This is a genomic window from Stenotrophomonas sp. K-6, assembly GCF_056861555.1.
Genome location: NZ_JBSPUC010000003.1, coordinates 4,591 through 117,754, shown reverse-complemented (window position 1 = coordinate 117,754; position 113,164 = coordinate 4,591). Strand labels below are relative to the sequence as shown.

Annotated in this window: 106 protein-coding genes, 6 tRNA genes and 1 pseudogene (1 of these 113 cut by a window edge); 35 read left to right on the top strand and 78 right to left on the bottom strand. The window is 66.0% G+C overall.

Annotated elements, in window-relative coordinates:
• Together AC13F7_RS10960 and AC13F7_RS10955 are read right to left on the bottom strand one after the other, a co-directional pair.
• On the bottom strand, positions 1–86 hold the 5' portion of the coding sequence (locus tag AC13F7_RS10960) for a phosphate/phosphite/phosphonate ABC transporter substrate-binding protein (RefSeq protein ID WP_483000296.1). The gene continues 838 nt to the left of window position 1, outside the view; 86 of the gene's 924 nt are visible here — the first part of the coding sequence; the start codon lies at positions 84–86; its stop codon lies beyond the left edge, outside the window.
• A gap of 61 nt (positions 87–147) precedes the next feature.
• Entirely contained in the window at positions 148–921 is a 774-nt protein-coding gene (locus AC13F7_RS10955; RefSeq protein ID WP_483000294.1) for an RNA methyltransferase, read from the bottom strand.
• 119 nt (positions 922–1,040) lie between these two features.
• Here AC13F7_RS10955 and AC13F7_RS10950 point away from each other — a divergent pair, with 119 nt between their 5' ends.
• Positions 1,041–1,868 (top strand): inositol monophosphatase family protein, encoded by an 828-nt coding sequence (locus AC13F7_RS10950; RefSeq protein ID WP_481469164.1) that lies wholly within the window; start codon positions 1,041–1,043, stop codon positions 1,866–1,868.
• A gap of 118 nt (positions 1,869–1,986) precedes the next feature.
• On the opposite strand, the gene htpX is transcribed toward AC13F7_RS10950, so the two are convergent.
• Entirely contained in the window at positions 1,987–2,859 is an 873-nt protein-coding gene (gene htpX / locus AC13F7_RS10945; protein WP_483000292.1) for a protease HtpX, read from the bottom strand.
• Positions 2,860–2,952: 93 nt separating this feature from the next.
• Between htpX and gluQRS the strand changes: the two genes are divergently transcribed.
• From gluQRS to phaR, 3 genes are all read left to right on the top strand, one after another.
• Entirely contained in the window at positions 2,953–3,858 is a 906-nt protein-coding gene (gluQRS, locus tag AC13F7_RS10940; protein ID WP_481469167.1) for a tRNA glutamyl-Q(34) synthetase GluQRS, read from the top strand.
• A gap of 53 nt (positions 3,859–3,911) precedes the next feature.
• Positions 3,912–4,652, top strand: a complete 741-nt coding sequence (phbB, locus tag AC13F7_RS10935; RefSeq protein ID WP_123730702.1) for an acetoacetyl-CoA reductase — start codon at positions 3,912–3,914, stop codon at positions 4,650–4,652.
• Positions 4,653–4,773: 121 nt separating this feature from the next.
• Positions 4,774–5,307 carry a polyhydroxyalkanoate synthesis repressor PhaR gene (gene phaR, locus AC13F7_RS10930; protein ID WP_483000289.1) on the top strand — a complete coding sequence of 178 codons (534 nt, stop codon included), beginning with the start codon at positions 4,774–4,776 and terminating at the stop codon, positions 5,305–5,307.
• A gap of 122 nt (positions 5,308–5,429) precedes the next feature.
• Here the strand turns inward: phaR and AC13F7_RS10925 are convergent, their stop codons facing one another.
• From AC13F7_RS10925 to AC13F7_RS10900, 6 genes are all read right to left on the bottom strand, one after another.
• Complete coding sequence (locus tag AC13F7_RS10925) at positions 5,430–6,395, bottom strand: TraB/GumN family protein (RefSeq protein ID WP_483000287.1); 966 nt, start codon at positions 6,393–6,395, stop codon at positions 5,430–5,432.
• Entirely contained in the window at positions 6,395–7,336 is a 942-nt protein-coding gene (locus tag AC13F7_RS10920; RefSeq protein WP_483000285.1) for a DUF1684 domain-containing protein, read from the bottom strand. Before AC13F7_RS10920 ends, AC13F7_RS10925 begins: the two co-directional genes overlap by 1 nt.
• A gap of 10 nt (positions 7,337–7,346) precedes the next feature.
• Entirely contained in the window at positions 7,347–9,218 is a 1,872-nt protein-coding gene (gene mutL / locus AC13F7_RS10915) for a DNA mismatch repair endonuclease MutL (protein WP_483000283.1), read from the bottom strand.
• 107 nt (positions 9,219–9,325) lie between these two features.
• On the bottom strand, positions 9,326–10,918 hold the full coding sequence (locus tag AC13F7_RS10910; RefSeq protein ID WP_483000281.1) for an N-acetylmuramoyl-L-alanine amidase: 1,593 nt from the start codon (positions 10,916–10,918) through the stop codon (positions 9,326–9,328).
• Positions 10,919–11,006: 88 nt separating this feature from the next.
• The gene (gene tsaE, locus AC13F7_RS10905) at positions 11,007–11,489 is read right to left on the bottom strand and encodes a tRNA (adenosine(37)-N6)-threonylcarbamoyltransferase complex ATPase subunit type 1 TsaE (protein ID WP_483000279.1); all 483 of its coding nucleotides are present in this window, start codon (positions 11,487–11,489) and stop codon (positions 11,007–11,009) included.
• A gap of 2 nt (positions 11,490–11,491) precedes the next feature.
• Entirely contained in the window at positions 11,492–12,970 is a 1,479-nt protein-coding gene (locus AC13F7_RS10900) for an NAD(P)H-hydrate dehydratase (protein WP_483000277.1), read from the bottom strand.
• A 72-nt stretch (positions 12,971–13,042) separates the two neighbouring features.
• On the opposite strand from AC13F7_RS10900, the gene queG reads away from it, so the two are divergent.
• Complete coding sequence (queG, locus tag AC13F7_RS10895) at positions 13,043–14,131, top strand: tRNA epoxyqueuosine(34) reductase QueG (protein WP_483000275.1); 1,089 nt, start codon at positions 13,043–13,045, stop codon at positions 14,129–14,131.
• A 60-nt stretch (positions 14,132–14,191) separates the two neighbouring features.
• Positions 14,192–15,532 carry an exodeoxyribonuclease VII large subunit gene (gene xseA, locus AC13F7_RS10890; protein ID WP_483000273.1) on the top strand — a complete coding sequence of 447 codons (1,341 nt, stop codon included), beginning with the start codon at positions 14,192–14,194 and terminating at the stop codon, positions 15,530–15,532.
• 31 nt (positions 15,533–15,563) lie between these two features.
• Here xseA and AC13F7_RS10885 read toward each other — a convergent pair whose 3' ends face one another.
• Both AC13F7_RS10885 and AC13F7_RS10880 read right to left on the bottom strand, forming a co-directional pair.
• Entirely contained in the window at positions 15,564–16,466 is a 903-nt protein-coding gene (locus tag AC13F7_RS10885) for a M48 family metallopeptidase (protein ID WP_483000271.1), read from the bottom strand.
• 109 nt (positions 16,467–16,575) lie between these two features.
• Entirely contained in the window at positions 16,576–18,405 is a 1,830-nt protein-coding gene (locus tag AC13F7_RS10880; protein WP_483001014.1) for a formylglycine-generating enzyme family protein, read from the bottom strand.
• A 244-nt stretch (positions 18,406–18,649) separates the two neighbouring features.
• On the opposite strand from AC13F7_RS10880, the gene rnd reads away from it, so the two are divergent.
• Both rnd and AC13F7_RS10870 read left to right on the top strand, forming a co-directional pair.
• Positions 18,650–19,732, top strand: coding sequence for a ribonuclease D (rnd, locus tag AC13F7_RS10875; RefSeq protein ID WP_483000269.1), 1,083 nt, complete (start codon positions 18,650–18,652; stop codon positions 19,730–19,732).
• A gap of 284 nt (positions 19,733–20,016) precedes the next feature.
• Entirely contained in the window at positions 20,017–21,189 is a 1,173-nt protein-coding gene (locus tag AC13F7_RS10870) for a serine hydrolase domain-containing protein (RefSeq protein WP_483000267.1), read from the top strand.
• 87 nt (positions 21,190–21,276) lie between these two features.
• Here the strand turns inward: AC13F7_RS10870 and AC13F7_RS10865 are convergent, their stop codons facing one another.
• Both AC13F7_RS10865 and AC13F7_RS10860 read right to left on the bottom strand, forming a co-directional pair.
• A complete protein-coding gene (locus AC13F7_RS10865) occupies positions 21,277–23,619 on the bottom strand; it encodes a TonB-dependent receptor (RefSeq protein WP_481469191.1) in 2,343 nt (780 codons plus the stop codon).
• 302 nt (positions 23,620–23,921) lie between these two features.
• A complete protein-coding gene (locus AC13F7_RS10860) occupies positions 23,922–26,471 on the bottom strand; it encodes a Cache 3/Cache 2 fusion domain-containing protein (protein ID WP_483000265.1) in 2,550 nt (849 codons plus the stop codon).
• Positions 26,472–26,785: 314 nt separating this feature from the next.
• Here AC13F7_RS10860 and AC13F7_RS10855 point away from each other — a divergent pair.
• Positions 26,786–26,861 (top strand) — tRNA-Ala (locus AC13F7_RS10855).
• Positions 26,862–26,931: 70 nt separating this feature from the next.
• On the opposite strand, the gene AC13F7_RS10850 is transcribed toward AC13F7_RS10855, so the two are convergent.
• Both AC13F7_RS10850 and AC13F7_RS10845 read right to left on the bottom strand, forming a co-directional pair.
• The gene (locus AC13F7_RS10850; protein ID WP_183073677.1) at positions 26,932–27,102 is read right to left on the bottom strand and encodes a hypothetical protein; all 171 of its coding nucleotides are present in this window, start codon (positions 27,100–27,102) and stop codon (positions 26,932–26,934) included.
• 124 nt (positions 27,103–27,226) lie between these two features.
• On the bottom strand, positions 27,227–28,249 hold the full coding sequence (locus tag AC13F7_RS10845) for an NADP-dependent oxidoreductase (protein ID WP_483000263.1): 1,023 nt from the start codon (positions 28,247–28,249) through the stop codon (positions 27,227–27,229).
• Positions 28,250–28,472: 223 nt separating this feature from the next.
• Between AC13F7_RS10845 and AC13F7_RS10840 the strand changes: the two genes are divergently transcribed.
• The 9 genes from AC13F7_RS10840 (at position 28,473) to dxs (ending at position 37,371) form a co-directional block, all read left to right on the top strand.
• Positions 28,473–28,862, top strand: a complete 390-nt coding sequence (locus AC13F7_RS10840) for a hypothetical protein (protein WP_483000261.1) — start codon at positions 28,473–28,475, stop codon at positions 28,860–28,862.
• A 17-nt stretch (positions 28,863–28,879) separates the two neighbouring features.
• Positions 28,880–30,064 (top strand): YbfB/YjiJ family MFS transporter, encoded by a 1,185-nt coding sequence (locus AC13F7_RS10835; RefSeq protein WP_483000259.1) that lies wholly within the window; start codon positions 28,880–28,882, stop codon positions 30,062–30,064.
• A 202-nt stretch (positions 30,065–30,266) separates the two neighbouring features.
• Positions 30,267–30,342, top strand: a tRNA-Phe gene (locus AC13F7_RS10830).
• 324 nt (positions 30,343–30,666) lie between these two features.
• Complete coding sequence (locus tag AC13F7_RS10825; protein WP_483000257.1) at positions 30,667–31,383, top strand: hypothetical protein; 717 nt, start codon at positions 30,667–30,669, stop codon at positions 31,381–31,383.
• Between the two features lie 80 nt (positions 31,384–31,463).
• A complete protein-coding gene (locus AC13F7_RS10820; RefSeq protein ID WP_483000255.1) occupies positions 31,464–32,003 on the top strand; it encodes a lipocalin family protein in 540 nt (179 codons plus the stop codon).
• Positions 32,004–32,175: 172 nt separating this feature from the next.
• The gene (locus AC13F7_RS10815) at positions 32,176–32,661 is read left to right on the top strand and encodes an LEA/WHy family protein (RefSeq protein ID WP_481469204.1); all 486 of its coding nucleotides are present in this window, start codon (positions 32,176–32,178) and stop codon (positions 32,659–32,661) included.
• A 46-nt stretch (positions 32,662–32,707) separates the two neighbouring features.
• On the top strand, positions 32,708–34,501 hold the full coding sequence (locus AC13F7_RS10810; RefSeq protein WP_483000253.1) for an acyl-CoA dehydrogenase C-terminal domain-containing protein: 1,794 nt from the start codon (positions 32,708–32,710) through the stop codon (positions 34,499–34,501).
• A 183-nt stretch (positions 34,502–34,684) separates the two neighbouring features.
• The gene (locus tag AC13F7_RS10805; RefSeq protein WP_179458428.1) at positions 34,685–35,344 is read left to right on the top strand and encodes an HNH endonuclease; all 660 of its coding nucleotides are present in this window, start codon (positions 34,685–34,687) and stop codon (positions 35,342–35,344) included.
• Positions 35,345–35,460: 116 nt separating this feature from the next.
• Entirely contained in the window at positions 35,461–37,371 is a 1,911-nt protein-coding gene (dxs, locus tag AC13F7_RS10800; protein ID WP_481469207.1) for a 1-deoxy-D-xylulose-5-phosphate synthase, read from the top strand.
• A gap of 114 nt (positions 37,372–37,485) precedes the next feature.
• On the opposite strand, the gene AC13F7_RS10795 is transcribed toward dxs, so the two are convergent.
• The 3 genes from AC13F7_RS10795 to AC13F7_RS10785 form a co-directional block, all read right to left on the bottom strand.
• Positions 37,486–38,049, bottom strand: coding sequence for a DUF3011 domain-containing protein (locus tag AC13F7_RS10795; RefSeq protein ID WP_483000251.1), 564 nt, complete (start codon positions 38,047–38,049; stop codon positions 37,486–37,488).
• A gap of 168 nt (positions 38,050–38,217) precedes the next feature.
• A complete protein-coding gene (locus AC13F7_RS10790; protein ID WP_481469211.1) occupies positions 38,218–38,421 on the bottom strand; it encodes a hypothetical protein in 204 nt (67 codons plus the stop codon).
• A 166-nt stretch (positions 38,422–38,587) separates the two neighbouring features.
• Entirely contained in the window at positions 38,588–39,646 is a 1,059-nt protein-coding gene (locus AC13F7_RS10785; protein WP_481469212.1) for a linear amide C-N hydrolase, read from the bottom strand.
• Positions 39,647–39,841: 195 nt separating this feature from the next.
• On the opposite strand from AC13F7_RS10785, the pseudogene AC13F7_RS10780 reads away from it, so the two are divergent.
• Positions 39,842–40,006, top strand: a pseudogene (locus AC13F7_RS10780) (peptidase); the annotation flags it as partial.
• 23 nt (positions 40,007–40,029) lie between these two features.
• Here AC13F7_RS10780 and AC13F7_RS10775 read toward each other — a convergent pair.
• Both AC13F7_RS10775 and AC13F7_RS10770 read right to left on the bottom strand, forming a co-directional pair.
• Positions 40,030–41,394, bottom strand: a complete 1,365-nt coding sequence (locus tag AC13F7_RS10775; protein ID WP_483000248.1) for a sensor histidine kinase — start codon at positions 41,392–41,394, stop codon at positions 40,030–40,032.
• The gene (locus AC13F7_RS10770; RefSeq protein ID WP_346471964.1) at positions 41,391–42,065 is read right to left on the bottom strand and encodes a response regulator transcription factor; all 675 of its coding nucleotides are present in this window, start codon (positions 42,063–42,065) and stop codon (positions 41,391–41,393) included. Before AC13F7_RS10770 ends, AC13F7_RS10775 begins: the two co-directional genes overlap by 4 nt.
• Positions 42,066–42,179: 114 nt before the next feature.
• Between AC13F7_RS10770 and AC13F7_RS10765 the strand changes: the two genes are divergently transcribed.
• The 4 genes from AC13F7_RS10765 (at position 42,180) to AC13F7_RS10750 (ending at position 44,514) form a co-directional block, all read left to right on the top strand.
• The gene (locus AC13F7_RS10765) at positions 42,180–42,968 is read left to right on the top strand and encodes a MipA/OmpV family protein (RefSeq protein WP_483000246.1); all 789 of its coding nucleotides are present in this window, start codon (positions 42,180–42,182) and stop codon (positions 42,966–42,968) included.
• Between the two features lie 2 nt (positions 42,969–42,970).
• The gene (locus AC13F7_RS10760; RefSeq protein WP_483000244.1) at positions 42,971–43,183 is read left to right on the top strand and encodes a hypothetical protein; all 213 of its coding nucleotides are present in this window, start codon (positions 42,971–42,973) and stop codon (positions 43,181–43,183) included.
• Positions 43,184–43,222: 39 nt separating this feature from the next.
• Complete coding sequence (locus AC13F7_RS10755; protein ID WP_483000242.1) at positions 43,223–43,639, top strand: hypothetical protein; 417 nt, start codon at positions 43,223–43,225, stop codon at positions 43,637–43,639.
• A gap of 107 nt (positions 43,640–43,746) precedes the next feature.
• On the top strand, positions 43,747–44,514 hold the full coding sequence (locus AC13F7_RS10750; RefSeq protein ID WP_483000240.1) for a transporter: 768 nt from the start codon (positions 43,747–43,749) through the stop codon (positions 44,512–44,514).
• Positions 44,515–44,607: 93 nt separating this feature from the next.
• On the opposite strand, the gene AC13F7_RS10745 is transcribed toward AC13F7_RS10750, so the two are convergent.
• From AC13F7_RS10745 to AC13F7_RS10695, 11 genes are all read right to left on the bottom strand, one after another.
• Entirely contained in the window at positions 44,608–44,781 is a 174-nt protein-coding gene (locus AC13F7_RS10745) for a DUF1328 family protein (protein WP_070425574.1), read from the bottom strand.
• A 181-nt stretch (positions 44,782–44,962) separates the two neighbouring features.
• On the bottom strand, positions 44,963–46,345 hold the full coding sequence (locus tag AC13F7_RS10740) for a CehA/McbA family metallohydrolase domain-containing protein (RefSeq protein ID WP_483000238.1): 1,383 nt from the start codon (positions 46,343–46,345) through the stop codon (positions 44,963–44,965).
• A gap of 72 nt (positions 46,346–46,417) precedes the next feature.
• On the bottom strand, positions 46,418–49,468 hold the full coding sequence (locus tag AC13F7_RS10735) for a TonB-dependent receptor (protein ID WP_483000236.1): 3,051 nt from the start codon (positions 49,466–49,468) through the stop codon (positions 46,418–46,420).
• Positions 49,469–49,628: 160 nt separating this feature from the next.
• Positions 49,629–50,675, bottom strand: coding sequence for a FecR family protein (locus AC13F7_RS10730; RefSeq protein WP_483001010.1), 1,047 nt, complete (start codon positions 50,673–50,675; stop codon positions 49,629–49,631).
• A 5-nt stretch (positions 50,676–50,680) separates the two neighbouring features.
• Complete coding sequence (locus tag AC13F7_RS10725; RefSeq protein WP_483000234.1) at positions 50,681–51,205, bottom strand: RNA polymerase sigma factor; 525 nt, start codon at positions 51,203–51,205, stop codon at positions 50,681–50,683.
• Between the two features lie 125 nt (positions 51,206–51,330).
• Positions 51,331–52,176, bottom strand: a complete 846-nt coding sequence (gene panB, locus AC13F7_RS10720; protein ID WP_483000232.1) for a 3-methyl-2-oxobutanoate hydroxymethyltransferase — start codon at positions 52,174–52,176, stop codon at positions 51,331–51,333.
• A 414-nt stretch (positions 52,177–52,590) separates the two neighbouring features.
• Positions 52,591–52,872, bottom strand: coding sequence for a hypothetical protein (locus tag AC13F7_RS10715; RefSeq protein WP_483000229.1), 282 nt, complete (start codon positions 52,870–52,872; stop codon positions 52,591–52,593).
• Positions 52,872–53,345, bottom strand: coding sequence for a lysis system i-spanin subunit Rz (locus AC13F7_RS10710; RefSeq protein ID WP_483000227.1), 474 nt, complete (start codon positions 53,343–53,345; stop codon positions 52,872–52,874). The genes AC13F7_RS10715 and AC13F7_RS10710 overlap by 1 nt, the downstream gene beginning before the upstream one ends.
• A 1-nt stretch (position 53,346) precedes the next feature.
• A complete protein-coding gene (locus AC13F7_RS10705) occupies positions 53,347–53,565 on the bottom strand; it encodes a hypothetical protein (protein WP_421116847.1) in 219 nt (72 codons plus the stop codon).
• On the bottom strand, positions 53,562–53,888 hold the full coding sequence (locus tag AC13F7_RS10700; protein ID WP_483000225.1) for a hypothetical protein: 327 nt from the start codon (positions 53,886–53,888) through the stop codon (positions 53,562–53,564). The genes AC13F7_RS10705 and AC13F7_RS10700 overlap by 4 nt, the downstream gene beginning before the upstream one ends.
• The gene (locus AC13F7_RS10695) at positions 53,888–54,370 is read right to left on the bottom strand and encodes a glycoside hydrolase family 108 protein (protein ID WP_483000223.1); all 483 of its coding nucleotides are present in this window, start codon (positions 54,368–54,370) and stop codon (positions 53,888–53,890) included. The genes AC13F7_RS10700 and AC13F7_RS10695 overlap by 1 nt, the downstream gene beginning before the upstream one ends.
• A 119-nt stretch (positions 54,371–54,489) precedes the next feature.
• Here AC13F7_RS10695 and AC13F7_RS10690 point away from each other — a divergent pair, with 119 nt between their 5' ends.
• From AC13F7_RS10690 to AC13F7_RS10680, 3 genes are all read left to right on the top strand, one after another.
• Positions 54,490–54,768 (top strand): hypothetical protein, encoded by a 279-nt coding sequence (locus tag AC13F7_RS10690; RefSeq protein WP_483000221.1) that lies wholly within the window; start codon positions 54,490–54,492, stop codon positions 54,766–54,768.
• 1,220 nt (positions 54,769–55,988) lie between these two features.
• The gene (locus AC13F7_RS10685) at positions 55,989–56,525 is read left to right on the top strand and encodes an SHOCT domain-containing protein (protein ID WP_483000219.1); all 537 of its coding nucleotides are present in this window, start codon (positions 55,989–55,991) and stop codon (positions 56,523–56,525) included.
• Between the two features lie 13 nt (positions 56,526–56,538).
• A complete protein-coding gene (locus AC13F7_RS10680; RefSeq protein WP_483000217.1) occupies positions 56,539–56,730 on the top strand; it encodes a hypothetical protein in 192 nt (63 codons plus the stop codon).
• Here the strand turns inward: AC13F7_RS10680 and AC13F7_RS10675 are convergent.
• The gene (locus tag AC13F7_RS10675) at positions 56,716–57,765 is read right to left on the bottom strand and encodes a hypothetical protein (RefSeq protein WP_483000215.1); all 1,050 of its coding nucleotides are present in this window, start codon (positions 57,763–57,765) and stop codon (positions 56,716–56,718) included. The two genes, AC13F7_RS10680 and AC13F7_RS10675, sit on opposite strands and share 15 nt — an antisense overlap.
• Before the next feature lie 11 nt (positions 57,766–57,776).
• Between AC13F7_RS10675 and AC13F7_RS10670 the strand changes: the two genes are divergently transcribed.
• On the top strand, positions 57,777–58,142 hold the full coding sequence (locus AC13F7_RS10670) for a tyrosine-type recombinase/integrase (protein WP_483000213.1): 366 nt from the start codon (positions 57,777–57,779) through the stop codon (positions 58,140–58,142).
• A gap of 81 nt (positions 58,143–58,223) precedes the next feature.
• Here AC13F7_RS10670 and AC13F7_RS10665 read toward each other — a convergent pair.
• The 9 genes from AC13F7_RS10665 to thrS form a co-directional block, all read right to left on the bottom strand.
• Positions 58,224–58,300: transfer RNA gene (locus tag AC13F7_RS10665), tRNA-Pro, on the bottom strand.
• Between the two features lie 67 nt (positions 58,301–58,367).
• Positions 58,368–58,724, bottom strand: coding sequence for a MerR family transcriptional regulator (locus AC13F7_RS10660; protein WP_019182707.1), 357 nt, complete (start codon positions 58,722–58,724; stop codon positions 58,368–58,370).
• The gene (locus tag AC13F7_RS10655; protein WP_005410432.1) at positions 58,705–59,004 is read right to left on the bottom strand and encodes an integration host factor subunit alpha; all 300 of its coding nucleotides are present in this window, start codon (positions 59,002–59,004) and stop codon (positions 58,705–58,707) included. The genes AC13F7_RS10660 and AC13F7_RS10655 overlap by 20 nt, the downstream gene beginning before the upstream one ends.
• A 26-nt stretch (positions 59,005–59,030) precedes the next feature.
• Positions 59,031–61,412, bottom strand: coding sequence for a phenylalanine--tRNA ligase subunit beta (gene pheT / locus AC13F7_RS10650; RefSeq protein WP_483000210.1), 2,382 nt, complete (start codon positions 61,410–61,412; stop codon positions 59,031–59,033).
• Positions 61,413–61,502: 90 nt separating this feature from the next.
• Positions 61,503–62,498, bottom strand: a complete 996-nt coding sequence (locus AC13F7_RS10645) for a phenylalanine--tRNA ligase subunit alpha (RefSeq protein WP_483000208.1) — start codon at positions 62,496–62,498, stop codon at positions 61,503–61,505.
• Between the two features lie 195 nt (positions 62,499–62,693).
• Positions 62,694–63,053 carry a 50S ribosomal protein L20 gene (gene rplT / locus AC13F7_RS10640; protein WP_017355264.1) on the bottom strand — a complete coding sequence of 120 codons (360 nt, stop codon included), beginning with the start codon at positions 63,051–63,053 and terminating at the stop codon, positions 62,694–62,696.
• A 10-nt stretch (positions 63,054–63,063) separates the two neighbouring features.
• Positions 63,064–63,261 carry a 50S ribosomal protein L35 gene (gene rpmI / locus AC13F7_RS10635; protein ID WP_017355265.1) on the bottom strand — a complete coding sequence of 66 codons (198 nt, stop codon included), beginning with the start codon at positions 63,259–63,261 and terminating at the stop codon, positions 63,064–63,066.
• Between the two features lie 437 nt (positions 63,262–63,698).
• Positions 63,699–64,238, bottom strand: a complete 540-nt coding sequence (infC, locus tag AC13F7_RS10630; RefSeq protein WP_172407481.1) for a translation initiation factor IF-3 — start codon at positions 64,236–64,238, stop codon at positions 63,699–63,701.
• 48 nt (positions 64,239–64,286) lie between these two features.
• Positions 64,287–66,191, bottom strand: coding sequence for a threonine--tRNA ligase (thrS, locus tag AC13F7_RS10625; protein ID WP_346471900.1), 1,905 nt, complete (start codon positions 66,189–66,191; stop codon positions 64,287–64,289).
• 346 nt (positions 66,192–66,537) lie between these two features.
• Here thrS and AC13F7_RS10620 point away from each other — a divergent pair, with 346 nt between their 5' ends.
• The 4 genes from AC13F7_RS10620 (at position 66,538) to AC13F7_RS10605 (ending at position 69,858) form a co-directional block, all read left to right on the top strand.
• Entirely contained in the window at positions 66,538–66,834 is a 297-nt protein-coding gene (locus AC13F7_RS10620) for a hypothetical protein (protein WP_481469230.1), read from the top strand.
• The gene (locus AC13F7_RS10615) at positions 66,834–67,097 is read left to right on the top strand and encodes a hypothetical protein (RefSeq protein ID WP_483000205.1); all 264 of its coding nucleotides are present in this window, start codon (positions 66,834–66,836) and stop codon (positions 67,095–67,097) included. Before AC13F7_RS10620 ends, AC13F7_RS10615 begins: the two co-directional genes overlap by 1 nt.
• Before the next feature lie 10 nt (positions 67,098–67,107).
• Positions 67,108–68,673: a PepSY-associated TM helix domain-containing protein gene (locus AC13F7_RS10610; RefSeq protein ID WP_483000203.1), complete on the top strand. Its 1,566-nt coding sequence runs from the start codon at positions 67,108–67,110 to the stop codon at positions 68,671–68,673.
• A 108-nt stretch (positions 68,674–68,781) separates the two neighbouring features.
• Positions 68,782–69,858 carry a serine hydrolase domain-containing protein gene (locus tag AC13F7_RS10605; protein WP_483000201.1) on the top strand — a complete coding sequence of 359 codons (1,077 nt, stop codon included), beginning with the start codon at positions 68,782–68,784 and terminating at the stop codon, positions 69,856–69,858.
• Here AC13F7_RS10605 and AC13F7_RS10600 read toward each other — a convergent pair.
• Positions 69,827–71,425, bottom strand: a complete 1,599-nt coding sequence (locus tag AC13F7_RS10600) for a winged helix-turn-helix domain-containing protein (protein WP_483000199.1) — start codon at positions 71,423–71,425, stop codon at positions 69,827–69,829. The genes AC13F7_RS10605 and AC13F7_RS10600 overlap by 32 nt on opposite strands.
• A 147-nt stretch (positions 71,426–71,572) precedes the next feature.
• Between AC13F7_RS10600 and AC13F7_RS10595 the strand changes: the two genes are divergently transcribed.
• The gene (locus tag AC13F7_RS10595) at positions 71,573–71,956 is read left to right on the top strand and encodes a VOC family protein (protein WP_483001005.1); all 384 of its coding nucleotides are present in this window, start codon (positions 71,573–71,575) and stop codon (positions 71,954–71,956) included.
• Between the two features lie 170 nt (positions 71,957–72,126).
• Here the strand turns inward: AC13F7_RS10595 and pnp are convergent, their stop codons facing one another.
• The 27 genes from pnp to AC13F7_RS10460 all read right to left on the bottom strand — a co-directional run bounded on the left by pnp (position 72,127) and on the right by AC13F7_RS10460 (position 100,512).
• Positions 72,127–74,238: a polyribonucleotide nucleotidyltransferase gene (gene pnp, locus AC13F7_RS10590; protein WP_319624158.1), complete on the bottom strand. Its 2,112-nt coding sequence runs from the start codon at positions 74,236–74,238 to the stop codon at positions 72,127–72,129.
• 147 nt (positions 74,239–74,385) lie between these two features.
• Positions 74,386–74,646 (bottom strand): 30S ribosomal protein S15, encoded by a 261-nt coding sequence (gene rpsO, locus AC13F7_RS10585; RefSeq protein WP_038687260.1) that lies wholly within the window; start codon positions 74,644–74,646, stop codon positions 74,386–74,388.
• A gap of 174 nt (positions 74,647–74,820) precedes the next feature.
• On the bottom strand, positions 74,821–75,732 hold the full coding sequence (gene truB / locus AC13F7_RS10580; RefSeq protein WP_483000196.1) for a tRNA pseudouridine(55) synthase TruB: 912 nt from the start codon (positions 75,730–75,732) through the stop codon (positions 74,821–74,823).
• A gap of 118 nt (positions 75,733–75,850) precedes the next feature.
• Positions 75,851–76,336: a 30S ribosome-binding factor RbfA gene (gene rbfA / locus AC13F7_RS10575; protein WP_481469240.1), complete on the bottom strand. Its 486-nt coding sequence runs from the start codon at positions 76,334–76,336 to the stop codon at positions 75,851–75,853.
• Between the two features lie 21 nt (positions 76,337–76,357).
• Positions 76,358–78,997 carry a translation initiation factor IF-2 gene (gene infB / locus AC13F7_RS10570; protein WP_481469242.1) on the bottom strand — a complete coding sequence of 880 codons (2,640 nt, stop codon included), beginning with the start codon at positions 78,995–78,997 and terminating at the stop codon, positions 76,358–76,360.
• Positions 78,998–79,092: 95 nt separating this feature from the next.
• Positions 79,093–80,604, bottom strand: coding sequence for a transcription termination factor NusA (nusA, locus tag AC13F7_RS10565; RefSeq protein WP_019182690.1), 1,512 nt, complete (start codon positions 80,602–80,604; stop codon positions 79,093–79,095).
• A gap of 4 nt (positions 80,605–80,608) precedes the next feature.
• Positions 80,609–81,199, bottom strand: a complete 591-nt coding sequence (rimP, locus tag AC13F7_RS10560) for a ribosome maturation factor RimP (RefSeq protein ID WP_346471891.1) — start codon at positions 81,197–81,199, stop codon at positions 80,609–80,611.
• A gap of 736 nt (positions 81,200–81,935) precedes the next feature.
• A tRNA-Met gene (locus tag AC13F7_RS10555) sits at positions 81,936–82,012 on the bottom strand.
• 182 nt (positions 82,013–82,194) lie between these two features.
• Positions 82,195–82,271: transfer RNA gene (locus AC13F7_RS10550), tRNA-Met, on the bottom strand.
• 121 nt (positions 82,272–82,392) lie between these two features.
• Positions 82,393–83,853: an NADH-quinone oxidoreductase subunit NuoN gene (gene nuoN / locus AC13F7_RS10545; protein WP_481433899.1), complete on the bottom strand. Its 1,461-nt coding sequence runs from the start codon at positions 83,851–83,853 to the stop codon at positions 82,393–82,395.
• Between the two features lie 36 nt (positions 83,854–83,889).
• A complete protein-coding gene (locus tag AC13F7_RS10540; protein WP_179458355.1) occupies positions 83,890–85,398 on the bottom strand; it encodes an NADH-quinone oxidoreductase subunit M in 1,509 nt (502 codons plus the stop codon).
• Positions 85,399–85,421: 23 nt separating this feature from the next.
• Entirely contained in the window at positions 85,422–87,614 is a 2,193-nt protein-coding gene (gene nuoL / locus AC13F7_RS10535; protein WP_481469244.1) for an NADH-quinone oxidoreductase subunit L, read from the bottom strand.
• A 7-nt stretch (positions 87,615–87,621) separates the two neighbouring features.
• Positions 87,622–87,927 carry an NADH-quinone oxidoreductase subunit NuoK gene (nuoK, locus tag AC13F7_RS10530; RefSeq protein ID WP_019182685.1) on the bottom strand — a complete coding sequence of 102 codons (306 nt, stop codon included), beginning with the start codon at positions 87,925–87,927 and terminating at the stop codon, positions 87,622–87,624.
• Positions 87,924–88,580: an NADH-quinone oxidoreductase subunit J gene (locus tag AC13F7_RS10525; RefSeq protein WP_483000192.1), complete on the bottom strand. Its 657-nt coding sequence runs from the start codon at positions 88,578–88,580 to the stop codon at positions 87,924–87,926. Before AC13F7_RS10525 ends, nuoK begins: the two co-directional genes overlap by 4 nt.
• Before the next feature lie 9 nt (positions 88,581–88,589).
• Positions 88,590–89,078 (bottom strand): NADH-quinone oxidoreductase subunit NuoI, encoded by a 489-nt coding sequence (gene nuoI, locus AC13F7_RS10520; RefSeq protein WP_017355930.1) that lies wholly within the window; start codon positions 89,076–89,078, stop codon positions 88,590–88,592.
• A 3-nt stretch (positions 89,079–89,081) separates the two neighbouring features.
• A complete protein-coding gene (nuoH, locus tag AC13F7_RS10515) occupies positions 89,082–90,173 on the bottom strand; it encodes an NADH-quinone oxidoreductase subunit NuoH (protein WP_319214332.1) in 1,092 nt (363 codons plus the stop codon).
• Positions 90,170–92,404: an NADH-quinone oxidoreductase subunit NuoG gene (gene nuoG / locus AC13F7_RS10510; protein ID WP_483000189.1), complete on the bottom strand. Its 2,235-nt coding sequence runs from the start codon at positions 92,402–92,404 to the stop codon at positions 90,170–90,172. Before nuoG ends, nuoH begins: the two co-directional genes overlap by 4 nt.
• Positions 92,401–93,741, bottom strand: coding sequence for an NADH-quinone oxidoreductase subunit NuoF (gene nuoF, locus AC13F7_RS10505; RefSeq protein ID WP_346471885.1), 1,341 nt, complete (start codon positions 93,739–93,741; stop codon positions 92,401–92,403). Before nuoF ends, nuoG begins: the two co-directional genes overlap by 4 nt.
• Before the next feature lie 3 nt (positions 93,742–93,744).
• The gene (gene nuoE, locus AC13F7_RS10500) at positions 93,745–94,272 is read right to left on the bottom strand and encodes an NADH-quinone oxidoreductase subunit NuoE (RefSeq protein ID WP_121038421.1); all 528 of its coding nucleotides are present in this window, start codon (positions 94,270–94,272) and stop codon (positions 93,745–93,747) included.
• Between the two features lie 94 nt (positions 94,273–94,366).
• Entirely contained in the window at positions 94,367–95,674 is a 1,308-nt protein-coding gene (locus tag AC13F7_RS10495) for an NADH-quinone oxidoreductase subunit D (protein WP_481469248.1), read from the bottom strand.
• Complete coding sequence (locus tag AC13F7_RS10490) at positions 95,671–96,423, bottom strand: NADH-quinone oxidoreductase subunit C (protein ID WP_346471883.1); 753 nt, start codon at positions 96,421–96,423, stop codon at positions 95,671–95,673. Before AC13F7_RS10490 ends, AC13F7_RS10495 begins: the two co-directional genes overlap by 4 nt.
• A 32-nt stretch (positions 96,424–96,455) precedes the next feature.
• Entirely contained in the window at positions 96,456–97,010 is a 555-nt protein-coding gene (locus AC13F7_RS10485; protein ID WP_019182677.1) for a NuoB/complex I 20 kDa subunit family protein, read from the bottom strand.
• Positions 97,001–97,357 carry an NADH-quinone oxidoreductase subunit A gene (locus AC13F7_RS10480; RefSeq protein WP_026069699.1) on the bottom strand — a complete coding sequence of 119 codons (357 nt, stop codon included), beginning with the start codon at positions 97,355–97,357 and terminating at the stop codon, positions 97,001–97,003. Before AC13F7_RS10480 ends, AC13F7_RS10485 begins: the two co-directional genes overlap by 10 nt.
• 112 nt (positions 97,358–97,469) lie before the next feature.
• A tRNA-Leu gene (locus tag AC13F7_RS10475) sits at positions 97,470–97,554 on the bottom strand.
• A 49-nt stretch (positions 97,555–97,603) separates the two neighbouring features.
• Entirely contained in the window at positions 97,604–98,044 is a 441-nt protein-coding gene (secG, locus tag AC13F7_RS10470) for a preprotein translocase subunit SecG (RefSeq protein ID WP_123730889.1), read from the bottom strand.
• Between the two features lie 55 nt (positions 98,045–98,099).
• Positions 98,100–98,855, bottom strand: coding sequence for a triose-phosphate isomerase (gene tpiA / locus AC13F7_RS10465; RefSeq protein WP_481469250.1), 756 nt, complete (start codon positions 98,853–98,855; stop codon positions 98,100–98,102).
• Between the two features lie 721 nt (positions 98,856–99,576).
• On the bottom strand, positions 99,577–100,512 hold the full coding sequence (locus tag AC13F7_RS10460; protein ID WP_019182673.1) for an isopenicillin N synthase family dioxygenase: 936 nt from the start codon (positions 100,510–100,512) through the stop codon (positions 99,577–99,579).
• A 394-nt stretch (positions 100,513–100,906) separates the two neighbouring features.
• Between AC13F7_RS10460 and AC13F7_RS10455 the strand changes: the two genes are divergently transcribed.
• Both AC13F7_RS10455 and AC13F7_RS10450 read left to right on the top strand, forming a co-directional pair.
• Positions 100,907–102,058: a glycosyltransferase family 4 protein gene (locus tag AC13F7_RS10455; protein ID WP_483001002.1), complete on the top strand. Its 1,152-nt coding sequence runs from the start codon at positions 100,907–100,909 to the stop codon at positions 102,056–102,058.
• The gene (locus AC13F7_RS10450; RefSeq protein ID WP_483000184.1) at positions 102,045–102,899 is read left to right on the top strand and encodes a polysaccharide deacetylase family protein; all 855 of its coding nucleotides are present in this window, start codon (positions 102,045–102,047) and stop codon (positions 102,897–102,899) included. The genes AC13F7_RS10455 and AC13F7_RS10450 overlap by 14 nt, the downstream gene beginning before the upstream one ends.
• 72 nt (positions 102,900–102,971) lie before the next feature.
• Here the strand turns inward: AC13F7_RS10450 and glmM are convergent, their stop codons facing one another.
• The 5 genes from glmM to trpB all read right to left on the bottom strand — a co-directional run bounded on the left by glmM (position 102,972) and on the right by trpB (position 108,082).
• Positions 102,972–104,324, bottom strand: a complete 1,353-nt coding sequence (gene glmM, locus AC13F7_RS10445; RefSeq protein ID WP_483000182.1) for a phosphoglucosamine mutase — start codon at positions 104,322–104,324, stop codon at positions 102,972–102,974.
• Positions 104,324–105,208 (bottom strand): acetyl-CoA carboxylase, carboxyltransferase subunit beta, encoded by an 885-nt coding sequence (gene accD / locus AC13F7_RS10440; protein WP_481451759.1) that lies wholly within the window; start codon positions 105,206–105,208, stop codon positions 104,324–104,326. The genes glmM and accD overlap by 1 nt, the downstream gene beginning before the upstream one ends.
• 138 nt (positions 105,209–105,346) lie before the next feature.
• The gene (gene trpA, locus AC13F7_RS10435; RefSeq protein ID WP_481470862.1) at positions 105,347–106,159 is read right to left on the bottom strand and encodes a tryptophan synthase subunit alpha; all 813 of its coding nucleotides are present in this window, start codon (positions 106,157–106,159) and stop codon (positions 105,347–105,349) included.
• Position 106,160: 1 nt separating this feature from the next.
• On the bottom strand, positions 106,161–106,859 hold the full coding sequence (locus AC13F7_RS10430; protein WP_483000179.1) for a hypothetical protein: 699 nt from the start codon (positions 106,857–106,859) through the stop codon (positions 106,161–106,163).
• Positions 106,856–108,082 (bottom strand): tryptophan synthase subunit beta, encoded by a 1,227-nt coding sequence (gene trpB, locus AC13F7_RS10425; protein WP_483000177.1) that lies wholly within the window; start codon positions 108,080–108,082, stop codon positions 106,856–106,858. Before trpB ends, AC13F7_RS10430 begins: the two co-directional genes overlap by 4 nt.
• 95 nt (positions 108,083–108,177) lie before the next feature.
• Here trpB and AC13F7_RS10420 point away from each other — a divergent pair, with 95 nt between their 5' ends.
• Positions 108,178–109,068, top strand: a complete 891-nt coding sequence (locus tag AC13F7_RS10420) for a LysR family transcriptional regulator (RefSeq protein ID WP_483000175.1) — start codon at positions 108,178–108,180, stop codon at positions 109,066–109,068.
• A 50-nt stretch (positions 109,069–109,118) separates the two neighbouring features.
• Here AC13F7_RS10420 and AC13F7_RS10415 read toward each other — a convergent pair whose 3' ends face one another.
• Genes AC13F7_RS10415 through AC13F7_RS10400 form a run of 4 tightly spaced genes read right to left on the bottom strand, consistent with a single transcriptional unit; the run spans position 109,119 to position 113,024 of the window.
• Positions 109,119–109,775, bottom strand: a complete 657-nt coding sequence (locus AC13F7_RS10415; RefSeq protein ID WP_088433287.1) for a phosphoribosylanthranilate isomerase — start codon at positions 109,773–109,775, stop codon at positions 109,119–109,121.
• Entirely contained in the window at positions 109,772–110,545 is a 774-nt protein-coding gene (gene truA, locus AC13F7_RS10410; protein ID WP_481470859.1) for a tRNA pseudouridine(38-40) synthase TruA, read from the bottom strand. The genes AC13F7_RS10415 and truA overlap by 4 nt, the downstream gene beginning before the upstream one ends.
• Before the next feature lie 50 nt (positions 110,546–110,595).
• Positions 110,596–110,979: a VOC family protein gene (locus AC13F7_RS10405; RefSeq protein ID WP_481470858.1), complete on the bottom strand. Its 384-nt coding sequence runs from the start codon at positions 110,977–110,979 to the stop codon at positions 110,596–110,598.
• Positions 110,976–113,024, bottom strand: a complete 2,049-nt coding sequence (locus AC13F7_RS10400; RefSeq protein ID WP_483000172.1) for a motility hub landmark protein FimV — start codon at positions 113,022–113,024, stop codon at positions 110,976–110,978. Before AC13F7_RS10400 ends, AC13F7_RS10405 begins: the two co-directional genes overlap by 4 nt.
• Positions 113,025–113,164 lie beyond the last annotated feature (140 nt).

The following is a 113,164-nucleotide window of genomic DNA, read 5'->3' as shown; positions in this document are numbered from 1 at the left end:
GCGGGACCGGCCCAGGCCGACCCCGTCGTCGCGGCGAGGGCCAGACACAGCAATACGCTCTGCAGCAGCCTTCGCAGTCCCGACAAGCCCATCACTCCCCCCAAGGAATCGAGACAGACTACCCGAAAAAGTGAGAACTGCGTCGGCTTACAGGGGCTTATTTGTCGCCAATCTCGCCATGCGCTGTGCATCGGACAGAATGCCGCGCAGCAGCCGCACCTCCTGCTCGCTCAGCTCGGTGCGCAGGAACAGGCGGCGCAACTTGCGCATGGCCGATTCGGGTGCGCGACCCTTGTGGAAATCGATCTCATCCAGAGTATCGCCAAGCTGACCGAACAGGCCTTCGACCTGCGCGTGGCTGGCCGGCGCTTCGCCGAAGCCGGGCTCGGCCGGGGCTGCGACCGGGGCGTCGGCCGCGCCGAGGATGGCCATGCGCACTTCATAAGCCAGCACCTGGACCGCGGCGGCCAGGTTCAAGGAGCTGAACTCCGGGTTGGAGGGGATGTGTACGGCGGCGTGGCAGAGCTGCAGCTCTTCATTGGTCAGGCCGGTGCGCTCGCGGCCGAACACGAAGGCGACTTCGGCCGGTTCGGCGGCCTTGGCCAGGACGCGCTGGGCCGCCACGGCCGGCAGCAGCTCTTCGAGCTGGACCCGGCGCGAGCGGGCGGTACAGCCCAGTACGAAGCGGCAATCGGCCACGGCCTCGGCCAGGGTCGCCACGACCGGGGCGTCGCCGAGGACGTCTTCGGCGCCGGCCGAGCGGCGGAAGGCCTCTTCGTCCAGCGGTTTTTCCGGGGCGACCAGGACCAGGCGGCCCAGGCCCATGGTTTTCATGGCACGTGCGGCCGCCCCCATGTTTCCGGGGTGCTGGGTGCCGACCAGGACGAAGCGGATGCGGGCGGGAGCGGTTTGAACGGACATGAACAGGCCAAATGCGAGCAGGACAGCGACAAATGGTAAACTGTGCGACCGGCCTCTGCGCCGGGACCGCTCTTTTCCCCCGCCAAACCCCTACTCTGCCTTTACGGGAGCTTTTCGCCATGCAGAAACCCGCCGTCACCGTCATGGTCAAGGCCGCCCGCCTCGCCGGCAACGTCCTGTTGCGCAACATCAACAAGCTCGAGGCGTTGAACGTCGTGCAGAAGGGCCGCATGGACTATGCCAGTGAAGTCGATGCAGATGCGGAAAAGGTCATCGTCAAGGAACTCAAGCGCGCCTATCCCGAGTACGGGATCATGGGTGAGGAAGGTGGCGTGCAGTCGGTCAACCGTTACATGTGGGTCATCGATCCGCTGGACGGCACCAGCAACTACCTGCGCGGCTTCCCGCATTACTGCGTGTCCATCGCCCTGGTCGAGAACGGTGAGCCGATCGACGCGGTGATCTTCGATCCGCTCCGCAATGAGCTGTTCACTGCCAGCCGTGGTGCAGGCGCGGTGTTCAATGACCGCCGTATCCGTATTGCCGAGCGCAAGGATCTGGGCGGCGCGATGATCCACACCGGTTTTGCCCCGCGTGAGCGCCAGCGCGCGAGTGCGCAGCTGAAGGCGGTGGATGCGCTGCTGGTACAGGCTGAAGACGTGCGTCGCACGGGTTCGGCGGCGCTGGATCTGGCCTATGTGGCCTGTGGCCGTGCCGATGCGTACTTCGAGGCCGGTGTGAAGGCCTGGGACATCGCCGCCGGTGTGCTGCTGGTCCGCGAGGCCGGTGGCCGGGTGTGCGATTTCAAGGGTGCGACGCCGGCCCGTATGGACAGCCGCGGTCCGGAGACGCAGCAGATCGTGGCGGGCAATGTGAAGATCAGCGATGCGCTGCAGAAGGTGCTGGTCAATACGGGCTACGCGGCGGAGTTCGACGCGAAGTTCTGATCGGGTTGCACCTGATCTGATCTGCAGGATGACGGCGCCTTCGGGCGCCGTTGTCGTTTGTGGGAACAAAAACGCCCGGCGGGAGCCGGGCGTTCTGTTCTGCGCACTGCGGTGTGGGTTACACCACGGTGTTGTTGGCGGCGCGAAGCGCGGCGATGCGCTCGTCCAGCGGCGGGTGGCTCATGAACAGCTTCTTGGCGGCGCCGCCGGCGATACCGAAGGCCGCGATCTGGGTCGGCAGGGTGCTCTGGCCGTGGTTGACCTTCAGGCGCTCGAGGGCGGCGATCATCTTCTGGCGGCCGGCCAGGTGGGCGCCACCAGCGTCGGCGCGGAATTCGCGGTGACGGGAGAACCACATGGAGATCATGGTGGCGAACAGGCCGAACACCATTTCCAGGACGAAGACGATGATGTAGTACGCGAAGCCTCGGCCGCCGCCTTCGCGGTTGCCGGACAGGGCGCTGTCGATGAAGCCGCCGACAATGCGGGCCAGGACGATCACGAAGGTGTTGAGCACGCCCTGCAGCAGGGCCATGGTGATCATGTCGCCATTAGCCACGTGGGCGATTTCGTGGCCGAGCACGGCTTCGGCTTCGTCCTCGCTCATGTTGTGCAGCAGGCCGGTGGAGACGGCGACCAGGGCCTTGTTGCGGTTGGCGCCGGTGGCGAAGGCATTGATTTCAGGGCCTTCATACACCGCCACTTCGGGCATGCCGATGCCGGCTTCGCGGGCCTGGCGCTCCACGGTGGCCAGCAGCCAGCGCTCGGTCTGGTTGCGCGGCTCGGTGATCACGACGGCGCCCGTGGAGCGCTTGGCCATGAACTTGGACAGCAGCAGCGAGATGAACGAGCCGCCGAAGCCGAAGATGGCCGCGAAGATCAGCAGGCCGCTCATCTGGTTCGGATTGACGCCCAGTACCGACATCACGATGCCGGCCAGGATCAGCACCGCAAAGTTGGTCAGCAGGAAGAGAGCAATGCGACTGAACATGGGGAAAGGACGCTCATGGGAGGTTGATGAATGCAAATCTGCGGTGACTTCAGCTTGAATTCAAGTCGCAAACTGACCGACGATTCATAGTTCATGTCCATGCCCCCCTACTGCGGCCGATTCGCGCCCTCGCCTACCGGGCCCCTGCACCCCGGCTCGCTGCTGGCTGCGCTGGGCAGCTGGCTGCTCGCGCGGCATGCGGGCGGCCGCTGGCTGGTGCGGGTGGAAGACGTCGATCCTCCTCGAACGGTGCCCGGCGCGGTCAGCGGCCAACTGGCCACCTTGGCGGCGTTCGGACTGAACAGTGATGGGCCGATCGTGCATCAGAGCCAGCGCGATGCGCTGTATCAGGCGGCGCTGGACCGGCTGCTGCGCGAGGGCAAGGCGTTTGCGTGCCACTGCAGCCGCAGTGAACTGGCCGCGCAGGGCGGCATCCACCACCAGTGTGTCGCCCGTGCCGAGCGTGCGCAGCCTGCCGTGCGGCTGCGGGTGCCGCCCGGCAGCGTCGTGGCTTTCGATGACGGATTGCAGGGCCGTATCGTGCAGGACGTGCACGCCGAGGTTGGCGACTTCGTGCTGCGCCGCGCTGATGGCTATTGGGCTTACCAGCTGGCGGTGGTGGTCGATGATGGCGCGCAGCAGGTGACCGATGTGGTGCGTGGGGCGGATCTGCTCGATTCCACACCGCGCCAGATCCTGCTGCAGCAGGCGCTCGGGCTGCCGACCCCGCGCTATCTGCATCTGCCGCTGCTGCTCGGCCCGCAGGGGCGCAAGCTCTCCAAGTCCGAGGCCGCGCTGCCGGTGGACCCTGCCCAGCCGCTGCCGGCCCTGCGCAGGGCATGGGTGCAGCTGGGTCAGGATCCGGCGATCGGTGCGCGGGCCGATGCGGTGGACGGGTGGCTGCAGCAAGCGGCTGCCGGCTTTGATCCGGCCGGGTTGCCACCGGGCGACATTTCAACCCTGCACGCGGCTGGCGAGGCTGCCCCTTTTGCCCCCTGATGTTGCAGAATCGCGTTCCCCCTTGTTGGCTCTGCCTTTCGGAGTAGCTGCTCATGACATCTCGCGTCGCACTGGTCACCGGTGGTACCGGCGGTATCGGTACTGCCATCTGCCAACGCCTGGCCGACCAGGGCCATCGGGTCGCCACCAACTACCGTGACGAAGCCAAAGCCAGGGCCTGGCGCGAGAAAATGCTGGCGCGCGGCTGCGACGTGGCGATCTTCCCGGGCGATGTGTCCGACCCCGGCACCGCCGAAAGCATGGTGCAGGCGGTCGAAGCGGCGCTGGGCCCGGTCGAGATCCTGGTCAACAACGCCGGCATCACCCGCGATACCACCTTCCACCGCATGCGTGCGGACCAGTGGCACGACGTCATCAACACCAACCTCAACTCGGTGTTCAACGTCACCCGCCCGGTCATCGAGGGCATGCGCCGCCGTGGCTGGGGCCGGGTCATCCAGATCAGCTCGATCAACGGCCTGAAGGGTCAGTACGGGCAGGCCAATTACGCCGCCGCGAAGGCCGGCATGCACGGCTTCACCATTTCGCTGGCGCGCGAAAATGCCGGGTTCGGCATTACCGTCAATACGATCTCGCCGGGCTATGTCGCCACGGACATGGTGATGGCCGTGCCGGACGAAGTGCGCGCCAAGATCATCGCCGACATCCCCACCGGCCGCCTCGGCAAGCCGGAGGAAATCGCCTACGCAGTGGCCTTCCTGGTCAACGAGGAAGCGTCCTGGATCACCGGCTCCAACCTGGACATCAACGGCGGCCACCACATGGGGTGGTAAGCGCCAAAAATGCTGCACTCCATGTTGCGCAACATAAATGCGGGCCCTTGCTACCTATGGCGGTTGCATAGGCTGCTGCACTGCGCCATGCTGCGCGCCTACTGTGATGAGTGACTGCTTCATGGCTGCGACCCGCATTATCAAGAAGTACCCGAACCGCCGGCTCTACGACACGGAAATCTCCAGCTACATCACCATAGAGGATGTGCGCCAGCTGATCCTGGACGGTGAGGACTTCGAGGTGCGTGACGCCAAGAGCGGCGATGACCTGACCCGCTCGGTGCTGCTGCAGATCATCGCCGACCAGGAACAGGACGGCGAACCGATGCTGTCCACCCAGCTGCTCAGCCAGCTGATCCGCTTCTATGGCGACTCGCTGCAGGGCTTCATGGGCAATTACCTGGAGCGCAGCATGCAGGTCTTCCTGGATCAGCAGCAGCAGTTCCGCCAGCAGATGGGCAATCTCCTCGGCCAGACCCCCTGGGCGATGATGAACCAGCTGACCGAGCGCAACATGGAGATGTGGCAGGACTTCCAGCGCAACATGGGTGGCGGCTTCGGTGGCCGCCCGGGTGGTACTGGAACGGGTACCGGCACGGGTACCGGCAAGAAGCCGGAAACCCCGGCACCGGGCGCGGGCAAGACCCGCCGCTGAGCCCGCGGTTCCAGGCGATAAAGAAAAAGGCGCAGCCCTCGGGCCGCGCCTTTTCTCGTTTCAGGGTCCGGCGACGTCATCGACGCCCTCCGGTTGGCCCTATCGCCGTCCAGTCGCGCGCATCAGCGCTTGGGCTTGGCGCAGCCGGTGCAGATGCGCTCCACCTTGTAGCCCTTGGCGCGCAGTTTCTCGACCACGCCGTCGTTGCCGAGCAGGTGCAGCGTGCCGACCACCACCATCGTGCCACCCTGCCCGGCCTGCAGATGCTGCTGCAGCTTGGGCACCCACGCATCGTTGCGGTCGGTATTGATGCGCTTGTACAGCTGCGGATACTGGCCGCGCATTTCGGTGGCCATCGAGGTCCACAGCAGCTTGTCGTCGCCACGACGCCAGGCGTCATGCAGCTTGCGGCCCATGTCGTCGCCCTTGTCGACCTGCTCCAGCGCCTCAGCCACCATCTGTTGCTGCTCCTTGGCCGACATCCCCGACAGCACGGCGATCTGGGTGTCGATGTCTTCCAGCCCAGCGGTCGCCTTGCCGGCGCTGGCGGCGCGGGTCATGAAATGGCGATCCAGTCCCAGCGCCGGGTCCAGGCCCATCTTGGTGAACTGGCTCAGGGTGATGGTCAGGCCGACGAACCACGGCTTCATCCCCTGCAACTGGGCCAGCGGCAGCTTGTTTTCCTGCGCATAGGCCTGCAGCCGGGTCCAGGTGGCGGCATCCAGGTCGCGCTTCAACTCCGAACCATCGGTGCGCATCGCCGCCTGCACCATCTTCTGCGCAAGCTGCGGGGATTCCATGTCCTGCGGCGACAGTTCGAACACCACCCGCTGCGAGGCGGCGAAGGCCTGGTCCACGTCCGGCGAGAGCGGGTAATCCGTCGGCTGCAGCAGATGGAACGAACCCAGCAGATACAGGCGGCTGTCGCCGGGGCCGGTCACCTTCCACAGCAGCGGGACCGGTGGAGTGGCTTTCGCCGCTGCCGATGCGTTCGGCGCCACCGGGCGCGCTTCGGCGCTGCCCGTACCGACCCACAGGCCCGCAGCAATCAGCAGCGGGGACAACACACGCGACAACATCGAGATCATCAAGCCTCTCCTTCAGGGGCGTGGTACGCCTGCTCACCTGCGTCCACGCGCAGATCCAGTCGGTTTTCAGGGGGTGTCAGCGGACAGGTCGCAAACGGGGTGAACGCGCACGGTGGGTTGTAGGCGTGATTGAAATCGATCACCACCCGGCCCTGTTCATCGGGCGCGGGCAGGTCCAGATAGCGACCGGCCGGATAACTGCCGTGGCCGCTGGTGCGGTCGCCGAAGATCACGAACAGGTCGCGGCCCGGCTCACCGATCGCTTCCAGCCGCCAGGTGTGGCCATCGCGTTCGAATTCCAGCGCGCCGGCATTGGGCATGTTCGTGGTCAGGCCGGTGATGTCCACGATCGGCAGCGTCTTACCGGCCGGATGGGGCACGAAGCGCGCGGTGATGCGCCAGGACGGGCCGCCCGGCCAGTACGTCAGGCCGGTGAAGTTCGTCCGCGACGGCGCATCGGCGTGCTTGACCCGCAGCGCGAAGCGCTCACCGCGATGGATCAGGCTGAGCCGGCCCTTGTCGTCATCGAAGGCGATGATGGTCGGCGTGGGATCGCGATCACTGAAAAAGCGGATGCGGCCGGTGACCGGCTTGCCCTCCACGCGCATCAGCACACCACGCTCCGGTATGAACCAGACGGTGCCGCCCTCGCGCGCAACCATGCCGAGCTTGTCCGGCCCGACCGCCAGGCGGATGCCACTGCCGGGCCCGCGGCCGATGTAATGCGCCTTCTGCTCGAGCCAGTGCAGGCCGACCAGGCTGGTCCAGCCATCGGCGGCGTGCAGTGCTTCGTAACGCTGTTGGCGCCACTGCTGCTGTTCGGCCTCGAAGGCCGGATCGATCGCCACCTTGGCAGGTGCCGCCTCGTTCTTTTCGCCGCATCCCGAGATGCTCGCTGCCAGCAGCAACGCGGTCGCCCACACTCCCCAGTGCTTCCCCATGACCTTCCTCTCAACGTCCGCGCAGGAACCAGCGGTCGATTTCCGCCAGCGAAAAACGGGCCCAGGTCGGTCGGCCGTGATTGCACTGACCCGAGCGTTCGGTGATTTCCATGTCGCGCAGCAGGCCGTTCATTTCCGGCACCGTCAAGCGCCGGTTGGCGCGCACCGCGCCGTGACAGGCCATGGTGGACAGCAGTTCATCGCGTGCGCTGGCGATGCGCCGGCTCTGCCCATGCTCACGCAGGTCGGTCAGCACGTCGCGCAGCAGCGCCTCGGGTTCGGCATTGGCCAACAACGCCGGAATGCTGCGGACGTGCAGCGAACCGGGCCCGGCGCGGGTGATCTCAAAGCCCAGCGAGGTCAAGGTCTCCGCCTCGCGCTCGGCAGTGTCGGCATCGCGTTCGCCCACCGCCAGGGTGATCGGCACCAGCAGCGGCTGCGCATGCAGGCCCATGCCATCATGTGCGGTCTTCAGCCGCTCATAACCGATGCGCTCGTGTGCGGCGTGCATGTCCACCACGATCAGGCCTTCGGCGTTTTCGGCCAGGATGTAGATGCCATGCAATTGCGCGATCGCATAGCCCAGCGGTGGTACGCCACTGTCGGCTGCGGTCGCCGGCAGGCCGTTTTCGGTCGGCATCGGCGGCAGGCTGCTGGTCCCTGCGGTACCGCCCGGCGCGCCATACAGCGCTGCGTAGGCGGACGGCGCATCGGCCACACGCAACCCCAACGGTGACTGCTGCGGGCGCCAGTCGCCGCCCATGCCACCGCCACCGCCGTTGCCTGCGAGTGCATAGCCGGTACTGCCCGACGACGGCAGCCCGTAAGCGGGGGCCGCCGTGGCGGCACTCTCGGTGGCATGCACCTGAGGGCCGGCCGCGGTCATGCCGGCACGCGTTTCGGCCAGCGCTTCCTTGAGCGTGCGGTAGACGAAATCGTGGATCAGGCGCGAGTCGCGAAAGCGCACTTCATGCTTGGCCGGGTGCACGTTGACATCGACGCGGGTCGGGTCGAGTTCCAGGAACAGCACGTATGCGGGCTGACGACCGTGGAACAGCACATCGCCGTAGGCCATCTTCACCGCATGGGCAACGCTGCGGTCGCGCACCGAACGGCCGTTGACGTACAGGTATTGCTGATCAGTGCTGGCCCGTGAATAGTGCGGCTGCGCGATCCAGCCGTGCAGACGCAGGCCGGCACCGCTGTGATCCACGCGCAGTGCCTGGTTGGCGAAGTCTTCGCCCAGCGTTTCGCCCAGGCGCGCATCGGAATACAGATCCCCGGGCTTGTAGCGGCGCGAGGGCTTGCCGTTGTGCGACACGCGCAGTTCGACATCCGGGCGCGCCAGCGCGAGCGAGCGCAGCCACTCTTCGATATGGCCCAGCTCGGTGCGCTCGGCGCGCAGGAACTTGCGGCGCGCCGGCACGTTGTAGAACAGCTCGCGCACTTCCACCGTGGTGCCGGGCGCATGCGCGCGCGGGGTGACTTCGCCGAGGCGGCCGCCCTCGATCTGCAGGGCCGAACCGTGCTCATCGATGGCGCGGCGCGAGCTGAGGGTGAAGCGGCTGACCGAGGCGATCGACGGCAAGGCTTCGCCCCGGAAGCCGAGCGTGGCCACCGATTCCAGATCATCCAGGCTGGCGATCTTGCTGGTGGCGTGGCGCGACACCGCCAGCGGCAGCTCTTCCGGTGCGATGCCACCGCCGTCGTCGCGGATGCGGATCAGCCGCACGCCGCCCTCTTCCAGGTCGATGTCGACGCGGGTGGCGCCGGCATCCAGTGCGTTTTCGACCAGTTCCTTGACCACGGACGCAGGGCGTTCGACCACTTCGCCGGCGGCGATCTGGTTGATCAGGATCTCAGGAAGCTGACGGATGCTCATGCGCAGCTCCCGTCAACGGAAGTGGCAGGCGTGGCAACGTAGGGAATTCGGGAAACGGACGTCATCCCGTGATGATAGCGTGCGCCGGGCCGTGCAGCCCGGAGGGCTTACTTGCTGCCGCCCGCCACAGTGCCGGCAGCATCGATCTCGGCCTGCGCGCGCGCGGCATACAGGGTGCCCGGCGGCGGCTGGCGGCTGAAGAAGGTGTGCACACCATCCAGCACCGCACCGGCGATCTGGCGCTGGTAGGCCGGATCGATCAGGCGACGCTCTTCATCCGGATTGGAAATGAAGGCGGTCTCCACCAGCATTGCCGGCATGTCCGAGGTGCGCAGCACCGCGAAGTTCGCACGCTCGATGTTGGGCTTGTGGTTCTTGCCGATGCGCTTCAGGCCGCCCAGCACATGCCCAGCCGCGTCTTCAGAGGCCTTCATGTAGCCGCTCTGGGCCAGATCGAGCAGCACGTTGGCCAGGGTGCCTTCGGTCTGCTGCAGACGGACACCACCGACCAGATCGGCGGCGTTTTCCTTGTCGGCCAGCCAGCGCGCGCGCTGCGAGGAGGCGCCCTTGGTGGAGAGCACGTACACCGACGAGCCAGTCGCCGCGCGGTTCTCGGCGGCGTCGGCGTGGATCGAGATGAACATGTCGGCCTTGGCCGCACGCGCCTTCTGCGCACGCATCGGCAGCGGAATGAACACATCGCTGTCGCGGGTCAGGTAGGCCTTCAGGCCAGGCGTCGCGTTGATCTGGCGGGCCAGTTCACGCGCCACGGCCAGGGTGATGTCTTTTTCGCGCTTGCCGGTCGGGCCGACGGCACCCGGATCCTGGCCGCCATGGCCGGGATCGATCGCGATCACCAGCGGACGCATGCCGGCGCGCATCTTCACGCGCGAGGCGTCGCTGGGCATGGCCGGACGCGGGTTGTCCTGTACTGCCGGCGTCGGCGCTGGCGCAGATACCGGCGCGCTGGCGACGACCGCCGCGGTCGACTGACCGGCCAGGATCGCGGCCGGCGACGCACTGTTGCTGGCGGCGTTGGCGGTCCCGGCGGCAGCGACGTTGACGGTGGTGGCCGTGGTGGCCGCCGGGCCCGGAGCCGGCGCCGAGGTGGCGACCGTGGCACTGGCCTGTTGGCGCACCGAGGCGGTCAGCAACGCGGTAGCACGCGCGGCATCGCTGCGTGCCTGTGCCGTCTGGGCGGCGGTCGGTGCAGGACCTGGTGTGGGCGTGGCGGCCGGGGTGGGTGCCGGCGGCGTTGGCGAAGGCGCAGCAGCCGGCACCGGTGCGCTGGCGACATTGGCCGACGCCGGCGCGTCGCCCGGCCACTCGATCACCAGCCGGGACTCGTCACCCTGCTTGATCATCTGCGGGCGGAACGGCGCGACCGATTCGGCCAGGTCGAACACCACGCGGAAGGTGCCCGGCACGGGCTGCCCCGTACGGACCGCCGTGACCACGCCCTTGGGCGCAGGCAGTTTGAGGTTGCGGATCGCGCTGGAGTCCGGGAAATCGACCACCAGGCGGTTCGGGCCGGCCAGGGACAGGGTCTTGTAGCCCCCGCTGCCGGCCAGTGAAATCTCCGCACGGGTACCGGCCGCACCGGTCTCCACGGCCACCTGGCGGACTTCGCCCGCCCACGACAGCGCGCTCGCCAGACAGAGTCCGACGGCAGTGCAGATGGCGGTGAGAGATTTCCCCATTGGCATGGGTCTGGATTCAATCACCGCGCTGAATGAAATGCAACTCCTTTTCCCTTAATAATCCGTAACCTGCCGGTGTTTCCTAGTGTCAGCCGACAGAAAGGGCCTGCAAGTCACCCCCTTGGGGGAGCCGTTCAAGCCATTCACGACCGGCCGCACTGGTCGCCGTGAGTCGGGCACGGCGTCCCTCTCCCTGGATCTCCAATGCCACCTCCAGGTCGGTCGGCGGCAGCGCGCCGGCGCCGCGCTCGGGCCACTCGACCAGCCAGAGCGAGGCGCTGCCCTCATCCAACCCGAGGAAATCCAGCTCCTGCGCGTTGCCGATCCGGTACAGATCCAAGTGCCAGGCCTCATGGCCGTCGGCCAGCGGGTAGCGCTCCACCAGGGTGTAGGTCGGGCTGCGGATCGCCCCCTGCACACCCAGCGCGCGCAGCAGTGCGCGGGCCAGCGTGGATTTACCGGCGCCCAGGTCGCCCTGCAGCTGCATCACCGCCTGCGGCGGCCGGGTCGCGGCCAGCCATTGCCCGAGCAGGTCAGTGTCTTCGGTCTGCGCGAGGAAAAACTCGATCATGTTCAAACGTCCGGATTGACCAACCGGCGCAGCGGCGCCAGCAGATCGGTGGGAAGCAGGCCCCGCTGGCCGTCACTGGCGGCGGCATCGCCGGCCAGGCTGTGCAGCAATGCGCCGGTGCTGGCGGCATCGAACGCGCCCAGGCCCTGCGCACGCAGGGCGGCAATAATGCCGGTGAGCAGATCGCCCATGCCCCCCACGGCCATGCCGGGATTACCGGCAGCGATCACCCGCGGCACCGCGTCGGGCGCAGCGACCACGGTGCCGGCGCCCTTGAGCACCACCACCGCGTGGAAACGCTCGGCCAGCGCTTTGGCCGCCGTGAAACGGTCGGCCTGCACCTGCGCGGTGCTCAGCCCGAGCAGGCGCGCGGCCTCACCCGGGTGTGGGGTCAGGATCGCGTCGCTGAGTGTCCGTGGCGCCTTGGCCAGCAGATTGAGGGCGTCGGCATCGATCACCAGCGGTTTGCCGCTGGCCAGCACCTGCCGCCAGAGCTCGTGCGCCCAGTCGTCCTGACCCAGGCCAGGCCCGATGGCGATCACGCCCGCGCGCGGCAGCAGGGCCTGCAGCTCCTGCGCGTCCTGCACGGCATGCACCATCGCCTCGGGCAGGCGCGCCAGCAGCGGTGCGACATGCGGTGACTGGGTCGCCACGCTGACCAGCCCTGCGCCGGCGCGCAAGGCCGATTCACTGGCCAGCATCACTGCCCCGCCGCTGCCGAGGTTGCCGCCCACGCACAGCACGTGGCCGGATTCGCCCTTGTGGGTGTTGGCGCGTCGCGCCGGCAGCTGCGCGCGCAGGCGCGGCTGCTGCCAGCACTCGGCGCTGTGCTGCACGCCTTCGCCAGCGTCTGCAGGCAGATCCAGCGCGGCCAGGCGGCGACCGCCGACATGCTCCAGCGCTGCGCCGGTATACAGCCCCTGGTGGCGCACGATGAACTGCAGGGTGACCGTGGCACGGATGGCAACGCCGGGCACGTGACCGGTGCGTGCATCCACGCCGCTGGGCACGTCCAGCGCCAGCACCGGCACCCCAGCGCCGTTGATGGCCGTGATCAGATCCACCGCGGCACCGGCCGGCGCGCGGTTCAGGCCGATGCCGAACAGCGCGTCCACCAACAGGTCCACCGGCGGCAGAGCGCCATCGAAGCGCTCCACCCCACCGCCGGCCGCGATGAACGCCCGCTCGGCCTGCTGCGCCAACGGCGTGGCCGGCGCATCGGTGTCCAGCCGCAGCACCGTCACCCGGCGGCCGGCTTCACGGGCCAGACGGGCCAGCACGTAGCCATCGCCGCCGTTGTTGCCGGCCCCCACCACCACGCCGATGTGCTGCGCCTGCGGCCATCGCTCCAGCAGGCAATGCCAGGCGGCCTGGCCGGCCTGGTCCATCAGCGAGGCACCGCCATCGCCCAGCAGGGTGCTGGCCTGCGCATCCAGGCGGCGCGCAGCGGTGATATCGAACAGTTCAGCAAGCTCGGGCATGCCGGGATTCTATACTTGTCGCCCAGGCGCAGCCTTGCCGCGCCCTTCCCAGGCTCCGTTTCCGCCCAAGCCATGTCCGCCGTCCCCCTGCCCGCCCCCCTCCATCTGGCCCGTGCCGCCGAACGCATCCGTGCGATCGCGGGCGTGCACGGCTTCCAGCGCTGCGGGGTCTCCGGCATCGATCTGCGCGAAGACGAGGCGCACCTGGCCGATTGGCTGGGCAAGGGCCTGTACGGCACGATGGAGTGGATGGCGCGCCACGGCACGCTGCGCGCACGGCCGGATGAACTGCTGCCGGGCACGGTGCGGGTGATCTCGGTCGGCATGGATTACGGCCACAAGGACGACGCCGAAGCCTGGGCCACCCTGCACGATGGCGACCGCGCCTACGTGGCGCGCTACGCGCTGGGCCGCGATTACCACAAGCTGATGCGCAACCGGCTGCAGAAGTTCGCCGACAGCATCGCCGCCGAGATCGGGCCGTTCGGCTACCGCGTGTTCGTTGATTCGGCCCCGGTGCTGGAGCGCGCGCTCGCCCGTAATGCCGGGCTGGGCTGGATCGGCAAGCACACCTGCCTGATCGACAAACAGGGCGGCTCGTGGTTCTTCATCGGCGAGATCTACGTCGACCTGCCGCTGCCGGTGGATACACCGGCCAGCGCACACTGCGGCACCTGCACCCGCTGCATCGATGTCTGCCCGACCCAGGCGATCATCGCCCCGCACCGCCTGGATGCACGCCGCTGCATTTCCTATCTCACCATCGAACACGACGGCGCGATTCCGGAGGACATGCGCACGGCGATGGGCAACCGCATCTACGGCTGCGACGACTGCCAGCTGGTCTGCCCCTGGAACAAGTTCGCCAAGCGCACCGACGAGCCCGATTTCCGCGCGCGCAACGATCTGGACACCGCCTCGCTTGCCCAGCTGTTCGCCTGGGAGGAAGACGAGTTCCTGCGCCGCACCGAAGGCAGCCCGATCCGCCGCAGCGGGCATGAACGCTGGCTGCGCAACATCGCCGTGGCGCTGGGCAATGCTCCCACCCACGCCGGAACACTGGCCGCGCTGCAGGCACGACGCGAGCATCCTTCGGCCATCGTGCGCGAGCATGTCGCCTGGGCCCTGCAGCAGCACGCCGACCGCACCACCGCGGGATGAAGCAACGCCGCCGACGTGCGACCATGGCCCCCCGTTCGTACCGTTTGGCCTGATCCCCCCATGGACCGCAGCGCGCAGATTCTCACGCCCAGCCAGCTCAACATCCTGGCCCGCGACCTGCTGGAAGGCGCGTTTCCGCTGATCTGGGTGGAGGCCGAACTGGGCAGCGTGACGCGCCCGGCCTCGGGCCATCTATATTTCACACTGAAGGATGCGCGCTCGCAGATCCGCGCGGCGTTGTTCAAGCCCAAGAGCCAGTGGCTGAAGTTCGTGCCGCGCGAAGGCATGCGCGTGCTCGCCCGTGGCCGGCTGACGCTGTACGAAGCGCGCGGCGAGTACCAGATGGTGCTCGATCACATGGAGGAAGCCGGCGAAGGCGCCCTGCGCCGCGCGTTCGAGCAGCTCAAGGCGCGCCTGGAGGCCGAGGGCCTGTTCGCGCCCGAACGCAAGCGCCCGATGCCCGCGCATGTGCGTCGACTGGCGGTGATCACCTCGCCCACCGGCGCGGCGGTGCGCGACGTGCTCAGCGTGCTGGAGCGGCGTTTCCCGATGCTTGAGGTCGATCTGCTGCCCAGCCTGGTGCAGGGCGACAGCGCTGCCGCGCAGATCACCTCGCTGCTGCGTGGCGCCGATGCCAGCGGCCGGTATGACGTGATCCTGCTGACCCGCGGTGGCGGCTCGATGGAAGATCTCTGGGCCTTCAACGATGAGCAGCTGACCCGCGCGATCGCGGCCAGCCAGACGCCGGTGGTGTCCGCCGTGGGTCACGAAACCGACTTCAGCCTGGCCGATTTCGCCGCCGATCTGCGCGCGCCGACGCCATCGGTCGCAGCCGAACTGCTGGTGCCTGATCAGCGTGACCTGCTGCTGCGTGTGCGTCGCCTGGATGCGCGTCTGGCGCAGCTGCAGCGGCACAGTCTGGGGCAGGCGATGCAGCGCGCGGACCGTGCCCTGCTCCGCCTCAACGCACAGAGCCCGCAGTCACGCCTGCAGCTGTTGCAGCGGCGCCAGCAGGATGTCGCGCGCCGTCTGCACGCCGCGTGGACGACACAGCATCAGGGCCGCCTGGCCTATCTTCGTCACGCGGCCGCAGTACTGCGCAGCGGTCATCCGCAGCGCCGGTTGGACGCCCTGCGTGAGCGCCTGCAACGCCTGCAGCCGCGCGCGGACAGTGCAATGGGCCGCCAGCTGCAGCGCGACGGCCTGCGCCTGCGTGCGCTCGCCCGTTCGATGGAAGCGGTCAGCCCGCTGGCCACCGTCGCGCGTGGCTACGCAATCCTGACCCGTGAGGACGATGGCAGTCTGGTCCGCTCGCCATTGCAGGTGCGCCCGGGCGACACGCTCAAGGCGCGCGTGCAGGATGGCGTGATCGACGTGACGGTCAACGAACCGGCGCGCTGATCGGGTGCGCCCAGGCCGCTGAGGTTCGCCTTCAACGCCCCGCGCTTTCGCAGAATTTCTGCCGGTACTCCATCGCCTTGGGCATCAATGCCTGCAGGTTCTGGATGCGCGTGCCGGGGTTGGGATGGGTAGACGCGAATTCCGAGGTCGACTGACCACCGCTGGCCTGTCCCATCCGTTCCCACAGCGGGATCGCTTCCTGCGGATCGAAACATGCCGCCGCGGCCAGTATCAGGCCCACTTCATCGGCTTGGGTCTCATGGCTGCGCGCGTACGGCAGCAGGTAGCCATAGCCCATTGCCGACATCATCATCTGCTGCTGTTGCGGGTCCATGCCGCTGGCGGCACCGGCCATCTGGCCGATCTGGGTCATCTTCTGCTGGGCCATGCGCTGGGCACCGTGCCGCAGCAAGGCGTGCGCGATTTCATGGCCCATCACCACGGCCATCGCATCCACCGTACGCGCCACCGGGATCAACCCGGTGTAGACCGCCATCTTGCCGCCCGGCAGGCAGAACGCATTGGCCTGGTCGGACGGGATCACGTTGACCTCCCATTCGAAATCCCGCGCAAAATGCGCAGGCTTCAGTCCATGCTCTTCGGCGAGCGCGGTTTCCACGACGTCCACCTTGGCGATCAGGCGCTGGGCGATCGCCTGGATTTCGCGTGACTGTGGCGCACTGGGATCCAGCGGTCGCTCCTGCGCCAGGATCTCCTGATAGGCCTGCAGGCCCAGCGCCTTTTCCTGGGTCGCGTCGAGCGAACTGTCGATCAGCACGCTTTCGCCGGTGTAGGGATCCACGGCGCGGTTGGAGAACCAGTAGAACGCGGCATAGCCGGCGAAGGCCAGCAGCACCCACCAGCGGATGTTGCCGAACAGGCCTGGCCGCCGGGCGCGGCCCTGCTGCTGACCGCCGAATGGATCGTTGCGCATGCGCGTGGTTCCTGAGATGGCCGCGGCACCCTGCCCGACACTGTGCCAATCCTAGAACGCGCCGCGTGGTGGCGGGTGAAATCCCGTCACCTCACCGCAGTTGCACCCATCAGATCCCGCGGACCAAGCGGAACCCGATCCGGGCGCTGGTGGTATCCGAGTCCTGCGATTGCCGCCAGGCCGCGCGGGTCTGTGCCGGCGCATTGGCCCAGTTGCCACCGCGGATCACGCGCTGCCGGCAGCCCGGGTTGAACCACGCCACGCCATCCGACGGCGCGCGCCGGTAGCTGGCATGCCAGCAGTCGGCGACCCATTCGCTGAGGTTGCCAGCGATGTCGTGCAGGCCCCACGGGTTGGGATCGAAGCTGGCCACCGGGGCCGGCCCCCAGTATCCATCGCCGTAGCCGACGAAGGCGTTGTACCAGTGCCGACCGGACGGCGAAACATCCTCGGCGCCGGTGAAGTTGCCCGCGCGCGGCGGCGGCGTGCCCGCATCGCCCCACGGATAGCGCCCGCTGCTGCCGGCACGCAGGGCGTACTCGAACTCGGCTTCGCTGGGCAGGCGGTACGAGCGCCCGGTCTGCTCGGACAGCCAGGTGGCGTAATTCTCGGCGTCGCGCACGCTGACGTGCATCACCGGCAGGTTGGCAATCGCCTCGGCGCCGTTGTAATCGGACTGCCAGTCCACGCCGCTGCGCCGCACGAAGTTGCCGCTGCGCTCGTCGTACACGATTGAATGGCCGCGCCGTGTCGCGCGCGGGCGGGCCTTGGTGGCCTGCACGTAGCGACGGAAATCGGCGACCGTCACTTCGGTGATCGACATCGCAAAGCCACGTTCGAAGCGCACGTAATGCGAGGGCTTTTCCGCATCGGTCGCACCGAGTTCGTTCTCGGCCGCGCCCATCTGGAAGCCGCCATGCGGCACGACGATCATCTGCGGCCCGCGACCGCCATCGCGCAACGCATCGCTGAACACCTGCCGCGGCCGGAAGCTGCCGTAATGGGTCACCAGCTCGATGCGCTCGCGCAGTTGGCCCACGACAGGGTCGCCCGGCAAGGCGATGCGCAGGGCATCTTCCAGTTTCTGGCGGGCCGGCTTGAGCCCCTGCGGCGTGGCCAGGTCACGCAGGCCTTCGTTGCGCAGCCGCAGCAGGATATCCGACCGGATTTTCTCGATGCGCTCGAAGGCATCGGCGATGGTGATCGATGAGTCGCGGACCTTGGCAGCCTCGGCCAGCCAGGTACCGGCCGCGGCGAAATCGGTCGCCCGCGCGGCCGTCTCTGCACGGCGGATCAGCGCGCTCTCGGCGGCGGCCAGGCCCTGACGGGCGCGCGGATTGTCCGCATCCAGCGCCAGCGCCTCATGGAAGTTGGGGATCGCACCATCGCCGTCCTCACCGATGCGGTCAGCGCGCAGATCGTCTTCACCGGCGCGGTTGTACGCCACCACCCGCTGGGCGATCTCCACCCGCGACTGCAGCTCACGCACCTTGGCATCGTCCGGGGCCAGCGTCAGCAGCACCAAGGCCATCTCACTGGCCTCGGCCAGTGCTTCACGCTGCTTGAGCGGGCGGTCCAACAATGCCGCCGCGTCCGCCAGCAGCCGCTGCCGGGCACGTTTCAGCCCGGCCTCGGCCACACGGTCCTTGGGGTCCTGCTGCAGCAGCGCGAGCCAGATCGGGATGGCATCGTCCGCCGTGCGGTACAGGCGGCCCTCCTCGAAGGCACGTGCCGCGTCACGGCGGGCCTGGGCGAGTTCGCCATCGGCAAGGATGACGGCCGGCGGCTGCCAGCGCTCGACGGTCTCGGCGGCGTCTTCGCCGCCAATGGTGACCTGGGCGATCGGTGCGCTGGCCTTGGCTGGTGCTTTGGCGGGCTTGGCGGCAGGCGCTGCCGACGGTGCCGGCGCCGGCGCGGGAGAACACGCGGCCAGCAGCATGCCCAGAAGAGCAGTGAACAGCAGCGGCAATGGGCCTGACGGTCGCAAATGGGGGTCCTTGGGGCGTGTCATCGTCTTGCTGGTGCCCACGCCATGTCGCAGGCGCGGACAGGGCCTCATCATAATCGCCACCGTCGCAGGCGGCGACCGACCGCTGCCCAAGTGTTCATTCCGACCGGGCGTGGCGCGGGGTTAGGCTATCCTCCCCGACCTGAGCACCCCTTTGCAGTACATGGAATCCCACGTGGCTTACTGGATCAAAACCCCGGCGGAACTGGACGAGCGCTTCCGCCAGCGCCCCACCCGCATCGGCCTGGACACCGAGTTCATCCGCGAACGCACCTACTGGCCGCAACTGGCGCTGGTGCAGATGGCGGTCGGCGATGAAATCCTGCTGATCGACCCGCTGATTCCCGGCATGAACGAGGCGCTGGCGCCGTGGCTGGCCGACACCTCGATCCTCAAGATCATGCACAGCGCCAGCGAAGACCTGGTCACCTTCAAGGTCGCCTGCGGCGTGCTGCCGCGCCCGCTGTTCGACACCCAGATCGGTGCATCGCTGGCGGGCATCGGCGGTGGCATGGGCTACCAGAAACTGGTCACCGCGGTCACCGGCGTCACCCTCACCAAGGGCGAGACCCGCTCGGACTGGATGCGACGCCCGCTGTCGGAGGCGCAGCTGGAGTACGCCGCCGACGACGTGGAATACCTGTTCCAGATCCACGACACCCTCGATGCGCGCCTGGCAGAACTCGGCCGCCGCCAATGGCTGCAGGACGACGCCGAGCGCCTGCTCGCCAGTGTCGAACACGATGAAGAGCGCTGGCCGCACGTGGCGATGCGCTCGGCACAGTTCATGGATACCGCTGCGCAGCTGCGATTGCTGCGGCTGCTGCGCTGGCGCGACGTGCAGGCGCGCGCCAGCGACAAGCCGCGCAGCTGGGTGCTCGACAATGAACTGGCCGCGGTGCTTGCACGCACCCCGCCGGCTGATGTGGACGCCTTGTCCAAGCTGATGGAAGGCTTCCCCAAAGCCCCCCGCAAGCTGGCCGCACAGGTATGGCAGGCGCTGATCACACCGCTTGCCGACGAAGCCGAGGCACCGCTGGCGCTGCCGGCCACCGATGCCAACAAGCAGGCGCTCAAGCGGTTGCAGGATGCCGTCAGCGCGCGCAGCGCCGAACTCGGCCTGCCCGATGGCGTGCTGGCCTCGCGCAAGCATCTGGAAAGTTATCTGGACAGCCGCCAGTGGCCAACGGCCCTGGCGGGCTGGCGCCAGGCGCAGCTGGAGCCGATCCTGTCGGCACTGTTGCCGCCGACTGCCTGAGCCTCATGCATCGGTGCGGAGCTGACCGCACCGATGCGCCGCTCGCGTCACCGTGCAAGTGCACTGACCACGGCTCACTGCCGTCGAATCCTGAACGAATCGCACACCGTCCCTGACATGTCGTCATCGGCATGACCGCAGACACATACGCACGTTCAAACCACATGCAAGAGTGAATCGCACGCAACGCTCCGCGCCTGCTTCAGGCGCGGTCCGGACACGGCATCCCGCAGGACCGTGCCGTCGGCGCAGGTTCTGCCCACGCGGCTGCGCAAAGGACTCCCATGCATCTGATCGCGACTCTGAGGAACGCCCCCTCCCCCCGCCGCACCCCGCGCCGCCTGCAGCGCTGGCTCGGCGTGTCCCTGCTGCTGGCCGCCACCACCGCCAGCGCCGCCGATGATCTGACTGCACGGCTCGCCCAGGCCCTGCAGGGCACCGCGACGCCGGCCATGGGCGTGCTGGTCATCCGCGACGGCAAGATCGCCGAACATGCCGTGCACGGCGTCCGTCGCAATGATGCGGCGACGCCGGTCACCACGGATGATCAATGGATGATCGGTTCCACCGGCAAGCCGATCACGGTGGCGATGATCGCGCGGCTCGTTGAACAGGGTGTGCTGCGCTGGGATGCACCGCTGTCGACGTTGTTGCCCGACCTTGCTGCACAGATGCAGCCGGCCTACCGCAACGTCACCCTGGTGCAACTGCTCTCGCACCGGGCCGGGCTGCCGGAGAACCTCACCGACGCCGCCGCACTGGATGCGTTCTTCGTTGATACGCGGGCCCTGCCCGTACAGCGCGAGGCTTACGTCAAGGCAGCCCTGGCCGAAGCGCCGGTGCATCCGCCCGGCACCGAATTCGCCTACAGCAACAGCGGCTTCCTGATCGCGGCGGTGATCGCCGAACGTGCCACCGGCAAGGACGTGGAAACGCTTATGCGGCGCGAAGTGTTCCAGCCGCTGGGCATGACCGGTGCCGGGTTCGGCCCGACCCCGGCGGGGCAACCGCTGGGCCATCGCGGCGGCAAGCCGGTGACCACCGCGCCGCAGAAGGCCGATGACGGGGTGCCGCCGATCTACACCGCCGTCGGCAACCTGCATATGCGGCTGCAGGACCTGGCGCTGTTCGCCATCGATCAGCTCGCGGGCAGCCAGGGCAAAGGCAGGTTGCTGACACCGGCGTCCTACGCGCTGATGCAGACCGCGCAGCCGGGCAGTGGCTCCGGGCTGGACTGGGGCGTGCAGCCATCGATCGCCGGTCGTCAGGGGCCGGTGCTGGTCCACGGCGGCTCGGACGGTAACTGGCTGGCCTGGGTGGTGCTGTTCCCAGGGCAGAACAACGGCGTGATCGCCATCGCCAACGCCGCCGAAGACATGGGCGCCGACCAGGCCACCATGGGCGTGCTGGGCGGACTGTTCGCCGAGCTGGCGCCTGCTGCGCCGCCCGCCAAGTAACAGAACGACAACGCCCCGCAGGTGCAGGGCGTTGTCGGAACACGCATCACGCCAACCGGTGCCCTGCGGCACCGGTGATCGCACGGCTTACCAGTTCATGTTGAGCGAAACGCCCACGGTGCGCGGTTCGTTGTAGACCGCGGCCATGTAGTTCTCGATCACACCCTTGAGGTTCTTCTCATTGGTGATGTTGCGCGCGAACAGGGCAACTTCCCAGGCACCGTAGTTGGCGGAGTAGCCCAGCTTCAGGCCGCCTTCGAAGCTGCCCTTGGAATTGAACTCGGCCGAGTCGTACAGCACGAAGCTGGTGTAACCCTGCTTGTTCCAGTCGGTGGAGACGAAGAACACATCGCTGTCATTGACCGGCATGTCGTAACGCGCGGCCAGGTTGATGTTGTACTTCGGTGCGTTTGGCAGCGGGTTGCCATTGATCTGCGCGAAGGTGTTGGCACCGACCTTGATGGTCGGGTCGTTCACGGTGCACACCACGGCGCCGTTGAGGGCGCAGACCTGCGCGTACACGCGGTCGTCCTGGATTTCGCTGTGCAGCAGGCTGACACCGGCGCTCAGGGCCAGATTCGGGATCGGGCGCAGCTCCATGTCCGCTTCCAGACCATAGGCCTTGGCCTTGTCGGCGTTGAACAGCACGCCGTTGCCGTCCGAATCGTTGCCGTTGAGCTGGATGTCGTTGACCACGTAGGTGAACGCGGCGGCGTTCACACGCAGGCGGTTGTCCCACAGGCTGCTCTTGATGCCGGCTTCCCAGGACAGGATCGTTTCCGAGTTCGCCGTGGTGAAATCCGCATTGAACACAGCCGAACGGCCCTGGATGGTCGGGCCGCGGAAACCGCGTGCCACGCGCGCATACACGCTCAGCTGCGGATTGAACGCATACATCGCGCTCAGGTCCCAGCTCGGCGTGGTGTCGGACATCTCCACGTAGGTGCGGCCCTTGTAGGTCACGGCACCGGCGGCGGTATCGGCGGTCTTCAGCAGACGCGTCTTCTTCTCGTCCCTGGTCTGGCGCAGGCCGGCGGTCAGGGTGAACTTGTCGGTCACGTCGTAGCTGACCTGACCGAAGCCGGCCCAGGAGGTATTGACGTTGCGCAGGCGCACCCAGTTGTTCGGGTTGCGGGCCGCGGTGTTCAGGAACCAGGCGCGCTGGTAGAAATCGGTGGTGTCGCGGCCGTCGAAGTAGAACGCGCCGACCTGCCACTTCAGGCGGTTGTCATCAGCGTTGGCCAGGCGGAATTCCTGGGTCCACTGGTCCAGATCACGGATCTGGCCCATCGACTGGCCGTAGCCGTTCGGCACGCCGTTGACCGGGTAGTTCACAGCGGCGCCACCATCGGTGTCACCGCGGCTGTAGCCGGAGGTGGTTTCGTAGGCGGTGATCGAGGTCAGCGAGACATTGCCGAAATCGTAGATGGCCTTCACCGAACCACCGTACGTCTTGTAGGCCTGCGGATTGTTGTCGGCTTCGTCGTAGGCGACCTTGTCGCGCGGCACGTCGGTCTTGTTGGAGCCCTTGGTCACGGCGTTGCGCAGGAACAGCGTGGACGTGCCGTCGTAGTCGCGTGCATGGGCCGAAGCCAGCAGCGAGAAGTTGTCGCTCGGCTGCAGCAGCAGCTGGGCGCGCACGTTGCGGTCGTCGAAGCCGCCCATGGCGTTCTTCTTCGGCGAGACCGTGCCATCGGCGCTCGGGCCGCTGTAGGTGTTGTCGACGTAATCATCGCGGTGCTGGTACAGCGCCGACACACGGAACGAAGCGATGTCGTTGATCGGGCCACCGAAGCCGCCATCGACCGCCACGCTGCCGTAGGAACCGTAGCTGGCCTGCACGCGGCCACTGTAATCCTGGCTCGGCTTGATCGTGTCGAACTTGACGATGCCGGCGGTGGTGTTGCGACCGAACAGCGTGCCCTGCGGGCCGCGCAGCACTTCGATCTGGTCCACGTCGTAGACCGGGTTGGACTTCAGCACCACGTGCTCGAGCACCACGTCGTCCTGGATGATCGACACCGGCTGGGAGGCACCCAGGTAGAAGTCGATGTTGCCCAGACCACGGATGTAGAAGCGCGGGAAGATGCGGCCGGTGGTGGTTTCAGCGTAGAAACTCGGCACCTTGCCCGACAGGGCCAGCAGGGTGTCATCGCCGCCTGCGGTGTAATCGCGGATCTTCTCGCCCTGCACCACGCCGACCGAGACCGGCACTTCCTGGAGGTTGCGCTCGCGGTGGTCGGCGGTGACGGTGATGGTGTCCAGCGAGGTGGCGCTGGCCGGCTGGGCGTCCTGCGCCGAGGCAGCAGCAGACAGCATCAGCGTGGCCGAGGCGCAGGCCAGCGCCAGCGCGCGGCGGCGCGGCACGGCGGCGGAGAGGGAACGGGAGAGAAGACGCGTCGACACAGGGGCGTGGCGTAAAGCGGGCATGCAGAGGTCTCGGGTAGTACAGATCGGGGCAGCCGGCGAGATGGCCGGGCACCATAGGAAATCGACATCGCAGTGGAGACAGCGATGCGGCACGGTATTGGCTGGATGTTGCAGATTGGTGTCAGGGCGTTGTGGGCGACGGCTGTCCGGCCCCCCTGGTCCACTGGCTATGCGGCCGCGTTTTCTGGCGCGGATTATGCCCGCACGGCGCGCCGCCCGGAAGGGCGCACGGCGCGATCAGCCCCGCAGGTGGGCCGATCGGCGACGGTGTACAGGGGCGGCGACCGCTGCCCCTGCGGCGCTCAGGCCGTCACGGCCTGACGGCGCGCCGACGTGTGCCCGGCCAGACGGAAACGCCCCACCGACTGCTGCAGCTCGCTCGACTGCGCATTCAGTGCGCGCGCCGCGGCCGAGGCTTCTTCCACCAGGGCGGCGTTCTGCTGGGTCACGCCATCCATCTGCATGATGCTCTGGCTGACCTGGTCGATGCCCGCCGCCTGTTCCTGGCTGGCGCTGGCGATCTCTTCGATCAGGCCGCCCAGCTCGCCTACCGCCTGCACCATGCGCTGCAGCGTCTGCCCGGCCTCGTCGGCCAGCGCGCTGCCATCGGTGACCTTGGTGACCGAATCGCCGATCAGGCCCTTGATCTCCCGGGCCGCCTGCGCCGAGCGCTGTGCCAGGGCGCGCACTTCGGAGGCGACCACGGCGAAGCCACGGCCTTCTTCACCCGCACGTGCCGCTTCGACCGCCGCATTGAGCGCCAGGATGTTGGTCTGGAAGGCAATGCCGTCGATCACCGTGGTGATGTCGGCGATACGGTGCGACGACGCCTGGATATCGCCCATGGTCTGAACCACCTGCGCGACCGCCGCCCCACCCTGCGCGGCCACGGCCGCCGTCTGCGTGGCGAGATGATCGGCGCGCCGCGCATGGTCGGCATTCTGCTTCACGGCCGCGGTCAGTTCTTCCAGAGAGGCGGCGGACTCTTCCAGACTGGCCGCCTGCTGTTCGGTACGCCGCGAGAGATCCTCGTTGCCCGCCGCGATTTCCGACGATGCAGTGGCCACCGAGACGGCTGCCTGCTGGATGCCGGCGACGATCGCGGTCAGCTGGCTGACGGTGGCATTGGCATCGTCGCGCATGGTGGCAAAGACGCCCTGGAATTCCCCTTCGATGCGCCCACGCAGGTCGCCGGCGGCCAGCGCGCGCAGCAATCCGGACAGCGAGGACAGGTTGTGGTCGGCGGTGACCATCAGGGTATTGAGCCCCTCCACCATCACCCGGAAATCGTGATTGAACGCGCCCGCATCGCCGCGCACGCTGAAATCACCCGCTGCCGCCGCAGCGACAAGATGTTTGATCTCGCCATTGATGGCCTGCAGGCGATCGCGGACACCGTTGACGGCCTCGGTGATCCTGGCCTTCTCCCCCGGCAACGCCTCCATCGAAGGCGACAGGTCGCCATCGGCGTAGCACTGCACCAGCTCCACCATGCGCAGCTTGGTGGACACGTGCGCGTCCACCAGCGCGTTGGTGCCGCTCACCATGGTGCGGAACTCACCTTCAAATGCATCGGCGTCGATGCGGTAGCTGATCGCACCGTCGGCGTGCCGCTGGCTCATGTCGTTCTGTGCGGCAATGATCGCGCGCAGTTTGACCTGCATCTGCTGCAGGGCGCTCATCAGGCGACCGACTTCATCGTGTCCGCGCACCTGGATCTGCCGCTCAAGGCGACCAGCCGCCACATCACGCGCCACCTGCCCCGCCTCGGCCAGTGGCCGACTGAGCACGCGGCGGACAACCAGCACCATCGCCACGATCACTGCAAGCAGCGCCAGCGCCGAGACCAGTGCGATGTGCAGCATCAGCTTGCCAAGTACAGCCTGCACCACCGAGACCGGCTCCATGCCCAGCACGGCCCAATGCCACGGGCCATAAGCCTGGGTCGACACGAAGTAGGTCTGGGCCGCGCCCTGATCACCGCTGCGCAGCTGCACCTGGCCCTGCGTGGACGTACCGTCCAACAGCGCTTGCAATGCGGCATGGTCGGCGTCGGGCACCCGGGCCTGGATCTTGCTGCCTTCGCCATCCGGCCCTGCGATGATCGTTCCGAAACTCTCGCCCGGGCGGGTATCCACGGCGATGAAGTAGCCATCCTTGCCCAACTGCGCAGCGCGCAGGCGCGTCTTCAGTGCTGCCAGGCCGTCGGAGTAGTTCTGGCCTACGAAGGCGATGCCCACGACCTCCCCCGCCGCGTCGGTGATCGGCATGTAGTGGGTCATGTAGTCCACGCCGAACAGGCGCGCCGGTCCGGTATAGCGCTGGCCGGCCAGCACCTTGGCATAGGCCGGATTGGCGTGGTCCAGGACGGTGCCCATGGCGCGGGCGCCTTCGGCGTTGCGTACCGAGGTCGATACCCGGATGAACTCCTGCCCGTCACGGGCGAAGACGGTGGCCACGCCGCCGGTCGCCTCGGCGAAGCGATCGACGGCAGCCTCCTGCAGATTGACGATGTCGCTGCCCAGCCGAAGCGTCGGCGTGGAACGCTCCCCGATCAGGATCGTCCGCGCGGGATCCAGCGTGGCATCCCCGGCCGGCAGCATCGCGCGGAAGGTGCCGGCCATGCGCTCGGTGCTGTCGCTGAGGCTGCGGTCATAGAGTTGGACCGAGTCGCGCATCAGCACGGTGGCCGACTGCAGTCCGGCCTCGACCCGCTGCTGGTAACTTGCGGCCGATTGCTGGTAAACCAGCAGGGCCAGGCCGATGAAGGCCACGGCGGTGATCAGGCCCATCAGCAGCGCCAGACGCGCGCCGATGGAGGAGGAGAAAACGGTGGCGGCACGGGTCGTCATCGTTGGAACTCGAAGGGATTGGATATGAGGGATTGGCTCCCTTTCATATCGGCACCGTTTTGGTCCTCTTTACGCGATGGCGTCTAGTTACATTTCGCTACTCAAGAAATGCAACCCATTGCGCTGCAAGGCTTTGCGGCACGCCGATCCTCACAAAACCTACTCTTCCGTTCAGTTCGAGGCGCTCCGCGGGCGATGCGGAAGACGCGCCGCGCCCGCCTCTCCCCTCTTGGCAGCCGCTACTGGCCGGGGCTACACTAGATGCATCGCACGGCGCTCCAAGACGCGACACGCGAGGCAAGTGCGGTATCCGTGGGGCCATAGCTCAGCTGGGAGAGCGCGTCGTTCGCATCGACGAGGTCAGGAGTTCGATCCTCCTTGGCTCCACCACTATTCAACACAAAGCCCCGGGAATTCTGTTCCCGGGGCTTTTGTTTTTCAGCAACCTGCGCGCGCGGACTTACGCCCCCTCAGGATTATCCTTGCGCTCCGGCCGACGTGTTCCCGCATCATGGATCGCCTGATCGGTCTGGCCCGGCCGCTGCTTGGCGGTTTCATCCTGCTTGCGGTCCTGCTGACTCTCTTCGATGCCTTCCTGCTTGCCGTGTTCGCTGGGCTTGGTGTCTGCCATGGGTCTACTCACTTGTGCGGTTCCCGGTACGGGGCCTTCATCCGCAGGCTAACCGGCCGATCGTGATGCACGAATCACGATCAGGACGGCTTTGCACACGGCGCACTCACACGCGACCGAACGCTCAGTCGAGCTTGACCACCAGCTTGCCGAAGTTGCGGCCCTTGAGCAGCCCGAAGAAGGCCTCCGGCGCCTGCTCGAGCCCGTCGACGATGTCCTCGCGATACTGCACTTTGCCGTCCTTCAGCCACTGGCCCATGTCGCGCAGGAACGCCGGGAAGAAGGCATGCAGATCGGACTGGATGAAGCCGCGGACGGTCAGGCGCTGACGCAGCACCTGGCTCATGAAGCCGGGCAGACGATCCGGGCCGGGCAGCACCGCGCCACGTGCGTTGTAGGTCGCGATCGTGCCGCACACCGGGATACGCGCGAAATCGTTGAGCAACGGTGCCACGGCGTCGAACACATGCCCGCCCACGTTTTCGAAGTAGACATCGATCCCGTTGGGAACCGCCGCGCGCAACTGTTCGGCGAAATCGTCGGCGCGATGATCCAGCGCCACATCGAACCCCAGGGTTTCCAGGTAGCGGCGCTTCTGCTCGCCACCGGCGATCCCCACCGTGCGCGCGCCCTGCAGCCTGGCGATCTGGCCCACCGTCGCGCCGACCGGGCCGCTGGCAGCAGCCACCACCAGCGTCTCGCCCGGCTGCGGCTTGCCGATCTCCTGAAGACCCGCATAGGCGGTGAATCCGGGCATGCCGTACACGCCCAGTGCGGTACTGAGCGGCAGCCCGTTGTCCTCCAGCGTGCGGGTCAGCGCATCGCCGGGCACCACTGCGTGTGTCTGCCAGTTGCCGGAGGCCACCACCTGCGTGCCCACCGCGATGGCCGGATGGTTGGAGGCCACCACCTCGGACACCGTGCGGCCTTCCATCACTGCATCCAGCGCGACCGGCGCGGCATAGGACGGCCCCTCCTCCATGCGACCGCGCATGTAGGGATCCAACGACAGATAGCGATTACGCAGCAGCACCTCGCCGGGACCCGGCGTGGGAACCGGCACCTGCTCAAGGCGGAAATTGGCGGCTACCGGCTCACCGTGTGGACGCGATGCAAGCACGATGCGGGTGTTGGTCAGGGCATTCATCGTGGAATGACTCCAGGCGAAGCAAAAAGGGAATTTGACAGTACGGGTTCCGAGCGTGCAGGAGTCGTGGGTAAAACAGTGTTCCATCCGTGCAGCACGCCGCGCCTGCGCACTCGCCTTGCGCGACAGCGGCCGGTGCTTCCGATGGGGTCACAGCATTCCATCCGCACGCTGGGCCGATCACGCGTTGCCCGCGCCGCGGGTCAAGGCGCATGATCCCGTCATGACCCCTTCCCCATTCCGTCCACGTCGCTACCTGCTGCCGTTGCTGATGTCAGCCACGACCGTGTTCGGCCTGGCGTGCTGGGCGATTCTGGCCACCGAACCAGGCTGCCTCGCCGCGCAAGGGCACTGGTCCTCCGGCAGCGGCCAGTGCCGTACGCGGCTGTGCCTGCTGCAGGGCGACTGCGGTGAGCGCGCCGCGCCGATCGCAGGCTGCGCCGCGCTGCAACCCGGCGATTCCCGCGGCAAGGTGTACTTCCACCTCGGCAATCCGCTGCCGGGCGCTGCGGAGCAGGCGCGCTGGCCGGCGCACAAGGCAAGCGATGGCAGCATCGTGGCCGACTTCGATGGCGAGCGCCTGACCCGCCTGCAATGTCCCGACGCGCGCTGACGCAGGCACGAGGCGCCATGATGTCATCGACTGCGCCGCCTTCCCGCGCCCCCTGGCAGGTCATCACTGCCGGCATCTGCGCCCTGGTGCTGACCGTGGGCCTGGCCCGCTTTGCCTATACCCCGTTGCTGCCGCTCATGCGGGAGGACGCCGGGCTGTCAGCGGCCAACGGCGGCTGGCTGGCGACCTTCAATTACCTCGGCTACCTGACCGGCACGCTGCTGGTTGCCCGGGTCGGTGAGATGCAGTTGAAATTCCGCTTCTACCGCGTCGGGCTGGTGCTGGCGGTGATCTCCACCGCCCTCATGGGTGCCACCGCAGACATGACGGCGTGGAGCGTGCTGCGCTTCGTGGCCGGCCTGTCCAGCACGGCCGGCCTGTTGCTCGCCTCGGGGCTGGTGCTCAACTGGTTGCTCGCGCATCAGCGCCGCCCCCGGCTCGGCCTGCACTTTGCCGGGCTCGGGATGGGCATCGCCGTCTCCGGCCTGGCTGCGGCGGCGATGGCCGATCATCTGCTGTCCTCGCAGCAGTGGCTCGCCCTCGGTGCGCTTGCGCTCGTTTTTTTGATGCCGGCGTGGGCCTGGATGCCCGCACCGGTGCCGATCTCCAGCGCCAGTAGTACCTCGGCGCCCTCGCCCCCTGGGCAGCGTTGGCGCTGGCTGCTGATTGCGTCCTACTTCTGTGCGGGGTTCGGCTTCGTGGTCAGCGCGACGTTCATTGTCGCCATTCTCGTGCAGACCCCTGCCTTCGCCGGTCGCGGCAGTTGGGTGTGGGTGCTGGTCGGGATCACCGCCATCCCCTCCACGTTCGCCTGGGACCGTATCGCGGCGCGGCTGGGCCTGATCCGCGCGTTGATGTTCGCCTATGCATTGCAGACCGTGTCATTCGTGCTGCCGCTGCTGAGCGACGACTTGTGGGCAGGCGCCACCAGCGCCGTGCTGTTCGGCATCACTTTCTCGGGCATCGTCAGCCTGACCCTGACCGTGGTCGGGCGTCACTACCCGCACAACCCGGCCAAAGCGATGGCGACGCTGACGCTGAGTTATGGCGTCGCCCAGATCATTGCGCCCGCGATTGCAGGCACCCTGGCACGCGACAGCGGCTCCTACCAAGGCGCGCTGGTACTGGCGGCGATCATGATGGCGATCGGCATCGCGCTGCTGTGGTGCATGCCGGATGAGGCCCACGCCCGCAATGCGTGAGCGGTGGCCGCTGCGCCGGGCCGCGTCTGAACCGGGGTTCATGCGTCGCCCTGCTGCCGGCGAACCCGCTGTATCAAGCACTTGCGTGGCTTCAGACAGGGACTCGGAAACAAATGTGAAATTTTTTTCGCGAAACGCTTGCCGAACCTCTCATACCTCCGTATTATTCGCGTCCTCGCCAGCGGCAACGCAGCGATGAAGTGGCCGGGTAGCTCAGTTGGTAGAGCAGGGGATTGAAAATCCCCGTGTCGGCGGTTCGATTCCGTCCCCGGCCACCACACTTTCAGATGACCTGCAGAAATGCAGGTCATTTTTTTTGCCTGTTGTTCGGTCGCCCCACATCGCACCGTGTTCAACGAAGGCATTTCCGCAGCTGGTTCGTGCTCCATGACGTACTTCATCGGCAGTGCATTCGCGCCGACCGCGACGCACGCACGCACGCACGCACGCACGCGATGATGAAGCGAACATCGAAACGGCGATCCGTCACGCAGCGCCGTTCCTTGCCCTCCATCGCCACGCGCTGGCATGCTCACCCGGCGGACAGGATCGTCTGCGGCCGCGCTTGTTCGTCCCCAAGGCCGCGCACCAGGGAGAGGTGAATGTCGGACGGCATCGAAGCACTGCAGGCGCAGATCGCGCATCTGCAGCGAAACCAACGACGACTCACGCTGGGCTTCGCAGCCGCCGGTGTGCTGACCATGACCGCCTTGATGATGGGGGCGACGTCACAGCGCAGCGCAAGCTTTGACGTCATCGATGCACAGCGCATCAACATCAAGGAACCCGACGGAACGCTGCGATTGGCGATATCCAATCGCACGCTGTTTCCTGGCGTGATCATTCACAACAAGGAGCAGCCTCATCCGCGCCCGATGGCAGGCATGCTGTTCTTCAATGATGAAGGAACGGAAAACGGCGGGCTGATCTACAACGGCTCGCTCGACAAGAACGGCAAACCCTCCAGCGGCATGAGCCTGACCTTCGACCGCTATCAGCAGGACCAGCAGATGCAGTTGCTGGGCGTGGATGATGCAGGGACACACTACGCAGGCCTGAGCTTCAACGACGTCGCCGATGGTCTGTCCCGCCCATTCTTTTCCGAGCGCGACGAGTCACTTCATCGGGAGGGCGTTCCTGCGATCACCGAACGCGTGTTCCTGGGTAAATCCGATGCCCGCGAAGCCATGCTCACGTTGCGCGACGGGCGAGGAAAGCCGCGGCTGGAACTGGTGGTCACGCCATCAGGAGATGCCAGCGTGCGCTTCCTTGATGAGAACGGCAACGCAACGCGCGAACTCTCTGCCGACAGCCCATAGTACCCCCCCCATGACGGAATATTCACAATTCCCGCCCGGCCTGTGCCTAAGCTCGCTGCGTCTTGTCTGGAGTGTCGATGATGCGCAGCCGCTATCTGCTCAGTGCCCTGCTCGCCCTCGCGGTCACCGCACCCGCCTGGGCCGCCGTACCAGTGACCTCGGTGGAGGCGCTGGACATGGACCGCTATGCCGGCCAGTGGCATGAGATCGCGCACCTGCCGGTATCGTTCCAGAAGAAGTGCGTGGGCGACATCACCGCCACCTACAGCCTGCGTGCCGATGGACGGATCAGCGTGCACAACGCCTGCCGGCAGACCGATGGCGATCGCGTCGCCGCCGATGGCGTAGCGCGGGCCGTCGAAGGACACCCCGGCCGCCTGCAGGTACGTTTCGTGCCGGACTGGCTGTCCTGGGTGCCGCTGGTATGGGCCGATTACTGGGTGATCGCGCTGGACCCCGGCTACCAGTGGGCCGTGGTCGGCGAGCCGGATCGCAAGTACCTGTGGATCCTGTCGCGCTCGCCGAGCATGGACACGGCCCTGTTCGAACAGCTCAAGGCCCGCGCCGAGGCGATGGGCTATGACCTCGCTCCCCTGCGGGTGATGGCGCCGCTGGACTGACCCGGCCGGGCCACCCCAAAGGCCCGGGCCCGCCTGCACCTTTCCCACGACTAAAAGCACGTGGTGCCGTCATCCCGGTGCCCTACCCTTGCGTCACGCTGCCCCGGGCAGCGCGAACACCATACGCCGTAGTATGCTCACACCCATGCAACACCCGCCTGAGGATTGCGCCATGCCCCACCGCTTCCGTCCCCGCCTCGCCCTCGCCCTGATCGTCATCGCCTCGCTGACCCTGACCGCCTGCAACAAGACGGTCAAACGTGTGTCCGAGCCGGCCGCCAGCGTGCAGGAGCTGACGGTGCGTGCCGATGGCAGCTGGACGGTCGCGCTGCGCCTGCAGAACTTCAGCTCCATGCCCATGACCTTCGACAACGTCTCGCTCCAGCTGAAGGTGAGTGATCAGGACGCTGGCCAGCTGCAGCTGCAGCCGGCGCTGTCGATCGGTGGCGTGTCCGCCGATGTGGTCAACGTCGAGCTCACGCCGAGCTCGGGCGCCCGCTTGGTGATGGCCGACGCACTGGCCGGCAACCGCACCCTGGGCTATTCGCTCAAGGGCACGGTGAGCGCCACCCCGCAGGAAAAGAAGCAACGCACGTTCGAGATTGATAGCCGCAGCACGCTCAACCAGGCCCCCGGCCTGCCCGGCGTCCTGCGCTGACCGGCGGGTTTCCGCCCCCCTTCGCCACTGATCGAGACTGTCCCCGATGAGCAGCTACACTGCCCCGCTTTCCGATATCCGTTTCGCCCTGCATGACGTGCTCAAGGTCGAGCCGCTCTTCGCGCGCCTTGGCCTGACCGATGCCACCGCCGATGTGGTGGATGCCGTGCTGGAAGAGGCCGGCCGTTTCAGTGCCAGCGTGCTGGCGCCGTTGAACAGCGTGGGCGATGAGATCGGCTGCGTCCTGGACCAGGCCACGGGTGAGGTCACCACCCCTCCGGGCTTCAAGCAGGCCTACTCGCAGTTCGTGGACGGCGGCTGGACCGGTCTGACTGCCGCACCGGAACTCGGTGGCCAGGGCCTGCCGCATACGCTGGGCGTGCCGCTCAACGAAATGATCAACGCCGCCAACCTGGCCTGGGGCAACTTTCCGCTGCTCTCGCACGGCGCGATCGAAGCGCTCAAGCAGCATGGCGAGGCCTGGCAGCAGGACGCCTTCCTCAAGCCGCTGATCGAAGGCCGCTGGACGGGCACCATGTGCCTGACCGAACCGCATTGCGGTACCGACCTGGGCCTGCTCAAGACCAAGGCCGAACCGAACGCGGACGGCAGCTACGCTATCACCGGCACCAAGATCTTCATCACCGCCGGCGAGCACGACCTCACCGACAACATCGTGCACCTGGTGCTGGCCAAGCTCCCGGATGCACCGGCCGGGGCCAAGGGCATTTCGCTGTTCGTCACCCCGAAATTCAAGGTCGACCGCGAAGGCAAGCTCGGCGAACGCAATGCGCTGCGTTGCGGCTCGATCGAACACAAGATGGGCATCAAGGGGTCGGTCACCTGCGTCATGAACTTCGATGGCGCCGAAGGCTATCTGGTCGGCCAGCCGCACAAGGGCCTGCAGGCAATGTTCACCATGATGAACACCGCGCGCCTGGGCGTCGGGCTGCAGGGCATCGGCCTGTCCGAGCGTGCTTACCAGAACGCCCTGAAGTACGCCCGTGAGCGCCTGCAGTCGCGGTCGCTGAGCGGCCCGAAGAACCCGGAAAAGCCGGCCGACCCGATCCTGGTCCACCCGGATCTGCGACGCATGCTGCTGACCATCAAATCGCTGGTGGAAGGCAGCCGCCTGCTCGCCCTGCACGCGGCCACCCTGATCGACGTCGCCCACCACGCCGAAGATGCCGGCGAGCGTGAACGCGCGGACACGCTGGTGAGCTTCCTGACCCCGATCTCCAAGGCCTGCCAGACCGAATGGGGCATCGAGAATACCTACAACGCCCTGCAGTGCTTCGGTGGCCACGGCTACATCCGCGAGCACGGCATGGAGCAGTTGGCCCGCGATGCCCGCATCACCACGCTGTATGAAGGCACCACCGGCATCCAGGCGCTGGATCTGATCGGCCGCAAGACCGCCTCCAGCCAGGGCGCGGGGCTGAAGCTGATGCTGGCCGAGATCGAGGCCTTCGCCAAGGCCAATGAAGGCAACGAAGCGCTGGCCGAGTTCATCGCCCCGCTGCGCGCCAAGGCCAACGAATGGGCCACGCTGACCATGGCGACCCTGCAGCGCGCGGCCACCAACCCGGACGAACTGGGCGCCGCCAGCTTTGATTACCTGTTCTACTCGGGTTATGTGGTGCTGGCGTACTGGTGGGCACGCAGCGTCGCCGCCGCGGATGCCTCCACGCAGAGCGACGCCTTCAAGCAGGCCAAGCGTGAGACCGCCCGCTTCTATTTCGCCCGCGTGCTGCCGCGCACCCTCAGCCACGCCGCCGCGATCCAGTCCGGCGCCGAACCGCTGATGGCCATGACCGACGCGCATTTCGGCGAAGGTTGATCGGCTGCCGGCCGCTGGCCGGCACCCGATGCACCGTATGGAGAAAAGCCCCCTTCTTGTTGAAGGGGGCGCGCCAACGGCGCGGGGTTAAGGTGGAATGCCTGACCGAATCGTTACGAATCGGGTAGGGGCGCAAGCCCCTATACCCAATTCGTAACGATTCGGGTATAAGCTGTTTTCCCGATGGAGACAGACACTACACGCTTGGGTCTGATCGATACCGGAGCCTCGTCCGCCCCGGTCGCTGAGGTATCGCCGATCGTTACGCTGCATCGGCCCGGCTCGGTGCGGTTGTTGGCCCTGGACGCCCACGGTCGCGTACTGGACTGGATCAATTGGCAGGATGCCTCCTGCCTCTACGCACGCGGCGCGGTGGCCTGGACCCTCGGCGACCCCTGCCTGCACATCCACGGCGGCATCTGCCGCACCACCGGCCTGCAGAGCGGCCTGGACCTGCACCCGATCATTGCTGCCCGCGGCCACGCCCGCTCCCGCGCGATCGACCCGACCCCCAATCTGTCCAATCCCGCATTGTTCGCGCGTGATTCGCACCTGTGCCTGTACTGCGGGCAACAGTTCAATCGCCCGCAGCTGACCCGCGACCACGTCATGCCGATCTCCAAGGGCGGCCTGGATGTCTGGGAGAACGTGGTCAGTGCCTGCTTCCACTGCAACTCGCGCAAGAGCAACCGGACCCCGCAGCAGGCGGGCATGCCACTGCTGGCAGTGCCGTACCGGCCCAGCTGGATCGAACACATGATCCTGTCCAACCGCAACATCCTGGCCGATCAGATGGCGTTCCTGAAGGCGCAGCTGCCCAAGCGCTCCAAGCTTTCCGCCTGAGCACGCTGCGACGTTCTGTCGCAGCCACCCTCACCGTTTACTCACTGAAAAGGCGGTTTGCTTGCCCCACCCTCATTTGGGGGGGAAAATAGGCGCTCAGAAGAAGCGCGATAAACATGATCGATTCCGCCCGCTATCCCCGCCTTGCGCGCATCCAGTCACCGGATGACCTGCGCAGGTTCGATGAATCCGAACTGCCCGCGATCGCGGATGAACTGCGTGCCTACCTGATTGAGTCGGTGGGCAAGAGCGGCGGCCATTTCGGCGCCGGCCTGGGCGTGATCGAACTGACCGTCGCCCTGCACTACCTGTATCAGACGCCCGTCGATCAGCTGGTCTGGGATGTGGGTCATCAGACCTACCCGCACAAGATCCTGACCGGCCGCCGCGACGAGATCCACACGGTCAAGCAGAAGGACGGCGTCGCGCCGTTCCCCAAGCGCGAGGAAAGCGAGTACGACACCTTCGGCGTCGGCCATTCCTCCACCTCCATCTCGGCCGCGCTGGGCATGGCGATCGCGCGCCAGGCCGAAGGCGATGACCGCAAGGTTGTGGCCGTGATCGGCGATGGCGCGATGACCGCCGGCATGGCCTATGAAGCCTTGAACCACGCCGGCGGCATGGAGCAGGAACCGAACCTGCTGGTGATCCTCAACGACAACAACATGTCGATCTCCGAGGCCGTGGGCGGGCTGACCAAGATGCTCGGCCGCGCCACCGGCAGCCGCACGCTCAATGCGCTGCGCGAAGGTGGCAAGAAGATCCTCGGCGACAAGAAGCACAACCCCACCGCGCGCTTCGTCAAGCGCTGGGAAGAACACTGGAAGGGCATGTTCGTGCCGTCCACGTTCTTCGAGGAAATGGGCTTCCATTACACCGGCCCGATCGATGGCCACGACGTCCCGGCGCTGGTCGCCACGCTGAAGACGCTCAAGAGCCTGAAGGGCCTGAAGCTGCTGCACGTGATGACCACCAAGGGCAAGGGCTACGAGCGCGCCGAGGGCGACCAGATCGGGTATCACGCGGTCGGCCCGTTCGATCCGGACAAGGGCCTGATCGCCAAGGGCGGGGCCAAGAAGCCGACTTATACCGACGTCTTCAGCGATTGGCTGTGCGATGCCGCCGCGGCCGAACCCAAGCTGATGGGCATCACCCCGGCGATGCGCGAAGGCTCCGGCCTGGTGCGCTTCAGCAAGGAATACCCGGAGCGCTACTTCGATGTGGCCATCGCCGAGCAGCACGCGGTGACCCTGGCGGCCGGCATGGCCACCCAGGGCGCCAAACCGGTCGTGGCGATCTACTCGACCTTCCTGCAGCGCGCGTACGACCAGCTGGTCCACGACGTGGCCGTGCAGGAGCTGGATGTGCTGTTCGCGGTCGACCGCGCTGGCGTGGTCGGCCCGGACGGCGCGACCCATGCCGGCAACCTGGACCTGAGCTTCCTGCGCTGCGTGCCGCACATGGTGGTGATGGCGCCCTCCGATGAGGCCGAGTGCCGCCAGATGCTGACCACCGGCCTGCGCTATGCCGGCCCGGCTGCGGTGCGCTATCCGCGCGGCAGCGGCACCGGCATCGCCGCCGGCACGGATCTGGCGACGCTGGAGATCGGCAAGGCCGAGCTGCGCCTGCAGGGCAGCCGCATCGCCCTGCTCGCCTTCGGCAGCACCGTGACCGCCGCCGAACAGGTGGGCCGCGAACTGGGGCTGACCGTGGTCAACATGCGCTTCATCAAGCCGCTGGACCGTGCCCTGCTGTTGGAGCTGGCGCAGCGTCACGAGGGCTTCGTCACCGTCGAAGACAACGTGGTCGCCGGCGGTGCCGGTTCCGGCGTGGCCGAACTGTTCAATGCTGAGAACGTGCTCAAGCCGTTCCTGCACCTGGGCCTGCCGGACAGCTTCCAGCACCACGCCAGCCGCGAAGACCTGCTGGCCGAAGCCGGTATCGATGCCGATGGCATCCGCCAGGCCGTGCTCAAGCGCTGGCCGATGCTGGTCAAGAGCGGCCAGCCGCTCAGCGCTGCAGGCTGAAACGCGGCCCGCCCGCTTGGGTGAGCGCTCCGGAAAGCAACGAGGCCGCGTCCAACCGACGCGGCCTCGTTCGTTTGAGCGCCCAGGAAGCGCTCAGGCGCCGTGCGCCGGCCCTCAGTAGATCTGGAACTGGGCGCGGCAGCCGCCATCCACCCAGACACCGGTGCGGTCCCAGCCCCAGGTGCGGCCTTCGATACAGGCGTTGCGCGAGGTCTGGCGGATCAGCCGGGCCTCGCGACGGACATTGGCGACGCAGCGCTGGCGGCGGTGATCATTCGAATCGCAGGTCAGGATCTGGCCCCGGCCGCTGTTGCCGCCGCCGTTGTGCCCCCAGCCGCCGCCACCGCCATTCCAGTGACCGCCGCCGCGCCCCCCTTCGGCGATGAACTCGGCACGGCAGCCCTGGGTCACCCACACGCCACCGCGGGCCTGGCCCCAGGTCTGGCCTTCAACGCACGGCGAGCCGGAGATCTGCCGCACCAGACGCGCGCGACCCGGCAGCGCGCACTGCTGGGTACGGTTCTTGATCGATTCGCAGCGCACGGGGCCACCGTTGTAACCGTCGTCGTAGTAGCGGTCGTAGTTCTGCGCCTGTGCGGCGCCCGCCAGCGCCAGCAGCGCGGGCACCACGGCCCAACGCAATCGTCTGGCTGCCTGGGAGGGGCTGTTGTTCGACATGGGGTCCTCGTTACCTGTTGGGGGAGGCGCACAGGATCGGTGATCGCCCGGCGGTGCGACATAGGCCAGAAGTCGCTGATTTCATCCCCTATTTAGGTACCCGACGCGGGGCTGACTGGGCCGATGTCGGGCCGTCACATCCAACCCCGCCGCGCCCTGACCCCGCGCTCAGCCGTAGCGGACCGCGTCCACATAGGTCTCCAGCACCTCTACACGCACAGCGCTGCTGTCGCCGGTTTCAGCGAAGTGCTCGCGCGCCAGGGCATCGGCGAAATCGAAGGCGGTGGCGCCGCTGCGGAAGGCAATCGGCGCGGATTTGGCCGGGTGCACGACGTGCCAGCGGCGTTCGATGTGTTGCAGTTTGATCACCATGCGGATCGTTCCTTTGCGACATGCCTGGGCGGGAAGCTCACGACGGGAGGGATCCATCCCTCAGCAGGAACGATAGAGCAGGCCGAAGACCGTTGTTATCGGATAAGTCTGATTTTTGGGGGCGGAATTGCTGGCCGCAGCGCGGCCAGGGGTCCCGGCCGCCGGGTCAGCCCTCGATACCGAGGAACCGGAACGGCTCGGCCGCTTGGAACCGGCCCAGCGCGTCCCCCGCGAACACGTTGCGCTGGTCCGGGCCAAGATCCAGCTTCAGCACCGGCGCACCGCGAGAGAAATCCGCCTTGTTGAGGTCCACCCAGAAAGTATTGGGGGTCATCGCCGATTCGAAGAAGTACAGCCTGCGCTTGTGGTCGGCCACGGTCCGCCAGCGCGTGGAGGAGATGTTCGGCTCGCCCGGCGTGGTGATGCCGTACGGCACGGACACGTTGCGGATCACGCTGAACACACTGGCCAGCGCCACGACCGGATCTTCGCTCTTGGGAATCGCGTTGATGTAGAACTTCGCACGGGCGAAACGGTCGGCCGAGCGGTTGGTGCCGGGCAGCATCACCGTACCGCCGATGTCCTGCCAGTAGGTGTTCAGTGCCAGCTGCTGATCGAACACAGGGGAGTTGGTCATCACCTGGTAGGCGCGGTCGTGATGGATCACCTGCTTGCCGTCGATGTACTCCACGATGGCGCTGTCGCCGGTCGCATCGGACATCGACAGGTGCAAGGTGGCCAGCCGCGACTCCCCGGGCACCTTGTCGGTCACGATGGTAAACGGCTCACGCGCCAGCGCTGCCACCGCCTCGGCGACGGTCGCGTAGTTGTCGAGCACGTACTGCGCCCACAGCGACATCGACAGTCCCGGCCTGGAGCCGCGCTGTTGCGGATACTCCGATTCGGCCAGCCAGAGCAGATTGGCCGACAGCCCCGCCTCGTTGAGACCATCGGTGGTGGAGATGTCGTAGCCGGTGGCGACGACGCTGCCGTACCGCGAGGTCCAGCGGATCGAACGTGGTCCGGCCAGGCCGTCACGGGCGATGCCTTTGGGCAGCACCCACAGGTTGGTGGCCACATCGCTCTTCCAGTCCATCGAGCGGGCGGTGATGACGTCCTGGTTGTCGCCCAGGTACACCACGCGCGTGCAGGCATCGGCCTGGGCGGCGACACAGGTGAGCGCGACGGCGAGCGCAACGTGACGCAACGACAACAGAGTCTTCATGCAGTGCCTCCTGGCGGTAGACCGTCACCTTCAGGCATTGGAGCGGCGGCGGACGACATCGAGCCTCATCGTCGGAAGGAGCCCGCTCCAACTCATCATCGCTACCGCGGGGCCGATCATGCATGACCGCTCCACCTCGGAACGCGTGCTACCGGGCATCTCAGCCCACGCAAGGTGATGGAGGAGTGAACCCAGCGCGACGCACACGGCTGTATCGGCTCGGCTGGGTACCGTTGGTGTGAGCGCACGCAGCAGTGCGAACGGCCGTGGGAACTGGCCAGCGCCCAGCGGCTTGAGAACACCACCGAGGCGATCAACGCCTACTGCGCTGCCGCGCAGAGCGCGCCATCGCAACGCTGATCCTGCCAGTCACCTGGCCGTGGTCATGCGGCGGATGAACGTGGCAACGGCCGCGGGTCCACCGGCAGCACCACCAGGAACCGCGCGCCGCCCCCCGGGGCGCTGTCCACCGCGATGGTGCCAGCGTGCCGCAGCACGATCTCGCGCGCGAGGTGCAGGCCCAGCCCGCTGCCGCTGCCACTTGGCCGCAACCGATGGAACGGCTCGAACACGGACAGCCGCTCGGGCTCCGGTACGCCAGGACCTTCATCGCTGACCGACAGGCCCCCGTCATCGCACATCGCCACCGCGATCATGCCGCGGCCGCCGCCATGGGCGATGGCGTTCTGCAGCAGGCTGGCGATGACCCGGTGCAGCGCATGCGGATCGCCGCGCACCCAGATCGGCTGATCCGGTGCGTCCACCGAAAAGCCGTAACCGGCATCCACTACCAGCGGCGCTACATCCGCGGCCACCTCGCGGGTCAGCGCGGACAGATCGATCCGCTGGGACTGGCTGCCATGTCGATCCAACCGCTGCAGATCCAGCAGCTGCTCGGCGATGTTGCTCAGGCGACTGAGGTCCAGCTGCAGGCGTGAACGTGCATCGCCGGGCGGCAGATCGGCCAGGCGCGTGGCCAGGATCGCGATCGGCATCCGCAGCTCGTGCGCCGCACCGGCGAGGAAGCGATCCTGCGCGTCGTAGCTTTCGCCGATACGCCGCACCGCGGCATTGAAGGCATCCACCAGCGGATAGATCTCCAACGGCACCGCATGCGTGTCCAGACCGCTGCCACGCTCGTTGACCTGGATCGCCGCCGCCTGCGCGGCCACGCGGTTGACGCCGCGCAGTGCCCGGTGGATGACCCACGGCGACACCACCAACGTGATCACCAGCACCGGCAGCGCGATCCAGCCGCCCAGATAACGGAAGATCAGCATCAGCTGACGCACCACGCTGCGCTCGGGAATGCCTCCCATCGCCACGTGCAGCCGTCCTTGCGGCCGATCGACGACCATCACGCGCGCGGCAAGCGCATCGGCGTGGAGGCGGGTCCGGATGTCGGACTGCTCGATGTGTTCCAGCTGCGCCACCAACGGGCCGTACTGTGCGGGGATCTCACCGTGCACCAAACGCCGACCGCGCTCATCGGCAGCGGCGAACCAGAAGGTGCCCGGCGCACGGGGCACGGCGGCGGCGACCTTGTTCCGATCCACCTCCAGCCCGTGATCGCCCGATGTGATGGCCGCCGCGATCTGATCCCCGGTCCTCCAGTCGATATAGGCCGAGCGACCGTTGCCGTAGGTCAGGACCATCGCACTCAAGGCGAGCGCGATCGTGGCCACCTGGATCAGGCCGACCTTCCATGCCAGGTTGAACGCGAGCGAGCCGGGTTTGAGCAATCTCATGGCGCATCCTTGAGCAGATAGCCGATCCCGCGCATGACGTGGATCTCCACACCCGCATCGGCTTCCAGCAGCGCCTTGCGCAGCTTGGAGACATGCGCATCCAGGGCGTTGGACTGGATCGCATCGTCGAAGCCGTACACGGCCTCCAGCAGCGAGGCACGCCCCACCGTCCGCCCCTGCCGCAGGGCCAGTGCCTCAAGCACCAGCAACTGGCGTCGTGGCAACGCGAGCAGCACCTCGGACACGCGTGCCTCACGCGAGACGAAATCGAACTGCAACCGGCCCAAGGACAACACGGGCAAGGTGATCTGCGAGGGGCGCCGCGAGATCGCACGAATCCGCGCAAGCAGTTCCTCCACAGCGAACGGCTTGGTCAGGTAGTCATCCGCGCCCACGTCCAGACCCGTCACACGGTCGGCCACCGAAGCGCGTGCGGTCAGCATGATCACCGGCAGGTTGGGCACGTGTTCGCGCGCCACCTTGACGAAGCTGGCGCCATCGCCATCGGGCAGCTGCCGGTCCAGCAGCAGGATCTGGTGGACGCCGGCCTTGAGTGCCTCATCGGCCTGCGCCATCGAGCCGACCACGTCGACCACCATCCCGTGGCGCGCCAGGCTGACCTGGATCGCGCTGGCCATTTCCGGATCATCTTCCAGTAGAAGAAGGCGCATGGGGCGGTGCCTGCGGGTACGAAGGAGGCGATGGTACCGCGCCGCCAGACGTAACGTTCCGACAATGTAGTGCGCCCACCATGACACTCCGGTTGTTCCCCCCTCGGCAGGTCCATGCACGTCCGTTTCCGTTCCCCGCGTCCGCTTTCCGCTCTGTTTGGCCTGGCGCTGGCCAGTACGATGACCGCCGCCAGCGCCCAGGCCGCCGATGCCCCGGAAGGAGGCAAGAAGGGCAGCATCGGCATCGCCGTCGTCGCTCTCAAGGCGCCCTACGCCGGCTACGATACCGATCGCCTGGCCGCCCCGATCCTCAGCTGGGAAGGCCGTTCGTTCTTCTTCCGCGGTGGCAGCGTGGGCTATCGCCTGCACCAGACGGCGCAGTCCGAACTGGCCTTGACCGCCTCGCCGTACGTGATGCGCTTCAAGCGCCGCGACAGCCACGATCCGCAGCTGCGCCAGCTCGACAACCGCAGCCTGTCCGGCATGCTCGGCGTCTCCTGGCGGCACCAGGCCGAGTGGGGCGTACTGCAGGCCAACGCGCAGGCCGAAGTCACCGGGCACGGGGGCGGGTTCTCGGCCGATGCCCGATACGCGTACCCGCTACCGGCCGGCCGTGTGACCTTCATGCCTGCGGTGGGCGTGACCTACACCAGCGCCGCTCTCAACGACTACTACTTCGGCGTCAGTGAACACGAAGCCGCCCGCAGCGGCCTGTCGCAGTACTCGGCCGGCAGCGGTGTTTCCCCATACATGGACATTGCTGCGGTCATGCCGCTGGGACCGCGTTGGACCGCGACCGCGTCGATCCGGCGCACCTCGCTGGCCGATGCGGTGCGCGACAGCCCGATGACCCGCGGCAACCACATGGATACCGCCGCCCTCTCCCTCAGTTACGGATTCTGATCATGCGTCAGGGAATCGTACGTCGTGTCGCGGATCTGGCCCTGCAGATCGAGCCGGACCGCGCCGCCGTTCTTGAATGGATTCTGCATTCCCCATTGCCCGCGCTCGACGGGCAGACCACGTTCGAACTGGCCTGTCATGGCCAGGGCGAACGCGTGGTGGCGCTGTTGGGCAGCCTGCTGCGGCAGGGTGATACGGCCCTGCCCCGCATCTGACGTTTCCTTGTTTTCCCCACCGGTGTTCTGGAGGCGCGAATGAACAACGCAACCAATACCTGCCTGCTGCAAGCAGCCAATGATGACCTCGCCGTCCACGCGATCGTGGCCAACCTCCACCGCGCGATCCAGCACCGCATGGACCGCGACGGCCAGACACACGGCCGCTTTTCGCGGGCCTACATTGCCGAGATGTTCGAAGTCGCGCATGCCATCGGGACCGACTGCCGTCCTTACCAGGCCGACGCGGAGTGGATCGCCGCACGACGGGCATGGCTGGATGCCGTGCTGGACGACCATGCCGACGAGCGTCGCGACGCGCGGCTGACGGCCGCACGCCACGCGGCCGATGGCGTCGTCCTCGACGCCTGCCGGCTGGGGCGCGATGCGATGCAGGCGGCAGCGGGCGTGCGCATGCGCGATGCGTTGATTGCGATGACCTGGCCAGCACACTGAGCGGCGTCGAGACCTGCACGTGACCGCGTGAAACAGCGTGCTACATTCCGGCCAACGGGCAGGCTGACTGCTCTTCATGCCGGTATCGCCCGGCCCGGAGCGTGTCCATGCGATGTTCGGCCCTGCTGGTGTCCCTGCTGTTCTGCGGTGCTGTGCACGCCCAGGACGCGCCGCCGGATATCGCCTTCGATCGCCCGGGCATCGGTTTCGCCGCCTCGACACTGCCCCGCGGTGGCGTCGCGCTGGAGGCGGGACTGCCCAGCTTCAGCCGCGACCGCGACGACGCGGGTGTGCTGAGCACGCAGTACAGCGCCGACATCACGCTCCGGATCGGATTGGCCGAACATCTCGAACTGCAGGCCTTCACCTCGCCCTGGAACCACCTGCGGGTGGCGCCGCGTGATGCGCCAGCCGGACGCAGCAGCGGTGCCGGCGATGTGGGCGTCGGGCTGAAGGTCGCCCTGCCCTTGTCATCGGAAAAGCACGCCGTGGCGCTGCTGGCCAGCACCACCTTCGCCACCGGCTCGCGCGACTTCAGCGAGGGCGCGACACAGTACGCACTGGGTGCGAGCTATGAGTACGATTTTGATGATCGCTGGACCGGCGCGCTGTACGCCAATGTGACCCGCGGTGGCAGCGAGGACAGCGTCACGTGGGCACCAAGCGTGAGCTTCGCTGCCACCGAAACCGTGAGCACCTATCTGGAGCTCGGTTTCACCGATACCCACGACGAGCCCTCGACCCGGATTGCGGGTGCCGGCGTCACCTGGATGGTGAAGCCCCGCGTGCAGCTGGACGCGTCGTTCGACGTGGGATTGAACGATGACAGTCCGGACATCCAGGCTGGGCTGGGGGTATCGGTGTATTTCGAGTAAGCCTTGCGAGGCACCTGCTGTGTCGCCAACGAAAAGGCCTGCGCGAAACCGCGCAGGCCTTTGTCTGGAACCGCAGCGTATTTGTGCCGCGGGTCAGGTCACCTTCTTGGCGACGGTCATGCCCAGCACGAACAGCACCACGGCGATGATGATGCCTGCCCAGAACAGGAACTTGGCGATGCCGATGGCGGCGCCGCCGATGCCCGCGAAACCCAGGGCGCCGGCGATCAGGCCGATGACTGCAAAAATGATGGCCCACTTGATCATGATGATCCTTTCCCCGAATCGGGTTGAATGACAGGCCTTCACAGTAGCCAGCCGGCTGTCTCACCTTCGTGAACGCGCCGGCTGAACGGCGTGAAGTCAGGCGGCCGGCCCCACGCGCATTTCCGCCGCCTGATAGCGCAGCCCGGAGAACGCACGGCCTCGTCAGCTCACCGACGCCAACTCAGCGCGCGACCTCGACAAACACGGGATTGGAATAGAACCACAGGTCCTGCCAGGGATCTTCGCCTGGCACATCGGGCAGCGGCGTCACCTCACGGGTACTGCTGCCGCGTGCACGGACAAAACCGCCCCGGGCCGGAACCGGCAGCACCCAGGACACCGAACGCCATGGGCCGTCCACCTGCCAGTCGCTGGCGCGGAACACACGGGTCTGCATGACGGGTGTGTTGCCGTCCCCCGGGCTGCCCACGATCAGCTCGATGTGGTCCAGCACCGGGTGCTGGCCCGCGTGATTGGCTGAGGCCGGCACACGCACCCGCAGCGTCACGCGCATGGGTGCCGCGGTGGACAGCGACAGCGTGCCGCCCATCGTTGCACTGCGTGCACCCTCTCCGTCCGTACTGACCCGCAGCTCAAGTGCATCGATCAGATCGTCGGTCACCGCGAACATGCGCCCGTGGCGAAGGCCATCAAGGATGTCACCGGCATCCCGACGCGCCCAGACATGGGTCTTGCTGTACTGGCCGGGATCAAAGTCACTGCCGCCATTGCGCTGATTGACGTGCGAATCGGAGCTGGCCGTGATCCAGAAACGATGGCCTTCCGAGAGCAGCGTGTCCCAGATGCCGCCGACCGTTGCGGTCATCTGGTCAAAGCCGCCCATCGTGGGTGCGTCTGCATTGCGATACAGGCCGCGATGGATACGGGTGGCCTGATGGCCGGGGGCACCTTCCATGCCGACCAGCACCTGCGGCGCGGTGGCGTGCCAGGCACGCAATTCATCGGGCTCGACATCCCCCCAACGGCCCATCGCCGTGGCGGTACGCGAGGGGTGATTGATGAACATCAGCGGCAACGGCGACAGTGCGCCCATGTGGGTCAATGCATCGAGCATGGTCTGCCCGTCGTCGCGGCTTCCCTGCACGGGTTCACTGCGGCTGTAATCGCGTTCGATCGTGATCAGCTGTTCGCGCTCGTCAGGGCCGGGCGCGATGATCAACGAGGCGTGCTCGGCAGCCGGCACATCGAATTCCATGCCGTTGAACTGGATCAGCGTGGGCACGTCGCGTCGGGCCTGCAGCAATGCCGGCCACGCGTGATCGCGAGTGACCGCCGAATGGCCTGGCCCACCGTGATCGGTATGGACCATCCAGGTCAGGCCGTTGGCCAGCGCCTGCCGGGCGTTGTGGGTGCGGCTGTAGGACGAATCCCCGCCGCGGACCGGGGTCGGCGGCGTGGTGCGATGGTCCCAGTCCACGCTCCACTCGCTGTGGACATGGTGGTCGCCGGCCTGCCAGCTGCGGTCAGCATCGTCATCGGACGCGCGCGAGATCGCTGGCCACGCCAGCACAGCCGCAAGCGGCAGGAAGAAGAAATGTCGCATCGGGGTTTCTCACAAGCGGGCGGCAGCATCCGGGGCGCGCGCACGCGCTCCCGGATGCACCGCGGAGGTGGCTCAGAAGTCTGCGCGCAGGCCGAGGCTGATCCGGCGGCCGGAGCGCTCGTACATCGTCGGGAACGCGGGATCCATCGTGTACCCGGTGGTCGCCTGGTTGGTCAGGTTGATGCCCTTCAGGCTCAGCTTGATGTTGTCGGTGACGCGGTAGCCGATCGACACATCCACCTGGCCGTAGTCATCGCGCCAGATCGGGTACATGTTGTAGCCGATCGATTCGACGTACTCACCCTTGTGGTTGTACGACACGCGCGCGTCGAAGCGGTCGTTCTCGTAGTAGACGGTCATGTTGTAAGACTTCTCGGAGAGCCCCGGCATCGGCGTGCCCACGCCCAGATCGGATTCGCCAGCCAGCGAGCTGTCCAGAATCGTGTAGTTGGCGTTGATGCCAAAGCCTTCCAGCGAACGGTGCAGCATGCTCAGCGGCAGCTGCGCGATCAGCTCCACACCCTTCACCACATAGGTGCCATCGGCGTTGATCGGCTGGTACACGTCGAAATCATACGTGCCGTTGAGCGAGCCGTTGGCGTTGTAGACCGCCACATCCGGTACCACGCCGGTCAGCGCATTGATCACCACGCCGTCGATCTTCTTGTGGAAGTACGAGGCCGCCAGCAGCCCGCCGTTGTCCAGGTACTTCTCCAGACCCAGCTCCCACTGCTTGGCATAGGTGGGCTGCAGGTCCGGGTTGCCATCGGTGAAGCGGAACGAGCTCCAGCTGGCGGTGCGCTTGTAGGCGATATCGGTCAACGCCGGGCGGATGAAGGTCTTGGAGGCGGCACCTCGCAACAGCAGGCCCTCGGCCAGTTCGGCAGTGGCATTCAGGCTCGGGAGCAGATCGTTGTAGCTGCCTTTGCGCGACACGGGCGTGTCGGTATACCCGGTGGTGCCGTCTGCCCGCTGGATCGGGTGGAAGCCGGAGGACTGCACCGAGGTATCCACATAGCGCACGCCGGCGTTGATCGAGACCGGCACGCGGCCCACATCGAAGCCGATGTCGCTCATGGCGTACAGGCTGGTCACGTTCTCATCGACCCGGTAATACTGGCCCGGATCGAACGGCGTCGCAAAGCCCGGATAGCGGAAGGCGCTGCGTGCGTAGTCATTGGAGACCATCTTCCAGTCCAGGTCCTTCACCGAGTAGCCACCACCCGGCACGATATCGCCGATCGACTGCAGCGGGCTGTCGGCCAGGGTGCGCTTGTTCACCCAGCTGTTGTTGCCCGCGCCCGGTCCGTAGATCTTGGCCTCGCCGTACTCGCGCTGCTTGGACTTGTCGGTGTAGCGCGCGCCGAACTGCACGCTGCGCAGCGCCGGCAGGAAGGCCAGATCCAGCGCTTTGGTGACATCGACCTGCGCGGCGTACTTGTCATCGCTGACCTTCTCCAGCGTCGTCTCATAGGCTTCGAACAGGTACTTGTCCGAGGCGTTGTACATGTCGATGCTGGCCGGGTTGGCGCTGGGAATCGTCTCGCCGCTCTTGCCGGTCCAGCGGGTCCGCGAGGGCGCGTAGGCCACATGCTTGAGGTTGCTGGCGTCCAGGGTCTTGTCGGCGCCGGAGTAACCGACCATCGCATCCACACCCCAGGTGTCGCCCTGCCAATCCATCGCCACGCTGTACTGGCTGAAGTCGGTCTTGTTGATCCGCTCCTTGCTCAGCATTTCGTGCTGGGTGGCGGTGTAGGACACATCGCGCAGCACCACGATCCCATACTGCGACAGCGTGCTGGCGTCGTAATCGTGGATGGTCTCCAGCGTGCTGCGGCTGGACGCCGAATATGCCGCCGCGTCGTACTCGTCTTCGGTGGTGTCGTAGCCGCCGCGCATCGCATCGAAGGTCAGGCTGAAGCGGCTGCTCGGCTTGTACTGCAGCGAGGCGGTAGCACCCCACTTGTCCTGGTCGTTGACGAACACGCGGTCGCCCACCTTGTCCTGGAACACGATCAGGTTGCTTTCATCGGTGTTGTTGCGGTTCTTGACCACCACGCCGGCATCGCGTGCCAGCACGGCCGCAGCCTGCGTGCCGCGCGTGCCCGAGGCACCGAGGAAGCGCGACATCGGGCGGAAGTTGATGCCCGAGGTCGCGTCCGTGCGGTTGCTGCGCTTGGCGGTGGCAAAGGACACCAGGCCGCCCCAGTCGCCCCAGGTATCACTGGCCAGGAAGGAGAACTTCGGGTCCACCTCTTCGGAGATCGAGTTGTGCGCCCCTTCCACCGACGCCACCAGCTTGCGGCCGGTGTAATCGAACGGGCGCGCGGTGGAAATCTGCACCGAGCCGGCGATGCCGCCCTCTTCATCCGCCGCCGTCGGCGACTTCAGCACCGTCACCTGCTGGATGATCTCCGAAGCGAAGATGTCGAATTCGATGTCACGGCCGCCGCTGCCCGATGCCGTGGCCAGGTTGTTGATCGAGACATGCGTGTAATCCGACGGCAGGCCACGCACGTTGACGCGGCTGCCCAGACCCTTGTCACGTTCGATGGTCACGCCTGGCATGCGCTGCAGGGCTTCGGCCAGGTTCTGCTCGGGAAAATCGGCCACGTCGGTGGCCACGATCGAGTCGGAGAAACCGATGGTGGCGCGCTTGATGTCCACGGCCTGCTCCAGGCTGCGGCTGTAACTGCCGACCACGTCGATGCGCTCCAGCTGCTGCAGGCCGGCATCGCCGGCGCCCGCGGGGGCCGCTTCAAATGCCACGGCCGATGTGGCAACGGGCACGGCGGATGTCCCCGACGGTGCGGTATCACTGCGCGCCTCGATGGTCACCGTGGTGTCGTTGAGATAGCGATAGCGCAGGCCGGTGCCGTCCAGCAGCTGCTCCAGGGCCTGCTGCGGAGCCAGCCCGGCCGGCATCGCGCGGGTGCGCGGGTTGCCGGCCTGCTGCGCGTTGTAGACGAACTGCAGGCCGGTCTGGCGCGACAGATCGTTGAGTGCACGGTCGAGCGGCTGGGCGGGAATCGCCTCGCTGGCCACGCGGGTCTCCTGCGCGGTAGCGGTAACGGCGGCGCTCTGCAGGGCAAGAGCGATCGAAAGGAAAAGAATGCGGCGCATCGTAGAAGTCCAGTGGGGTGGTATGAGCGTCGCGAGACGGAATCGTTCGCGCTTGCCTGGACTACGAGGTCGTAAGGCGAAGATCGGGCACCGGTATTTCGATGAATTTTTTTTGACAGCCGTTCGGCATGCACTGCGCGATGACGCGGGGATAGCGCAGTTACCGTTGTTTCGCGCTGGTTTCCGCCACCGATCGGCTGCTCACGTGGATCTGCTGGTCGACCACGCGCGTTCGCAGCGATGGCTGCTGATCGAGGAAGGTGCGAAGCGATGCAAGATCATCGCCACGCAGGTTGCCGGTCAGTCGCAGTGCCCCGGCGACATCGTCGTCCACCTTGAGGCGGACACGGTTGAGCCGGTTGAACTGCTCGGCCACCTCGCGCAGCGGTTCGTCCTGGAACACCACGCGTCGTCGCCACCACGCGGTCATCGTGTCGGTGTGCTGCTGGCGGAGGCTGACAGTCTGATCGCGGTAGTCGATGTGCGCACTCTGGCCTGCGCGAAGATCGGCGAGCAGCCGGCCCTGGCCCGAGTCGCCGCGGATCTGCACGCTGCCCTCGGCCACCTCGATCCGCGCTTGCTCGCGCCGCAGCGACACGTCGAAGGTCGTGCCGATGTCGCGTACCTCCAGCCCTGCCGCATGCACGGCAAAGGGACGGCGTTCCTCGGCCACCACAAAGCTGGCCTGCCCGCGCGACAGCTCCACACGTCGGCTCAACAAGGTGAAGCGGATCGACAGCTCGCTCTCTGCGTTCAGATGCACCACGGTGTGATCGGGCAGCGCGAAGCTGCGCGGCGCACCGTGCGCCGCCACGTAGTGCCGTGTCTGTGGCCAGGCCATGTGGCCGACAACCCCCACCCCCAGCAGCAACGCGGCCGCGGCGGCGATACCCGGCAGGTGGCGGCGTGATGCGCGCGATGCCACGGGCGGCGGAGGTCGCCGCCGCACCGGCAGCGCCACCACGTTGTCGTCGGCTGCCGGTGGCCCTGCTGCGATCAGCGCATCCAAGTCCACCGCCATGCCGCGCAGCGCATCGCTGAGCTCGCTGGCCACCCGGCTGACCGTGATGTACTCGCGCAGATGCGCCGGTGAGGTCACCAGCCACTTCATGAACTGGCGTTGCTGCTCGGGGGTCACCCCGCCCTGGCGCTGCAGCGCATGCCAGTGTGCGGCCTCGTTGGCGAGGGACGGGCGTGGGGACGGCATCTCGCTCACCACGCCTCCGCATGCGCGGCCAACGCACGGCGACACACGGAGAGCCCGCGCACGACATGCTTTTTGACCATGTGCGAGGACACGCCCAGCCGCTCGGCGATCTCCCTGTAGCTGAGCCCGTCGCGATACTGCATCACCAGCACAGCGCGGGTGTGCTCGGGCAAGGTGCCCAGCAGCGTCTGCAGGTGCGTGCGGCGCTGCTCACGCGCGGCGACGTCCTCCACGGTTTCCTCGCCGGTCAACAGCGTGGTGAGGTTCTCAAGATCATCGATGGGCAGCATCGACCAGCGTCGGCGCGCGGCCTGCTCACGTGCAAGATTCTGCGCGACAGTGAACAGGTATGCCTCCGGATTGGCGATCGCATCGCCTTGATCCTCATGTGCGCGCAGCAGGCGCAGATAGGTTTCCTGCACCATGTCTTCGGCATCCTGACGCGCACCGCGGCGGGTGAAGAATCCCCTCAACACCGGCCCCTGTTCCTGAAACATGCGCGCCAAACGCCGTTTTGCGTGCTCGGCCACGATCCCACCTCACCCCCAGGTGCGGCGAAGGTACGTGGCCCGCATGACGATTCGATGACGCAGGCGACACGGTACCGCCGCGCGGCGATACCGTGGACACGCGTCTCAGACGGTGCGTGCGTCGATCAGAACGTGTGTTCCGGGCCGGGGAACGTGCCTGCCCCCACCTCTTCCGCGAACTCACGCGCGGCCTTCTGCAGCAAGCCGTGCATGTCCGCGTACTGCTTCACAAAGCGCGGCAGCTTGCCGGTGCGCAGCCCCGCCATGTCCTGCCAGACCAGCACCTGTGCATCGCAGTCGCTGCCGGCCCCGATGCCCACCGTCGGAATCTTCAGCGCGGCGGTGATCTGTGCGGCAACCGCGCCCGGCACCATCTCCATCAGCACCGCAAAGGCACCAGCGGCCTCCAGCGCGCGCGCTTCCTCGATCAGCCGTGCGCCATCCTCGCCCCGCCCCTGCACGCGGAAGCCACCGAGCTGGTGCTCCGATTGCGGGGTGAAGCCGATGTGCGCCATCACCGGGATGCCGCAGCTGACCAGCTTTCGCACCTGCGGCACCATCTCGATGCCGCCTTCCAGCTTGACCGCGTGGGCCCCGCCTTCCTTCATGAAACGCACCGCCGTGTGGAAGCACTGCTCCGGCGAGGCCTGATAGGAACCGAACGGCAGATCGGCGATCACCAGCGGCCGCCGCGTGCAGCGGCTCACCGCGCGCACCAGCGGCATCAGCTCATCGACCGTGACGGGCAGCAGCGAGTCGTTGCCGAAGACGTTGTTGGACGCCGAATCGCCGATCAGCAGCACCGGAATGCCAGCATCTTCGAAGATCGCCGCGGTGTACATGTCGTAGGCGGTGAGCATGGCCCACTTCTCGCCGCGCTCTTTCATCTGCTGCAGATGCGGGATGCGCACGCGCGGTGCCGGGACCGGGGAGCTGCCCGGGGACGCGTAGGGATGGAGCTGTTCGGTCATGCGAAGCATCCTGGTGGAGAACAACGTGGGATCAGAGTGTGCCGGCTCCGCGCCGCTACAAGAAGGTGATTCGGAAGAGATGTGCGACCGGCGTACTACGCACCGGCGGCATCCGCACAACACGACAAAGCCAAAGCGATCGCCACGTTGATAGAGCTGCGGTATGACGGGCAACCTACAGCAGCCCAAAAGAAAAAAGGCCTGCGCATCGCTGCACAAGCCTTTATTCGAATCACCAACATTGGTCGGGACGGCCGGATTTGAACCGACGACCCTCTGCCCCCCAGGCAGCGCCCCACACCTGGCTATGTCATTGACTGGAAAGGGATCGAGCTTGCGCGGCCGCCTACGAAAAGTGGCAATCCCTGCATATACCGATCAATGAGTTACGGGCCGATAGGGGGACGCCTCGCATTACTCCCCGCTCTTCTCCCACCACCTAGCCCTGCCCCTACCCTTGCGCCTGCCGACGAGTGCGGCCAGCTTCTGGATGTTGGCCGGAATCTCGCGGATCAGCTTCCAGAGGGTGGCCACCGCATTCTGTTTCTCGGGCGGCGGGTTGATGATCTGGGCCGCCGTCAGCAGCTTGCCGTCCGACCCATACAGGTTCTTGCCCAGAGTCGCACCGGCGTTGCCGTCGTCGAGCCTGACGACGCGCCCCAGCTGGTCCTTCAGTTTGATCTTGCGATCGGCCATCAGGGCGTCTCGGCGCGGTCCGCTGCAATCACGGCTTGGCAGGCGCGGAGCTGGTCGTCGGCATCTCGACCGATTCGAACAACTCGGCCCGCAAACTCTTCTCGGCGCTGGGTGGCCGCATCACGTTCGAGGGCGCCGGCTGCGGTCTTGGACAAGAGGTCGGTGTGGCACGCGGCGAGGTCGTTGCGCAGGCGGAGAGCACCAGAGCGCAGGTCAGCCACAACAGCATCAGCGACGGCCGGGGCCGCAGCGCGATCTTCTTCATGCTTCACTCCGATGGCGGCCAGTTTGTCGGCCTGGGTGTGTTCGGTGGCGCGGGTCTGGTTGACCTGCTCGACCACCGTGGCGCTGGTGCTGGCCTGCTGCCGGGCTTCGACGCCCTCAGCGCGATCACCGCGCCATGCCCAGCCGACCCCGAACATGGCAGCCGACCAGGCCACGAAGGCCAGCACAGTGATCAGGGTGCGATTCATTTCAGGCTCCCGGCGAGCGGCGCCCGCCCACGTTGAAGTAGTAGCCGCAGACCATGCCCAGCGCGGTCGTCAGGCCGCCCACCAGGCCGATGAACACGTCCTTGTTCTGCTCAGGAAGCGGGATCGCTGCCAGCACTGCCATGGCGGTGCCTACGAGGAAAATGATCAGGATGGCGATGCCGGCTCGGGCCGCACCGATGTTTCGGGTCGCGAAGCTCATGCGGCACCTGCCAGTGCGTGGATTTCCCGCAGCGCCCAGTGGTAGAGCGGCTGGTCGATGACCGTGACCCGGGTGATTTCCTTGCCGCGCACCACCCGCACGACCACCTCGGTGGACTGCTGGATGGCCAGCAGCACGAACGCGATCTTCTGCTTCGTGGAATCCGGCTCCTGCAGTACCGCCAAGGCGTCGCTCACCATCGCCCGGATGGTCGAGAGCAGCTCGGCGGTCGGGATCTTGGTCCTTCCGTCCAGCACCACCAGCACGCCCTGTAGCTGGCTGACCGGCGACAGCTTGGCGGCCTTCATCCGTGCGGCGGCCATCAGTTGTCCTTGGCGGCGTACCGCAGGTTCCCGGCCACGCGCCGCGTCCAGCCTTTGCCGAACGTGTCGAAGGTGCCCAGCTTGGCGTAGAACTCCAGTCGTTCGGCGTTGAACAGCAGCACCAGGTCCGCCGGATCCTGCGCCGCGATTGCGGCCATGGTGCGCGGTCCGATGATGCCGTCGTCGGCCACGCCTGCGGCGCGCTGGATCCAGCGAACCGAGTTCCCGATGCCGTGGTTCACCGCAGCATCCACCGCCTGGAAGGCGAAGGCGCGAGGCAGGCTGTCGCCCTGAACCCGCTGCCAGAAGTCGCGGCGGTAGATCTCGATCGCGTCCTTTCGGGTGAGCGCGCGGATGTTCAGATGGGGATACGATCGCTTGCTGATGCCCCACTGGGTCTCGCCGCCCGGATCCCGGGGGTTGTTCACGTAGCCGCCCTCGTGCGCGAGGATTCGGTCAATGATCTGGTCGAACTGGCTCATGGATGGCCCCTGGTTTTGACGGGGCCATGCTGCCGGGACTGAGGGGTGGTTCAACGGATCAGCTACGATGCGGCCAGGCCCCGGATCGGCCGGGGTCCCAACCGCAAGGAATTCAGAGGATGGCTTACAACCTCTTCATCGCATACGACCTCATGACACCGGGGCAGCACTACGACGCGGTCAGAAATGCGATTAAGGATCTCGGCCAGTGGCACCAATTCCAGCTCTCACTCTTCTACGTGCATACCCAGTACAGCGCCGCGGAGGCTTACAACCGGATTCTCGCGGTCATGGATGCCAATGACCGATTGGCTGTGATCGACGCTCGTGCAGGCGTGGTCACTGATTGGGACATGCCGCCCATCGCCGAGATCAACGAGATTTGGAACCGGCCATGAGGGGAAGCGATCGGGGGTAGTTCCGCCGATCTGCTCGAATCTGCCCATGGGTGCCTCTCCTCTGCTGGGGAGAGGCCACCCTACCCCCGCCCCCGGGCCGGTCAACGGATCGGATAGGATGCGACCAGGCCCCGGATTGGCCGGAGCTACCATGGAGATGGCAATGAGTTACCCAGCAGACGCTTTCGTCCGACGATCTCCGCGCGATGCATCGCGTGGCAGTCTGATACACGTCCGAGAGACTTGGACTTTCAATGTGGACGCGGGCACTGCGGATGAGCCCAAGTTCAAGACCCTTTTCCTCACTGGGCCAGCCATCGGGCACATCTACCACGCCCTTTCGGACGTCGGTATAGCGACTGCCCCGGGTGTTGAAGTCGAGATCCGAATCCCCGACCCCAAGGCCTGTGCGACAGATCGCAGCGCCCCGTCCCCAGGCGCGGTAGTGATACCCATAGACGGCAAACCTGAAATATGGGGACACAACCCGAGTTCAGTTTACGAACGAAGCGGCTACAAACTGAATGGGGAACTGGTGCCGGGAGAAGATCATCAGCATTCGCCCTTCCTCCACTTTCCGCACTACGAGGTTTGGCTGAAGCGGGACGGGAAGCTGCTCGGAGACTCTCCGCTGTTCGTCGTGGGTCCCTGAGGCTTCAGCACCGGCCGCCCCCCGCGGCCGGTGGTCCTTGCGAAAGAAACCCTAGACTTCCCCACTGCCCTTAAAACAATAGGAAATTTATGCCACTACTTGAAAACGAGATAAAACCGGGCACAGTTGCATTCCTGGACCCTGCTGCACTTTATGAGAACGCCGCAGTAAATCGCTCAGATGATAAGCATGTGTTCCGCCCCGGCCCTTTCCTATGTGTCGCCGAGCATGAAGGAACTAGTACATGGCTGAATATCACGAGCCAGAGAGACCGGCGCGGGCTGCGATTGGAGCTCCGCTCACAATGGCGCCTAGAAGGCAGCCACTTGTGGCGGAAATCGCCACAGTTTATCAATGATGCCCGAAAGCCATTTATCGGACCCAACGAAGCTTTCGTTGCAGCGTCGCACAAGGAACGTGACTATCATCCAAATCTGCGCCCTCAGATTTCCGTCGCAGGCGTTGAAGCGGCCATTCTTGAAATCGAAAGGTATCGGAGCAAGTCAGGAGACCCGCCCGCAGGCGGAGTATCATCTGCGCGACCGCCAGAGGGACCTGAGGGACCATCATGAAACTTGCCATGGGCTTGCTGATCGCCCTTTCCCCCGCGCTTGCTGGCGCTCAACAGACCGGCTGGGAGGCCGTTGGGAAGACTCTCGGCAGCCGGGAGGGGGCTGCCATGCAGATAGTGCAGACCAGTACGCCGGCGCAGGTGATAGCAGGTGAAGTGAGCGCCTGCCTGAAGTCTTCGGTACTTCGGCTTGCCTCACCGAATGAAAGCGTTGCGGCCATCGCGGCCGCGGCCAAGAACGCCTGCGCACACAAGCGGTCCGAGTTTTACAGCGCGGTCTACAACGAGAATCGGGCTGAACTTGGAAACATTGGCGCTATCCGAGTCGCCAACAACGTGCTTGCCCGCTACGACGCTGCCATTGATGCTGGTTTGCCAGAAGACGTGATCCTGGCCAAGCAGCGGGCATCATCAACGAGCGCTGGTAGCAACAGGCTTTCTGATATTCGAGAGCTGAAAATGCTGCTGGACAGCGGCGCCCTCTCACAGGAAGAGTTTGAATCCGAGAAGCGAAAGATCCTTGAAGGCAAGTAAAGCGGAGAAGATGATGAGCGGCGACCGATTCAAAGATGCCGGGCAGTTTGAGCCCGAGAAAGCCTGGAGCGATATCCAGAAGGCTAACCAGCGCCGATCGGCCGGTGCGCGGCACCCGATGCGTATGCGGGACTACCTGATCGTCGCAGGGGGAGCCGCCGCGCTGATCGGCATCCCCCTCATCGTCATCTCATTCTTCCTCTGAACCCTCGAGCGCGGCAGCGAGATCTGCCGCCGCCTCGTCATTGTTCTCGGCGGCAATCCGCTTCAACACGTTGATCTGCGCCGGCAGTGCACCAATCGGCGTATCGGTATTCCGCGCCAACCAGTTGACCGTCCTCGGACTGGTGAGTGCCCTGGCCGTCAGGTTGGCAAGACCGCCGCCCGCGACCAGCTTCGCCAAGGTCGGGAGGTCGCCAGTCAGAATGGACATGGCCAGGCCGCCGCCGTAGCCGAACGACGCGACCTGCGCCGCGGTGCCCGACGGATTGCGCAGCACCCCCGAGCCGTCCTTGATGCTCTCAGCGACCCGCGCAAGCTTGTCGATGTCCTCGGACACCTTGCCACCGTATCGGTTGAACAGGGTCGCACGCGCCTCCGGGCTGACCTTGTTCCAGTTGTTCAGGAACGTTGCTGCCGAGAAGACCTCTCCCGCAGCGTCCTGCGCACCCGGATTCGCCAACCCCATGCGCCGGATAACGGCCGCAGTAACGTCCTTCTGGGCATCCACCGGAAGCGACCTCATTACCGATCGCAGCACCGTTGCGCCCTCTTTCGCGCCGCTCATCGCTGCTTGGAAGATTCGCTCGGGGCCACCGTTGCGATCCACGACGCCTTCCAGCAGTTCCAGGCGCTTCTGCGACTTCTTGTAGTAGTTGTTCGCCCGCTTCAGTGCTCGCTCCGCGTCCGGTCCAGCCTGCCGCGCGGCGTCGGCGATGTCGTCGGTGAGGGCGCCATACAACTGCCGCAGCTGGGCAGTGGGCTTATCCGGGGTGAGGCTGAAGTTGAATGCCTCCTCGCCAACCCGAGTCCGCAGACCCTTCACCGCCTCGTAGGGCAGTGCCACGCCGTTGCCGGCTGCCAAGTCTGTGGCCAGGTTCTCTGCGATCCTCCCGAGTTCCGGGTTGATAAGCGCGCCGGTGGTCGCCTCGGCGCCAGGCGTGGGGGCGGTCATCGCAGCCAGAGTCTGCTGGGTGCGGGACAGCGGGACGGGGGCGTCGGCCGGGATGTTGCGATCCACCTGCCAGTACAGTGCGCGCCGCGTCGCCTTGGTGCTTCGAGCGAAGGTATCGACACCCTCCCGAATGGAGCGCCCGGCGCCCTCGGCCGTCGGACAAACGCGCAGCGGCGCGGCAGCACCACACGCAGGTCATGCCGGAACAGGTGACTCGAGCATTCCTCGACGCGCGCGAAGCGGCCGGTATCAAGGGCGACAACCCGCCGAGCTTCCACGAAATCCGCAGCTTGGGCGGGGCTTTGCTGAGCGAATCCGGTTGGGCGATCGAGCAGGTGCAGGGCCTGATGGGCCACTCGTCCACGTCGATGACAGAGCACTATCTGGAAGGTCACGACACCCCTTGGCAGGAAGTGCAGACCGGCAGTGTGCTGGTTCGATAGGGGGAGAATAGGGGGACAATAGGGTGACGCAAAAAAAAGGCCCGCGCATTGCTGCGTAGGCCTTTGTTTTTATTACCAGTTTGGTCGGGACGGCCGGATTTGAACCGACGACCCTCTGCCCCCCAGGCAGATGCGCTACCAGGCTGCGCTACGCCCCGATGATGCTGGCAATGTCCCCGCCTCTCAGCGGGCCGACGAGTATAACGGGTTTGCGTGAAAAATGGTTCAGCGGCGCAGCAATTGCAGCACTTCTTCCAGTTCCATCCGCGTCTGCTTGATGATCTGGTTGCTCAGCGCCGATTCTTCGCGCGCATCGGCACCTTCCAGGCGCAGCCGCGCGCCCCCGATGGTGTAGCCCTGCTCATAGAGCAGGCCGCGGATCTGGCGGACCATCAGCACGTCGTGGCGCTGGTAGTAGCGGCGGTTGCCGCGGCGCTTGGCCGGCTCGAGACTGGGGAACTCGGTTTCCCAGTAACGCAGCACGTGCGGCTTGACGTCGCACAGTTCGCTGACCTCACCGATGGTGAAGTAGCGCTTGGCCGGTATCGGCGGAAGTTCTCGGTTACTGCCCGGATCCAGCATATGCCTCTACCCTTTCCTTGAGCTTCTGGCCCGGACGGAAGGTGACCACCGTACGGGCGGAAATCGGAATTTCCTCACCGGTCTTGGGGTTGCGACCCGGGCGCTGGTTCTTGCGCCGCAGGTCGAAATTCCCGAAGCCGGACAGCTTCACCTGACGTCCCTGTTCCAATGCTTCGCGCAGCACATCGAAGAACGCGTCGACAAATTCCTTGGCTTCGCGCTTGTTCAGACCGACTTCGTCGAACAGCTTTTCGGCCATCTCCGCCTTGGTCAATGCCATTGCCTGCTATCCCCCATGCTTCCCGCTCAACCGCGGATCCGAGCGTGATGTTCACGCTCCATGGCAGAGACCGCCTCGGCCACCACCGCATCCACGTCGCGGTCCGTCAGAGTGCGCGACTTGTCCTGCAAAATCAAGCCCATAGCGAGACTCTTGAACCCCGGCTCGACCCCCTGGCCGACGTAACGGTCGAACAGGGTGACCTCCCGCAGCAGCGGGCCGACGGCCCGGCGCAGGGTCGCTTCCAGGTCCGCCCAGGCCGCGGCCTCGGGCACCAGGAAGGCCAGGTCCCGGCGCATCGACGGGAAGCGCGACAGCTCGGTCGCGCGCGGCAGTGCGCGGGTGGCCAACGGCACCAGGTCCAGCTCGAAGGCGAACACGTCCACGTCGATATCCATGGCCTTGGCCAGGCGCGGGTGGATCTGGCCGATCCAGCCCAGGCTGACGCCGTCACGGGAGACCTCGGCCGAGCGTGCCGGGTGGCCATACGGACGCTGCGACGGCGTGAACACCAGCTCGGCGCCACTGGCTGCGGCCAGCGATTCCAGGTCGCCCTTGAGGTCGTGGAAATCGACCTTGCGGGTCGGCAGACCCCACTGCTGGGTGTCGGCATCGCCACAGATCGCGGCGGCCACGCGCTGGGTTTCCAGCGGCGCGGGCTGGCCTTCGCCGGCCTGCTGATGGAATACGCGGCCCAGTTCGAACAGGCGCACGCGGCCCAGCTGGCGGGCGGCATTGCGGCCCAGGGTGGCGACCAGGCCCGGCAGCAGCGACGGGCGCATCACCGCCAGTTCGGCCGACAGCGGGTTGGCCAGCGCGACCAGGCCCTCGTCCAGCTGCCACTGCGCAAGCAGCGCGGCATCGACGAAGGCGTAGTTGATGGTTTCCTGCAGATCGCGGGCGACCAGCTGGCGGCGCACGCTGAGGTCGTCCAGGCGGGTCTCGGTCGGCATCGCCACGCGCGAGGCACCACCCGGCAGCGTGGTCGGGATCTGCTCGTAGCCGTGGATGCGGGCCAGCTCTTCGATCAGGTCTTCTTCGATGGCGATATCGAAACGGCGGCTTGGCGCGGTGACCTGCCAGCCATCGGCGGTCGCGGCCACGTCCATGCCCAGCGCGCGCAGGATGCGCTCCACATCGGCATCGGCGATCTGGATGCCCAGCACGCGCGCGATCCGGGCGCGGCGCAGGCCGATGGTGGCGGTCGCCGGCAGGTCGGCTTCGCGCACGGCCTCGGTGACCGGCGCCGGGGTGCCGCCGGCCAGCTCCAGGATCAGGCGGGTGGCGTACTCGATCGCGGTGCGGGGCAGCACCGGGTCGACGCCGCGCTCGAAGCGGTGGCCGGCATCGGTGTGCAGGCCCAGCTTGCGGCCGCGGCCCATGATCGCGGCGGGCGCGAAGTGCGCGGCCTCCAGGAACACGTTCGTGGTGTCGTCGGTGACGCGCGTATCGAAGCCGCCCATCAGGCCGGCCAGCGCGATCGGGCGGTCCGCATCGGTGACCAGCAGGAAGCTGTCGTCCAGCGCGGCATCGCGGCCGTCGAGCAGCTTCAGGGTTTCACCCGTGCGCGAACGGCGCACGCCGATGCTGCCCTGCAGGGTGCCCAGATCGAAGGCATGCATCGGCTGGCCGAGTTCCAGCATCACGTACTGGGTGACGTCCACCAGCAGCGAGACCGGGCGCACGCCACTGCGGCGCAGGCGCTCGGCCATCCACAGCGGGGTCGCGGCGCGGGCGTTGACGCCCTCGATCACGCGACCGACGTAACGCGGGGCTTCGGCACCGGCATCGAGCTGGATCGTCAGCTCGCGCGTGCCCACGGCGGCGACCGGCGCAGCGTCGAACGGCACCACTTCACTGGCGCACGCGGCGGCCACGTCGAAGGCGATGCCGCGAATGCTGAAGCAGTCGGCGCGGTTGGGGGTCAGCTTGATCTCGATGCTGGCATCGGGCAGGCCGAGATACTCGACCAGGGTCTGGCCGACCGGCGCATCGTCCGGCAGTTCGAACAGGCCCGAGGCATCGGTGTCCAGGCCCAGTTCCTTGGCCGAGCACAGCATGCCGTTGGAGTCCACGCCACGCAGCTTGGCCGGCCAGATCTTCAGATCGCCGATCTGCGCACCGACCATCGCCAGCGGCGCGACCAGACCCGGGCGCGCGTTCGGCGCGCCACAGACGATCTGCAGGTGCTCGCCCTGTCCCGCATCGACCTGGCAGATCTGCAGGCGGTCAGCTTCGGGATGGCGTTCGGCGGAGATGATCTTGGCCACGACCACATGCTGCAGGCCATCACCCAGCGCATCGACCTCTTCCACTTCCAGACCGATCGCGGTCAGCACCGCGCTGAGTTCATCGCGCGAGACGGTGGTCGGGACGTGGCTGCGCAGCCAGTTTTCAGAGAATTTCATGGTGTCACCCTGGTGGACCCGGCGCAGGCGCCTGGGCCGTGATGAATGGTGGTGCGACGTCGCGCCGGGGTCGGCCCGGCGGTTCCGCTGTTACGCAAACTGCTTCAGGAACCGCACGTCATTTTCGAAGAACGCGCGCAGGTCGTTGACGCCGTAACGCAGCATCGCAAAGCGCTCCACGCCCAGGCCGAAGGCGAAGCCGGTGTAGCGCTCCGGATCGATGCCGACGCTGCGCAGCACGTTCGGATGGACCATGCCGCAGCCGAGCACCTCCAGCCAGCGGGTGCTGCCGTCGGGCTGCTGCCAGGCGATGTCCACTTCCGCGCCGGGTTCCACGAAGGGGAAGTAGCTGGGACGGAAACGCATCTCGAAATCGCGCTCGAAGAACGCGCGCACGAACTCGGACAGCGTGCCCTTGAGATCGGCAAACGTGGAGTGCTCATCGACCAGCAGACCTTCCACCTGGTGGAACATCGGCGAATGGGTCTGGTCGCTGTCGCTGCGGTACACCTTGCCGGCCGCGATCATGCGCAGCGGCGGTGCGTGCTCGCCCATGTAGCGCACCTGCACACCGGAGGTATGCGTGCGCAGCAGGCGGCCATCGCCGAAATAGAAGGTGTCGTGCATCGCGCGCGCCGGGTGGTGCGGGGGGAAGTTCAGCGCTTCGAAGTTATGCCAGTCGTCTTCGATTTCCGGGCCTTCGGAGAGCTCGTAACCAAGGCGGCCGAAGATCTCGGTGATGCGCTCCAGGGTACGGGTCACCGGGTGCAGGCCACCGCGCTCATCGCGACGGCCCGGCAGGGTGATGTCGATCGCTTCGGCGGCCAGGCGCGCGTCCAGCGCAGCGTCTTCCAGCACGGTCTTGCGATCACCCAGCGCGCTGCTCAGCGCGTCTCGGGCACGGTTGATGGCTTCGCCGGCGGCTTTGCGCTCGTCGGCCGGGAGACCACCGAGCTGCTTGAGCTGGGCGGTGATGCTGCCGTTCTTGCCCAGCAGGGCCACGCGCAGGACTTCCAGCGCATCGGGGCTCTGGGCAGCGGCCACGTCGGCCAGTGCCTGCGTGGTCAGGGATTGGATGTCACTCATGGATAGCCGGAGCCTCGCGTCGGTATGCCATCGCGATGCGCGTCGGGCCGACCCCCGTCGCCACCGCTGTCGATCGATGGCACCGGGAGGGCCACCGCCAACACAAAAAAGAATGGGGAAGGACTTGCGCCCTTCCCCATGCATTTGCCTTACCCACAGCCATTGCGCGTGAACGGCAACGGCAGGGGAATGGACTTATGCCGCCAGTGCGCCCTTGGCCTTTTCGGCCAGTGCAGCAAAACCAGCTGCGTCGTGCACGGCGATGTCAGCCAGAACCTTACGGTCCAGGGTGATGCCGGACTTGAGCAGGCCGTTCATGAAACGGCTGTAGCTCAGGCCGTTGATGCGGGCAGCCGCGTTGATGCGGGTGATCCACAGCGAACGGAAATTGCGCTTCTTCTGCTTACGACCGATGTAGGCGTACTGCTGTGCCTTGATCACGGCCTGCTTGGCAACGCGGAAGACCTTGCGGCGAGCGTTGTAGTAACCCTTCGCCAGGGTCAGAATTTTCTTGTGGCGGCGACGCGCCTGTACGCCACGCTTTACTCGTGCCATGGGTCAGTCCTCAGAGGTAGGGAAGCATACGGTTCAAACGGCCTGCGTCTTCTGCACGAACATGGTTCGTCTGACGCAGATTGCGCTTCCGCTTGGTCGACTTCTTCGTGAGGATGTGGCTACGGTTGGCGTGGCCAGCCTTGAACTTGCCGGACGCGGTCTTGCGGAAGCGCTTGGCCGCCGCCCGGTTGGTCTTGATCTTGGGCATTGCTATGTCCTTGATGATGTTTTGTCACTGACCAGGGCGGTGGCATTGCCACACTTTCCGTCCGTGCCCTTGCCTGCTTGTAAGCCCGGGATCCCCTATGGGAACCAGGCCGGTCCTGTTTGCCGTTGAAACAGCGTGCCTTTGTGGGGCGGGAAACCGTTCAAAACAGCACCCCCGCAAAACGGGGCCGCCCATTATGCCCGTGAATCCAGGCAGTTGCAAACGCTTGATTGGGCGGGTGTTTACCGGTGCCGGCAGGCGTGGAACGCCCAGCGGACGGGCCGCAGGAGGCTGCGGCCACGGCAAACGGCAGCAGGCGCCTGAAAAGGCGCCCGTGCCTTGCAACGCGAATCTGAAGCACTCGACGCCGGCGGCGCCGGCAGCCGGGCATGGCCCGGCTCTGCGCCCCGCCCGTCCGGGCTGGGACCGATGGCCGCTTACTTCTTCTTCGGCGCGATCATCATCACCATCTGCCGGCCTTCAAGGCGCGGACGGGACTCGATCACGATGTCTTCGCCCAGATCACCTTCGATCCGGTTGGCCATCTCGCGACCCAGTTCCTGATGGCTCATTTCACGGCCACGGAAGCGGATGTTGACCTTGATCTTGTCGCCCTCTTCCAGGAACCCGCGCATCTTGCGCAGCTTGATCTGGTAATCACCTTCATCGGTGACCGGGCGGAACTTCACTTCCTTGATCTCGACCTGCTTGGTCTTCTTCTTGGCCTCGTTGGCCTTCTTCTGCGCTTCGAACTTGAACTTGCCGAAGTCCATGATCTTGCACACCGGCGGATCAGCCTGCGGCTGAATCTCGACCAGGTCCAGACCTTCGTCTTCGGCCATCGACAGCGCTTCGTCACGCGTCAACACGCCAATCATTTCTCCGTCGCTGCCGATCACGCGGACGCGCGGCACCCGGATTTCCTGATTCTTGCGGTTCTGTTTGTTGTCAGGGGTACTGATATTGCAATCTCCCAGAGGAATCAAACCGGCCCATCGCGGAGCATCCGCAGGGCCGGGACTTTCTTACACGGACTGTTCTGCCTGCAACCGCTCGATGAAGGCCTGGACGGACATGCTGCCCAGATCTTCGCCAGAGCGCGTACGCACGGCCACGGCGCCATTTTCCTTCTCACGGTCGCCAACCACCAGCAGGTACGGGACCCGCTGCAGCGTATGCTCGCGAATCTTATATCCGATCTTCTCGTTGCGCAAATCGGCGTTCACGCGGAAGCCTTGATCTGCAAGGGTTTTCCGTACTTCGCTGACGTATTCAGCCTGCGCATCGGTGATATTGGCCACCACCACCTGGGTCGGAGCCAGCCAGGACGGGAAGGACCCGGCGTGGTGTTCGATCAGGATGCCGATGAACCGCTCCATCGAGCCGACGATCGCCCGGTGCAGCATGACCGGGTGCTTCTTCTGGCTGTTTTCGTCCACGTACTCGGCGCCGAGGCGGCCGGGCATCATGAAATCGACCTGCATCGTGCCCAACTGCCAGGTACGGCCGATGGCGTCCTTGAGGTGGTACTCGATCTTCGGGCCATAGAAGGCGCCCTCGCCCGGCAGCTCCTGCCACTCCACGCCACAGTTGCCCAGCGCCGAACGCAGGGCGGCTTCGGCCTTGTCCCAGGTGGCGTCATCGCCCAGGCGCTTTTCCGGGCGCAGCGCGATCTTGATCTGGATCTCGTCGAAACCGAAGGTCGTATAGACCGCCAGCGCCTGCTGGTGGAAGGCCGTCACTTCGGCCTCGATCTGCGACTCGGTGCAGAACACGTGGCCGTCATCCTGGGTGAAACCACGCACGCGCAGGATGCCGTGCAGCGCGCCGGAGGGCTCGTTGCGGTGGCACGAACCGAACTCACCGTAGCGGATCGGCAGATCGCGGTAGCTGTGCAGGCCCTGGTTGAACACCTGGATGTGGCCCGGGCAGTTCATCGGCTTGACCGCGTAGGTGCGCTTCTCCGATTCGGTGAAGAACATGTTTTCCTGGTAGTTGTCCCAGTGGCCGGACTTCTGCCACAGCGACACATCCAGGATCTGCGGGCAGCGCACTTCGCCGTAGCCGCTGTCGCGGTACACACGGCGCATGTGCTGCTCCACCACCTGCCACAGCGCCCAGCCCTTGGGGTGCCAGAACACCAGGCCCGGGGCCTCTTCCTGCAGGTGGAACAGCTCCTGCTGCTTGCCGATGCGGCGGTGATCGCGCATTTCGGCTTCTTCGATGCGCTTGATGTAGGCCTCAAGCTGCTTCTTGTCGGCCCAAGCGGTGCCGTAGATGCGCTGCAGCTGCTCGTTCTTGGCATCGCCGCGCCAGTAGGCACCGGAAATGCGGGTCAGCTTGAAGGCCTTCAGGAAGCGCGTGTTGGGCACGTGCGGGCCGCGGCACATGTCCACGTATTCCTGGTGGTAGTACATGCCCATCGCCTGGATCTCCGGCGACATGTCCTCGATCAGGCGCAGCTTGTAGTCCTCGCCACGCGCCTTGAAGATCTCGATGACCTCCGCACGCGGGGTGACCTTCTTGATGACGTCGTAGTCCTGCGCGATCAGCTCGCCCATGCGCTTTTCGATGGCGGCCATGTCCTCGGGCGTGAACGGACGCTCGGAGTAGATGTCGTAGTAGAAGCCTTCGGCGATGACCGGGCCGATCACCATCTTGACGTCCGGGTACAGCTGCTTGACTGCATGGCCGACCAGATGGGCGGCGGAGTGGCGGATGATTTCCACGCCCTCCTCGTCCTTGGCGGTGATGATGCGCAGGCTGGCATCGTGGTCGATGACGTCACTGGCATCGACCAGCACGCCATCCACGGCACCGGCGATGGTGGCCTTGGCCAGGCCGGCGCCGATGGACTGGGCGACGTCCATGACACTGACGGGGTTTTCGAATTCACGGCGGCTGCCGTCGGGGAGCGTGATCGCGATCATGAGAGTGCTTTGGTCTGGTGGCCCGCAAGGGGGCCTGGAGAATCCGGGGGCGAGGCAATAAAAAAGCGCCACGAGGGCGCCTGCGTCAGGGGCCGTCGGGGGCGTTCAGCGGTGGGCGGTGGTAGTGCTCATGTCACACGCTAGACCGGCGCAGGGCGCGGGCCACCTTGTTGCCTCGATAGAGATGCCCTGATCTTAAACCAATCCGCCACTGAATGCGCCGCCCGCCAGCCAACCGGTGCCCGCACAGCGCCTGAATGCGTCCGTGTGGCGCCTGCAAACCGCAATGATTACCATGCGCGGATTACTGTCCTGCCCGGGACAGGGTTTGCCGACTGGATTGCCGATGATCACTGTTGCCCTGACCTCGCTCGGCTTCTGCAGCCTGGCGCTGGTCGGCTCCGCCTTTTCCGCCCTGGCACTGTATGCCGCCTCCCCGCATTGCCGCTGGCCACGCCTGCGTCGGGCCGGACGGCTGGGCCGGCAGATCAGCCTGGTTGCCGCCGTGGCGGCGCTGTGGCTGTGGATCGCCAACCTGGGTATTGCCACTGGCATGGTGGTGATGCTGTGCAGCTGGATGCTGGCGGCGATCCTGCTGCCGCTGCTGGCCGCGTGGCACCGCCCCGCACAGGTGATGCGCTGATGTGGGCACGGGCCGGTGCAGGCGTGCTGGCGGGCTTTTTTGTCGCCGCCGCGGCCACCGGGTTGATCGCCTGGTTGCCGCCGGGGCCGTGGCAGAACGCGCTGGTGCCCAGCCTGATCGCCTTCATTCCGCTGTGGATGCTGGCCGCGATCTGGGCCTTCAGCTTCCGCACCGGGCTGCGGGCGTGGGCCGTGATGAGCGCCACCGCCCTGGCCGGGTTCGGCCTGCTATGGCTGCTGCGCCTGACCGGCGCGGTGCAATGAGAGCGATACGATGAAGTTCAGTTCCCAGACCCTGCGCACCTTCACCACCCTGCACACGTGGGTGGGCCTGGTCGCCGGTTTCGCACTGTTCGTGGCGTTCTACGCCGGTGCGCTGACCCTGTTCCACCACGATCTGCCGCTGTGGCAGACCCCGCATGCGGTGGACACCCCGGCCGCGAGCCTGGACGATGCGCAGCGGTTGCTCGACGGCGTGCTGGCGCGGCACCCCACTGCGCGCGTCCACGTGGGCATGACCTTTCCGGGCGCGGATCATCCGCAACCGATCGCGTATTGGCAGGATGCCAAGGGCACCTGGCTGTACGCCTGGCTGGACCATTACGACGGCAGCGTGACCCCGCCACAGACCGGGCTGGCCGAGCTGGTCAACGAGCTGCATTACAGTCTGGGCCTGCCGGTCGCGGGCACCTACCTGATGGGCATCGTCAGCCTGCTGTACGGCGTGGCCCTGCTCAGTGGCCTGGTCATCCACCTGCCCAAACTGCTGGGCGATCTGTTCGCGCTGCGCCCAGGCCGCAACCTCAAGCAGATGTGGCAGGACGCGCACAACGTGATCGGCGTGCTCAGCCTGCCCTTCCATCTGATGTTCGCCGTCACCGGCGCACTGCTGTGCCTGGTGTTCCTGCAGATGGCGGCGCTGAATCCGCTGATCTTCGACGGCAAGCTGCTGCAGGCGGTACCGGCGGCGATGGACACCGCCCCGGTACGCGAGCCCAGCGGCCAGCCCGGCGCTGGAACCCAGCTGCGCATGCTGCATGCACGCGCCATCGAGGTGGCGCGCGCGCAGGGCGTGGCCGATTTCGAACCGGCCTTCCTGAAGCTGGCCCATGCCGGCGATGCCAACGCGACGATCGAGATCACCGGCGAATCCGGCGGCACCCTGGGGCCGCTGGGCGCGGTCGGCCTGGATGCGGCCAGCGGCCGCCTGCTGAGCAGCCAGCTGCCCGGCCAGCGCGATGCCAACCATGCCACCTTGAGCGCGGCTTACGCGCTGCACTTCGGCGAGTTCGGCAACGGCGTGGTGGTGTGGCTGTATTTCCTGCTCGGCCTGGGCGGCGCCTTCCTGTTCTATTCCGGCAACCTGCTGTGGATCGAATCGCGGCGCAAACGGCGCCAGGTGGAACAGGGCCGCGCGCAGATCAACATGGCCCGGGCCACGGTGGGGGTCTGCATCGGGCTGTGCGTGGCAGTCTCGGCGAGCTTCGTGGGCGCACAGATCCTGGAACAGGTCGCGCCGCAGGCGGTCGATCACGGCATCCGCTGGATCTGTTTCGCCACCTGGGCCGCGTGTGCACTGTGGGCGGCACTGCGCCGCCCCGACCAGGCCGCCCGTGAGCTGCTCTGGGCGGCCGCCGTCAGCACCGCACTGGTGGCGGTGGCGCACGGCGGCCTGACCGGCTACTGGCCGTGGACGAGCGCGGCACGCGGCTACTGGCCGCTGTTCTGGGTGGATGCGGTGGCCCTCGCACTGGCATTCGGATTTGCCACGCTGGCGCGCGCGAGCCTGCGCCGCGCGCGGCATGGCGACCCGAACAGCGTCTGGAGCGCACCGCGCTGATTACCCTGGAGGCCTGCTGCGACGGGCTTTCAGAATTCTTCAGCCACGTTTCCAGCACTTCAGCCCGCATCATGGCGTAGTCGGCCCTCATCTCGAGGAGCCTTGCCCATGCACCACTACCGACACCCATTTGCCACCCTGGTCTTCGCCCTGGCGGCCGCTCTGCCATTGACCGCTCCCGCCGCACCTGCGGTGCTGGACACCGCCCGGATCACCGCACTGGAGTCGGCGATCACCACCCAGGACATCAAACAGGTCACCAGCGTCCTGCTGCTGGTGGACGGCCAGGTGGCCTACGAGGGGTACTTCAACGGCGGCACGGCGGACACCCTCAATGATGTGCGTTCGGCCAGCAAGAGCGTCACGGCGATGCTGGTCGGTGCGGCCATCGGCGATGGGTCCCTGCCCGGCGTGCAGGCCCGCGTGTACGACTACTTTCCCGCGTTCACCGCCGGCCATTACGTCGATCCCCGGCTACGCGCGATGACGGTGGAAGACCTGCTCACCATGAGCACGCTGTGGGAGTGCGATGACGAGAATGCGTTCTCGGCCGGCAACGAAGAGCGCATGTATGTGACCGAGCACTGGCTGGACTTCGCGCTGTCGCTGCCGGTCAAAGGCTTCGCACCGTGGATGACGCGACCGGAAGACAGCCCGCACGGCCGCGCGCATGCCTACTGCACGGCCAATTCCTTCGTGCTCGGCGCGGTGGTGGAGCAGGCGACGAAGCGGCCCTTGGCCGACTACGCCGCACAGGTGCTGGAGCGTCCGCTGGGCATCACCGCCAGCCGGTGGAACCGCTCACCGGAAGGCATCGGCATGGGCGGCGGCGGAACGCGCTATCGCAGCCGTGACCTGGCGCGGCTGGGGGAACTGGTGCTGGCCGAGGGACGCTGGCAGGGCAGGCAGCTGATTCCGTCCCGCTATGTGCGGGCAATGGTCGGCGCGCAGGCCACCGCCGGTGATGGCAGCGACTACGGCTACCAGTGGTGGGGGCTGAAGCTCCCGGTCGATGGGCACGAAACCACGGTCTGGACGATGTCCGGCAACGGCGGCAACTACGTGTTCGTGATGCCGGAGAAGAAGCTGGTGGCGGTCATCACCAGCCAGGCCTACAACCGCAACTACGCCCACCCGCAGTCGCGCCGCATCCTCACCGAGTTCCTGCTGCCCGCGCTGCGCTGAGGCCATCGAGGTCTGTTGGCCGCCAGGTGGCGGCCAGCACCTGGGCGCGCTGGGCAGATACGTCCGTCTCGATCGTGTCGAGCAGTCGCTGCCAGCCGGCCGCACCGTGCAGCGGCGCAAACAAGGGGGTGGCGCGCAGCCACGCCGCATCGCGGAAGCCGGCGCTCACCGCGTGGCGCAGGGCCACCAGCGCAGCTGCCTCATCGCCTTGGGCCTGCAGCAACAGGGCACGTTCCAGCGCGGTGTCGGACCAGCCATCGTCGCCCTGCCCTTTCAGCAGTTGCAGACGCTCGGCAATCCATGCCGGCGTAGGCGCTGGATCGCCGTACAGACCGGCCAGGGTCTGCCCCATCGACTGCTGTGGGCGCAGTGCCCGGCTCTGCTCGAAGGCGTCAGCAGCGCCCTTCCGATTCCCGTTCAACAGCCGCAGTTCGCCCTGCAGACGCAGCAGCTGCGGATGCGGAGTCCCACGCGTCAGCGCCTGATCGAGTGCAGCCTGCGCCTTGCCCGGCTCTCCCATCGCCAGCAGGCTGCGCGGCCAGGCGATGTTGGCGAACACGTTGTCCGGATAGAGCTGGAAGTTGCGTGCATGCCGGCGAGCGGCGGCATCGGTGAACCCCAGCAGCTCCAGTTCGCGTGCGACCTGTACGTCGCGGAAGCGGACCCGCTCGGGCGCGCGCAGCGACAGGTTGTCCTGCAGCGCCTGCGCGAGGTCGCCTTTTTCCTGCTGCAGGTAGGCCAGCGATGCACGCGTGCGCTCGTCACCCGGATCGCGCTGCAGTGCCTGCCGGTAGTCCGCCATGGCCTGCGACATCGCGCCAAGGCAGTCGTAGGCATAACCGCGTGCCGCCCAACCGGCTGCATCTTCCGGGGCCTTGCGCACCAGTTCGCCGCCCAATACCAGCGCTTCCTCCGCGCGCTCGCGTGCGCCGTTGAACAGGCAGGCATCGGCGGCCAGCGCACGGGCGAGCCCGCGCCTGGCCGTCAACGATTCCGGATCTATCTGCAGCGCCTGGCGATACAGCCCAATGGCACGCTCGTTGTTGCTGGCCTGCCCGATGCCCGCGTAATACGCAGCGCGCTGCAGCACCGGATCGGCAGGCGACACCGGTGCGGGATCGGGACGGGCCACGATCACCGCGACAGCGAGAGCGACAGCGGCGACGCCCGCCGCCAGCCAGACCCCGCGTGCACGTCCGTGCCGAGGTGACGCCAGGGCGCTGTCAGCGATGACCATGGCAACGGTGTCGTGCACTATCGGCTGCGGCGGCGCGCACAGCTGGTAGCCACGGCCGCGCACCGAGCGCACGTAGCGTGGCCGTCGGCTGTCATCGCCCAGTGCCTGGCGAAGCAGCTTCACACGCTGGCTGATCGCATCCTCACCGACCACCGCCGGCGCCCAGACCTGCTGCGCGAGGGTGTCGAAGCTGACGACCTCGGTACCGTGCGACAGCAGACACTCCAACAGCCGCCAGCTCAGTCCATTGACCGGCAGCACCTCATTGCCGCGCCGCACCTGCTGTGCGTTGCGGTCGATATGCAGATCCAGCAGTGTCTCTGTCCCCATGCCGCCCAGCATAGGGCACTGCGCACAGGCGCGGCAGGAGGCGCTCGATGGCAGGCCCTACAGCGTCAGATGTTCACCTGCGGCTTGCGCGCCCGGCCGTACAGTTCAACCGCTCTCCCTGCCTGCTGCGTGACACCGATGACCGACCTGCATATCGACCGATTGGACCACCTGGTCCTGACCGTGGCGGATGTCGCCGCGACCTGTGCGTTCTATCAGCGCGTGCTGGGCATGGAGGTGGAGACCTTCGGCGAAGGCCGCAAGGCGCTGCGGTTCGGGCTGCAGAAGATCAACCTGCATGCACACGGGCGCGAGTTCGAGCCCAGGGCCGAGTACCCCACGCCCGGCTCGGCGGACCTGTGCCTGATCACCTACGCAACCATGGACGAGATTCTGGCGCATCTGCAGGCGCAGGGCGTGACTGTGGAAGAAGGGCCGGTGCAGCGGACTGGTGCAACCGGACCGATCCTGTCGGTGTATTTCCGCGATCTGGACCGGAATCTGATCGAAGTATCGCGTTACCTGGCCTAGCGCGACCGAGTTGGCCAGCGGCAGCCATGCAGGGCATGGTGCTACGCCGCCGATACGCGCCGCGCACCTGAAACGCGCGCACAAAAAAAGCGGGCCGAAGCCCGCTTTTTCTTGTCTGCGTGGCGTGAGAACCGACGGTCCTCACCTACCGCGAGATCGGCGTGGGCCGATTACTCGGCGGCGGGGGCGCCTTCGCCTTCTTCGACGGCCTTCATCGACAGGCGGATACGGCCCTGCTTGTCGACTTCCAGAACCTTGACCTTGACCACATCGCCTTCCTTCAGCACGTCGCCGACCTTCTCGACGCGGTCGCTGGAGATCTGCGACACGTGGACCAGACCGTCCTTGCCCGGCAGGATCGTGACGAACGCACCGAAGTCCATGATCTTGGCGACCTTGCCTTCGTAGATGCGGCCCGGCTCGACATCCGAGGTGATCTGCTCGATGCGGGCCTTGGCAGCCTGCGCAGCGATGGCATTGACCGAGGCGATGACGATGGTGCCGTCATCCTGGATGTCGATCTGGGTGCCGGTTTCCTTGGTGATGGCCTGGATGGTGGAACCACCCTTGCCGATCACTTCGCGGATCTTGTCCGGGTGGATCTTGATGGTCAGCAGGCGCGGCGCGTAGTCCGACAGCTCTTCGCGCGGGGCGGTCAGGCCGTGGGCCATTTCACCCAGGATGTGCAGACGGCCAGCCTTGGCCTGCTGCAGTGCCTGCTTCATGATCTCTTCGGTGATGCCTTCGATCTTGATGTCCATCTGCAGGGCGGAGATGCCCTCAGCGGTACCAGCGACCTTGAAGTCCATGTCGCCCAGGTGATCTTCGTCACCCAGGATGTCGGACAGAACGACGAAGCGATCGCCTTCCTTGACCAGACCCATGGCAATACCGGCCACCGGCGACTTGACCGGCACGCCGGCGTCCATCAGGGCCAGCGAGGAACCGCAGACCGAGGCCATCGACGAGGAGCCGTTGGATTCGGTGATTTCCGAGACCACGCGGATGGTGTACGGGAAGGCTTCCAGCGACGGCATCACTGCCAGCACGCCGCGCTTGGCGAGGCGGCCGTGACCGATTTCGCGACGCTTCGGGCCCATCATGCGGCCGGTCTCACCCACCGAGTAGGGGGGGAAGTTGTAATGGAAGAGGAAGTTTTCCTTGTACTCACCGGCGACGGCATCGATGACCTGGCCATCACGGGCGGTGCCCAGGGTGATGGTCACGATGGCCTGCGTTTCACCGCGGGTGAACAGCGAGGAGCCGTGGGTACGCGGCAGGATGCCGGTCTTCACCGAGATCGGGCGGACGGTGTCCAGCGCACGGCCGTCGATGCGGACCTTGGTGTCCAGCACCGAGTTGCGCATGGTGCTGTATTCCAGCTCGCCGAATTCCTTCGACAGCTCGGCCGGGTTCCAGCCGTCAGCGGCCACACGGCCAGCCAGCGACTCGGTCACGTCCTTCTTGATCGCCGAGATGGCGTCACGGCGCTGCAGCTTGTCGCGCACCTGGAAGGCTTCGCCCAGACGCGGGCCGATGGCTTCCTGCAGGGCGCTGATCAGCGCGGTGTTCTTGGCCGGGGCTTCCCAGGTCGACGGCTTGGTGCCGGCTTCCACGGTCAGCTCGTTGATCGCGTTGATGACCTTCTGCATCTCGCGGTGACCGAAGGTCACAGCGCCCAGCATCACGTCTTCGGACAGCAGCGCGGCTTCGGATTCCACCATCAGCACGGCGTTGGCGGTACCGGCGACAACCAGTTCCAGCTCCGAATCCTTCAGTTCGGTCACGGTCGGGTTGAGGATGTACTCACCGTTCTTGTAACCCACCTTGGCGGCGGCGATCGGACCCTTGAACGGGGTGCCGGCCAGCGACAGCGCAGCCGAGGCGCCGATCAGGGCAGCGATGTCGCCATCGATGTCCGGGTTCAGCGACATCACCGTGGCGATGATCTGAACTTCGTTCTTGTAGTCTTCCGGGAACAGCGGACGGATCGGGCGATCGATCAGGCGCGAAATCAGCGTCTCTTTTTCGGTCGCGCGGCCTTCGCGCTTGAAGAAACCGCCCGGGATACGGCCACCTGCGTAGAACTTCTCCTGATAGTCGCAGGTCAGGGGGAAGAAGTCCTGGCCCTCACGCGCGCTCTTGGCGGCAACGGCGGAGACCAGCAGCACGGTGTCGTCGAACTTGACGATGACGGCACCGCCGGCCTGACGGGCGATTTCGCCGGTTTCAAGCGTGACGGTGTGCTTGCCGTACTGGAAGGTTTTGGTGATTTTTGCCACGGGGGTTTCCTTGGATGATGCTTTCTTCAATGGACCGCGGGCGACCCTTGCCGCCGACGGGTGACCGGTTGTCCGGCCCATACGTTTGATGCGGTACTGCCAAAACAAAACCGCGGCGCATTCCTGCGCCGCGGTGGGGGTTCGTGCTTAGCGACGCAGGCCGAGCTTTTCGATCAGGGCCTTGTAACGCGGAGCGTCTTTCTTCTTCAGGTAGTCGAGCAGGCTGCGGCGACGGTTGACCATCTGCAGCAGACCACGACGGCTGTGGTGATCCTTCTTGTGGGTCTTGAAGTGGCCGGTCAGCAGCTCGATGCGGGCGGTCAGCAGAGCGACCTGGACTTCCGGGGAGCCGGTGTCAGCGGCGCTGCGCTTGTTGTCTTCAATGACCTTCTGGGTGTCGATCGACATATCTGTTTTCTCTTGGATGCGTGGCCCGCAGAAACGTCCCATTGACGTACCGCGCGACTCGCCGTGAACGAAAGGATGAACCCGCAGAACGCGGGAAGCCTGAAAAGGCCGCGGAATTGTAACGTCAGCGGCCCTCCGGAACAAGGACCGGGGTGTGATGCCCGGCCGGGTCGGTCAGAGGTTGAACAGGCGCTGCGGGGCCAGCAGACCGGTCTCGTCGACCTGGCCCAGGCCCTGGATCGCCTCCCCGGGGCCGAAGACCACCACCCCACCCTGCGGCCAGCTGGCGTCGCGGATCCGCTGCCCCACGCGGAAGCGAGGGGTCTGCTCGTCGTCCAGCGTCACCCGGGGGTAATGGGCCAGACCTGCGTCCAGCGGCAGCAACAGGGCCTCCATGCCGGCCTCATCGCCCTGCTCGGCCAAAGCGCGCAGGGTTTCCAGGGTGACCATCGGCGCCTCACGGAAGGGGTCCACCCACAGCCGGCGCAGGCCGGCGATATGGGCGCCACAGCCCAGTGTCTCGCCCAGATCGCGGGCCAGGCTGCGGATGTAGGTGCCTGAACCGCAGGTCACCCGCAGCGACAACCGGGTCGCCTGCTGCGCCAGCACCTCCAGCGCATGCACCTCGACATCGCGCTCCGGTGCCTCGATCGCCTCGCCACGGCGCGCCTTCAGGTACAGCGGCTCGCCGCCCTGCTTGAGCGCGGAGTAGATCGGGGCGCGCTGGCGGATGCGACCGCGTAGCGGTGCCAGCGCCGCCTCCAGTGCGGCCGCACTGATGGCCGGGACCGGCCGCTCGCGCAGCACGGTGCCATCGGAATCATCGGTATCGGTGGTCTGGCCCAGCACCACCTCGGCGTCATACGCCTTGGCCGAGCCGAGCAGCAGGCCCGCGATCTTGGTCGCTTCACCGAAGCACAGGGGCAGCAGACCGGTGGCCAGCGGATCCAGGCTGCCGGTATGGCCCCCCTTTTCGGCGCGGTACAGGCGGCGAGCCACCTGCAGGGCTGCGTTGGAGCTCATGCCGGTCGGCTTGTCCAGCAGCAGGATGCCATCCAGGCGGCGGAATGAAATTCGGGGTGCCATGCATTCAATTCAAAACGGCGCCGTGTGGCGCTGCCGGTCAATCCGGCCTCCGGCGGAGCGGTCGCACTGCGACAGGCCCCACCCCATAAGACAACAGCCCTTTCGGGCTGTTGGTCCATCAGGCTTTCTTGTCGCCTTCGTCGGCGTCTTCGCCTTCGTCGTCTTCGCCGTCGTCATCGCCCTGCCGGCTTTTCTCTGCCGCCAGCGTATCGGGCAGATCACGCAGGATGTTGTCGATGCGCTCGCCGCGATCCACCGAATCATCGTAGTGGAAGTGCAGCTCGGGCACGTGGCGCAGCTTCATCGCACGCGCCAGCTCCATCCGCAGTTCCCAGGCCAATTCCTTCAGGCCTTTCATGGCCTCCACCGAACGTTCGGGCATCAGCGCGGTGACGAAAATCTTGGCATGCGCCATGTCACGGGTGATTTCCACGTCGGAGACGCTCACCGAAGGCAGGCCGTGTACACGCACGGCGTTGTGCACGAGCGTCCCCAGTTCGCGGCGGATCTGGGCGGAAACACGGTCGGTTCGATGGAAGGTCTTTGGCACGGTAGGCGGACTCGTCTTGAAGGGTGATGCGTAAGCGAAGAAGCCGGACCGCATGAAGCGGCCCGGCCTGGAACATTACAGGGTGCGCGGCACTTCGATACGCTCGAAGCACTCGATCTGGTCACCCGGCTTGACGTCGTTGTACGCCTTCACGCCAATACCGCATTCGGTACCGTTGCGGACTTCCTCGACGTTTTCCTTGAAACGACGCAGCGATTCCAGCTCGCCTTCGAAGACCACGACGCTGTCGCGCAGGACGCGGATCGGCTTGCTGCGCTTCACCGTACCTTCGATGATCATGCAGCCTGCGACCGCACCGAACTTCGAGCTGCGGAACACGTCGCGGACCTGCGCGATACCGATGATCTCTTCGCGGATTTCCACGCCGAGCAGACCGGAGGCCACCTGCTTCACCTGATCGATCACGTCATAGATGATCGAGAAGTAACGCAGATCCACACCGTTGGACTCGATGATGCGACGCGCGGAGGCGTCGGCACGCACGTTGAAGCCAATCACGGTGGCCTTGGAGGCAACCGCCGAGTTGGCGTCCGACTCGGTGATGCCACCCACGCCGGAGTGGATCACGTTGATGCGGATGTCGTCGTTGGACAGCGCGACCAGTGCCTGGCTCAGCGCCTGCACCGAACCCTGCACGTCGGCCTTGATCACCAGGTTCAGCACCTGCTGGCCATCGCCCTTGCCCAGGGTCGCCATGATGTCTTCCATGCGGCTGCCGGCCGACTGCACCAGGCGCGATTCACGGCGCTTGGTTTCGCGCTGCTGCGCGACGTCCTTGGCCAGACGCTCGTCTTCCACCACGACGAAGTCATCACCGGCATCCGGCACGCCGGACAGACCCAGCACCTGCACCGGAATCGACGGGCCAGCCTGGTCAGGCTGTGCGCCGGTTTCGTCGAACAGGGCGCGCACGCGGCCGTACTGGATACCGCAGACCAGGTAATCGCCCTTCTTCAGCGAACCCTGCTGCACCAGCACGGTGGCGATCGGGCCACGGCCCTTGTCCAGCGAGGACTCGATGACCACGCCGGTGGCGCGACCGTCGGCCACGGCCTTCAGTTCCAGCAGTTCGGCCTGGATCGAGATTGCATCCAGCAGGTCGTCGATGCCCAGACCGGCCTTGGCCGAGATCTCGACCATCTGCACGTCACCGCCGAAGTCTTCGGAGACGACCTGCTCGGTGAGCAGCTCGTTCTTGACGCGCATCGGATCGGCGCCGGACTTGTCGATCTTGTTGATCGCCACGATCAGCGGCACACCCGCCGAACGGGCGTGCTGGATGGCTTCCTTGGTCTGCGGCATGACGCCGTCATCGGCCGCCACCACCAGCACCACGATGTCGGTCAGCTTGGCACCGCGGGCACGCATGGACGTAAACGCCGCGTGGCCCGGGGTATCCAGGAAGCTGATCACGCCCTTCGGCGTTTCAACGTGGTACGCACCGATGTGCTGGGTGATGCCACCGGCTTCGCCCGTGGCGACCTTGGTGCGGCGGATGTAATCCAGCAGCGAGGTCTTGCCGTGATCGACGTGGCCCATGATCGTGACGACCGGCGGACGTGCCACCGGCTCGCCCTGGTTGCCACCGGCCAGCGCCAGCAGCGCGTCTTCGGCGTCGTTGGTGTTGGCACGGATCACGTTGTGGCCGAGTTCTTCGGTCACCAGCGCGGCGGTGTCGTGGTCGATGGTCTGGGTGATGGTCGCCATGACGCCCATCTTGAACAGCGCCTTGACCACATCGCCGCCCTTGACGGCCAGCTTCTGGGCCAGATCGGCGACGGTGATGGTGTCGCCGATGGTGACGTCACGCACGATCGGAGCGACCGGACGTTCGAAGCCATGGGCACCACCGCCGCTGCGCGACTGGTTGCTGTCACGGCGGCTGCCGTGCTGCACGCGCCCGGTCGGACGACCACGCGAGTTGCTGTTGTTGCCGCGGCGGGCGCGATCGGCGGCCGACAGATGCAGCTGACCGGCGAAACGGTTGCCACCATCGTCGTCGCGCTTGGCGCCCGGACGGTTGTTGTTGTTCGAGTTGCGATCGTCCGAACGCGGCGCCGGACGGGCAGCCGACGGTGCAGCCGGACGCGCGTTGCGGGCCGGTGCATCGGCAGCAGACGGCTTGGCCGCAGCCGGGGTCGGGGCCGGCGGTGCGTTCTTGGCCGCTTCAGCAGCGGCTTCGGCCGCCTTGCGCTCGGCTTCGGCACGTTCCTTGGCGTCGATTTCTTCCTGACGCTTGCGGGCGATTTCTTCGTCGCGCGCACGGTCCTTCTCGGCCAGTGCGCGCTGCTCGTCCAGATTGCGCTGGCGGGATTCCTCCAGCTTGCGCAGGATGTCGGCGCGCTCCTCATCCGCGGTCATCGGCTTGCCGCTGGCGTCCTTCATGTAGGTACGCTTCTGGCGCACTTCCACGTTGACGGTGGTCTTGCTGCGGCCGGCGCTGACGGTCACTTCCTGCAACTTGCGACGGTTCAGGGTGATCTTCTTGGCGGCTTCGTCGGTGCTCTCGACGGGCTGCTCGGTCTTGCCGTGCGAGCGACGAAGGAAGCCCAGGAGCTTCACCTTTTCGGTACTGGTCACGACCTGGTCGGGACCGCTGAACTTCATGCCGGCTTCGGCAAGTTGTACGAGCAGTTTATCGACCGGGGTGTTGACCAGTTCGGCAAGCTTGCGGATGGTGGTTTGCTGCGACATTCGGATCCTATGATCTGGTTGGCGCTCCCTCGAAACGTGCGAAGGCAGCGCGGAGTCTAAGCCCTGAGCGGGTCAGGGCACTGTTCATCGCTGGCTCATTCGCCGCGCTCCAGGCGGGCGATCTCCTCGGCTCGGGCGGCAAGGATCAGGGCGGCGGCGCGCTCCTGGTCCATGTCCTCGATGCCGAACTCGAGGATCTCGTCGGCGGCCAGGTCCGACAGGTCCTCACTGGTACGCACGCCGTGACCGGCCAGGGCGTAGGCAGTTGCCTCGTCCATGCCTTCCAGGGCGAGCAGGTCTTCCGACGGCGAGCCGTCTTCCAGACCTTCTTCCACCGCGAGCGCTTCGTTGAGCAGCGCATCGCGGGCACGGGCACGCAGCTCTTCGACGATGTCTTCGTCGAAGCCTTCCACGGCCAGCAGTTCGCCGACCGGGACGTAGGCGATTTCTTCCACGGTGTTGAAGCCTTCGGTCACCAGGATGGCGGCGATTTCTTCATCCACTTCCAGCTTGTCCATGAACAGCTGGCGGGCAACGCCCTGCTCTGCCTCGGACTTGGCGGTCACCTGGTCCTGGGTCATCACATTGAGCTGCCAACCGGTCAGGCGGCTGGCGAGGCGCACGTTCTGGCCGCCCTTGCCGATCGCCTGGGCCAGGCGCTCTTCCGCCACGGCCAGGTCCATCGAGTGCTTTTCTTCATCGACGATGATCGACTGCACTTCCGCCGGCGCCATCGCATTGATGACGAAGTTGGCGGGGTTCTCGTTCCACAGCACGATGTCCACGCGCTCGCCATTGAGCTCGTTGGACACGGCCTGCACGCGCGAACCGCGCATGCCGATGCAGGCACCGATCGGATCGGTACGCGAATCGTGGGCCAGCACGGCGATCTTGGCGCGGTCGCCCGGATCACGTGCACAGGCCTTGATCTCGACCAGGCCCTGGCCGACTTCCGGCACTTCGAGCTTGAACAGTTCGATCATGAATTCCGGGGCGGCGCGGCTGATGAACAGCTGCGGGCCACGCGGCTCCGAACGGACTTCGGCCAGGTAACCGCGCACGCGGTCGCCAGCGCGCAGTACGTCGCGCGGAATGCCCTTGTCCTTCGGGATGAAGGCCTCGGCGTTGCCACCCAGGTCCACATAGATGTTGCCGCGCTCGGCGCGCTTGACCACACCGGTGACCAGTTCGCCAACGCGATCCTTCCACGCATCGACCACCTGCTGACGCTCGGCCTCGCGCACGCGCTGGACGATCACCTGCTTGGCGGCCTGTGCGGCGATACGGCCGAAGTCCGGGTTTTCGATCTGCTCTTCGATGAAATCGCCGACTTCCACGCCATCGGCTTCATCGATGGCGTCCATCAGACGGATCTGGCGGTCCGGAGACTCCATGACCACGTCATCGGCCACCACTTCCCAGCGGCGGAAGGTTTCGTAGTTGCCGTCCTTGTGGTCGATCGACACACGGGCCAGCACTTCTTCTTCCGGGTAACGCTTTTTGGCAGCCGAAGCCAACGCTGCCTCGATGGCATCGAAGATGACTTCGCGCGGGACGCCTTTTTCGTTGGCGACCGCATCCACTACCAGCAAAAGTTCCTTGCTCATTGGCTCACTCCGCGCGCGGCTTTTTGGCCGCCGGCTCGTTGGATGGTTTCTTGTTCGCCTTGCCACCCTGTTTGGGTGCCGGGCCAGTCGGTTTGGTCGGAGCCAGGCCGAGGGCGGCCCAGTCCGGCATGATGCGCGCCTTGTCGATATTCTCGATGTCGGCGGTAAACGGGGCATTGTCGACCTTGAAGGTGACCGTGCCTTGTTCGATATCCACGGCGAGGATTTCGCCCTGCAGACGACGACGGCCGTCCTGCGGCAGCTTCAGCGTCACCTTGGCGGATTCGCCGACGGCGCGCTCGAACTGGTCGCCGGTGAACAGCGGGCGGTCCACGCCCGGCGAAGACACTTCCAGCGTGTAGTTCGCCGTGATCGGGTCTTCGACGTCCAGCTGGGCAGAGACTTCGCGGCTGACGCGTTCGCAGTCGTCGATGTTGACGATGCGCTCGGGCTGTTCGGCCAGCGGCACGTCGATGTACAGGCGCAGCGTGGCACCACCCGGGGCGGTCAGATATTCCACGCCCAGCAGCTCGAGACCCAGCGACTGAACGGTGGGGGCGAGCAGATTCGCGATTTCGGTTGCCTTGTCGCTCACAGTCGGCCTTGATTCGTTGAAAAGAAATACGGTCTGGTCCACGGCTTGGACCACCTTCCGGAAACAACAAAGGGCCCGTTGGGCCCCTGTCCGGTACAACTCCGGTCATGCTGGATTCCGGTGCAGATGCGCATGTGGTGCACGTCTGCGAGCCCAGCGTTCCGGGGGGTCACGGCGGCCTGGGTACAGGTTGCCGTTCCTGGAAGCCGGTCGCGGGGCCTGTTCATATCCGTTGAGGGGATATGAGTAGACAGTCCGCTAAGCCACTGATGATAGCCGTTGCACCGCGCTGGTGCAATGGTTGGGGTGGTTTGTGGTGCCTGTATTCGGAAAGCTGAACGGCCAAAGCGGGCTGTTTGGGCTTTCGTCCAGGGCATCGGCATGGGCAGGTCCGCGGGACGCGCCGTGAACCCGTCCATGGGGGCTCATGGGCGACATCCATGTCGCCCCAATGGTCCCGCCAACCTGCCCACCCCGCTGCCTACGGAAATGGCTGGCCAGTCATTGAGGTCACAAGCAACAGCAGAGCAACATTCCAAACGACTACTCGTCACTAATCTTGGGTGCGCTTCAATCATCGTTGGCGCAACCGCAACCGCAACCGCAACAGGAGCCGCCGCCCGCGCTCTGCCGCCTTTCCACCGTCGCGCCGACGATGCCGTTGCCACAACGAAAAAAGCGACCTCGTTGCCGAGATCGCCTTTTCGTCTACTGCATCTGCACTGCAGATTTTCTGTGGTAGCGGGGGCAGGATTTGAACCTGCGACCTTCGGGTTATGAGCCCGACGAGCTGCCAGACTGCTCCACCCCGCAGCAGAAGCGGAATTGTAAGGGAGTTTGAGTTCCCGTGCAACCCCTTTGAAACATTGGCTGTGCAAAAGCCCCTAGGCCAAAGCCAAACAGGCAATGCGATCCAAGCCCTGGAACGAAAAAAGCGACACCGTTTCCGGTATCGCTTAATTCGTCCACTGCCTCCGGTTTGCACCGGAGCTATATGGTAGCGGGGGCAGGATTTGAACCTGCGACCTTCGGGTTATGAGCCCGACGAGCTGCCAGACTGCTCCACCCCGCAGCAGAAGCGGATGAGTGCGGAAGGCCCGGGGGACCTCCTAGCAACGATGTTCTGGCGAAACCGCTGCATCAACAACTCAGGAGATGAATATTACACGAGTTGCGCACGTTTGTATCGTTTTTTACGAAATATGTGCAAATGCCTGCTGGCACCACACCATGATCGGGTTCCATGCCACGCCCAGGGCCAGCAGCGCCAGGGCGTTCACGCCCAGCACCACGCCCAGCACGCGGTCGTTGTTGGCCGGCAGCGGCTCGCCCACCGGCTCATCGAAGTACATGACCTTGATGACGCGCAGGTAGTAGAAGCAGCCGATCACGGCGCAGATCACGCCGACCATGGCCAGCCACAGCATGTCGCCCTGGATCGCGGCACCGAGCACGGCGAGCTTGGTCCAGAAGCCCAGGAACGGCGGGATGCCTGCCAGCGACGCCATGATGCACAGCACCAGGCCGGCCATCCACGGGTTGCGGGCGTTGAGACCCTTGAAGTCTTCGATCTTCTCGGCTTCAAAGCCATTGCGCGACAAGGCGATGATCGCGCCGAAGGCGGCCGTGGACATGATCGCGTAGCTCAGGGCGTAGAACAGCGCCGCCGAGTAACCGCGCTCGCCACCACCGGCCATGCCCATCAGCAGGAAGCCGATGTGCGAAACGGTCGAGAAGGCCAGCATGCGCTTGAGGTTGGTCTGCGCGATCGCCATCAGGTTGCCGATCACCAGCGACAGCGCGGCCAGGCCACCGATCAGGTACTTCCATTCGTCGGCCAGCGGACCCACGCCCATTTCCAGCAGGCGGTAGGCCATGCCGAACGCAGCCAGCTTCGGGGCCGAGCTGATGAACAGCGCGACCGGTGCCGGAGCGCCCTGGTAGACATCGGGCAGCCACATGTGGAACGGGGCGGCACCGAGCTTGAAGGCCACACCGGCGATCATGAACACCGCGCCGGTCAGCAGCAGCATCTTCTCTTCGGTATGCGGAATGGCCGCGTTGATGGCGTCCAGGTGCAGCGAGCCGGTGGCGCCGTAGATCAGCGACATGCCGTACAGCAGCAGACCCGAGGCCAGCGAACCCAGCACGATATACTTCATCGCCGCTTCCGAGGCCAGACCGTTTTCACGGTTGCTGGCGACCAGGGCGTAGGAGCACAGCGCCAGCAGTTCCAGGCCCAGGTAGACCATCAGCAGGCTGCCGGCCGAGACCAGGATCATCATGCCCGCGGTGGCGAACAGGATCAGCACCGGAATCTCACCCTGATAGAGCTTGCGCTCGCGCAGGTAGCTCCAGCCGTAGATCAGGGTCAGGCCGCTGCACAGCACGATCACGGTCTTCATCACGTCGGCCGCGGTGTCGCGGACGAACATGCCGTGGAAGACCTCGCCCTGCCCGCCCACTCCGGTGGCGAGCATGAAGAACACGACCGCCAGCGCGGCGATCGAGAACAGGTGGGTCCAGATCTTGTTCTTCTCACTGATGAAAAGATCAAGCATCAACAGGGCGAACGCACTGCCGACCAGCACCAGCTCGGGAGCGAGCGGCGGGAGGTCAGCGGCGGTCAGTGGCAACAGCGGCGAGGTGGTCATCATCAAATCCTGGAATCAATACTCTCGACGGCCCGATTACAGCAGCTTGCTGGATGCGATCTGCATCGCCAGCTTCGCGATCGAGGGCTCCATCAGGTCGGTCAGCGGCTTGGGGTACAGGCCCAGGGCAAGGGTGCCCACGGCGAATACACCCAACACCAGCCACTCGCGACCGTTGATGTCCTTCAGTTCGGCGACATGGGCGTTGGCCACTTCACCGAAGAACACGCGCTTGTACAGCCACAGCGTATACGCCGCGGTGATCACCAGGGTGCTCGCCGCGCCGAGTGCCAGCCACGGATTGCGCTGGAAGCTGGCCATGATGATCATGAACTCACCCACGAAACCGCTGGTACCCGGCAGGCCGGCATTGGCCATGAAGAACAGCATGGCGAAGGTGGCAAACCAGGGCATGACGTTGACCACGCCGCCGTAATCGGCGATGCGGCGGCTGTGCATGCGGTCGTAGAGCACGCCGACGCAGGAGAACATCGCGCCGGACACGAAACCGTGCGAGACCATCTGCACCATCGCACCCTGCAGGCCCAGGCGGGCCGCATCCGGGTTGCCGGCATCGCGCACCAGCCACATGGCGATGAAGGTACCCAGGGTCACGAAGCCCATGTGCGCGATCGACGAATAAGCGATCAGCTTCTTCATGTCGTCCTGCACCAGGGCGACCAGGCCAACGTAGATCACCGCCACCAGCGACAGCGCGATCACCAGCCAGGCCCACTCATGCGAGGCGTCCGGCACGATCGGCAGGTTGAAGCGCAGGAAGCCGTAGCCACCGATCTTCAGCGCGATCGCCGCCAGGATCACCGAACCGGCGGTCGGTGCTTCCACGTGGGCGTCCGGCAGCCAGGTGTGGACCGGGAACATCGGCACCTTGACCGCGAAGGCGATCAGGAAGGCGAAGAAGATCCAGGTCTGCTCCTTGCCCGACAGCTGCAGCTGGTACAGGTCGGCCAGCTGGAAGCTGCCGCCCTTCAGGTACAGGTAGATCAGGGCCACCAGCATCAGCACCGAGCCGAGGAAGGTGTACAGGAAGAACTTGAGCGCGGCGTAGATGCGGCGCGGGCCGCCCCAGACACCGATGATCAGGAACATCGGGATCAGCATCGCTTCGAAGAACACGTAGAACAGCATCGCGTCCGTCGCGGCGAAGATACCAACGGTGACACCTTCCAGAATCAGGAAGGCGGCCACGTACTGGTTCACGCGCTTGTCGATCGCGCTCCAGGCCCCGATCAGGGCCAGCACCGAAACCAGCGTGGTCAGCAGGATCAGCGCAATGGCGATGCCGTCGACGCCGAGGTTGTAGCCGATGTCGTAGGCGGGGATCCAGGCGCGGGTCTCGACGAACTGCAGCGCGTCGATTCCCGTGTCATAGCCGCTGAGCAGCGACAGGCTGGCCACGAAGGTCAGCACCGCCACACCCAGCGACGCCCACCGGGCGGTCTGAGCATCACGGATGGCAAGGATCAATGCACCGCCGATGATCGGCAGCCAGATGAGAACACTAAGTAGGGGCCAGTTCGACACGTCTTCTTATTCCGTACAGGTCATCAACGCAGGTAATGCATCAGGACGCCCAGGAGGGCAATCAGGCCGATGATCATCGCGAAGGCGTAGTGATAGAGGAAACCGGATTGGGTGCGACGCAGCAGGTTGGCCGCCAGATCGATCAGGCGCGCCGAACCGTTGACCACCACACCATCGACCACATTCGTGTCGATCGCGCGCGAAACCTTGCCGAGCTTAATACCGCCGCCGGCGAAACCGCCGATCCAGAGCTTGTCGAAGCCGTACTTGTTCTCCAGCACCGACACGATCGGCGAGAAGGTCTTGCGGGCCTTGCCGGCCAGTTCCGGCTTCCACAGATAGAACAGCGCCGCCAGCAGGAAGCCGACCACCGTCAGGATGAAGGCCGGGGCCATCATGCCGTGGATAGCGAAGGCGACCGGGCCGTGGAACTCTTCGGCCAGCGCACCGATGGTGTTGCGTGCGGGGTCGTAGAAATCAACGATGCCGGTGAAGAACGAATGCACCTGGCCCGGAATGGCGGTCTCGGCATGGTGCCCGGCCCAGTCGGTGCCGTACAGCATCGGACCGATGCTGAAGAAACCGATGACCATCGAGGGGATCGCCAGCAGGATCAGCGGCAGCGTCACCACCCACGGGGTTTCGTGGGGCTCATGGGCGCCATGGCCGTGACCATGATCGTCATGATGCGCGTCGCCATGGTGGGCATCGGCTGCATGCGCGTCGGCGCCGTGGTGACCGTCATGGCCATGGCCGTGATCGTCATGCGCATCGCGGAAGCGTTCCTTGCCATGGAAGGTCAGGAACAGCAGGCGGAAGCTGTAGAAGCTGGTGACGACCACGCCACCCAGCACCGCCCAGTACCCGTAGGTCGCCACCCAGCTCGAGGAGACATGCGCGTGGTGCTGCGCGGCCTCGATGATGGTGTCCTTGGAGTAGAAGCCGGAGAAGAACGGGGTGCCGACCAGGGCCAGCGTACCGATCCACATGGTGATGAAGGTGATCGGCATGTACTTGCGCAGGCCGCCCATCTTGCGCATGTCCTGCTCGTGGTGCATGGCGATGATCACCGAGCCCGCGCCGAGGAACAGCAGCGCCTTGAAGAAGGCGTGGGTCATCAGGTGGAACACGGCGGCCGAGTACGCCGACACACCCAGCGCGACGGTCATGTAACCCAGCTGGGACAGCGTGGAGTACGCGACGACGCGCTTGATGTCGTTCTGCACGATGCCGATCAGGCCGGTGAAGAACGCGGTGGTGGCACCGATGAACAGCACGAAGTTCAGCGCGGTCTGCGACAGCTCGAACAGCGGCGACATGCGGGTGACCATGAAGATGCCCGCGGTGACCATCGTCGCAGCATGGATCAGGGCCGAGATCGGGGTCGGGCCTTCCATCGAGTCCGGCAGCCAGACGTGCAGCGGCACCTGGGCCGACTTGCCCATCGCACCGATGAACAGGCAGATGCAGATCACGGTGGCAACCGACCAGATCACCGGCTCGCTCATCACCGGGATGGAGGTGCCGAACAGGTTGATCGTGCCCGACCAGATCTGGATCAGCGCATCCGGGTGGCCCAGCACCTGGGCATTGGCGAACACGGTGGCGTAATCCAGGGTGCCGAACACCCACAGCACGCCGGCGATGCCGAGGATGAAGCCGAAGTCACCGACACGGTTGACCAGGAAGGCCTTCATGTTGGCGAAGATGGCGGTCGGGCGCTTGAACCAGAAGCCGATCAGCAGGTAAGAGACGAGGCCCACCGCTTCCCAGCCGAAGAACAGCTGCAGGAAGTTGTTGCTCATCACCAGGGTGAGCATCGAGAAGGTGAACAGCGAGATGTAGCTGAAGAACCGCTGGTAGCCCGGGTCATCCTGCATGTAGCCGATGGTGTACACGTGCACCAGGAAGGAGACGAAGGTCACCACGACCATCATCATCGCGGTGAGCTTGTCGACCATGAAGCCGACGTGCGCCGAGTACTGACCCACTTCGAAGAACGTGTAGATGTTCTGGTTGAACGGCTGGGCGCCGCCCCACAGCAGCATGTACAGCACGTAGCTGGACAGCACGCAGCTGACCGCCACGCCGAGGATGGTGACCGCCTGCGCGCCAGCGCGACCGACCTGACGACCGAACAGGCCGGCGATGATGCTGCCGAACAGCGGTGCGAGCACCACTGCGATCAACAGACTCTTGGAGAGAGTGATTTCCATCTACGGATCAGCCCTTCAGCGAATCGACTTCGCCGACATTGATGGTGCGGCGAGTACGGAACAGGGTTACCAGGATCGCGAGGCCGATGGCGGCCTCGGCCGCGGCCACGGTCAGAATGAAGAAGACGAACAGCTGTCCGGCCGTATCACCCATCTCACGCGAGAACCCGACGAAATTGATGTTGACCGACAGCAGCATCAACTCGATGGACATCAACAGCACGATGATGTTCTTGCGGTTGAGGAAGATGCCGGCAAGGCTGATGCAGAACAGCACTGCGCCCAGCGCCAGAATGTGGCCAAGCGTGATCATGGCTGCGCCTCCTCGTTGCTGGACGGCTTGATGTTGGTGTGCACGACCGGCTTTTCGGCACTCATCTTGACGATGCGCAGGCGGTCGCTGCCCTTGACCATGGTCTGCTCGGACGGGTTCTGGGTCTTCAGGCCGGTGCGGCGACGCAGGGTCAGCATCACGGCGGCAACCACGGCCACGGTCAGGATGACGGCGGCGAACTCGAACGGCAGCAGGTACTCGGTGAACAGGCTGCGGGCCAGCCAGGTGATGTTGGAGGTGTCGGCGGCCAGCGCGGCGGCGTTGTCGGCCGGGAACGGATTGACCGCCCTGCCCTTCACACCGATCAGCACCAGCATCTGCACCAGCATCGTCACCGCCACCACCAGGCCGACCGGCAGGTAACGCACCCAGCCCTCACGCAGGTTGGAGGGATCGATGTCCAGCATCATCACCACGAACAGGAACAGCACCATGACCGCGCCGACGTAGACCAGCACCAGCGCGACACCGAGGAACTCGGCCCCGACCAGGATCCAGATGCAGGCCACGGAGAAGAAGGTCAGGATCAGGCACAACACGGCATAGACCGGATTGCGCACGCTGATCACCGCCGCGGCGGAAATGCCCGCCACGATGGAGAAGACCCAGAAACTGATATTTACCCAATCCATCATTCGACCTCAGCGGAAAGCGGCATCGGCGGCGCGACGCTCGGCGATCTCGGCTTCAAGCCGATCACCGATGGCCAGCAGCTGCGGCTTGGTAACGATGTTCTCGCCACGGTTCTCGAAGTGGTACTCGAGAATGTGGGTCTCGACGATCGAGTCCACCGGGCAGCTTTCTTCACAGAAGCCGCAGAAGATGCACTTGAACAGATCGATGTCGTAACGGGTGGTACGGCGGGTGCCGTCCTCGCGCTTGGCCGAATCGATGGTGATCGCCAGCGCCGGGCACACCGCTTCGCACAGTTTGCATGCAATGCAGCGTTCCTCGCCGTTGGGGTAGCGGCGAAGTGCATGCAGACCGCGGAAACGCGGCGACTGCGGGAACTTCTCCATCGGGTACATCAGCGTGTACTTGGGCTTGAAGGCGTACTTCAGGGTCAGCCACAGACCACCGAGCAGCTCAAGGAGCAGCAGGCTTTTGAAGTAATGGGTAATTCGGTTCATCGCTTAGACGCCCTTCTGGATCACGCCGTAAAACACCATCAACGCCGTCACTGCAATCCAGAAGATGGTGAGCGGGATGAAGACCTTCCAGCCCAGACGCATGATCTGGTCGTAACGGAAGCGCGGGAAGCTGGCACGGAACCAGATGTAGGAGCTGGCGAAGAAGAAGACCTTCAGCAGCAGCCACGGCCAGCCGCCCTTCCAGATCCAGTCGATCCACGGCGAGATGTCTGCCGTGATCCAGCCCTGGAGCGGGCTCAGCCAACCACCGAGGAAGAAGATCGAGATCAGGAAGCTGATCAGGATCATGTTGGCGTATTCGGCCAGGAAGAACAGCGCGAAGGCACCACCGGAGTATTCGACCATGTGGCCGGCCACGATTTCCGATTCACCTTCCACGACGTCGAACGGCGCGCGGTTGGTTTCGGCAACGCCGGACACCCAGTACACGATGAACAACGGGAACAGCGGCAGCAGGAACCAGTCGAACAGACCGGAGTTGCCCGCCTGTGCCATCACGATGCTGCTCAGGTTGAGGCTGCCCGAGGCGATCATGACGCCGACCAGGGCAAAGCCCATCGCGATTTCGTAGCTGATCATCTGCGCCGAGGCGCGCATGGCACCGAGGAACGCGTACTTCGAGTTGGAGGCCCAACCGGCCAGGATGATGCCGTATACGCCCAGCGAGGTCATCGCCAGCAGGTAGAGCAGGCCGGCGTTGGCGTTGGACAGCACGATCCGGGCGTCGAAGGGAATCACCGACCAGGCCGCGAAGGCCGGGCCCAGCGTGATCAGCGGCGCAAGGATGAACATCGCCTTGTGCGAGCTGCTCGGCTGGATGATTTCCTTGAACAGCAGTTTGAAGACGTCGGCGAAGGCCTGGAAGATGCCCATGCCAACATACATCGGGCCATGGCGCACGTGCATCCAGCCGATCAGCTTGCGCTCCCAGACCACGTAGAAGGCCACCGAGATGATCACCGGCATGGCGATCACCAGGATCTTCAGGATGATCCAGAGCAGCGCGCCGATGTCGCCCAGTGACAGCAGCCACTGGTGCAGCGGGTCGACCGCGTTCAACAGCAATTCGTTCATGCAGCCACCACCGTTACGCGTGCGGCGCCCAGCGGTGCGGTTGCACCGTGGCCCGATTCAATCCAGACCGACCCAGCGGCAACGCGGGCGTCGACGACCACCGGCAAGGTGGCACGACCGGCATCGGTGCCGACCTTGGCCATCTGGCCTTCCACCAACTGCAGGCGGGCAGCGTCGTCGGCGTTGAGCACGATGCGCGGGGCGTTGTTGAGCGGATGCGATTGCAGTGCCTGGGCGCGACGGACCACCGCATCGGTGCGGTAGATCGCGGCGGTCGAAGTCACTTCCAGGCCCTCGCCTGCCACCGGCGTTGCCGCCGAAGACGAGACGGTGACGCTGATCGGCGCCAGGCTGGCGCGCAGGCCGGCCAGATCGGTGAACTCGAAACCGGCCAGCGACAGTTCGCCGCCCAGTGCGCGCAGCACGCGCCAACCCTCACGCGCCTCGCCCGGCAGCTTGCCGCCGGCACGGGCCGACTGCTCGCGACCATCGAGGTTGGTCAGGGTGGCATCCACTTCGGGCAGCGCACCGATCGGCAGGATCACGTCGGCGACGTCGCGGGTAGAAGCACAGGCGAACTGGCTGAAAGCCACCACCTGGGCACCGGCCAGTGCCTTGCGGGCAGCGGCGGCGTCGGCGAAGTCCAGGCCGGGCTCGATGCCGTAGATCGCATAGGCCTTGCGCGGCTGGGCGAGCATGGCGTTGACGTCCTTGCCGGCCGGCAGCACGCCGGCGCGGGTCAGGCCCACGGCATTGGCGCCCTGCGGGATGCGGCACAGCTTGGCCCCGGTCGCAGCGGCGAAATCACGCGCGGCAGCGCGGATCGCAGCAGCCTGCGGGTGGTTTTCGGCGATGCCACCGACGATCAGCACCGCGTTGCTTGCGCCCTTGACGGCGTCACGCAGCTCGGCGTTGCCCAGTGCGTCGATGAAGCCCGACGGGGCGACGATCTGCTTGCTGGCCAGCTTGAACGCGAAATCGAAGTCCACCGGATTGACGGCGTGGATCTTCGCATTGCGCGTGGTCTGCGCCTTGCGCAGGCGGGCATGCAGCAGCGGCAGCTCGTGGCGGATGTTGCTGCCAAGCACGACGATGCTGTCCGCGCCTTCGATCTCCGCCAGCGGCAGGCCGAACATTTCGGCGGTGGCGGCGTCGGAGAAGTCGCGGTTGTTGATGCGGTGATCGATGTTCGTGGTACCCAGGCCGGTGGCGAGACGGGCCAGCAGTGCGCCCTCCTCGTTCGAGGCCGACGGGTGCACCAGCACGCCGAGGTCGTCGCCCTGGTTGGCGGCGAAGATCTCCTTGGCAGCGGCCAGGCCTTCAGCCCAGCTCACTTCCTTCCACTCGCCATTGACCTTGCGCAGCGGCTTGACCGCACGGTCATCGCTGTACAGGCCCTGGTGCGAATAGCGGTCGCGATCGGACAGCCAGCATTCGTTGACGGCTTCGTTGTCGCGCGGCACGGCGCGCAGCACTTCGCCGCGGCGCACGTGCAGGAACAGGTTCGAGCCCATCGCGTCGTGGTAACCCAGCGACTCGCGTGCGGTCAGTTCCCACGGACGGGCGCGGAACTGGAACACCTTGTTGGTCAGCGCGCCAACCGGGCAGACGTCGACGACGTTGCCGGACAGCTCGGTGGTCAGCGGCTTGCCGTCGTAGGTACCGATCTGCAGGTTTTCACCGCGGTACATGCCACCCAGCTCATAGGTACCGGCAACGTCGGCGGTGAAGCGGACGCAGCGGGTGCACTGGATGCAGCGGGTCATTTCGGTGGCGACCAGCGGACCGATGTCCTCGTCGGGCACCACGCGCTTGCGCTCGTTGAAACGGCTGACCGAACGGCCATAGCCCAGCGACACGTCCTGCAGCTCGCACTCGCCGCCCTGATCACAGATCGGGCAGTCCAGCGGATGGTTGATCAGCAGGAATTCCATCACCGAGCGCTGGAACTTCAGCGCCTTTTCACTGCGGGTGGCGACCTTCATGCCATCCATGACCGGCGTGGCGCAGGCCGGTGCCGGCTTGGGCGACTTTTCCACGTCGACCAGGCACATGCGGCAGTTGGCGGCGATCGGCAGCTTCTCGTGGTAGCAGAAGCGCGGGATCGGAATGCCGGCCTTGTCGGCGGCCTGGATGATCATCGAGCCCTTGGGCACGACCAGGGACTGGCCGTCGATTTCGACGGTCACATGATCCGGTGGCACGCTCGGGTTTACGGGTTGCGCGCTCATGCGGCGGCTGCCTCCACCTTCTTGCCGTCAACCATCGAATGACCGTTGACGATGTAGTACTCGAATTCGTCCCAGAACTGGCGCAGGAAGCCCTGGATGGGCCATGCCGCCGCTTCACCGAACGCGCAGATGGTGTGGCCTTCAATCTGGCCGGCCACCGTCTTCAACTGATGCAGGTCTTCCATCGTGGCCTTGCCGGCGACGATGCGCTCCAGCACGCGGTGCATCCAGCCGGTGCCTTCACGGCACGGGGTGCACTGCCCACAGGATTCCTTGTGGAAGAACTGCGAGATGCGGCAGGCGAACTTGACGCAGCAGACGCTGTCATCCAGCACCACGATGGCGCCCGACCCCAGACCGGTGCCCAGGGCACGCAGGGTGTCGTAATCCATCTGCAGGCCCTTGAGCTCTTCAGCCTTCAGCACCGGCATCGAGACGCCACCCGGGACCGCGCCCTTCAGCTTCCGGCCCGGCTTCAGACCACCGGCCATTTCCAGCAGGTCGTCGAAGGTGGTGCCCAGCGGCACTTCGAAGTTGCCGCCCTTCTGCACGCAGCCAGAGACCGAGAAGATCTTCGGACCGCCGTTCTTGGTCAGGCTCAGGCCCTGGAACCACTCCGGACCGTTGCGGATGATCGCCGGCACCGAGGCATAGGTCTCGGTGTTGTTGATCGTCGACGGCTTGCCGTACAGGCCGAAGTTGGCCGGGAACGGCGGCTTGTAGCGCGGCTGGCCCTTCTTGCCTTCCAGCGATTCCATCAGCGCGGTTTCTTCGCCGCAGATGTACGCGCCGGCGCCCAGCGCACCGTAGATGTCGATGTCCACGCCGCTGCCGAGGATGTCCTTGCCCAGCCAGCCGTTCGCGTACGCGTCGGCCAGGGCCTGCTCGAAGTTCTCGAACGGCTCGTGGTGGAACTCGCCACGCAGGTAGTTGTAGCCCACGGTCGAGCCGGTGGCGTAGCAGGCGATCGCCATGCCTTCCACGACCGAATGCGGGTTGTAACGCAGGATGTCGCGGTCCTTGCAGGTTCCCGGCTCGGATTCATCCGAGTTGCACAGGATGTACTTCTGCATCGTGCCCTTGGGCATGAAGGACCACTTCAGGCCGGTCGGGAAGCCCGCGCCGCCACGGCCGCGCAGGTTGGACTGCTTGACCATCTCGATGACCTGCTCCGGCGAGATCTTCTCTTCGAGGATCTTGCGCAGGGCAGCGTAGCCACCGGTCTTGAGGTAGCTTTCATACGACCACGGGGTGTCGTAATGCAGGGTGGTGTAGACCACCTGGTGCGGCAACGGTGCGGGACCGACCGGACCACTGGGTGCGTGATGATGTGCCATGTCTTACTCCAACCCGTCCAGCAGCTCGTCGACTTTCTCGACGGTCAGGCGCTCGTGGTAATGGCCATTGATGACCATCATCGGCGCACCGGCGCAACCTGCCAGGCATTCTTCTTCGCGCTTGAGGTAGATGCGGCCATCGGCGGTGGACTGACCGGTCTTGCAGCCGAGCTTCTTCTCGGCGTGCGCGACCAGGTCTTCGGCACCGTTCAACCAGCAGCTGATGTTCGTGCAGAAGGCGACGTTGTGGCGGCCGACCTTCTCCAGTTCGAACATCGAGTAGAAGCTGGCGACCTCGTAGGCCCACACCGGCGGCAGATCCAGGTACTTGGCGACGCCGGCGATCAGCTCGTCGGTCAGCCAGCCCGCATTCTGTTCCTGTGCGGCGTGCAGGCCCTGCAGGACAGCCGAGCGCTTGCGATCCGGCGGGAACTTGGCCAGCCAGTGATCGATGTGCGCACGGGTCTTGTCGTTCAAGACCACCATCGGGTCGACGTCGCGCGCCGCCTCGAAATTACCTGTCGCCTTCATCGGCCGACCTCAGCGAATACGAAATCGTTAAAAACCAGAACCTGCAGCGCCGGCAGCAGCCGGCGGGTGTCAGGCATCGTGCAAGCGGATGCGATCACCGGTCCACCTCACCAAACACCAGATCGTAGGTGCCGATCATGGCCACCACGTCGGCGAGCATGTGCCCGCGCACGACCGAGTCGATCGAGGACAGATGGGCGAAGCCCGGCGCGCGCAGATGCACGCGGAACGGCTTGTTGGCACCATCGGACATCAGGTAGCAGCCGAACTCACCCTTGGGTGCTTCGACGGCGGCATAGGTTTCGCCGGCCGGGACGCAGTAGCCTTCACTGAACAGCTTGAAGTGATGGATCAGCGCTTCCATGTCGTCCTTCATGTCTTCGCGGCTGGGAGGCGCGACCTTGAAGTTCTTGACCATGACCGGACCCGGGTTGGCCTTCAGCCAGGTGACGCACTGCTTGATGATGCGGTTGGATTCGCGCATCTCGGCCACGCGGCACAGGTAACGGTCGTAGCAGTCACCTTCCTTGCCGAGCGGGATGTCGAACTCCACCGCGTCGTACTTGGCATACGGCTGCTTCTTGCGCAGATCCCAGGCGATGCCCGAGCCGCGCAGCATCACGCCGGTCATGCCCCAGGCATGGGCCAGTTCCGGGGTGACCACGCCGATGCCGACCGTACGCTGCTTCCAGATACGGTTGTCGGTCAGCAGGGTTTCGTATTCGTCCACGCGCTTGGGGAACTCAACGGTGAAGTTCTCCAGGAAGTCCAGCAGTGAACCTTCGCGCGAGGCGTTGAGGTTCTTCAGGGCCTTGCCCTTGTGCCAGCGCGATTCCTTGTACTTGGGCATGTGGTCCGGCAGGTCGCGGTAGACACCGCCCGGACGGTAGTACGCCGCGTGCATGCGCGCGCCGGAGACCGCTTCATAGCAGTCCATCAGTTCTTCGCGTTCGCGGAAGGCATACAGCATGACCGCCATCGCGCCCAGATCGAGCGCGTTGGACCCCAGCCACATCAGGTGATTCAGGATGCGGGTGATTTCGTCGAACATGGTGCGGATGTACTGGGCACGCTCGGGCGCCTCGATCCCCATCAGGGTTTCGATCGCGCGCACGTAGGCGTGCTCGTTGCACATCATCGACACGTAATCCAGGCGATCCATGTAGCCGATCGACTGATTGAACGGCTTGGACTCGGCCAGCTTTTCGGTACCACGGTGCAGCAGGCCCACGTGGGGGTCGGCACGCATGATGGTTTCGCCGTCCATTTCCAGGATCAGGCGCAGCACACCGTGCGCGGCCGGATGCTGCGGGCCGAAGTTCATCGTGTAGTTGCGGATTTCCTGCCGGAGTTCGGCCGGATTGCTCGCAAAGGCCTGGCTGGCCTGGTGGAATTCACTCACTTGCTTGCCTCCGTCTGCGCGCTTTCGCCGGCAGCGGTCTGGAAACGGGCGTCGTCACGGATGACACGCGGCACGCCGACGCGCGGCTCCACCGAGGTCACCGGCTCGTAGATCACGCGCTGCTTCTCTTCGTCGTAGCGCACTTCGACGTTGCCGATCAACGGGAAATCCTTGCGGAACGGGTGCCCGACGAAACCGTAGTCGGTCAGGATCCGGCGCAGGTCCGGGTGACCTTCGAAGATCACGCCGAACAGATCGAACGCTTCGCGCTCGAACCAGTTCAGGCCCGGCCAGATGTTGGTCAGCGAGGCGACCACCGGCAGTTCCTCGTTCGGCGCAAAGCAACGGATGCGCATCGTGAGGTTGTGCTGGTAGGAACGCAGCTGGGCGACCACGGCAAAACGCTGCAGCGGGATCGGCTGGGGCTGGGCGCCATCGCTGGTTTCGCGGGTGGGGAATTCACCCCACGCGAAACGACCGACGGACTTACCCTCGACGCCACGGCTGAACCCCTGGGACGACACATCGGCCGTATCCCATTCGTCGCTGCCATAGCCGAGGTAATCCAGGCCGCACAGGTCAACGGCCTGCTCGAAACCGAATTCGTCGCGCAGCGCCAGAGCGGTGGCATGCCAGTCAGCGGCGGGCACTTCCAGCGTCACTTCGCCGCGGGGTTCGACCACGAAGACCTGCGCACCTGCGAAACGTGCGGAAAGTCGGTCGATGAAGGAAGGTGCTTGCTCTGCCATGGGGGCTTGGCGTGCTCTTGTCAGGAGGGATGTCAGCGGGCGATGGTCTGCGTACGCCAGATCTTCTTCTGCAATTGCAGGATCCCGTACACCAGCGCTTCGGCGGTAGGTGGGCAGCCGGGGACATAGATGTCCACCGGCACCACGCGGTCACAGCCACGCACTACTGCATAGGAGTAGTGGTAGTAGCCGCCACCGTTGGCGCAGCTGCCCATCGAGATGACCCATTTCGGGTCCGGCATCTGGTCATAGACCTTGCGCAGGGCCGGAGCCATCTTGTTGACCAGGGTGCCGGCCACGATCATCACGTCGGACTGACGCGGCGACGGGCGGAACACCACGCCGTAACGGTCAAGGTCCAGGCGCGCCGCACCGGCGTGCATCATTTCCACTGCGCAGCAGGCCAGACCAAAGGTCATCGGCCACATCGAACCGGTACGCGCCCAATTCAACAGCGCATCGACGCTGGTGGTCACGTAGCCCTTTTCGAGCAGGGGGTTGTCGCCTTCGGGGCGCAGGATGTCATCGACCCGCCCTTCCGGGACCGGGTTGTTCATCAGGCCGTCGAGCGTCTGAATTACTCCCATTCCAGCGCTCCCTTCTTCCAGACGTAAATGAAACCGAGGAAAAGCATGCCTACGAAGAGGCCCATCGTGACCAGCGAACGTGCGCCCAGCTCCATGAAGACCTGGGTCCACGGCACGATGAAGATGATTTCCAGATCAAATACGATGAACTGAATCGCGATCAGGTAGTAGCGCACATCGAACTTCATGCGCGCGTCCTCGAAAGCCTCGAAGCCGCATTCGTACGGCGAGAGCTTTTTAAGATCAGGACGTCGGGGACCGAGGAATCGGCCAACCAGCATCAGCGCAACGCCGATACCGGTGGCAACGATCAGAAACAGCAGAGACGGCAAATATTCGGCCAGCACAGCGATTCTCTCTTGCCTCTGCCGCTGCGCCTGCAGGCGCTTTGGCATGGGGGAGTGGACGGATACCGCTACCTGGCGCTTTGCGCGCCAGACGAACCCGCTTACAAACAAATGGTGCCCAAGAGGGGACTCGAACCCCTACGACTCTCGTCGCTACCACCTCAAGGTAGTGCGTCTACCAATTCCGCCACCTGGGCTTACGATCGCACCGGTTGTTCTCCAGTGCGCCGCATATTGTAACCGTCTTCAGCGAGTCTGGGTGCCTTCCGAAGGCTTTTCTTCACCAGATTTCGGAGTTTCTGCCTGAGCCGGCACAGTGGCCGACGGAACAGGCTGCTGCACCGGGGTTTCCGGTGCCTTCGGCACGGCCGGAAGTTCGCCTGCCGGCGCGGCCGGCGCAGTGGCGGCCGGTGCCGACATCAGACCCAGATCCTGCTGCGCCGCCGGGCGCGAGCCATGGCTGGCGTACCAGGCCATGAAGAGACTGATGCCGAAGAACACCACGGCCAGCCACTTGGTCGACTTGGACAGGAAGTTGGACGCGCCACGCGCGCCGAACACGGTGCCCGAGGCGCCGGCACCGAAACCCGACCCTGCGGCCGCGCCGGAACCACGCTGCATCAGGATGAGCGCGATCATGGCCACTGCGACCAGCACGTAGACCACATTGAGGATCAACATCAGCATTTCGAATCCGTCCTCGGACATGTCGTGCCGGCGGTTGGGCCGACAACGTAACTAATTAGCGCCCCGCCGCCGCGGCAGCGATGGCAAGGAAATCCGCGGCCACCAGCGAGGCGCCGCCCACCAGCCCACCATCGACATCGGGCTGTGCGAACAGTTCCGCGGCGTTGTCGGGCTTCACGCTGCCGCCATAGAGGATCGACAGTGAATCCGCAATTCTAGCATCGAGCTTGGCCACTTCGCCACGGATGAACGCGTGGACCTGCTGGGCCTGCTCCTTGGAGGCGGTCCGGCCGGTCCCGATGGCCCAGACCGGCTCATAAGCGACGACGGCCTGGGCGAAGCCCGCGGCGCCGACCAGCTCCAGCACGGGTGCCAGCTGCGAGGCGATGACGGCCTCGGTCTGGCCGGCTTCACGCTGCTCAAGGGTTTCGCCGACGCACAGGATGGGGGTCAGGCCGGCATGCAGGGCGGCGGCGAACTTGCGGGCGACCAGTTCGCTGCTTTCAGCGTGGTACTGGCGGCGCTCGGAGTGGCCGACCAGGCCGTAGCGGGCGCCGACTTCGGCCAGCATGGTGGCCGAGACTTCACCGGTGTAGGCGCCCTTTTCGTTGCTGCTGACGTCCTGGGAGCCGAAGGTGACGGCGCGCCCTTCGAAGGCTTCGACCAGTTCGCCCAGATACGGGAGCGGCGGCAGGACCACGACTTCGACGCCCTGCAGTGGGAGGTCGGCAACCAGGTCACTGACCAGGTCGGTGGCGAATTGGCGGCTGCCGTGCAGCTTCCAGTTACCGGCGACGATCTTGCGGCGCATGGCGGGGGCTCCTTTGGGTATCAGCCGGCCATGATAACGGATGCAACGAATTGGCGTTGACGGGAAAACGCTTACATTTCAATTGGATATTTATTTTTCGCTGCGGGCTCGAGTCAAAAGCAACGGCGACGGGAGCGGCGGACGTGCCTGGGCTGGGCGGGCGCGGGTGGGCGCCGGGGCCGGGGGGGGGGGGGGGGGGGGGGTTGGGCGGGCCACGCCGTGAACCCGTCCATGGGGGCTCGATATGCGCCATCCATGGCGCATAACGGTCCCGCCAACCCACCCACGCCCACCCTCTGACAGTGTGTCGGCTTGCATGGAACAGCTACAAAGCGCCGGATCGGCATTGAGTCCGCCCTGCTCTGCCTTGCTCAGCCCTCCGGCGAGGCAATCCGTCGGGGGCGAGCGCTGCCGTGCCCAGCCGGGACCGTCGGGCGCCATGGATGGCGCCCGTCGAGCCCCCATGGGTGAGAGCGCATTGCTTGCGAGGCACTGCCTCGCATGCGTTCGAACGCACAGCCGCCAGCGGCTGGGCCGGGCCGCGGAGCGGGGTTTACGGCGCGTCCCGGCTGGGCATGGCAGCGCTCGCCCAACACGGGGCAGCGAATAGCCGGATGCAGCCGGGCCAACATTGTCTGGAGCCGGCCAACGGCCGGCACTCCGCAGAATGAAGAAGGCCGCCTTGCGGCGGCCTTCTCTTTTGCTCCGATGGGAGGATCGCTTACTTCAGCTTGATCTCGCGCAGGCGCTCTTCCAGGAAGCCGTGGGCGGTGATCGGCTCCGGGTAGCGGCTCGGGTTTTCCGGGGTGATGCAGGTAGGCAGCACGTCGATCAGGAAATCCGGGTTCGGGTGCAGGAAGAACGGCACCGAATAACGCGGCTGGCGGGCCTGCTCGCCCGGGGGATTGACCACGCGGTGGATCGTCGACGGGTACACGTGGTTGGTCAGGCGCTGCAGCATGTCGCCGATGTTGACCACGATGGTGTCCGCGTCCGAGGTGAACGGCACCCACTTGCCTTCATGCGACTGCACTTCCAGGCCGGCCGCGCTGGCGCCGACCAGCAGCGTGATGAAGTTGATGTCGCCGTGGGCACCGGCGCGCACGTTCGGGATGTTCTCGGCGGTGATCGGCGGGTAATGGATCGGGCGCAGGATCGAGTTGCCGTTGTTGGTCTTGTCCGCGAAGAAGTCTTCCGGCAGGCCGATGTGCAGGGCCAGCGCCGACAGGACGCGCGAACCCAGCTTGTCCAGGGCCTGGTAGATGCCATAGCCGCGCTCACGGAAGCCCGGGACCTCGCTCGGCCACAGGTTCGGAGCCATCACCTCACGGTAGGGGGAGTCGTCCGGAATCTCGCGGCCAATGTGCCAGAACTCCTTCAGGTCGAAGTGCTGCGAGCCCTTGGCCGTCTCCACGCCGAAGGCGGTGTAGCCACGCGCGCCGCCGCTGCCAGGCACGTGGTACTGGCGCTTGGTCTCTTCCGGCAGGGCGAAGAAGGCCTTGAAGACCTCATAGGCTGCGTCGATGTCTGCCTGCGGAATGCCGTGGTTGCGGATGCCAGCAAAGCCCCATTCGCGGTAGGCCGCACCCAGTTCGGCCACGAACGCGTCGCGGTCGGTGTCAAAACGGGTGATGTCGAGGGTGGGGATCTGGCTCACAGCGATTCCTGCTTGTTCATGGTGGTCGGTGGGCCAGCTGTGGCCCGGCTGAACATTGTGCCAGATCGGGCCAACCCCGCCACCGATACATTGATACAAACCGATACAATGCGCGCGCCCAGACGGCCAGAACGGGCCACCGGCGACGCCCTGGCGCCGCCCCCATTACTCCTTGCGTCGCCCGGTCCGCCTCATGGATGCCCCTGCTCTCCCCCTCATCGCCGATGGCGTTGCGCTGACTCACGCCGGCAGCGGCGAGACCGTGCCTGGCCGACCGCACTACCCGACACCCACGGCACTGCACAGCGCATCGGATGCGCTGGCGCGAGCCGCAGGCAACAACGACAGCCGCTCGCGCAGCGCGGGCGCTTTTTCACACATGGATCGTCCACCGATGAACGCGCCACTGAAAATTCTCCACACCGAAGCCGCCAAGGGCTTTGGTGGCCAGGAGATCTACATCTACCGCCACATGCTGGCCATGCGCGACCGAGGCCATGAGGTCTCACTGCTCTGCCAGCCCGGCGCCCGCCTGGGCGAGATGGCGCGCGAAGCCGGCTTCACCGTGCACGCCCTGAAAATGGGCGGCCTGCTGCGCATGCTGCGCGGCATCTGGTCGGTCTCACGCCTGGTGCGGCGCCACGGCTACGATGTGGTCAACACCACCAGCCGCCGCGACAGCCTGATCGCCGCCGCCGGTGCCCGGCTTGGCGGTACGCCGCTGGTAGTGCGCTCGCGCCATCTGATGAGCCCGATCAACTCGCTGCTGACCTATACCGGCCTGCCCCACCGGGTGATGACGGTCAGCAGCTTCGTCAAGAAGCTGATGGTCAGCCGCGGCATCGACGACGCGCACGTCGGCATCGTTCCGCCGATCGCGGTGCCGCCGCAGTGGTCGCAGATCGCCAAGCGCGACCCATGGCAGTGCCTGCAGGACACCCGTGCAGACGTGCGTGCCGAACTGGGTTTCAACGAGGAACAGATCGTGGTCGGCTGCGTCGCCGTGCTGCGCGAGCCCAAGGGTCACGTGGAACTGCTGCAGGCCATGGCGCCGCTGTGCCGCGCCGATCCGCGCGTGCAGCTGGTGATCGTCGGCGACGGCCAGCCAGTGATGGACCGGCTGATCGCACTGCGCGAGCAGCTCGGCATTGCCGCGCAGGTGCATCTGCTGGGCTACCGCCAGGGCGCTTGCCGGCTGATGACCGGTTTCGATATCTTCGCGCTCGCCACGCACAAGGAAGCCGCTGGCACGGTGTTCCTGGAAGCGGCGTATGTCGGGGTGCCGATCGTTGCGACCCGGGTGGGCGGCGTCCCGGAAATGGTGGTGGAAGGCAGCAATGCCCTGCTTGCACCGCTGGGCGACCAGGCCGCGCTGACCGGCGCACTGCGCACCCTGATCGAGCAGCCCGACCGCCGCCAGCAGATGGGTCTGGCGGGGTGGGAATGGATGCGCAGCGCACATCGCTTCACCCCGACCGGTCACACTGAAGCGACCGAATATTATTACCACCAGTGGTTGAAGGAACTGGGCCATGGCCAACGCTAGATCCGTCCCGGTGCTGATGCACCACCATGTGTCCCCGTCCCCGGGAATGATCACGGTCTCGCCGGAGAATTTTGAAAGCCAGATCGCCTGGCTGGCGGCCAATGGCTGGACCTCGCTGACGCTGGAGCAGTACGCGGATTTCCTGGCGGGCAAGCCGACGCCGGCCAAGTCGATCGTGATCACCTTCGATGACGGCTACCTGGACAACTGGGTGTACGCGCACCCGATCCTGGCCAAATACGGCATGCATGCGGTGGTGTTCGTGGTCACCGGCTGGATGGGCGACGGCGATGTCCGCCCGCATGCCGGTCAGGCCGGCGCCACCCTGCCGGCAACGCCCGACCATCGCGGCTGCGAGGCGGCGATCCTGCGCGAGAACCGGCCGGACGAGGTGATGATGCGCTGGAGCGAGGCGCGCGCGATGATCGCCGCCGGCACCTTCGAGGTGCATTGCCATACGCACACGCATACGCGCTGGCTCAAGCAGGACATCTCCCGCGAGCACAAGCGCCAGGGCATCAGTGGCGACCTATCGGTGGCGCGCGATGTGCTGCAGCAGCAGCTGGGTGACGTCTCGGACACGCTGTGCTGGCCGTACGGCGATTTCGACGAGGACTACGTGCAGATCGCGCGGGCACAGGGCTTCAAGTACCTGCATACCACCCATCCGTTCGGTCGCAACGTGGTCGGGGGCGATCCAGAGCACATCTACCGGTTCGCGATCCGCGACCGCCCGGCCAGCTGGCTGCGCAAGCGCATCGCTTACAGCTATCACCCGCTGATCGCGCCGCTGTTCAACCGCTTCAAAGCGAAGAAAAAGAAGATGGTGCCGGGGCCGTAACCGGCCGTCTGCGCTGCAACGAAAACGCCCCGGTCTCCCGGGGCGTTTTCGTTTCACTCGTCATCGCGTGACTCAGGCTGCGGCGGCCGCCTTCACCGCCGCCGAGAGATTGTCGAGCGTGGACTGCATCAGCTCGGCACTGTCCGCCTCGACGGTCACACGCACCACCGGCTCGGTACCTGACGGGCGCAGGAACGCGCGACCGCGCCCCTTCACTGCCTGCTGCGCAGCCGCCAGCGCGGCCTGCACGCTTTCGGCCTGTACGGTCGCCTTGGCTGCGCCCTGCAGGCGCACGTTGACGGTCTTCTGCGGCACCTTGTTGAGCACCGACAGCACCTGGCGCAGGGAGGTGCCATCACGGCGCAGCACTTCCAGCACCTGCAGCGCGCTGACGATCGCATCGCCGGTAGTGGCGCGATCCAGGCACAACAGATGCCCGGAGGCCTCGCCGCCGAGCACACCGTTGTTTTCCACCAGTGCCTGATGCACGTAGCGGTCACCAACATTGCTGCGCTGGAACGGGATCTCCAGCCGTTCCAGTGCCTGCTCCAGACCGAAGTTGGTCATCAGCGTGCCGACCACCGGGCCATGCAGGCGACCGCTGCGCTGCCAGGCCTGGGCCAGCACGAACAGCAGGTCATCGCCGTCCACCGGGTTGCCCTGGTCATCGGCCATCAGCACGCGGTCGCCATCACCGTCGAACGCGATACCGAAATCAGCACCGACCTCGCGCACTTTCGCAGCGAGATTGTCGATGTGCATCGAGCCGACGCCATCGTTGATATTCAGGCCGTTGGGCGCATCGCCGATGCTGATCACCTCCGCGCCCATCTCGCGGAACAGCAGCGGGGCGACGTGATACGTAGCGCCGTGCGCGCAGTCGAGCACGATCTTCAGCCCACGCAGATCGAACCCGCGCGGCACGCTGGCCTTGCAGAATTCGATGTAGCGACCGACCGCATCGCGGGCACGCATGGCCTTGCCCAGCCGCTCGGATTCGACCGTGGTGAACGGCGCATCGAGCGCGGCTTCCAGCGCCAGCTCGGTGGCGTCATCGAGCTTCTCGCCATCGGCGGAGAAGAACTTGATGCCGTTGTCGTAGTGCGGATTGTGCGAGGCGCTGATGACGATGCCGGCATCCGCACCGAGGGTACGGGTGAGGAAGGCCACCGCAGGCGTGGGCATCGGGCCGAGCAGCTGTACATCAGCACCGGCTGCGACCAGCCCGGCTTCGAGTGCAGCTTCGAACATGTAACCGGAGATGCGGGTGTCCTTGCCGATCACCACCACGGGGCGGTGCCCGTTGCGCTCGGTCAGCGCGCGGCCGAGCGCATTGCCCAGGCGCAGCACGAAATCGGCGGAGATGACGCCCTCACCGACCTTGCCGCGGATGCCGTCGGTGCCGAAATACTTGCGCGACGCCATCAGGCCGCCGCGTCCGGTGCCGGCGCCGGCTGGCGTGCCAGCATGGCCAGGATCTCCGACAGGCGCTCGCGCATTTCGCGGCGGTCGCAGATCTGATCGATGGCACCGTGCTCGAGCAGGAACTCCGAACGCTGGAAGCCTTCGGGCAGCTTTTCGCGCACGGTCTGCTCAATCACGCGCGGGCCGGCGAAGCCGATCAGCGCCTGCGGCTCGGCGATGTTGATATCGCCCAGCATCGCGAACGAGGCCGACACACCACCGGTGGTCGGGTGGGTGAGCACCGAGATGTACGGCAGGCCGGCATCACGCAGACGACCCAGCGCGGCCGAGGTCTTGGCCATCTGCATCAGCGAGAACAGGCCTTCCTGCATGCGCGCGCCGCCGCTGGCGGAGAAGCATACGTAGGGCGCACCGATCTCCAGTGCCTTCTCCGCGGCCAGCGAGAAACGCTCACCGACCACCGAGCCCATCGAGCCGCCCATGAAGGCGAAATCGAAGGCCGAGGCGACCAGCGGGCGGCCCTTCATCAGGCCCTGCATGGCGATCAGCGCGTCGTACTCGCCGGTGTTCTTCTGCGACGCCTTGATGCGCTCGCTGTACTTCTTCTGGTCCTTGAACTTGAGCAGGTCCGTCGGCCCCAGGCGCGCACCGATCTCGGTGGTGCTGTCCGCGTCGAACAGCGCGGCCAAACGCGCACGCGCGCGGATGGCCATGTGGTGGCCACACTTGGGGCAGACTTCCAGGTTCTCTTCCAGCTCAGGACGGTAGAGCGCGCTGCCGCAGCTGCTGCACTTCTCCCACAGGCCCTCGGGGACGCTGCGCTTCTTGCTGGGGACGTTGTCGGTGCGGATGCCAGACGGCATCAACTTGCTGAGCCAACTCATGCGGGATGCTACTTCCGTTCAGGGCGGCCCGGGGGCCGCAAAGGCGGACAGTCTAGCTCACCGTTTCCATGCTCGGGCACCCCCCGGCGGTTGCCGGGGGGCTGGCGTAAACCATTCTGGTACGTACGTTTGCGTGCTTCAGGCGGCGTCGAGCGCGCGCCGCAGCGGCGTGAGGAAAGCCTCCGCGGCTTGTGCGGCGGCCGTGGCATCGGGGGCCTCGCCCAATGCAGCCACCAGCGCGCTGCCCACCACCACGCCATCGGCCTCCACGGCCATGGCCGCTGCACTGGCCGCATCCTTGATGCCGAAGCCGGCCACCACCGGCACCGCCGAACGGCTGCGCAGGTCGCGCAGGCGGGCACCGGCGGCGCCGCTGTCCAGCCGATCCGAGGCCCCGGTCACCCCGGCGAAACTGACGTAGTACAGATAACCCTGGGCCATCGCCGACAGTGCATCCAGGCGTGTATCGGCCGTGGTCGGCGAGGCCAGCAGGATCAGCGCCAGGCCGGCGGCGGTGAATATCTCGCGGGTTTCGGCAGCTTCCTCCGGGGGCAGATCGACCAGCAGGATGCCGTCCACGCCCGCGGCAATGGCCGACTGCGCGAAGCGTTCCGTGCCGTGGATCTCGATGGGGTTGAGATAGCCCATCAGCACCACCGGGGTGGTGGCATCGTCCTTGCGGAAGGCTTCGACGGTCTCCAGCACATAGCGCAACCCTGCCCCACGGGCCAGCGCGCGCTCGGAGCTGCGCTGGATGGTCGGGCCGTCGGCCATCGGGTCGGAGAACGGCACCCCGAGCTCGATCACGTCCGCGCCGGCCGCGGCCAGTGCATGCATGACCGGCACGGTGGCTTCCAGGCCCGGATCGCCGGCGGTGATGAAGGGGATCAGCGCCTTGCGGCGTTCATCGCGCAGGCGGGCAAAACAGGCATCGATACGGTCCACGGACATCTCAGGCACATCCTTCCATCAGTTCAACGGCGCCACTGGCGCCCCAGTACAGCTTCGATATCACCCCGTCGAAGATCTCCAGCCGGATCGCCAGATCCGAACCGGGGTCCTGCCAGGTCAGGTATTCGCCCGTTTCCGGGTCATAGGCATGCGGCGCGCGTGTACTGCCGGGCGGCAGCCGCGTGAGCGCTTCATCCAGGGTCATGCCCAGCCTCAGCCCGAAGGGCCCCGGCTGGGTGATGGCCTCGTAGGACTCCTCGATCGGCGCCAGCTCGAAGCGCTGCACGTGGTCGTCCTCGACCATCATCGACACGCCTTCGGGCAGGTTGCCACGCTCGTAGTACTCGCAGGCGCCGTTGGGCTCGCCTTCGCTCAGGCCGGCCGAATGCCACGGGCCATCAGCGGCGAGCTCGGTGAAGCGCTGCCCGATCACCACATCGCCGGCATGATCCAGTGCGACCGAGACCACCGACGGCGCAGCGTCATCCGCAGCGGGCAGATCGGCAGCCTTGGGCGGCTCCGGCGCGTCCTCGATCGGGCGGTTGGCGATGTCATCGTCATTGCTGGCCGACTCGCGCGCCGGCGCCACGGCACCGACCGGTGCGGCCGGCGCGGGCAGCACCGGCGGGTCCGGCGGCGTACATCCGGTCAGGCCGACCACCATCAGCAGCGCACTTCCCTGGCGCAGCAGCGGATTCACAGCACCAGACCCTCCCGGGCAGCGATGGTGTGTACGTCCTTGTCGCCGCGGCCGGACAGGTTGCACAGCACCAGCTTGTCGCGTGGCAGTTCACGCGCGATCTTGATCGCCTGCGCCACGGCGTGGCTGGATTCCAGCGCGGCCAGGATGCCTTCGCTGTGCGCCAGCTGGTGGAAGGCGGCCAGCGCTTCGTCATCGGTGATGCCGACGTACTCGGCGCGTCCGGCATCGGCCAGGAACGCGTGCTCCGGGCCGACGCCCGGGTAATCCAGGCCGGCCGAGACCGAATGGGTCTCGGCGATCTGGCCGTCGTCGTCGCAGATCACATAGGTGCGGTTGCCGTGCAGCACGCCCGGGCGGCCCGCCGCAATGGAGGCGGCATGGCGACCGGTCTCGATGCCGTCGCCCGCCGCTTCGGCACCGACAATGCGCACGTCGCGATCGTTGAGGAACGCATGGAACAGGCCGATCGCATTGCTGCCACCGCCAACGCAGGCGGTGATCGCATCGGGCAGACGACCGTAATCGGTCAGCATCTGCGCGCGCGCCTCGCGGCCGACGATCGCGTTGAAATCACGCACCATGCGCGGGTACGGATCCGGGCCGGCCACGGTGCCGATGATGTAGAAGGTGTCGCGCACGTTGGTGACCCAGTCGCGCATGGCTTCGTTGAGCGCATCCTTGAGCGTGGCCGAGCCGGAGGTGACCGGTACGACGGTCGCGCCGAGCAGCTTCATGCGGTAGACGTTGATCTTCTGCCGCTCGATGTCGGTGGCACCCATGTAGACCACGCACTCCAGGCCCAGTCGCGCGGCCACGGTGGCGCTGGCCACGCCGTGCTGGCCGGCGCCGGTCTCGGCGATGATGCGCTTCTTGCCCATCCGCGCGGCGAGCAGCGCCTGGCCGATGGTGTTGTTGATCTTGTGTGCGCCGGTGTGGTTCAGGTCCTCGCGCTTGAGCAGGATCTGCGCGCCGCCCACCTGCTGGCTGAGGCGCTCGGCGTGATAGATCGGGCTGGGACGGCCCACGTAGTGGGTCAGGTCCTTGTCGTAGGCGGCGATGAAGGCCGGATCGCGGCGCGCCTCGTCGTAGGCCGCTGCCAGCTCCTGCAGCGGTCCGATCAGGGTCTCGGCGACGAAACTCCCGCCGTAGCGGCCGAAATGGCCATTGGCATCGGGATAGGCATGGAAATCGACGATGGGGGAGACGGGAGAAGCAGACATAGCGCGACAGCCAGTGGAGACAGGCTGACAATTTAGCGCACCTGTCATGACAGGAATATCGATAATATCTGCCACAACCTGTCAGGAAAACTCACATGACCGACGGACCGTTGCCCCCGCTCAACGCCCTGCGCAGCTTTGAAGCGGCTGCCCGGCTGGGCGGGGTCGGCCGTGCCGCCGAGGCACTGCATGTCACCCATGGCGCGATCAGCCGCCAGCTGCGCTTGCTGGAGGAGCATCTGGGCGTTGCGTTGTTCCAGCGCGAGGGGCGTGGGCTGCGCCTGACCCGGGCCGGCGAGGATCTGCAGGCCGCCTGCGAAGGCGCGTTCGAGCAGATCCGCGAGGCGGTTAGTGCGCTCAAACGCCACCAGCGGCCCGAAGCGTTGGTGCTGGGCTGCAGCGGCAGCATTCTGGCGCGCTGGATGATTCCTCGCCTGCAGGCACTGCAGAACGCTCTGCCCCAGCTGCCGCTGCATTGGTCGGCCCAGGATGGGAGCTTCACCGCCGAGCAGCAGGGGCTGGATGCGGTGCTGCTGCTCGCTCAGCCGCCCTGGCCGCGTGGCTGGCAGGTGCGGGAGCTGGCCCCGGAGCGTGTGGGCGTGGTGGTGAGTCCGCAGCATCCGGCGTCGGCGCGGCTGAGGCATCAGCCGCCCTCCGCTTTGCTGGGCGAAGCCCTGTTGCATACGACCTCACGCCCGCAGGCGTGGCCGGCCTGGGCACTGTCGCATGGACTGGAGCCGGCCCAGCTGCAACTGGGCAGCGGCTTCGAGCACCTGTATTACCTGCTGGAAGCGGCGGTGGCAGGGCTGGGCGTGGCGATCGCGCCGGAGCCGCTGGTGGCCGATGAGCTGGCAGCGGGCCGACTGCTGGCCCCGTGGGGATTTGGCGCCACGGGCGGGTTCTGGGTGCTGGCGACGCCGGAGGGTGCGGCGGACCTGCGGGTGGATGCGTTGGCCGGGTGGCTGCAAGAGCAGCTGAAGGGATGAGTGCGCCACGACCAACGGTCGTGACCTACCCGCCCGCTTGGGCGGGCTGATCAATCCGCTTCGTGACAGTCCGCGCGACGGACTTCTTCGACGAACTTGCGCATCTTGTAGCCGTCCTTGATGCCCGGTTCCGATTCGATGCCACTGGAGACATCCACGCCCCACGGCAGCGTGGCCACGATCGCATCGAACACGTTGTCCGGGGTGATCCCGCCGGCCAGCAGGAACGGGCGATGCAGGCCGGTCGGCAGGCGCGTCCAGTCAAAGGCCACGCCGGTGCCACCGCCGCCACCGGGGGCGTGGCTGTCGAACAGGAAGCCGGCCGCGCTGGGATAGCGCAGCTGCAGCTGACGGGCGTTGACCTCGTCCTTGCCGCCCATCGCCACGGCCTTCAGGTACGGCATGTTGAAACTGCGGCAGAACGATTCGTCTTCATCACCGTGGAACTGCAGCAGGGTCGGCCGCACGGTGCGCAGCACTTCGCGCACCTCTTCCTTGGTGTTGTCGCGGAACAGGGCGACCACGTCCACCATCGGGGCGATTGCCTGGCGCATGGCGCGCGCCTCGGCCGGCGCGACCCGGCGTTTGCTCTCGCGGGCGAAGATGAAACCGACCGCATCCACGCCGAGCTCGCCGGCCAGGCGCACATCGCCGGCACGGGTCATGCCGCAGAACTTGATACGGGTGCGGTAGAAGGAGCGGCTCATAAGGTGACCTCGGCAGGCAGCTGCCAGTTGTCGGGGTACAGGGGACCAACGAAGACCAATCCCTGCGGCGGGGCAGTCGGGCCGGCCACGGTGCGGTCGCGCCCGGCCAGTAGTTGCCCCATCCACGCGACCGGCTGCTCACCACAACCGACCAGGATCAATGAACCGACGATATTGCGCACCATGTGATGAAGGAATGCATTGGCCTGAACGGCGACCTCCACCACCTCGCCCTGACGGGTCACCGAAAGCGACTGCATGTTCCGGCGCGCGTGCAGCGCCTCGCACTGCACGCTGCGGAAGGCACTGAAGTCGTTCTCACCCAGCAGGGCCTGGCCGGCCGCGTGCATCCGCTCGGCATCCAGCGGCCTGCGCTCCCAGCTCAGCGTCTGCCGATAGAGTGCCGGGCGGACCTGCCGATTGAGCAGGCGATACCGATAGCGACGCGCACGCGCGGCAAATCGTGCATGGAACTCGTCGGCCACCGGTACGCACCAGCGCACGGCGATCGAACGCGGCAGGCGCGTGGTGGTGCCCAGCATCCAACTGCGCGGATCGCGTACGACATCGGTGTCGAAATGCACCACCTGGCATTCACCGTGCACGCCGGCATCGGTACGCCCCGCACACACGACCTGGATCGGCGCGTTGGCCACCGACGACAGCGCATCCTGCAGGCTGGCCTGCACGCTTGGGCAGCCGCTCTCACCGAGCTGCTGCCAGCCTTTGAATTCGCTGCCATCGTATTCCACGCCCAGTGCGTAGCGCATGGTGAACCTCTGTGTTTTCGGGAAAACCGGCGCAGGCGCCGGGTGTTGCATCATGCAGCGTCGCGTTCGGACCAGACGGCCAGCTCGTTGCCGCCCGGCTCCACGAACTGGAACCGGCTGCCGCCGGGGAAGGCGAACACCGGTTTGATGATCTGCCCGCCCTGGGCCAGCACGGCCTCGAGCATGGGCTGCAGATCATCGGCGTAGATCACCAGCAGCGGCGCGCCTCCCGCCGAAGCGCTCTGCGGCTCCGCCCGGAAGAAACCGCCCTGGAAGCGCCCATCGTCAAACGCGGTGTAATCCGGGCCGTAATCCACGAACGACCAGCCGAATACCTGCTCGAAGAAACGACGACTGGCGGCCGGATCACGCGAGGCGAACTCAACGTAATCCAGGCGGCGTTCCCGCACTGCTGCCGGGGGAGCACCGCTCATCCCAGTCGCGCCAGCAGTTCGCGCGCCTCGGCCTGGCTGTGCGGGTCGGCGCCTACGGCCACTTCCTGCAGCAGGGTGCGGGCAGTCTCGGCATCGCCAAGATCCAGGTAAGCGATCGCCAGTTCCAGACGATCGCGGCCGGGGCTGCCGATGGGCGCAATCGGCGCGTTGTCGGCGACCGGGTCTGCACCGTCGGTGGTGTCGTCGTGGGCGGCCATCACCGGCTCAACGTCGGCATCGATGGTGTCATCGCTTGCGTCTGCCGCACGTTCGGCAGTCGCGGTTTCATCGGGGAATTCGAACACGCCACGGAACGAAGGCTGCGCAGCGGCTTCCAGCGCATGGGCCGGCGGCTCGATCAGCGGCGCCGGTTCGCGGAACAGGGCATCGTCCACGTTCACATGTTGGGCGTCGGCCTCGATGCTGTACGCCGCCGCCGCCGTTGCTTCGACCTCGGGCAACACCGGCGCGTCGTCCGTTGCGGTCGCGCTCCAGCGAGGCTCGTCGAGGGCATCGTGCGGATCGGCGTCGTGCGTCGATGACGCCAGCGAGAAGACCGGCTCGCGGCGCAGCCCGGCATAGACATCAGCCTCTGCACTGGCCTCTTCGTCGGGTGCGCGGTGTGCGTCATCGCGTTGCGCAGCCAGTTCATCCACATAATCCGCGGCCGGCACGGCAGCCGCCAGCGAGGCACCATCGAGCCCATCGCGTGACAGCGGCGGCAGCGGCGATGGCTTGCGCCGCCGCACCAGCGCCCAACCCCCCACCATCAGCAGCAATACGACCAGCCCGAGCCAGTACCAGCCACCGCTGGCGCTGTCGCGCGTCCCGGGTGCCTGCTCCAGACGCTCTTGCGCAGCGGCCAGATCGTTGTCCTTCATCGTGATCAGTGACTGCTGCTGGGCCTTGAGTTTCTCCAGTTCGGCCACGCGCTCGCGCAGTTCCTGGATCTCGGCATCGCGCGTGGCGACGTCTTCCTTGGCCTGTCGCAATTGTTCGTTAGCCAGCATGTCGCCCTCGGTGCCGGCAGCGGTGCCGGTGGTTGTGCCTGCGGTGGTGCCGGCGGCGGCGACGGCCGGTGCGATTTCCAGCCGTGCGCCCTGGCGCGATGCCGGCGGCGCGGTGGCCGGTGCGGGCGCAGCGGCCACGCCGCTGTCCGCCGGTTGCGGAATCGCAGTGCGCGATTGGCGCCACTGCGCAGTGTGCTCGCGCACGATTGCCGCGGCCTGCTGCGCATCGATCTGGGCCACTCCATCGGCGCCCGGTGTGCGCAGTACCGCGCCCTGCTTGAGCAGGTTCACGTTGCCACGGATGAAGGCTTCGGGATTGGCCCGCAGCAGCGCGATCATCGCTTGATCGCGATTGACGCCCTGCTCGCGCGCCAGCGAACCGGCGATCTGCGACAGCGTCTGTCCGCGCTGGACGGTGACGCTGCCATCGGCGGCGACGGGCGCGGCAGGAGCGGCCGGTGCAGCGCGAGGCGCGGCCGGCCTCGCTGCGGCGGCGGGTTCAGCACGGCGCGGCGGCGCTGCGACGGCTGCTGTCTCCGGCGCAGGCTCACGGATGATGGCATTGGACATCGCGCCCGCCGGGGCGACGATTTCCGGCTCGGCCACAGCGGCGGCGCTGTTGGGCGCATCCACCAGGGCAGAATATTCTCGGACCAGACGGCCCTGACCCCAATCGGCCTCAATCAGGAAATTCAACGCAGGTGTCGCCACCGGCGCCTGGCTGCTGACGCGCACCACGGCGCGGCCCTGCGCATTGCGGGTCAACTCAAACTGCAGCTCGCTGACCAGCCCGGACGGCGGCTCCAGCCCGACCCGGGCGAAGGTGGCCGGCGAGGCCAGCGCGACGCGCAGGTTTTCCAGTTCGGACGGATCGGCGGAAATGACCGGAATCTCGGCCAGCAACGGCTGGCCCGGCTTGGACAGGACCCGGATATCGCCCAGGCCCAGGGCCATGGCAGAGCTGCTGGCCAGGGCCAGCAGCAGCGTCGACACATACTTGAGCGGACGCACTGCGCCCGGAACCCGGTTCTTCATGGCGGCCAATATAACGGCTCCCCCCGTGATCGGCGATGTTTCGATGCGGGTGGTCGGCGGCATCCCCATGCCGCCGACCACCACGCGATCAGCCTTCGGCCCCGACCACCACGGCCCAAACCACCGCCATGAGGGCCGCG

Excerpts from the sequence above, each read along its gene's own strand:
- AC13F7_RS10955 (WP_483000294.1), bottom strand. The coding sequence starts at position 921 with ATGTCCGTTCAAACCGCTCCCGCCCGCATCCGCTTCGTCCTGGTCGGC.
- AC13F7_RS10950 (WP_481469164.1), top strand. The coding sequence starts at position 1,041 with ATGCAGAAACCCGCCGTCACCGTCATGGTCAAGGCCGCCCGCCTCGCC.
- htpX (WP_483000292.1), bottom strand. The coding sequence starts at position 2,859 with ATGTTCAGTCGCATTGCTCTCTTCCTGCTGACCAACTTTGCGGTGCTG.
- gluQRS (WP_481469167.1), top strand. The coding sequence starts at position 2,953 with ATGTCCATGCCCCCCTACTGCGGCCGATTCGCGCCCTCGCCTACCGGG.
- phbB (WP_123730702.1), top strand. The coding sequence starts at position 3,912 with ATGACATCTCGCGTCGCACTGGTCACCGGTGGTACCGGCGGTATCGGT.
- phaR (WP_483000289.1), top strand. The coding sequence starts at position 4,774 with ATGGCTGCGACCCGCATTATCAAGAAGTACCCGAACCGCCGGCTCTAC.
- AC13F7_RS10925 (WP_483000287.1), bottom strand. The coding sequence starts at position 6,395 with ATGATCTCGATGTTGTCGCGTGTGTTGTCCCCGCTGCTGATTGCTGCG.
- AC13F7_RS10920 (WP_483000285.1), bottom strand. The coding sequence starts at position 7,336 with ATGGGGAAGCACTGGGGAGTGTGGGCGACCGCGTTGCTGCTGGCAGCG.
- mutL (WP_483000283.1), bottom strand. The coding sequence starts at position 9,218 with ATGAGCATCCGTCAGCTTCCTGAGATCCTGATCAACCAGATCGCCGCC.
- AC13F7_RS10910 (WP_483000281.1), bottom strand. The coding sequence starts at position 10,918 with ATGGGGAAATCTCTCACCGCCATCTGCACTGCCGTCGGACTCTGTCTG.
- tsaE (WP_483000279.1), bottom strand. The coding sequence starts at position 11,489 with ATGATCGAGTTTTTCCTCGCGCAGACCGAAGACACTGACCTGCTCGGG.
- AC13F7_RS10900 (WP_483000277.1), bottom strand. The coding sequence starts at position 12,970 with ATGCCCGAGCTTGCTGAACTGTTCGATATCACCGCTGCGCGCCGCCTG.
- queG (WP_483000275.1), top strand. The coding sequence starts at position 13,043 with ATGTCCGCCGTCCCCCTGCCCGCCCCCCTCCATCTGGCCCGTGCCGCC.
- xseA (WP_483000273.1), top strand. The coding sequence starts at position 14,192 with ATGGACCGCAGCGCGCAGATTCTCACGCCCAGCCAGCTCAACATCCTG.
- AC13F7_RS10885 (WP_483000271.1), bottom strand. The coding sequence starts at position 16,466 with ATGCGCAACGATCCATTCGGCGGTCAGCAGCAGGGCCGCGCCCGGCGG.
- AC13F7_RS10880 (WP_483001014.1), bottom strand. The coding sequence starts at position 18,405 with ATGCTGCTGGCCGCGTGTTCTCCCGCGCCGGCGCCGGCACCGTCGGCA.
- AC13F7_RS10870 (WP_483000267.1), top strand. The coding sequence starts at position 20,017 with ATGCATCTGATCGCGACTCTGAGGAACGCCCCCTCCCCCCGCCGCACC.
- AC13F7_RS10865 (WP_481469191.1), bottom strand. The coding sequence starts at position 23,619 with ATGCCCGCTTTACGCCACGCCCCTGTGTCGACGCGTCTTCTCTCCCGT.
- AC13F7_RS10860 (WP_483000265.1), bottom strand. The coding sequence starts at position 26,471 with ATGACGACCCGTGCCGCCACCGTTTTCTCCTCCTCCATCGGCGCGCGT.
- AC13F7_RS10850 (WP_183073677.1), bottom strand. The coding sequence starts at position 27,102 with ATGGCAGACACCAAGCCCAGCGAACACGGCAAGCAGGAAGGCATCGAA.
- AC13F7_RS10845 (WP_483000263.1), bottom strand. The coding sequence starts at position 28,249 with ATGAATGCCCTGACCAACACCCGCATCGTGCTTGCATCGCGTCCACAC.
- AC13F7_RS10840 (WP_483000261.1), top strand. The coding sequence starts at position 28,473 with ATGACCCCTTCCCCATTCCGTCCACGTCGCTACCTGCTGCCGTTGCTG.
- AC13F7_RS10835 (WP_483000259.1), top strand. The coding sequence starts at position 28,880 with ATGATGTCATCGACTGCGCCGCCTTCCCGCGCCCCCTGGCAGGTCATC.
- AC13F7_RS10825 (WP_483000257.1), top strand. The coding sequence starts at position 30,667 with ATGTCGGACGGCATCGAAGCACTGCAGGCGCAGATCGCGCATCTGCAG.
- AC13F7_RS10820 (WP_483000255.1), top strand. The coding sequence starts at position 31,464 with ATGCGCAGCCGCTATCTGCTCAGTGCCCTGCTCGCCCTCGCGGTCACC.
- AC13F7_RS10815 (WP_481469204.1), top strand. The coding sequence starts at position 32,176 with ATGCCCCACCGCTTCCGTCCCCGCCTCGCCCTCGCCCTGATCGTCATC.
- AC13F7_RS10810 (WP_483000253.1), top strand. The coding sequence starts at position 32,708 with ATGAGCAGCTACACTGCCCCGCTTTCCGATATCCGTTTCGCCCTGCAT.
- AC13F7_RS10805 (WP_179458428.1), top strand. The coding sequence starts at position 34,685 with ATGGAGACAGACACTACACGCTTGGGTCTGATCGATACCGGAGCCTCG.
- dxs (WP_481469207.1), top strand. The coding sequence starts at position 35,461 with ATGATCGATTCCGCCCGCTATCCCCGCCTTGCGCGCATCCAGTCACCG.
- AC13F7_RS10795 (WP_483000251.1), bottom strand. The coding sequence starts at position 38,049 with ATGTCGAACAACAGCCCCTCCCAGGCAGCCAGACGATTGCGTTGGGCC.
- AC13F7_RS10790 (WP_481469211.1), bottom strand. The coding sequence starts at position 38,421 with ATGGTGATCAAACTGCAACACATCGAACGCCGCTGGCACGTCGTGCAC.
- AC13F7_RS10785 (WP_481469212.1), bottom strand. The coding sequence starts at position 39,646 with ATGAAGACTCTGTTGTCGTTGCGTCACGTTGCGCTCGCCGTCGCGCTC.
- AC13F7_RS10775 (WP_483000248.1), bottom strand. The coding sequence starts at position 41,394 with ATGAGATTGCTCAAACCCGGCTCGCTCGCGTTCAACCTGGCATGGAAG.
- AC13F7_RS10770 (WP_346471964.1), bottom strand. The coding sequence starts at position 42,065 with ATGCGCCTTCTTCTACTGGAAGATGATCCGGAAATGGCCAGCGCGATC.
- AC13F7_RS10765 (WP_483000246.1), top strand. The coding sequence starts at position 42,180 with ATGCACGTCCGTTTCCGTTCCCCGCGTCCGCTTTCCGCTCTGTTTGGC.
- AC13F7_RS10760 (WP_483000244.1), top strand. The coding sequence starts at position 42,971 with ATGCGTCAGGGAATCGTACGTCGTGTCGCGGATCTGGCCCTGCAGATC.
- AC13F7_RS10755 (WP_483000242.1), top strand. The coding sequence starts at position 43,223 with ATGAACAACGCAACCAATACCTGCCTGCTGCAAGCAGCCAATGATGAC.
- AC13F7_RS10750 (WP_483000240.1), top strand. The coding sequence starts at position 43,747 with ATGCGATGTTCGGCCCTGCTGGTGTCCCTGCTGTTCTGCGGTGCTGTG.
- AC13F7_RS10745 (WP_070425574.1), bottom strand. The coding sequence starts at position 44,781 with ATGATCAAGTGGGCCATCATTTTTGCAGTCATCGGCCTGATCGCCGGC.
- AC13F7_RS10740 (WP_483000238.1), bottom strand. The coding sequence starts at position 46,345 with ATGCGACATTTCTTCTTCCTGCCGCTTGCGGCTGTGCTGGCGTGGCCA.
- AC13F7_RS10735 (WP_483000236.1), bottom strand. The coding sequence starts at position 49,468 with ATGCGCCGCATTCTTTTCCTTTCGATCGCTCTTGCCCTGCAGAGCGCC.
- AC13F7_RS10730 (WP_483001010.1), bottom strand. The coding sequence starts at position 50,675 with ATGCCGTCCCCACGCCCGTCCCTCGCCAACGAGGCCGCACACTGGCAT.
- panB (WP_483000232.1), bottom strand. The coding sequence starts at position 52,176 with ATGACCGAACAGCTCCATCCCTACGCGTCCCCGGGCAGCTCCCCGGTC.
- AC13F7_RS10715 (WP_483000229.1), bottom strand. The coding sequence starts at position 52,872 with ATGGCCGATCGCAAGATCAAACTGAAGGACCAGCTGGGGCGCGTCGTC.
- AC13F7_RS10710 (WP_483000227.1), bottom strand. The coding sequence starts at position 53,345 with ATGAATCGCACCCTGATCACTGTGCTGGCCTTCGTGGCCTGGTCGGCT.
- AC13F7_RS10705 (WP_421116847.1), bottom strand. The coding sequence starts at position 53,565 with ATGAGCTTCGCGACCCGAAACATCGGTGCGGCCCGAGCCGGCATCGCC.
- AC13F7_RS10700 (WP_483000225.1), bottom strand. The coding sequence starts at position 53,888 with ATGGCCGCCGCACGGATGAAGGCCGCCAAGCTGTCGCCGGTCAGCCAG.
- AC13F7_RS10695 (WP_483000223.1), bottom strand. The coding sequence starts at position 54,370 with ATGAGCCAGTTCGACCAGATCATTGACCGAATCCTCGCGCACGAGGGC.
- AC13F7_RS10690 (WP_483000221.1), top strand. The coding sequence starts at position 54,490 with ATGGCTTACAACCTCTTCATCGCATACGACCTCATGACACCGGGGCAG.
- AC13F7_RS10685 (WP_483000219.1), top strand. The coding sequence starts at position 55,989 with ATGAAACTTGCCATGGGCTTGCTGATCGCCCTTTCCCCCGCGCTTGCT.
- AC13F7_RS10680 (WP_483000217.1), top strand. The coding sequence starts at position 56,539 with ATGAGCGGCGACCGATTCAAAGATGCCGGGCAGTTTGAGCCCGAGAAA.
- AC13F7_RS10660 (WP_019182707.1), bottom strand. The coding sequence starts at position 58,724 with ATGCTGGATCCGGGCAGTAACCGAGAACTTCCGCCGATACCGGCCAAG.
- AC13F7_RS10655 (WP_005410432.1), bottom strand. The coding sequence starts at position 59,004 with ATGGCATTGACCAAGGCGGAGATGGCCGAAAAGCTGTTCGACGAAGTC.
- pheT (WP_483000210.1), bottom strand. The coding sequence starts at position 61,412 with ATGAAATTCTCTGAAAACTGGCTGCGCAGCCACGTCCCGACCACCGTC.
- AC13F7_RS10645 (WP_483000208.1), bottom strand. The coding sequence starts at position 62,498 with ATGAGTGACATCCAATCCCTGACCACGCAGGCACTGGCCGACGTGGCC.
- rplT (WP_017355264.1), bottom strand. The coding sequence starts at position 63,053 with ATGGCACGAGTAAAGCGTGGCGTACAGGCGCGTCGCCGCCACAAGAAA.
- rpmI (WP_017355265.1), bottom strand. The coding sequence starts at position 63,261 with ATGCCCAAGATCAAGACCAACCGGGCGGCGGCCAAGCGCTTCCGCAAG.
- thrS (WP_346471900.1), bottom strand. The coding sequence starts at position 66,191 with ATGATCGCGATCACGCTCCCCGACGGCAGCCGCCGTGAATTCGAAAAC.
- AC13F7_RS10620 (WP_481469230.1), top strand. The coding sequence starts at position 66,538 with ATGATCACTGTTGCCCTGACCTCGCTCGGCTTCTGCAGCCTGGCGCTG.
- AC13F7_RS10615 (WP_483000205.1), top strand. The coding sequence starts at position 66,834 with ATGTGGGCACGGGCCGGTGCAGGCGTGCTGGCGGGCTTTTTTGTCGCC.
- AC13F7_RS10610 (WP_483000203.1), top strand. The coding sequence starts at position 67,108 with ATGAAGTTCAGTTCCCAGACCCTGCGCACCTTCACCACCCTGCACACG.
- AC13F7_RS10605 (WP_483000201.1), top strand. The coding sequence starts at position 68,782 with ATGCACCACTACCGACACCCATTTGCCACCCTGGTCTTCGCCCTGGCG.
- AC13F7_RS10600 (WP_483000199.1), bottom strand. The coding sequence starts at position 71,425 with ATGGGGACAGAGACACTGCTGGATCTGCATATCGACCGCAACGCACAG.
- rpsO (WP_038687260.1), bottom strand. The coding sequence starts at position 74,646 with ATGTCGATCGACACCCAGAAGGTCATTGAAGACAACAAGCGCAGCGCC.
- truB (WP_483000196.1), bottom strand. The coding sequence starts at position 75,732 with ATGGCACCCCGAATTTCATTCCGCCGCCTGGATGGCATCCTGCTGCTG.
- rbfA (WP_481469240.1), bottom strand. The coding sequence starts at position 76,336 with ATGCGGTCCGGCTTCTTCGCTTACGCATCACCCTTCAAGACGAGTCCG.
- infB (WP_481469242.1), bottom strand. The coding sequence starts at position 78,997 with ATGTCGCAGCAAACCACCATCCGCAAGCTTGCCGAACTGGTCAACACC.
- nusA (WP_019182690.1), bottom strand. The coding sequence starts at position 80,604 with ATGAGCAAGGAACTTTTGCTGGTAGTGGATGCGGTCGCCAACGAAAAA.
- nuoN (WP_481433899.1), bottom strand. The coding sequence starts at position 83,853 with ATGACCACCTCGCCGCTGTTGCCACTGACCGCCGCTGACCTCCCGCCG.
- nuoL (WP_481469244.1), bottom strand. The coding sequence starts at position 87,614 with ATGGAAATCACTCTCTCCAAGAGTCTGTTGATCGCAGTGGTGCTCGCA.
- nuoK (WP_019182685.1), bottom strand. The coding sequence starts at position 87,927 with ATGATCACGCTTGGCCACATTCTGGCGCTGGGCGCAGTGCTGTTCTGC.
- AC13F7_RS10525 (WP_483000192.1), bottom strand. The coding sequence starts at position 88,580 with ATGGATTGGGTAAATATCAGTTTCTGGGTCTTCTCCATCGTGGCGGGC.
- nuoI (WP_017355930.1), bottom strand. The coding sequence starts at position 89,078 with ATGAACCGAATTACCCATTACTTCAAAAGCCTGCTGCTCCTTGAGCTG.
- nuoH (WP_319214332.1), bottom strand. The coding sequence starts at position 90,173 with ATGAACGAATTGCTGTTGAACGCGGTCGACCCGCTGCACCAGTGGCTG.
- nuoG (WP_483000189.1), bottom strand. The coding sequence starts at position 92,404 with ATGAGCGCGCAACCCGTAAACCCGAGCGTGCCACCGGATCATGTGACC.
- nuoF (WP_346471885.1), bottom strand. The coding sequence starts at position 93,741 with ATGGCACATCATCACGCACCCAGTGGTCCGGTCGGTCCCGCACCGTTG.
- nuoE (WP_121038421.1), bottom strand. The coding sequence starts at position 94,272 with ATGAAGGCGACAGGTAATTTCGAGGCGGCGCGCGACGTCGACCCGATG.
- AC13F7_RS10490 (WP_346471883.1), bottom strand. The coding sequence starts at position 96,423 with ATGGCAGAGCAAGCACCTTCCTTCATCGACCGACTTTCCGCACGTTTC.
- AC13F7_RS10485 (WP_019182677.1), bottom strand. The coding sequence starts at position 97,010 with ATGGGAGTAATTCAGACGCTCGACGGCCTGATGAACAACCCGGTCCCG.
- secG (WP_123730889.1), bottom strand. The coding sequence starts at position 98,044 with ATGCTGATGTTGATCCTCAATGTGGTCTACGTGCTGGTCGCAGTGGCC.
- tpiA (WP_481469250.1), bottom strand. The coding sequence starts at position 98,855 with ATGCGCCGCAAGATCGTCGCCGGTAACTGGAAGCTGCACGGCAGCCGC.
- AC13F7_RS10455 (WP_483001002.1), top strand. The coding sequence starts at position 100,907 with ATGAACGCGCCACTGAAAATTCTCCACACCGAAGCCGCCAAGGGCTTT.
- AC13F7_RS10450 (WP_483000184.1), top strand. The coding sequence starts at position 102,045 with ATGGCCAACGCTAGATCCGTCCCGGTGCTGATGCACCACCATGTGTCC.
- glmM (WP_483000182.1), bottom strand. The coding sequence starts at position 104,324 with ATGGCGTCGCGCAAGTATTTCGGCACCGACGGCATCCGCGGCAAGGTC.
- accD (WP_481451759.1), bottom strand. The coding sequence starts at position 105,208 with ATGAGTTGGCTCAGCAAGTTGATGCCGTCTGGCATCCGCACCGACAAC.
- trpA (WP_481470862.1), bottom strand. The coding sequence starts at position 106,159 with ATGTCCGTGGACCGTATCGATGCCTGTTTTGCCCGCCTGCGCGATGAA.
- trpB (WP_483000177.1), bottom strand. The coding sequence starts at position 108,082 with ATGTCTGCTTCTCCCGTCTCCCCCATCGTCGATTTCCATGCCTATCCC.
- AC13F7_RS10420 (WP_483000175.1), top strand. The coding sequence starts at position 108,178 with ATGACCGACGGACCGTTGCCCCCGCTCAACGCCCTGCGCAGCTTTGAA.
- AC13F7_RS10415 (WP_088433287.1), bottom strand. The coding sequence starts at position 109,775 with ATGAGCCGCTCCTTCTACCGCACCCGTATCAAGTTCTGCGGCATGACC.
- truA (WP_481470859.1), bottom strand. The coding sequence starts at position 110,545 with ATGCGCTACGCACTGGGCGTGGAATACGATGGCAGCGAATTCAAAGGC.
- AC13F7_RS10405 (WP_481470858.1), bottom strand. The coding sequence starts at position 110,979 with ATGAGCGGTGCTCCCCCGGCAGCAGTGCGGGAACGCCGCCTGGATTAC.
- AC13F7_RS10400 (WP_483000172.1), bottom strand. The coding sequence starts at position 113,024 with ATGAAGAACCGGGTTCCGGGCGCAGTGCGTCCGCTCAAGTATGTGTCG.